At 69.5% G+C, this 115343-nt stretch carries 94 protein-coding genes and 1 pseudogene (2 of these 95 running past the window's edge); 70 read left to right on the top strand and 25 right to left on the bottom strand.

The features are described from left to right. Together DFR69_RS10025 and DFR69_RS10020 are read right to left on the bottom strand one after the other, a co-directional pair. Positions 1 to 1919, bottom strand: partial view of a M13 family metallopeptidase gene (locus DFR69_RS10025; RefSeq protein ID WP_167456214.1) — the 5' portion only. 64 nt of this gene lie to the left of the window's left edge; 1919 of the gene's 1983 nt are visible here — the first part of the coding sequence; the start codon lies at positions 1917 to 1919; its stop codon lies off the left edge, out of view. A gap of 176 nt (positions 1920 to 2095) precedes the next feature. Then, positions 2096 to 2542 carry a hypothetical protein gene (locus DFR69_RS10020; RefSeq protein WP_110037194.1) on the bottom strand — a complete coding sequence of 149 codons (447 nt, stop codon included), beginning with the start codon at positions 2540 to 2542 and terminating at the stop codon, positions 2096 to 2098. 303 nt (positions 2543 to 2845) lie between these two features. Here DFR69_RS10020 and rplN point away from each other — a divergent pair, with 303 nt between their 5' ends. The 6 genes from rplN to DFR69_RS09990 all read left to right on the top strand — a co-directional run bounded on the left by rplN (position 2846) and on the right by DFR69_RS09990 (position 5174). Continuing rightward, positions 2846 to 3214, top strand: coding sequence for a 50S ribosomal protein L14 (gene rplN / locus DFR69_RS10015; protein ID WP_019045060.1), 369 nt, complete (start codon positions 2846 to 2848; stop codon positions 3212 to 3214). A gap of 2 nt (positions 3215 to 3216) precedes the next feature. After that, on the top strand, positions 3217 to 3534 hold the full coding sequence (gene rplX, locus DFR69_RS10010; RefSeq protein WP_110037193.1) for a 50S ribosomal protein L24: 318 nt from the start codon (positions 3217 to 3219) through the stop codon (positions 3532 to 3534). 1 nt (position 3535) lies between these two features. Beyond that, positions 3536 to 4099, top strand: coding sequence for a 50S ribosomal protein L5 (gene rplE / locus DFR69_RS10005; RefSeq protein ID WP_019045062.1), 564 nt, complete (start codon positions 3536 to 3538; stop codon positions 4097 to 4099). A gap of 4 nt (positions 4100 to 4103) precedes the next feature. After that, the gene (locus DFR69_RS10000) at positions 4104 to 4289 is read left to right on the top strand and encodes a type Z 30S ribosomal protein S14 (protein ID WP_014981705.1); all 186 of its coding nucleotides are present in this window, start codon (positions 4104 to 4106) and stop codon (positions 4287 to 4289) included. Positions 4290 to 4461: 172 nt separating this feature from the next. Continuing rightward, complete coding sequence (locus tag DFR69_RS09995) at positions 4462 to 4749, top strand: prevent-host-death protein (RefSeq protein WP_110037192.1); 288 nt, start codon at positions 4462 to 4464, stop codon at positions 4747 to 4749. After that, the gene (locus tag DFR69_RS09990; RefSeq protein ID WP_208643945.1) at positions 4746 to 5174 is read left to right on the top strand and encodes a type II toxin-antitoxin system VapC family toxin; all 429 of its coding nucleotides are present in this window, start codon (positions 4746 to 4748) and stop codon (positions 5172 to 5174) included. The genes DFR69_RS09995 and DFR69_RS09990 overlap by 4 nt, the downstream gene beginning before the upstream one ends. A gap of 34 nt (positions 5175 to 5208) precedes the next feature. On the opposite strand, the gene DFR69_RS09985 is transcribed toward DFR69_RS09990, so the two are convergent. Together DFR69_RS09985 and DFR69_RS34395 are read right to left on the bottom strand one after the other, a co-directional pair. Next, a complete protein-coding gene (locus tag DFR69_RS09985; RefSeq protein ID WP_110037190.1) occupies positions 5209 to 5568 on the bottom strand; it encodes a hypothetical protein in 360 nt (119 codons plus the stop codon). Positions 5569 to 5744: 176 nt separating this feature from the next. After that, complete coding sequence (locus DFR69_RS34395) at positions 5745 to 5948, bottom strand: hypothetical protein (RefSeq protein WP_167456213.1); 204 nt, start codon at positions 5946 to 5948, stop codon at positions 5745 to 5747. Positions 5949 to 6047: 99 nt separating this feature from the next. Here DFR69_RS34395 and DFR69_RS34390 point away from each other — a divergent pair, with 99 nt between their 5' ends. Then, positions 6048 to 6296 (top strand): hypothetical protein, encoded by a 249-nt coding sequence (locus DFR69_RS34390; protein ID WP_167456212.1) that lies wholly within the window; start codon positions 6048 to 6050, stop codon positions 6294 to 6296. A 24-nt stretch (positions 6297 to 6320) separates the two neighbouring features. On the opposite strand, the gene DFR69_RS09975 is transcribed toward DFR69_RS34390, so the two are convergent. Then, positions 6321 to 7889 carry an alpha/beta hydrolase gene (locus DFR69_RS09975; protein ID WP_244198184.1) on the bottom strand — a complete coding sequence of 523 codons (1569 nt, stop codon included), beginning with the start codon at positions 7887 to 7889 and terminating at the stop codon, positions 6321 to 6323. 319 nt (positions 7890 to 8208) lie between these two features. Between DFR69_RS09975 and DFR69_RS09970 the strand changes: the two genes are divergently transcribed. The 14 genes from DFR69_RS09970 to DFR69_RS09905 all read left to right on the top strand — a co-directional run bounded on the left by DFR69_RS09970 (position 8209) and on the right by DFR69_RS09905 (position 19932). Beyond that, complete coding sequence (locus DFR69_RS09970; protein ID WP_244198183.1) at positions 8209 to 8940, top strand: YoaK family protein; 732 nt, start codon at positions 8209 to 8211, stop codon at positions 8938 to 8940. A gap of 219 nt (positions 8941 to 9159) precedes the next feature. Beyond that, complete coding sequence (gene rpsH / locus DFR69_RS09965) at positions 9160 to 9558, top strand: 30S ribosomal protein S8 (protein WP_067491077.1); 399 nt, start codon at positions 9160 to 9162, stop codon at positions 9556 to 9558. A 15-nt stretch (positions 9559 to 9573) separates the two neighbouring features. Then, the gene (gene rplF / locus DFR69_RS09960) at positions 9574 to 10113 is read left to right on the top strand and encodes a 50S ribosomal protein L6 (RefSeq protein ID WP_019045067.1); all 540 of its coding nucleotides are present in this window, start codon (positions 9574 to 9576) and stop codon (positions 10111 to 10113) included. Between the two features lie 2 nt (positions 10114 to 10115). Beyond that, positions 10116 to 10523: a 50S ribosomal protein L18 gene (gene rplR / locus DFR69_RS09955; RefSeq protein ID WP_110037187.1), complete on the top strand. Its 408-nt coding sequence runs from the start codon at positions 10116 to 10118 to the stop codon at positions 10521 to 10523. A 31-nt stretch (positions 10524 to 10554) separates the two neighbouring features. Beyond that, positions 10555 to 11205 (top strand): 30S ribosomal protein S5, encoded by a 651-nt coding sequence (gene rpsE / locus DFR69_RS09950; RefSeq protein ID WP_110037186.1) that lies wholly within the window; start codon positions 10555 to 10557, stop codon positions 11203 to 11205. Between the two features lie 2 nt (positions 11206 to 11207). Further along, on the top strand, positions 11208 to 11387 hold the full coding sequence (gene rpmD / locus DFR69_RS09945) for a 50S ribosomal protein L30 (RefSeq protein ID WP_019045070.1): 180 nt from the start codon (positions 11208 to 11210) through the stop codon (positions 11385 to 11387). A gap of 2 nt (positions 11388 to 11389) precedes the next feature. Further along, positions 11390 to 11833 carry a 50S ribosomal protein L15 gene (rplO, locus tag DFR69_RS09940; protein ID WP_110037185.1) on the top strand — a complete coding sequence of 148 codons (444 nt, stop codon included), beginning with the start codon at positions 11390 to 11392 and terminating at the stop codon, positions 11831 to 11833. A 157-nt stretch (positions 11834 to 11990) separates the two neighbouring features. Next, positions 11991 to 13313, top strand: coding sequence for a preprotein translocase subunit SecY (secY, locus tag DFR69_RS09935; RefSeq protein WP_110037184.1), 1323 nt, complete (start codon positions 11991 to 11993; stop codon positions 13311 to 13313). Beyond that, complete coding sequence (locus DFR69_RS09930) at positions 13310 to 13855, top strand: adenylate kinase (RefSeq protein ID WP_110037183.1); 546 nt, start codon at positions 13310 to 13312, stop codon at positions 13853 to 13855. The genes secY and DFR69_RS09930 overlap by 4 nt, the downstream gene beginning before the upstream one ends. Next, complete coding sequence (gene map, locus DFR69_RS09925; RefSeq protein ID WP_110037182.1) at positions 13855 to 14652, top strand: type I methionyl aminopeptidase; 798 nt, start codon at positions 13855 to 13857, stop codon at positions 14650 to 14652. The genes DFR69_RS09930 and map overlap by 1 nt, the downstream gene beginning before the upstream one ends. An 81-nt stretch (positions 14653 to 14733) precedes the next feature. After that, positions 14734 to 15813 carry a BMP family lipoprotein gene (locus tag DFR69_RS09920; RefSeq protein ID WP_110037181.1) on the top strand — a complete coding sequence of 360 codons (1080 nt, stop codon included), beginning with the start codon at positions 14734 to 14736 and terminating at the stop codon, positions 15811 to 15813. Between the two features lie 10 nt (positions 15814 to 15823). Beyond that, complete coding sequence (locus tag DFR69_RS09915) at positions 15824 to 17356, top strand: ABC transporter ATP-binding protein (RefSeq protein ID WP_110037180.1); 1533 nt, start codon at positions 15824 to 15826, stop codon at positions 17354 to 17356. A 15-nt stretch (positions 17357 to 17371) separates the two neighbouring features. After that, on the top strand, positions 17372 to 18646 hold the full coding sequence (locus DFR69_RS09910) for an ABC transporter permease (protein ID WP_110037179.1): 1275 nt from the start codon (positions 17372 to 17374) through the stop codon (positions 18644 to 18646). After that, the gene (locus DFR69_RS09905; RefSeq protein WP_208643944.1) at positions 18643 to 19932 is read left to right on the top strand and encodes an ABC transporter permease; all 1290 of its coding nucleotides are present in this window, start codon (positions 18643 to 18645) and stop codon (positions 19930 to 19932) included. Before DFR69_RS09910 ends, DFR69_RS09905 begins: the two co-directional genes overlap by 4 nt. On the opposite strand, the gene dtd is transcribed toward DFR69_RS09905, so the two are convergent. Together dtd and DFR69_RS09895 are read right to left on the bottom strand one after the other, a co-directional pair. After that, positions 19933 to 20376 (bottom strand): D-aminoacyl-tRNA deacylase, encoded by a 444-nt coding sequence (gene dtd, locus DFR69_RS09900; RefSeq protein WP_110037178.1) that lies wholly within the window; start codon positions 20374 to 20376, stop codon positions 19933 to 19935. Positions 20377 to 20423: 47 nt separating this feature from the next. Then, on the bottom strand, positions 20424 to 21923 hold the full coding sequence (locus DFR69_RS09895; protein ID WP_232996653.1) for a hypothetical protein: 1500 nt from the start codon (positions 21921 to 21923) through the stop codon (positions 20424 to 20426). A gap of 255 nt (positions 21924 to 22178) precedes the next feature. Here DFR69_RS09895 and DFR69_RS34800 point away from each other — a divergent pair, with 255 nt between their 5' ends. The 3 genes from DFR69_RS34800 (at position 22179) to DFR69_RS09880 (ending at position 25321) form a co-directional block, all read left to right on the top strand. After that, complete coding sequence (locus tag DFR69_RS34800) at positions 22179 to 24083, top strand: hypothetical protein (protein WP_186817375.1); 1905 nt, start codon at positions 22179 to 22181, stop codon at positions 24081 to 24083. Continuing rightward, the gene (locus DFR69_RS09885; protein WP_110037176.1) at positions 24080 to 24877 is read left to right on the top strand and encodes an ESX secretion-associated protein EspG; all 798 of its coding nucleotides are present in this window, start codon (positions 24080 to 24082) and stop codon (positions 24875 to 24877) included. Before DFR69_RS34800 ends, DFR69_RS09885 begins: the two co-directional genes overlap by 4 nt. A gap of 123 nt (positions 24878 to 25000) precedes the next feature. Next, a complete protein-coding gene (locus DFR69_RS09880) occupies positions 25001 to 25321 on the top strand; it encodes a hypothetical protein (protein WP_110037175.1) in 321 nt (106 codons plus the stop codon). Positions 25322 to 25376: 55 nt separating this feature from the next. On the opposite strand, the gene DFR69_RS09875 is transcribed toward DFR69_RS09880, so the two are convergent. Genes DFR69_RS09875 through DFR69_RS09860 form a run of 4 tightly spaced genes read right to left on the bottom strand, consistent with a single transcriptional unit; the run spans position 25377 to position 27208 of the window. After that, entirely contained in the window at positions 25377 to 25829 is a 453-nt protein-coding gene (locus DFR69_RS09875) for a TY-Chap domain-containing protein (RefSeq protein ID WP_110037174.1), read from the bottom strand. Positions 25830 to 25877: 48 nt separating this feature from the next. Beyond that, complete coding sequence (locus tag DFR69_RS09870; protein WP_110037173.1) at positions 25878 to 26324, bottom strand: TY-Chap domain-containing protein; 447 nt, start codon at positions 26322 to 26324, stop codon at positions 25878 to 25880. Further along, entirely contained in the window at positions 26321 to 26788 is a 468-nt protein-coding gene (locus tag DFR69_RS09865) for a DUF6301 family protein (protein ID WP_146229247.1), read from the bottom strand. The genes DFR69_RS09870 and DFR69_RS09865 overlap by 4 nt, the downstream gene beginning before the upstream one ends. A 36-nt stretch (positions 26789 to 26824) precedes the next feature. Further along, the gene (locus DFR69_RS09860) at positions 26825 to 27208 is read right to left on the bottom strand and encodes a hypothetical protein (RefSeq protein ID WP_110037171.1); all 384 of its coding nucleotides are present in this window, start codon (positions 27206 to 27208) and stop codon (positions 26825 to 26827) included. 340 nt (positions 27209 to 27548) lie between these two features. Between DFR69_RS09860 and DFR69_RS09855 the strand changes: the two genes are divergently transcribed. The 16 genes from DFR69_RS09855 to DFR69_RS09760 all read left to right on the top strand — a co-directional run bounded on the left by DFR69_RS09855 (position 27549) and on the right by DFR69_RS09760 (position 62117). Next, a complete protein-coding gene (locus DFR69_RS09855; RefSeq protein ID WP_110037170.1) occupies positions 27549 to 50180 on the top strand; it encodes a WXG100-like domain-containing protein in 22632 nt (7543 codons plus the stop codon). Between the two features lie 21 nt (positions 50181 to 50201). Next, on the top strand, positions 50202 to 50951 hold the full coding sequence (locus tag DFR69_RS09850; protein ID WP_110037169.1) for a toxin-antitoxin system YwqK family antitoxin: 750 nt from the start codon (positions 50202 to 50204) through the stop codon (positions 50949 to 50951). A gap of 15 nt (positions 50952 to 50966) precedes the next feature. Continuing rightward, positions 50967 to 52166, top strand: a complete 1200-nt coding sequence (locus DFR69_RS09845) for an antitoxin YezG family protein (RefSeq protein ID WP_110037168.1) — start codon at positions 50967 to 50969, stop codon at positions 52164 to 52166. A 13-nt stretch (positions 52167 to 52179) separates the two neighbouring features. Next, entirely contained in the window at positions 52180 to 52656 is a 477-nt protein-coding gene (locus DFR69_RS09840) for a YbaB/EbfC family nucleoid-associated protein (RefSeq protein ID WP_110037167.1), read from the top strand. Positions 52657 to 52817: 161 nt separating this feature from the next. Continuing rightward, positions 52818 to 54650, top strand: coding sequence for a hypothetical protein (locus tag DFR69_RS34385; protein ID WP_167456211.1), 1833 nt, complete (start codon positions 52818 to 52820; stop codon positions 54648 to 54650). Continuing rightward, positions 54647 to 55429: an ESX secretion-associated protein EspG gene (locus DFR69_RS09810; protein ID WP_110037163.1), complete on the top strand. Its 783-nt coding sequence runs from the start codon at positions 54647 to 54649 to the stop codon at positions 55427 to 55429. The genes DFR69_RS34385 and DFR69_RS09810 overlap by 4 nt, the downstream gene beginning before the upstream one ends. A gap of 29 nt (positions 55430 to 55458) precedes the next feature. Continuing rightward, positions 55459 to 55791 (top strand): hypothetical protein, encoded by a 333-nt coding sequence (locus DFR69_RS09805; RefSeq protein WP_110037162.1) that lies wholly within the window; start codon positions 55459 to 55461, stop codon positions 55789 to 55791. 24 nt (positions 55792 to 55815) lie between these two features. After that, positions 55816 to 56112: a YbaB/EbfC family nucleoid-associated protein gene (locus DFR69_RS09800; protein WP_110037161.1), complete on the top strand. Its 297-nt coding sequence runs from the start codon at positions 55816 to 55818 to the stop codon at positions 56110 to 56112. Positions 56113 to 56212: 100 nt separating this feature from the next. Continuing rightward, positions 56213 to 56524, top strand: a complete 312-nt coding sequence (locus tag DFR69_RS09795; RefSeq protein WP_110037160.1) for a type VII secretion target — start codon at positions 56213 to 56215, stop codon at positions 56522 to 56524. A gap of 2 nt (positions 56525 to 56526) precedes the next feature. Continuing rightward, the gene (locus DFR69_RS09790; RefSeq protein ID WP_110037159.1) at positions 56527 to 57900 is read left to right on the top strand and encodes a hypothetical protein; all 1374 of its coding nucleotides are present in this window, start codon (positions 56527 to 56529) and stop codon (positions 57898 to 57900) included. A gap of 25 nt (positions 57901 to 57925) precedes the next feature. After that, positions 57926 to 58231, top strand: a complete 306-nt coding sequence (locus DFR69_RS09785) for a PE family protein (RefSeq protein ID WP_110037158.1) — start codon at positions 57926 to 57928, stop codon at positions 58229 to 58231. Next, positions 58228 to 59208, top strand: a complete 981-nt coding sequence (locus DFR69_RS09780) for a PPE domain-containing protein (protein ID WP_110037157.1) — start codon at positions 58228 to 58230, stop codon at positions 59206 to 59208. Before DFR69_RS09785 ends, DFR69_RS09780 begins: the two co-directional genes overlap by 4 nt. After that, on the top strand, positions 59205 to 59996 hold the full coding sequence (locus DFR69_RS09775) for an ESX secretion-associated protein EspG (protein WP_110037156.1): 792 nt from the start codon (positions 59205 to 59207) through the stop codon (positions 59994 to 59996). The genes DFR69_RS09780 and DFR69_RS09775 overlap by 4 nt, the downstream gene beginning before the upstream one ends. 41 nt (positions 59997 to 60037) lie before the next feature. Beyond that, positions 60038 to 60367, top strand: coding sequence for a WXG100 family type VII secretion target (locus tag DFR69_RS09770; protein WP_110037155.1), 330 nt, complete (start codon positions 60038 to 60040; stop codon positions 60365 to 60367). Positions 60368 to 60399: 32 nt separating this feature from the next. Next, the gene (locus DFR69_RS09765; protein WP_022567327.1) at positions 60400 to 60693 is read left to right on the top strand and encodes a WXG100 family type VII secretion target; all 294 of its coding nucleotides are present in this window, start codon (positions 60400 to 60402) and stop codon (positions 60691 to 60693) included. Between the two features lie 227 nt (positions 60694 to 60920). Further along, positions 60921 to 62117 (top strand): hypothetical protein, encoded by a 1197-nt coding sequence (locus DFR69_RS09760; RefSeq protein ID WP_110037154.1) that lies wholly within the window; start codon positions 60921 to 60923, stop codon positions 62115 to 62117. Here DFR69_RS09760 and DFR69_RS09755 read toward each other — a convergent pair. From DFR69_RS09755 to DFR69_RS09745, 3 genes are read right to left on the bottom strand one after another with little or no spacing between them, the layout of a single operon-like run. Next, on the bottom strand, positions 62086 to 65853 hold the full coding sequence (locus DFR69_RS09755) for a WXG100-like domain-containing protein (RefSeq protein WP_110037153.1): 3768 nt from the start codon (positions 65851 to 65853) through the stop codon (positions 62086 to 62088). The two genes, DFR69_RS09760 and DFR69_RS09755, sit on opposite strands and share 32 nt — an antisense overlap. Before the next feature lie 22 nt (positions 65854 to 65875). Next, a complete protein-coding gene (locus DFR69_RS09750) occupies positions 65876 to 66361 on the bottom strand; it encodes a YbaB/EbfC family nucleoid-associated protein (protein ID WP_110037152.1) in 486 nt (161 codons plus the stop codon). Between the two features lie 33 nt (positions 66362 to 66394). Then, positions 66395 to 66709 carry a hypothetical protein gene (locus DFR69_RS09745; protein WP_110037151.1) on the bottom strand — a complete coding sequence of 105 codons (315 nt, stop codon included), beginning with the start codon at positions 66707 to 66709 and terminating at the stop codon, positions 66395 to 66397. Between the two features lie 159 nt (positions 66710 to 66868). Between DFR69_RS09745 and DFR69_RS09740 the strand changes: the two genes are divergently transcribed. Beyond that, the gene (locus tag DFR69_RS09740; RefSeq protein ID WP_208643943.1) at positions 66869 to 67564 is read left to right on the top strand and encodes a hypothetical protein; all 696 of its coding nucleotides are present in this window, start codon (positions 66869 to 66871) and stop codon (positions 67562 to 67564) included. Further along, positions 67561 to 68088 (top strand): hypothetical protein, encoded by a 528-nt coding sequence (locus DFR69_RS09735; protein ID WP_208643942.1) that lies wholly within the window; start codon positions 67561 to 67563, stop codon positions 68086 to 68088. The genes DFR69_RS09740 and DFR69_RS09735 overlap by 4 nt, the downstream gene beginning before the upstream one ends. Positions 68089 to 68155: 67 nt before the next feature. Here the strand turns inward: DFR69_RS09735 and eccE (DFR69_RS09730) are convergent, their stop codons facing one another. Further along, a complete protein-coding gene (gene eccE / locus DFR69_RS09730) occupies positions 68156 to 69895 on the bottom strand; it encodes a type VII secretion protein EccE (protein WP_110037150.1) in 1740 nt (579 codons plus the stop codon). Between the two features lie 200 nt (positions 69896 to 70095). Here eccE (DFR69_RS09730) and DFR69_RS09725 point away from each other — a divergent pair, with 200 nt between their 5' ends. Both DFR69_RS09725 and eccB (DFR69_RS09720) read left to right on the top strand, forming a co-directional pair. Next, positions 70096 to 71223, top strand: a complete 1128-nt coding sequence (locus DFR69_RS09725) for an RNA-guided endonuclease InsQ/TnpB family protein (RefSeq protein WP_110037537.1) — start codon at positions 70096 to 70098, stop codon at positions 71221 to 71223. A 106-nt stretch (positions 71224 to 71329) separates the two neighbouring features. Continuing rightward, on the top strand, positions 71330 to 72838 hold the full coding sequence (gene eccB / locus DFR69_RS09720; RefSeq protein WP_110037149.1) for a type VII secretion protein EccB: 1509 nt from the start codon (positions 71330 to 71332) through the stop codon (positions 72836 to 72838). Between the two features lie 57 nt (positions 72839 to 72895). Here the strand turns inward: eccB (DFR69_RS09720) and eccA are convergent, their stop codons facing one another. After that, entirely contained in the window at positions 72896 to 74737 is a 1842-nt protein-coding gene (gene eccA / locus DFR69_RS09715; RefSeq protein ID WP_110037148.1) for a type VII secretion AAA-ATPase EccA, read from the bottom strand. Positions 74738 to 74894: 157 nt separating this feature from the next. On the opposite strand from eccA, the gene eccD (DFR69_RS09710) reads away from it, so the two are divergent. The 3 genes from eccD (DFR69_RS09710) to eccCa (DFR69_RS09700) are packed head-to-tail and all read left to right on the top strand — an operon-like array spanning position 74895 to position 81834. Continuing rightward, complete coding sequence (gene eccD / locus DFR69_RS09710) at positions 74895 to 76355, top strand: type VII secretion integral membrane protein EccD (RefSeq protein ID WP_279629845.1); 1461 nt, start codon at positions 74895 to 74897, stop codon at positions 76353 to 76355. Next, positions 76352 to 77761, top strand: a complete 1410-nt coding sequence (gene mycP, locus DFR69_RS09705) for a type VII secretion-associated serine protease mycosin (RefSeq protein WP_110037146.1) — start codon at positions 76352 to 76354, stop codon at positions 77759 to 77761. Before eccD (DFR69_RS09710) ends, mycP (DFR69_RS09705) begins: the two co-directional genes overlap by 4 nt. An 11-nt stretch (positions 77762 to 77772) precedes the next feature. After that, entirely contained in the window at positions 77773 to 81834 is a 4062-nt protein-coding gene (gene eccCa / locus DFR69_RS09700; RefSeq protein ID WP_110037145.1) for a type VII secretion protein EccCa, read from the top strand. Here the strand turns inward: eccCa (DFR69_RS09700) and DFR69_RS09695 are convergent. Both DFR69_RS09695 and DFR69_RS09690 read right to left on the bottom strand, forming a co-directional pair. Beyond that, positions 81831 to 82421 (bottom strand): GNAT family N-acetyltransferase, encoded by a 591-nt coding sequence (locus tag DFR69_RS09695; protein ID WP_110037144.1) that lies wholly within the window; start codon positions 82419 to 82421, stop codon positions 81831 to 81833. The genes eccCa (DFR69_RS09700) and DFR69_RS09695 overlap by 4 nt on opposite strands. Continuing rightward, a complete protein-coding gene (locus tag DFR69_RS09690) occupies positions 82418 to 83227 on the bottom strand; it encodes a GntR family transcriptional regulator (protein WP_244198182.1) in 810 nt (269 codons plus the stop codon). Before DFR69_RS09690 ends, DFR69_RS09695 begins: the two co-directional genes overlap by 4 nt. 284 nt (positions 83228 to 83511) lie before the next feature. Between DFR69_RS09690 and DFR69_RS09685 the strand changes: the two genes are divergently transcribed. The 4 genes from DFR69_RS09685 to DFR69_RS09670 all read left to right on the top strand — a co-directional run bounded on the left by DFR69_RS09685 (position 83512) and on the right by DFR69_RS09670 (position 87941). Beyond that, entirely contained in the window at positions 83512 to 83901 is a 390-nt protein-coding gene (locus tag DFR69_RS09685) for a DUF4254 domain-containing protein (RefSeq protein WP_244198181.1), read from the top strand. Between the two features lie 110 nt (positions 83902 to 84011). Continuing rightward, positions 84012 to 85235 carry a DUF7373 family lipoprotein gene (locus tag DFR69_RS09680; protein WP_146229246.1) on the top strand — a complete coding sequence of 408 codons (1224 nt, stop codon included), beginning with the start codon at positions 84012 to 84014 and terminating at the stop codon, positions 85233 to 85235. Positions 85236 to 85243: 8 nt separating this feature from the next. After that, on the top strand, positions 85244 to 86458 hold the full coding sequence (locus DFR69_RS09675; RefSeq protein ID WP_110037140.1) for a DUF7373 family lipoprotein: 1215 nt from the start codon (positions 85244 to 85246) through the stop codon (positions 86456 to 86458). A 10-nt stretch (positions 86459 to 86468) separates the two neighbouring features. Then, positions 86469 to 87941, top strand: coding sequence for a serine/threonine-protein kinase (locus DFR69_RS09670; RefSeq protein ID WP_261774622.1), 1473 nt, complete (start codon positions 86469 to 86471; stop codon positions 87939 to 87941). A 9-nt stretch (positions 87942 to 87950) separates the two neighbouring features. On the opposite strand, the pseudogene DFR69_RS09665 reads toward DFR69_RS09670, so the two are convergent. Further along, positions 87951 to 89177 (bottom strand): annotated as a pseudogene (locus DFR69_RS09665) (MinD/ParA family ATP-binding protein); the annotation flags it as partial. 880 nt (positions 89178 to 90057) lie between these two features. On the opposite strand from DFR69_RS09665, the gene DFR69_RS33915 reads away from it, so the two are divergent. The 15 genes from DFR69_RS33915 to DFR69_RS09595 all read left to right on the top strand — a co-directional run bounded on the left by DFR69_RS33915 (position 90058) and on the right by DFR69_RS09595 (position 103670). After that, on the top strand, positions 90058 to 90486 hold the full coding sequence (locus DFR69_RS33915; RefSeq protein ID WP_146229245.1) for a hypothetical protein: 429 nt from the start codon (positions 90058 to 90060) through the stop codon (positions 90484 to 90486). Positions 90487 to 92352: 1866 nt separating this feature from the next. Then, positions 92353 to 92574, top strand: coding sequence for a translation initiation factor IF-1 (infA, locus tag DFR69_RS09660; protein ID WP_003418601.1), 222 nt, complete (start codon positions 92353 to 92355; stop codon positions 92572 to 92574). 121 nt (positions 92575 to 92695) lie between these two features. Further along, a complete protein-coding gene (gene rpmJ / locus DFR69_RS09655; protein WP_011207363.1) occupies positions 92696 to 92809 on the top strand; it encodes a 50S ribosomal protein L36 in 114 nt (37 codons plus the stop codon). A gap of 179 nt (positions 92810 to 92988) precedes the next feature. Next, positions 92989 to 93360, top strand: coding sequence for a 30S ribosomal protein S13 (gene rpsM, locus DFR69_RS09650; protein ID WP_019045109.1), 372 nt, complete (start codon positions 92989 to 92991; stop codon positions 93358 to 93360). A gap of 9 nt (positions 93361 to 93369) precedes the next feature. Further along, positions 93370 to 93783 (top strand): 30S ribosomal protein S11, encoded by a 414-nt coding sequence (gene rpsK, locus DFR69_RS09645; protein ID WP_019045110.1) that lies wholly within the window; start codon positions 93370 to 93372, stop codon positions 93781 to 93783. 21 nt (positions 93784 to 93804) lie between these two features. Then, positions 93805 to 94410, top strand: a complete 606-nt coding sequence (gene rpsD / locus DFR69_RS09640; protein WP_110037139.1) for a 30S ribosomal protein S4 — start codon at positions 93805 to 93807, stop codon at positions 94408 to 94410. Between the two features lie 92 nt (positions 94411 to 94502). After that, a complete protein-coding gene (locus DFR69_RS09635; RefSeq protein ID WP_022567324.1) occupies positions 94503 to 95561 on the top strand; it encodes a DNA-directed RNA polymerase subunit alpha in 1059 nt (352 codons plus the stop codon). Positions 95562 to 95605: 44 nt separating this feature from the next. Then, on the top strand, positions 95606 to 96118 hold the full coding sequence (rplQ, locus tag DFR69_RS09630; protein WP_110037138.1) for a 50S ribosomal protein L17: 513 nt from the start codon (positions 95606 to 95608) through the stop codon (positions 96116 to 96118). Positions 96119 to 96202: 84 nt separating this feature from the next. After that, positions 96203 to 97033, top strand: a complete 831-nt coding sequence (gene truA / locus DFR69_RS09625) for a tRNA pseudouridine(38-40) synthase TruA (RefSeq protein WP_110037137.1) — start codon at positions 96203 to 96205, stop codon at positions 97031 to 97033. A 138-nt stretch (positions 97034 to 97171) separates the two neighbouring features. Then, positions 97172 to 98140, top strand: a complete 969-nt coding sequence (locus tag DFR69_RS09620; RefSeq protein WP_147123897.1) for a hypothetical protein — start codon at positions 97172 to 97174, stop codon at positions 98138 to 98140. Between the two features lie 442 nt (positions 98141 to 98582). Then, positions 98583 to 99536 carry a helix-turn-helix domain-containing protein gene (locus DFR69_RS09615; protein WP_167456210.1) on the top strand — a complete coding sequence of 318 codons (954 nt, stop codon included), beginning with the start codon at positions 98583 to 98585 and terminating at the stop codon, positions 99534 to 99536. A gap of 6 nt (positions 99537 to 99542) precedes the next feature. Beyond that, complete coding sequence (locus DFR69_RS09610; RefSeq protein WP_110037134.1) at positions 99543 to 100484, top strand: AraC family transcriptional regulator; 942 nt, start codon at positions 99543 to 99545, stop codon at positions 100482 to 100484. A 147-nt stretch (positions 100485 to 100631) separates the two neighbouring features. Continuing rightward, complete coding sequence (locus DFR69_RS09605) at positions 100632 to 101555, top strand: nitrilase-related carbon-nitrogen hydrolase (RefSeq protein ID WP_167456209.1); 924 nt, start codon at positions 100632 to 100634, stop codon at positions 101553 to 101555. A 140-nt stretch (positions 101556 to 101695) separates the two neighbouring features. After that, positions 101696 to 102661, top strand: coding sequence for a helix-turn-helix domain-containing protein (locus tag DFR69_RS09600; RefSeq protein WP_110037132.1), 966 nt, complete (start codon positions 101696 to 101698; stop codon positions 102659 to 102661). Positions 102662 to 102767: 106 nt separating this feature from the next. After that, on the top strand, positions 102768 to 103670 hold the full coding sequence (locus tag DFR69_RS09595) for a nitrilase-related carbon-nitrogen hydrolase (RefSeq protein WP_110037131.1): 903 nt from the start codon (positions 102768 to 102770) through the stop codon (positions 103668 to 103670). Here DFR69_RS09595 and DFR69_RS09590 read toward each other — a convergent pair. Beyond that, positions 103627 to 103968: a metal-sensitive transcriptional regulator gene (locus DFR69_RS09590; protein WP_110037130.1), complete on the bottom strand. Its 342-nt coding sequence runs from the start codon at positions 103966 to 103968 to the stop codon at positions 103627 to 103629. The genes DFR69_RS09595 and DFR69_RS09590 overlap by 44 nt on opposite strands. 148 nt (positions 103969 to 104116) lie before the next feature. On the opposite strand from DFR69_RS09590, the gene DFR69_RS09585 reads away from it, so the two are divergent. Then, entirely contained in the window at positions 104117 to 104926 is an 810-nt protein-coding gene (locus DFR69_RS09585) for an S-methyl-5'-thioadenosine phosphorylase (RefSeq protein WP_110037129.1), read from the top strand. Here DFR69_RS09585 and DFR69_RS09580 read toward each other — a convergent pair whose 3' ends face one another. Further along, on the bottom strand, positions 104927 to 105913 hold the full coding sequence (locus DFR69_RS09580) for a GAF domain-containing protein (protein WP_110037128.1): 987 nt from the start codon (positions 105911 to 105913) through the stop codon (positions 104927 to 104929). It abuts the gene before it with no gap. Positions 105914 to 106017: 104 nt separating this feature from the next. Here DFR69_RS09580 and DFR69_RS09575 point away from each other — a divergent pair, with 104 nt between their 5' ends. Next, positions 106018 to 106578: an NADPH-dependent FMN reductase gene (locus DFR69_RS09575; protein WP_110037127.1), complete on the top strand. Its 561-nt coding sequence runs from the start codon at positions 106018 to 106020 to the stop codon at positions 106576 to 106578. A gap of 79 nt (positions 106579 to 106657) precedes the next feature. On the opposite strand, the gene eccE (DFR69_RS09570) is transcribed toward DFR69_RS09575, so the two are convergent. Beyond that, the gene (gene eccE, locus DFR69_RS09570) at positions 106658 to 108301 is read right to left on the bottom strand and encodes a type VII secretion protein EccE (RefSeq protein ID WP_110037126.1); all 1644 of its coding nucleotides are present in this window, start codon (positions 108299 to 108301) and stop codon (positions 106658 to 106660) included. A gap of 83 nt (positions 108302 to 108384) precedes the next feature. Between eccE (DFR69_RS09570) and eccB (DFR69_RS09565) the strand changes: the two genes are divergently transcribed. After that, a complete protein-coding gene (gene eccB / locus DFR69_RS09565; protein ID WP_110037125.1) occupies positions 108385 to 109878 on the top strand; it encodes a type VII secretion protein EccB in 1494 nt (497 codons plus the stop codon). Here eccB (DFR69_RS09565) and DFR69_RS09560 read toward each other — a convergent pair. The 3 genes from DFR69_RS09560 to eccD (DFR69_RS09550) form a co-directional block, all read right to left on the bottom strand. Next, positions 109875 to 110627: a potassium channel family protein gene (locus DFR69_RS09560; protein ID WP_110037124.1), complete on the bottom strand. Its 753-nt coding sequence runs from the start codon at positions 110625 to 110627 to the stop codon at positions 109875 to 109877. The genes eccB (DFR69_RS09565) and DFR69_RS09560 overlap by 4 nt on opposite strands. Before the next feature lie 92 nt (positions 110628 to 110719). Further along, a complete protein-coding gene (gene mycP, locus DFR69_RS09555) occupies positions 110720 to 112120 on the bottom strand; it encodes a type VII secretion-associated serine protease mycosin (RefSeq protein WP_244198179.1) in 1401 nt (466 codons plus the stop codon). Next, positions 112117 to 113583 (bottom strand): type VII secretion integral membrane protein EccD, encoded by a 1467-nt coding sequence (eccD, locus tag DFR69_RS09550; protein ID WP_110037123.1) that lies wholly within the window; start codon positions 113581 to 113583, stop codon positions 112117 to 112119. The genes mycP (DFR69_RS09555) and eccD (DFR69_RS09550) overlap by 4 nt, the downstream gene beginning before the upstream one ends. A 180-nt stretch (positions 113584 to 113763) precedes the next feature. On the opposite strand from eccD (DFR69_RS09550), the gene eccCa (DFR69_RS09545) reads away from it, so the two are divergent. Then, positions 113764 to 115343: the 5' portion of a type VII secretion protein EccCa gene (eccCa, locus tag DFR69_RS09545; RefSeq protein WP_110037122.1), read on the top strand. 2458 nt of this gene lie beyond the right edge of the window; the window shows 1580 of its 4038 coding nt (coding positions 1-1580); the start codon lies at positions 113764 to 113766; the stop codon falls past the right edge of the window.

Raw genomic sequence — 115343 nt, 5'->3', positions numbered from 1 at the left:
GAGTAGAACTCGGCGATGTTGCGGACCACCTGGTTGCACCGGAACTCGTTGGGGGAGTGCGTGTCCTGCAGACCCTGCAGGGTGGCCTCCTCGGTCTGCTTGTCGCGCCACTGCCGGGCCCAGGAGAAGAACATGGTCCGGTAATCGGGCTGCTCACCCGTGCGCTCGGCGACCTTCCGATAGGCAGCCAGCGCGATCTGCAGACCGCGCAGATCGGCCAGGTTCTCGCCGACGGTGAGCTGCCCGTTCACGTGCTGCCCCTCGGGCGCGCCCTCCGGGACCAGCACGTCGTACTGCTCGACGATCTGCTGGGTCTTGGCGTCGAAGGCCGCGCGGTCCTCGGGGGTCCACCAGTCGCGGCGGTTGCCGTCACCGTCGTACTTGGAGCCCTGGTCGTCGAAGCCGTGCCCGATCTCGTGGCCGATCGTCGAGCCCACCGCGCCGTAGTTGACCGCGTCCTGGGCGTCCTTGTCGAAGAACGGCGGCTGCAGGTAGGCGGCGGGGAAGACGATCTGATTGGTGGTGGGGCTGTAGTAGGCGTTCACCGTCTGCGGCGACATGCTCCATTCCGACTTGTCCACCTCGGTGCCGAGCCGGGCGAAGGCGCGCTTGGACTCGAAAGCGTTGATGGCGAGCAGGGATTCGATCAACCGGCCGCGCGTGACCTTCACCGACGAGTAGTCGACCCACTTGTCGGGGTAACCGATCTGGGCGACGATCTTGTCCAGTTTGGCGATCGAGGCCTCGCGGGTGGGCTGCGACATCCAGCTGGAGTTGGTGAAGTTGTCGCGGTACGCGGCGCGCAGGTCGTCGACCATCTCGAGCGCGCGTTCCTTGGCTGCGGGCGGGAAGTGCTTGTCCACGTACAGCTTTCCCAGCGGTTCGCCGAGATTGTCGTCGACGACGCCCACCGCCGAGCGCCACATCTCCGGCTTCTCCTCCAGGCCGCTGAGCACCCGGCCGACGAACTCGAAGCGCGCGTCGGCGATGGCCTTCGGCAGGAAGCGGGCGTAGGTGTTGGCGATCTGCAGCTTGAGGTAGTCGCGCCACTGGGCGATGTCGACCTCGCTCCACAGCTGGGCCGCCGCGGTGACGAACGAGGGCTGGCCGACGACCATCTTGTCGAACAGCGACTTGGGCCGGTCGGTCATCCCGGCCAGCCACGGGTCCCAGTCGAACTGCGGGCCGAGCGCGGTGAGCTCCTGCCAGCTCATCAGGTTGTAGGTGGCGTCGGTGTTGCGGGTGCGCACGCTGTCCCAGTGCCCGGCCGCGATCCGCTTCTCCAGGTCGACGGTGCGCTGGGCGATGCCGGCGGGGTCGGGCAGGTTCAGGCCCTTGGCCAGTTGCTCGAGATAGGTCTGATAGCCGGCCAGCTGCGCGGCGAACTCGGGCTTGCGGTAGTACTGCTCGCCGAGGGTGAGCCCGGACTGGCCGACGCTGGGGATATAGGCCTTGGAGTTCTTGCGGTCGATGCCGATGCCCATCCCGATCAGCCCGGCGATCGGCGCCTCGGCCATCACCTTGGCCAGCTCCGGCTTGCCCGCGGCCTTGTCGATCGCGGTGAACAGCCCGTCCAGCGGGGTGATCCCGAGCCGCTCGATCTCGTCGAGATCCAGCCGCGCGTCGTAGAGATCCTTGATCTGCTGGGCCTCCGACCCCGGTTCGGGATCGGAGATGCCCTCGATGATGGCGCGCAGCTGTTCCAGGGTGCGGTCGTTGGCGTCGGTGATCGCGCCGACCGAGGCCTTGTCCGGCGGCAGCTGGTAGTCGCGCAGCCAGGCGCCGTTGACGTGGCGGTACAGATCGTCCTGGGGACGGATCGCGGGGTCGCCACCGCTCAGATCGACGCCGGTGAGCCGCACTTCGGGGTTGTCGGAGGAACAGGAGGCCAGCGCGGCCGCGACCGGCACCAATCCCATGGCGACCAGAAAAGCGCGACGATCCAAGACCGACGGACGACCGGACGATGTCACTAGGTTCCTTCCCCGATGCGGCAGCCGCACCCCTGCTCGTTGCGATCCAGCCCGCCCAGGCTACCGGCGGGCGGGCCGATCGGTGGGGGTAGCGGTGCGCCCGGCCGGTTTCGGGCCGCGCGCTAGTCCGAGGAGATGCCCGCGCTGCCGGTGGCCACGTCGCAGGCGAGTCCGCTGCCCGCGTCGATGATCTTCATGACGGTGGGCACCCGCTTGGTCACCAGCGGCGCGCCGGTGGCGTGCAGCAGCAGCGACAACTGCACCTCGACCTGGGTTTCGACGTGGTAGTAGGCGGTGGCCTTGGCGACGGTGACACCGCCGACGGTCACTTCCAGGTCGACGGTGTCGCTGGCGAAGAACTTGCCGTTGGCGACGAAGTCCACCTGGGCGCCGACGTAGTCGTCGAGGCCGACGACATCGATCTTGGAGGTGCAGCCGACCGTGAGGGTGTCGGTGAGCATGTCGATGATCGGGCCGGCCGTGGCATGCGGCGCGGCCAGGGCGAGTGCCGCGGCGAAGGCGCCCGCGGTCGTCGCGAGGCGGCGGGTGGTCGGCAGGGTGATGCTCATGGGTGGCTCCTCGTCAGCTCGTCCCTCGACGAGCAGGGGGACCGTAGCAACGGCGTGAGCGCGCTCACGGCAGTTTGAAACATTCTCGCTTCAAAATTACGGGAACGACCCCCGATTTGGGTCGACCTGGGGATTCACCTACACTAGACCGGTTGCCTGCGGGAGCTCTGCGCCCGCAATCCGGCAGTGAACCCCCAGTGGTAGGTATTTCCGCTGGCAGGCGCGCGTCCGGAGGGTGACTGACCATGTGCGTCGGGTCGGCAATCCGGCGTACGTATACATCCAGGTCCAGGAGGTGCTGAAGTGATTCAGCAGGAGTCGCGACTGCGCGTCGCCGACAACACCGGGGCGAAGGAAATCCTTTGCATCCGCGTGCTCGGTGGCTCGTCGCGTCGCTATGCCGGTATCGGTGACATCATCGTCGCCACCGTCAAGGACGCCATCCCCGGCGCGAACGTCAAGAAGGGCGACGTCGTCAAGGCTGTCGTCGTGCGCACCGTCAAGGAGCGCCGCCGTCCGGACGGTTCCTACATCAAGTTCGATGAGAACGCTGCCGTGCTCATCAAGGCGGACAACGATCCGCGTGGCACCCGCATCTTCGGCCCCGTCGGCCGCGAGCTGCGCGACAAGCGCTTCATGAAGATCGTTTCGCTGGCCCCGGAGGTGCTCTGACCATGAAGGTGCACAAGGGTGACACCGTTCTCGTCATCGCGGGCAAGGACAAGGGCGCCAAGGGCAAGGTCATCCAGGCCTACCCGGCGAACAACAAGGTCCTCGTCGAAGGCGTGAACCGGATCAAGAAGCACGTCGCGGATTCCGCGAACCAGCGTGGCGCCTCTTCGGGCGGCATCGTGACCCAGGAAGCCCCCATCCACGTGTCCAACGTGATGGTCGTCGACTCCGACGGTAACCCGACTCGCGTCGGCTACCGCACCGACGAAGAGACCGGCAAGCGGGTTCGGATCTCCCGTAAGAACGGGAAGGACATCTGACATGACCACCTCTGAGCAGACTCAGCCCCGGCTGAAGGCGCGCTACCGCGCCGAGATCAAGGACGCGCTGAACAGCGAGTTCGAGTACGCCAACGTGATGCAGATCCCGGGCGTGGTGAAGGTCGTCGTCAACATGGGTGTCGGCGACGCCGCCCGTGACGCCAAGCTGATCAACGGTGCCATCAAGGACCTCGAGCTGATCACCGGTCAGAAGCCGGAGGTCCGCAAGGCCACCAAGTCGATCGCGCAGTTCAAGCTCCGTGAGGGCATGCCGATCGGCGCGAAGGTCACCCTCCGTGGCGACCGCATGTGGGAGTTCCTGGACCGCCTGGTCTCCATCGCGCTGCCCCGTATCCGCGACTTCCGCGGCCTGTCGCCGAAGCAGTTCGACGGCAACGGCAACTACACGTTCGGCCTGAGCGAGCAGTCGATGTTCCACGAGATCGACGTGGACTCCATCGACCGCCCGCGCGGTATGGACATCACCGTGGTGACCACTGCGACCAACAACGAAGAAGGCCGTGCGCTGCTCAAGCACCTCGGCTTCCCGTTCAAGGAGAACTGAGCACATGGCCAAGAAAGCACTGGTCAACAAGGCCAACGCCAAGCCGAAGTTCGCGGTCCGCGCCTACACCCGCTGCCAGCGTTGCGGCCGCCCCCACGCGGTGTACCGCAAGTTCGGCCTGTGCCGCGTGTGCCTGCGCGAGATGGCCCACCGTGGCGAGCTCCCTGGCGTGCACAAGAGCTCCTGGTGACCTCGCGCTCCTCGTGAGCGCAGCCACCTAGGCGAATATCGAACGAAGGCACGGACTTCCCCCGGAAGTCCGTGCCTTCGCGCGTTTATTGGTATGAAGCGCGGCCTCCTTGGCAGGGCAAACCCACCTCGAGCCAGTACCACGCCGTGGCACGCCGAGGTACTCTTGGGTTATGGGCGTTCCTGAGCAGTCACCTTCCGAGATCAGCGTTCGCGCGTTCGTCAACGACTCCGGGCGGATGACGAGGAGTCTTCGCGACGGTGAGAGGTTCGTACTCACGCTGAACGGCGAGCCATTGGCCGACGTGATACCGATTCGTCGAAGTCGCTTCGTCTCGACCGCGAGGGCTCAGCAGTCCTTCGTGGGCGTTCCGGCGCTGGACGCCGACGAATTGCGCCGCGACCTCGACGCGATGGTGGATGACGAACTTGCCGACGACCCGTGGCCGGTGGACGAGTGAGCCGCTACGACCGGGGTGTGCTGGACACGTGCATCGTCGCAGCTCTCGGCCTGTTCGATCTCGCTGATCTTCCGGTGGAGTCGGCTATCACGGCTGTCACGTTGGGTGAGTTGTCCCATGGTCCGCACGCGACCGATGACGTTATCAAGCGAGCCAACCGAATTGCTGTATTGCAGCGGGTCGAGGCGGAATTCGGTGAGGCTCTGCCCTACGACAGCCGAGCCGCGCGCGTATTCGGTGTGCTCTGTGCCCAGGTTCATGCCGTCGGCCGCAGCCCACGTCGCCGAAGTTCGGACTTGATGATCGCGGCTACAGCGGCGAGTAACGGGCTGCCGTTGTTCACAACGAATCCAAAGGACTTCGCGGGCCTGGAGTCGGTGCTCACGGTGGTTCCGGTCGTCCGGCCTTCGGGTGCGACCGGCTAGCAGGTTATATCTCGCGCAGCCGCTTGTGGTGTTGCTAGGGCACTACCCACGTGCCGAGCACGTTGCCGGAAACCTCGCCACGCAGGACCACCTCCGTCGGCGGCGATGGCTCGGTGATGAGCGGGAACGATGCTGTCCCGGTCGCGGTGGTGCCGTCGTAGAGGTAGCCGACGGTCGGTTCGGTCGTGGCCGGAATCAACCTGCCGTCGGCGAAGGAAAGGCTGTAGCTGATTGTCGCCGGGTCGGTCGACTGCGTTCCGCGGTGTGCGAAACGCACCGATACGGTGCAGCTTTCCAGACGACCGTCGCAGTACCAGTCCGCGACGGTGATCTCGGTAACCGTTGTCGCGGCGCCGTTGTAGTTCAACACGGGGATAGCGGCGGTTTCGCCCATCTGATAGCTGGCGCCGGGTGCGGCGGATGCGATCGAGCCGAGTACGGCGCATGCGCCGAAGGAAACTCCGAGAGTCACAGTCGCAAGCCTTCGCATGAGCCCTCCAAACATCGATGGTTCCCGACCGATAGACCAGCTTGGTACTGGTGAGCCCCACCGTTGGTCACGGTGAGATGTCATGAAGCGCTCGATTTTTCCTGCTGAATCACTCGCGGGTCACGGTCCGGTCCGCGCCGCAGGTTCGCACCTGCCCGCCATTCCGCCCACGCCTCGTCGAGCAGTGCCGCGACGGCGTCATAGGTCTCCCAGGTGTCCGGGGTGTGGTCGTCGGCGCGCAGGTCCTGGCGGTAGGCGGCCGCGGCGAACTCCCCGGCGTGCACAAGAGCTCCTGGTGACCTCGCCCTCGCGGAGTCGACCGAACTGGGTGAAATATCTTCATTTCACTCTTGTGGAACGCGACGGTGGTGTTCGCTTGGCGCATGAAGAAGATCGCGGCCGTCGCCGTCCTTTCCAGCGCGCTCCTCGCCACTCCCGCAGTCGCCACCGCGGCCCCCGCCGCACCGGCCCCGGTCGCCGAATCCGGTTCAGCCGGAGGCGGAAGCGGGGCAGGTGGCGGGTCGGGCTCGTCGGAAACGGCGTTGATCTGCTCGCCGCTCGCTCAACTGGCGTTCGCCACCGGCAGCGTCGAGAAGCCGCCGCTCTACGACCTGCTCTGCCTGATCAGCTGAGACCGGTGACGGCCCGCCGCGGAATCAGGCGAAGGGGGAGCGGTCGATGCCGCAGCGGGTGCCGTCCGGGGGGAGTTGGCCGGTGAACAGGTAGTCGCGTTTGACGTGTTCGGCGCAGGTGCTGGGGACGTACATGCTGCTGTGGCCCGCGCCTTCGAGGACGACGAGTTGGGCGCGGGCGAGCTGGGTGGCGCCGGCGTAGGCGCCGTGCAGCGGGGTGGCGGGGTCGTAGCGGCTGTTCAGGACGAGGATCGGGGCGGCGGTCTCGCGGTTCCACGGGCCGGTGTAGCGGTCGAGGTCGCGGGTGGGCCAGAAGGCGCACGGCATGGCGTTGAAGACGGCGGTGCGGCCGAAGTAGGGGTTGTGCAGGTCCTCGGCGGCGGCGATCCGGCTGTACGCGGCGGGATCGGTCGGGACGGTGCTGTCGGCGCACTGGATCGTGTAGAACGCCTCGACGCGATTGGCGGGATAGTTCTTGTCGAACAAGGCATCCGGGACGCGGGCGGGCAGCGTGGTCGCCGCGTCGAACAGGTTCTGCAACAGGACCGCGAGATCGGGGTAGGTCTCGGGGCGCGAGAGGCTGCCCGCGGTGCTCACGACCTGGGAGAACGTCCACGGCGTTCCGTCGAGCGTGATCGGTGCCAGGCGCGCCCGCTCGGCCAGCGCGAGCCACTTGAGCTTCGGGTCGCCCGATGAGAAGGCGCAGCGCGGTCCTGCCGCCGAGCAGTCGCGCAGGAAAGCGTCGAAGGTCTCGGCGATGCCGACCGCCACGCCCTGCCTGGTGTCGAGCGGCAGGTTCGCGCCGTCGGTGCCGTGTCCGTCGGCATTGCCCTCGAAGTCCAGCGAACCGTCGAAGGCCATCGCCCGCACCCGGCCGGGGAACATGTTGGCGTAGACCGCGCCGACCTGGGTCCCGTAGGAGATGCCGTGATAGGTGAGCGTGGCGTCGCCGACGGCGCGGCGCAGCAGGTCGAGATCGCGCGCGGTGTTGGCGGTGGAGGCGTGCGCCAGGATCGGTCCCGCCTGCGCGGCGCAGCGCGCGGCGATATCGGCGGACCTGGCGAAGAACTCCGGCTCGTCGCGCGGGTCGGTGGGAGTGCCGGGGAAGGACCCCAGGTACTGCTCCTGCTCTTCGGCACTGGCGAAGCAGTGCGCTCCCGCGCTGCGTGACACTCCGCGCGGATCCCAGGAGACCAGATCGAAGCGGGCGCGCAGCTCCGGGGAGAACAGCCACGGCCACCGCGCCCGCTCCCGCAAGCGATCCACTCCGGACGGGCCGGGCCCGCCGAAGTTCACGAACAACGTCCCGATCCGCTGACCGGGGTCGGCGGCGGGCAGCTTGATCACCGCGAGGTCGATCTGCTCACCGTGCGGGCTGTTGTAGTCGAGCGGCACCCGGGCGGTCGAGCACTGGAAGCCGTCCTCGCACTCGGCCCAGTTCAGCGCCGGTGTGGCGGCATCTTCGGCGAGCCGGTCGAGGTAGGGATCGGCCGCGTGCGCGGACGGCACCGAGAGCACGCCGACGCCGAGCGCGGCGGTCAGCACGCTGACCAGTGCTCGGCGAGTTCCACGGCGCGCGGAGCGCGAAAACACCTGCCGAGCCTCCTGCACAGATCCGACGAACTTCGCGAAGCTACCACATCGGTACCTCGGCTCACGATCGGAAGTGATTGGGCTCGAACGGGATTCACCACCGGGCAGGCGTAGAGCGGGCTACGGCCCGGCCGCGCGGGTTACCGCGAGATTACGTGCGGTGAATATTCCTGTGCAATTCCCGAGAATGTGATCCCGGCACTGGTCGGCGCAATTTTTCGCCGCTACGTTCGGAATGGTCGCGTGACAGCGAAACAGGTAGTTGGGTGTCAACGTAGATCCCCTGTTCGGCAACAAACAGAGGATGTGGATTGTGACCGTGACCACAGAAAAAACCGGCCGTGACCTGGACCACCGGCCGCCGCTGCGGGGCATACCGACCGGCGCGATGCCGCTGGTCGCATTTCTTTCCGCGCTCGCCGGATTTATCGGCGCCGCCGCATATACGCATTCCGCCGGATATTTCGTCACCTTTATGACGGGAAATACCGAGCGGGCAGTTCTGGGCTGGTTCGACAATGACCGGCTGCTCGCCGTCGGCGCCCTGACGCTGCTGGTCTCCTTCGGCCTCGGCGTCTTCGTGGCCTCGCTGTTGCGGCGGCGGATGTGGCGCAACGACCACTACGGCGCCTCGGTGGTGACGACGGTGGCGCTGGCGGTGGCCGCGGTCGTCGACTACGCGCTCGACCGGACCGGCGGCCAGGAGGTCGGCTTCATTCCCATCTCCTTCGTCGCCTTCGCGGTCGGCGCGCTCAACACCGCCTTCGTCAAGAACGGCGAGACCGCCGTCCCCTTGAGCTACGCCACCGGCACGGTCGTGAAACTGAGTCAGGGCATCGAGAGTCACGTGAGCGGGGGATCGGTGCGCGACTGGCTCGGCTACGGCCTGCAGTACGCGGCGTTCGCCGGCGGCGCGCTGCTCGGTGGCGTCACGAGCCTGGTCGTCGGCGGCGAGCTGATGCTGATCATGGCCGCGGGCGTCTCGGCCGCGGTGATCCCGCTCACCTCCACCGGTCGCGCGGGCCGGTATCGGACCCGGATTTTGTCCTGACCACGGCATTGCCTACACTAGACCGGTTGCCTGGGCACATCTGTGTCCGCTGCCGCCCAGCGCGGGTGGACGAGTTGCCAGGCACCGAGAGCTCGTTACGAGAACTCATCCGGTCGGTAAGTGCCGCCCGGACCAGCCGAATTGTTGTAGGCCCACGGTCGCCGCGCGAGCGGTGACGCTGCATGGGAACCGCAGCGAGAAAGGTGTCGAGGTCTAACCATGACCATGACTGATCCGATCGCAGACTTCTTGACGCGTCTGCGCAACGCCAACTCGGCGTACCACGATCAGGTGAAGGCGCCCCACTCCAAGCTCAAGGCGAACATCGCCGAGATCTTGAAGCGTGAGGGCTACATCGCCGATTACCGCACCGAAGACGCGCCGGTGGGCAAGGCCCTCGTCGTCGATCTGAAGTACGGCCCCAGCCGTGAGCGCAGCCTGCAGGGCCTGCGCCGCGTCTCGAAGCCGGGTCTGCGTGTGTACGCGAAGTCCACCAACCTGCCCAAGGTCCTCGGCGGCCTCGGCGTGGCGATCATTTCCACGTCGACCGGTCTGCTCACCGACCGTCAGGCGGCCAAGCAGGGCGTGGGCGGCGAAGTCCTCGCCTACGTCTGGTAAGGGAGGTCAGGACAAATGTCGCGTATTGGTAAGAAGCCCATCGAGATTCCGGCCGGCGTCGACGTCACCATCGACGGCCAGGTCGTCACGGTGAAGGGGCCCAAGGGCACCCTGTCGCACACCGTCGCCGAGCCGATCACCGTCACCAAGGGTGAGGGTAACGAGCTGGAGGTGGCCCGTCCCAACGACGAGCGCGCCAACCGCTCGCTGCACGGCCTTTCCCGCACCCTGATCGCCAACATGATCGAGGGTGTCACCAAGGGCTACGAGAAGAAGATGGAAATCTTCGGTGTCGGTTACCGTGTGGCCGCCAAGGGCTCGAACCTCGAGTTCGCCCTGGGCTACAGCCACCCGGTGCCGATCGAGGCCCCGGAGGGCATCACCTTCGCGGTGGAATCGCCCACCAAGTTCTCTGTGTCCGGCATCGACAAGCAGAAGGTCGGCCAGATCTCCGCTGTCATCCACGGACTGCGTAAGCCCGACCCGTACAAGGGCAAGGGCATCCGCTACGCCGGCGAGGTCGTTCGCCGCAAGGTCGGAAAGACGGGTAAGTGATCATGGCGCAAACCGAAAACCAGAAGGCCAAGCGTATTCCGCTGGGCAAGGACGCTTCCACGAAGCGTCGTCTGTCGAAGACCCGCCGTCACTTCCGTCTGCGCAAGAAGGTCGTCGGCACCACCGAGCGTCCGCGCCTGGTGGTCAACCGCTCCTCGCGGCACCTGCACGCCCAGCTCGTCGACGACTCGGTCGGCAAGACCATCGCCGCCGCGTCCTCGATCGAGGCCGATGTGCGTGCGCTGGAGGGCGACAAGTCCGCCAAGGGCGCGAAGGTCGGTCAGCTGATCGCCGAGCGTGCCAAGGCTGCCGGTATCGAGGCGGTCGTGTTCGACCGTGGTGGTCACGACTACCACGGCCGCATCGCGGCGCTGGCCGATGCCGCTCGTGAAGGCGGGTTGAAGTTCTGATGACTGTTATTTCGAACGGAAGGAACGTCTGATGCCGGGACGTCAGCGGCGTGACGGCGGCAACGGACCCGCCGGACAGAACAGCAATGGCCCCGAGGGCAACCGTGGCGACCGCCGCGGTGGTGGCGATCGTCGCGGTGGCGGCGACCGTCGGGACAACGCTGCCGAGAAGAACCAGCTCGAGCGCGTAGTCGCGATCAACCGCGTCTCCAAGGTCGTGAAGGGTGGTCGTCGCTTCAGCTTCACCGCCCTCGTGATCGTCGGTGACGGCAACGGTCTGGTCGGCGTCGGCTACGGCAAGGCCAAGGAAGTTCCCGCGGCCATCCAGAAGGGTGTCGAGGAGGCTCGCAAGGGCTTCTTCCGCGTCCCGATGATCGGCTCGACCATCACCCACCCGGTTCAGGGTGAGGCGGCGGCCGGTGTCGTCATGCTGCGTCCGGCTTCGCCCGGTACCGGTGTGATCGCCGGCGGCGCGGCGCGTGCCGTGCTCGAATGCGCCGGCATTCATGACATTCTGGCCAAGTCGCTCGGTAGCGACAATGCGATCAACGTCGTTCACGCGACGGTTGCCGCGCTCAAGATGCTCCAGCGTCCCGAAGAGGTTGCCGCGCGTCGCGGTCTGCCGATCGAGGACGTCGCTCCGGCGGGCATGCTGCGTGCGCGTGCGGGACAGGGAGCCTGACAATGGCTGATCTCAAGGTGACCCAGATCAAGAGCACCATCGGCGCCAAGGCGAATCAGAAGGACTCCCTGCGTACGCTGGGCCTTCGCAAGATCCGTCAGAGCGTTGTCCGTGAGGACAACGCCCAGAACCGCGGCCTGATCAACGTCGTGCGCCACCTCGTAACAGTTGAGGAGGTCTGACAATGACCATCAAGTTGCATCACCTGCGTCCTGCGCCGGGTTCCAAGACCGAGAAGACCCGTGTGGGTCGCGGTGAGGGTTCCAAGGGCAAGACCGCGGGTCGCGGTACCAAGGGCACGAAGGCACGCAAGAACGTCTCCCCGGCGTTCGAGGGTGGCCAGATGCCGCTGCACATGCGTCTGCCGAAGCTGAAGGGCTTCAAGAACCAGTTCCGCACCGAGTACCAGGTCGTGAATGTGGGCCGCATCGCGGAGCTGTTCCCCGAGGGCGGCACGGTCGGCAAGGCCGAGCTGGTCGCGGCCGGCGCCGTTCGCAAGAACGAGTTGGTCAAGGTCCTCGGCGACGGTGAGATCGGCGTGGCGGTCCAGGTGACCGCCGACAAGGTGACCGGCTCCGCCAAGGAGAAGATCACCGCGGCCGGTGGCACTGTCACCGAACTGGCCTGACGGTACTGTTAGTCAGCAGTGGACACCGGACGAGTCGCGAGCTCGTCCGGTGTCACTGTTAGAGTTCAAGTGTTGTCTGCCAAAGCTCGTCATCGGCTGACGTTTCCGTAAGAACCGAAGTCGCATGGCATGACCATGTCGTTCGCCAGGAGGATCTGTGCTTTCCGCCTTCGTATCGGCCTTCCGGACTCCGGACTTACGGCGGAAGATTCTCTTCACGCTGGGGTTGATCGCGCTGTACCGGTTGGGTGCCGCGCTGCCGTCCCCCGGTGTCAACTACCAGAACGTCCAGGACTGCGTGAAGCTGGTCTCCGGCGGTGAATCCGCCGGTATCTACCAGCTCATCAACCTCTTCTCCGGTGGTGCGCTGCTGCAGCTGTCGGTGTTCGCGATCGGCATCATGCCGTACATCACCGCGAGCATCATCATCCAGCTGCTGACCGTCGTCATCCCGCGCTTCGAGGAGCTGCGCAAGGAAGGCCAAGCAGGCCAGACCAAGATGACGCAGTACACCCGCTACCTGTCGATCGCGCTGGCGATCCTGCAGGCGACGGGTCTCGTGGCGCTGGCCGCGCGTGGTCAGCTGCTGCAGGGCTGCCAGGAGGACATCCTCGAGGACACCGGCATCTTCGGCATGATCGTCATCGTGCTGGTGATGACCGCGGGCGCGGCCCTGGTCATGTGGTTCGGCGAGCAGATCACCGAGCGCGGCGTCGGCAACGGCATGTCGCTGCTCATCTTCGCCGGTATCGCCGCGCGCATCCCGATCGACGGCAAGTCGATCCTGGACACCCGCGGTGGCCTCGTCTTCGGCCTCGTCTGTGTCGCCGTGCTGGCGATCATCGTGGCCGTGATCTTCGTCGAGCAGGGTCAGCGCCGGATCCCGGTGCAGTACGCCAAGCGCGTCGTCGGCCGCAAGATGTACGGCGGCTCCTCGACGTACCTGCCGTTGAAGGTCAACCAGGCCGGTGTCATCCCGGTGATCTTCGCGTCCTCGCTGCTCTACCTGCCGAACCTGATCTCGCAGCTCACCGGTTCGGCGACGGCGACGGACCCGAGCTGGTGGCAGGAGATCATCCAGAAGTACCTGGTGAATCCGTCCAACCCGGTCTACATCGCCATCTACTTCGGCCTGATCGTTTTCTTCACCTACTTCTACGTCGCGATCACCTTCAACCCGGAGGAACGCGCGGACGAGATGAAGAAGTTCGGCGGCTTCATCCCGGGCTACCGTCCCGGCAAGCCGACCGCCGACTATCTCAACTTTGTTCTGAGCCGCATCACCCTGCCTGGCTCGATCTACCTCGGCTTGGTCGCCGTGCTCCCGAACCTGTTCCTCGACATGGGTAACTCGGGTGCGGTCGCGAACCTGCCGTTCGGCGGTACCGCGGTGCTCATCATGGTCAGCGTGGGTCTCGACACGGTCAAGCAGATCGAGAGCCAGCTGATGAATCGAAATTACGAAGGGTTCCTCAAGTGAGAGTTGTTCTGCTCGGTCCGCCGGGTGCCGGCAAAGGTACTCAGGCCGTCCTGCTGTCGGAAAAGCTGGGCGTTCCGCACATCTCCACCGGAGACCTCTTCCGCGCGAACATCAGCCAGCAGACCGCTCTCGGGCGTGAAGCGCAGAAGTACATGGACGCGGGCGACCTCGTCCCCAGCGATGTCACCAATCGCATGGTCGAGGCCCGGGTGGCCGAGCCGGACGCCGCCAACGGCTTCGTGCTCGACGGCTACCCGCGCACCGTCGACCAGGGCGACGCGCTGAAGAAGATCCTCGAGCACAACGGCACCGCGCTCGACGCCGTGCTGTGCTTCGTGGTGCCGGAGTCGCTGCTCAAGGAGCGCATGCTCGCCCGCGGCCGCGCCGACGACACCGACGAGGTGATCGACAACCGCCTGCGCGTGTACCGCGAGGAGACCGAGCCGCTGCTCGAGTACTACGACGGTCTGGTCGTGACGGTCGAGGGTGTCGGCGAGGTCGAGGAAGTCAACAATCGGGCGCTGAAGGCGCTCGGCCACTGATGGTCTTCAGCCGGAAGAAGAAGGTCGTGCCGTTCCGGACGGCGGGCGAGCTCGACGCCATGCAGGCGGCGGGCGCGGTCGTCGGCCGGGCGCTCGTCGCCGTCCGCGCGGCGGCCAAGCCGGGCGTGTCGACGCTGGAGCTGGACGAGGTCGCCGAGCAGACGATCCGCGACGCGGGCGCCGTCCCGTCGTTCAAGGGCTACCACGGTTTCCCCGGCTCGATCTGCTCCTCGGTCAACGACCGGGTGGTGCACGGCATCCCCTCGGCGCAGGAGATCCTCGCCGAGGGCGATCTGGTCTCGATCGACTGCGGCGCCATCCTCGACGGCTGGCACGGCGACTCGGCCTGGACCTTCGGCGTCGGTGACATCATCGAGGCCGACCGGCTGCTGAGCGAGGCGACCAAGCTGTCGATGGAGGCCGGCATCGCCGCGATGCTGCCCGACAACCGGCTCACCGACGTCTCGCACGCCATCGAACTCGGGACCAGGGCGGCCGAGCAGGCGCACGGTCGCAAGTACGGCATCGTCGACGGTTACGGTGGCCACGCCATCGGCCGCGAGATGCACATGGACCCGTTCCTGCCGAACGAGGGCGCGCCCGGCAAGGGCCCGCGCCTTGTGGTCGGTTCGGTGCTGGCGATCGAGCCGATGCTCACCCTCGGCACCACCCAGACCGAGACGCTCGAGGACGACTGGACGGTGGTCACCACCGACGGTTCCCGGGCCGCGCACTGGGAGCACAGCGTCGCCGTCACCGAAGACGGCCCCCGAATTCTCACGTTGCGTCCGGAATAAGTTCACGAGCGCACGAAAAAAGGTCTGGTTACAAAACCGTCGAATCAGGACGCGAGCGGCGTGATCCTGTATCTCTGAGCTATGAGATCTGGGATCGCGCTGATCGCCGCCGTGGCGACGGCTCTGCTGGCGGGCTGTGCCGAGCCGCCCGCGGAGTCGCGCTATACCGGTTCCGGTAACACCTACGGCTCGGCCACCGCGGGGTTCGAGACCTGCATGGTCACCGACGCGGGCGGCGTCGACGACAAGTCGTTCAACGAATCCGGCTGGAACGGTGTCAAGGCCGCGGTCGACGCCAACCCCGGCATCTACGGGTCGTATCGGCAGTCCAACAGTTCCGCCGACTACGAACCGAATCTGCGCGCCTCCGCCGACGACGACTGCGATCTGGTGATCGGCGTCGGCGGGTTGATGGCCGAGGCGGTGGCGCAGGTGGCGGCCGAATATCCCGACACCCGCTTCGCCATCGTCGACGCGCACGTCGACCTCGACAACGTGTACTCGATGGAATTCAACGCCGCCCAGTCGTCGTATCTGGGCGGCTATCTCGCCGCGGGAACCAGCGAGACCGGCAAGGTCGCGACCTGGGGCGGCATGCAGATCCCGGCCGTCACCATCTTCATGGACGGATTCGCCGCGGGCGTCGCGAAATACAACCAGGTGCACGGGACCTCGGTCGTGGTGCTCGGCTGGGATGTGGCGGCCCAACGTGGTTCGTTCACCGGCAATTTCGACGACACGAGCGCGGGCCGGTCCCTCACCGAGAACTTCATCGCCCAGGGCGCCGACGTGATCCATCCGGTGGCGGGGCCGGTGGGCATGGGCGGCGCCTCGGCCGTGCAGGACTCACCGGGGGTGAGCATGATCTGGGTCGACTCCGACGGTTTCGAGGCGGTTCCGGAGTACCAGCACATCATGCTGTCGTCGTCGATGAAGGACATCTCCTCGGCGGTGCGCAGCGCCATCGACAACGCGTTCACCGAGGGGCCCACCGACGGTCGCTACATCGGCACGCTCGGCAACGACGGTGTCGGGCTCGCACCGTTCCACGACTTCGAGCAGCGGGTGCCCGCGTCCGTGAAACAGGAGCTCGAGGTACTGCGCCGCGACATCGTCGACGGCAAGATCGTGGTCACTTCGCCCGCGGCCCCCACTGCCTGAGGAGATCCGGATGCGACTCGAAGTACGCGGACTCACCAAGACTTTCGGCGATTTCGTGGCCGACGACCACGTCGACCTGGTGGTCGAACCGGGCCAGGTGCACGCGATCCTCGGGGAGAACGGCGCGGGCAAGTCGACCCTGATGAACATGCTCTACGGCATCCTCGAGCCCACCAGCGGGGAGATCCTGATCGACGGCGCGCCGGTGCGGTTCCGTTCGCCCGCCGACGCGATCGCCGCCGGAATCGGCATGGTGCATCAGCACTTCAAGCTGGTCGGCCCGTTCAGCGTGGCCGACAACGTGCAGCTGGGCAACGAGCACGCCAAGCGGGGCGTGCTCGACCGCGCGGCGGCCAGGAACGCCGTGCGGGAGGTGTCCGAACGATACGGTCTCGCGCTCGATCCCGATGCCGTCTGCGCGAACCTGCCGGTGGGCGTGCAGCAGCGGGTGGAGATCGTGAAGGCGCTCTCCGGCGACACCGACCTGCTGATCCTCGACGAGCCGACCGCCGTGCTCACCCCGCCCGAGGTGGCCGAATTGCTCGGCATCATCCGCAATCTCACGGCGGCGGGCATGTCGGTGATCTTCATCAGCCACAAGCTGCGGGAGGTGAAGGCCATCGCCGACACCATCACCGTGTTGCGGCGCGGCAAGGTGGTCGCCGAGGCCTCGCCGCGCGACAGCGAGGCCGAGCTCGCCGCGGCCATGGTCGGTCGCGCGGTGACGCTGTCGGTGGAGCGGCCGCCGGCTGAGCCGGGCGAGGTGGCGCTGGCCGTCAAGGACCTGACGGTGCTCGGGGAGCGGGGCATCGCCGCGCTCGACGGCCTGAACCTGACGGTGCGCGCGGGCGAGATCGTCGGCCTGGCCGGGGTGGAGGGCAACGGGCAGACCGAGCTGGCGCGCGCGATTCTCGGCACGGTCAGGGCCGCGGCCGGTTCGGTGGAGCTGGCCGGGGCCGAGGTGACCCAGTGGCAGCCGTACCGGCGGATCACCGCGGGGCTCGGCTACATTCCGGAGGATCGCGGGCGTGACGGGCTGGTCGGCGATTTCAGCGTCGCCGAGAACCTGGTGCTGAATCAGTATCGCGACGAACCGTATTCGCGGCGCGGGGTGATGGACACCGCGGCGGTGGACGCCCTGGCCGACAAGTCCATCGCGGAATTCGACATCCGCACGCGTGGGCCGGGGGAGCTGGTGACGTCGCTGTCGGGCGGTAACCAGCAGAAGGTGGTGATCGCCAGGGAGTTCTCCCGTCCGCGCGCGGTGCTCGTCGCCGCCCAACCCACCCGTGGCGTGGATGTGGGCGCGATCGAGTTCATCCACTCCCGGCTGGTGGCCGAACGTGATTCGGGGACCGCGGTGCTGCTGATCTCCGCCGAACTGGACGAGATCCTGGCGCTGTCGGACCGGATCGCGGTGATCCACAACGGCAAGATCGTCGGCGAGGTCGCCCCGGACACTCCGCGCGAGGTCATCGGGCAGCTCATGGTCGGCCATCGCCCCGACGACGACACCTCCGCCGATCCCGCCGCCGCGCGCTGACCTCCGAGGACTCCCATGCCGAGTACGACCACCGAGCCGGACATCGACTCGCCCCGACCGGAACAGGACAAGCCCGGATTCGGCCGCACCTTCGCCAGGTACCTGACCGAGGCCAACGGCGTGATGGTGACGGTCTATTCGCTGCTGCTGGCCTTCGCCCTCGGCGCGCTGCTGATCATCGTCTCCGATCCGTCGGTGCGCCGCGCCTGGGCCTACTTCTTCAACCGGCCCGCCGACGCGCTGAGCTTCTCCTGGATCGCCGTGAGTACCGCCTACCGCGACCTGTTCGAGGGCGCGATTCTCGATATCGGCCGCCTGCAGGAGTTCTTCGCGGGCGACGCGACGCTGGCCCAGGTGCTGCGGCCGATCTCGGAGACGCTCACCTACACCACCCCGCTGATCTTCACCGGTCTGGCCGTCGGCCTCGCGTTCCGCGCGGGGCTGTTCAATATCGGCGGGCACGGGCAGTTCATCTTCGGCATGCTCGGCGCGGTGATCGTCGGCTTCGCGGTGGACCTGCCGCCGCTGCTGCACGTGCCCCTCGCGCTGCTCGCCGGCGCGCTTGCCGGCGCGATCTGGGGCGGTATCCCCGGTGCGCTCAAGGCGAAAACCGGCGCGCACGAGGTGATCTCGTCGATCATGCTGAACAACATCGCCACCTATTTCCTGCTGTGGGCGCTGGGCACGACGTTCCTGCACTCGACGACCTCGCAGGAGCTGGTCTCGAAACCGGCCGACATGTCGGCGCGGCTCCCGCGGCTCCTCGGCTGGGCGGGCACCGGTCTGCGGGTGAGCGTGGGTCTGCTGATCGCGCTCGCGCTGGCCTTCGCGGTCTGGTGGCTGTTGCGCAAGTCCACCTTCGGCTATCGGATCCGCGCGGTCGGCGCCAACACCGATGCGGCCGCGAGTTCTGGCATCGACATCGGGCGCACCTTCGTCACCACGATGGGCGTGGCGGGTGGGCTGGCCGGCGTGGGCGGGGCTGCGCTGGTGCTCGGCCTCAACCCGTACACGGTGAATCCGGGCACGGTCGCCGAGTACGGTTTCGACGGCATCACCGTCGCGCTGCTCGGCCGCGCGCATCCGGGCGGGATCGTGGCCGCCGCGCTGCTGTTCGGCGCGCTGAAGTCCGGCACGCTGCACATGCAGCCCGCCATCCCGGTGGAGATGTCGACCTTGCTGCAGGCGGTGATCGTGCTGTTCATCGCCGCGCCGGCCCTCGTGAAAACCCTGCTGCGACTGCGCACCCCGCGCGGTGGCCTCAACACTCTGGAAGCGAGGGGCTGGTGAGTACGACCATCGCGGCACCGAAGCCGGTCGTCGACGAGGCGACCCGGCACCGCACGGCGGGCATCGTCTTCCTCGTGCTCGCCGCGGCGCTCGGCGGGCTCGGCCTGCTGTTCGTCGACGGCGAGCGGACCACCACGTTCACCCTCGATCAGACCACCGAGGGCAGCTGGACCGTCGGCACGCTGGCCGTCGTCCTCGCCCTGTGCGTGCTGACGGCGGCGCTCGGCGTGCTCCTGCTCGTGCGTCCGCTGGGCCCGCGCCCGCACGGGTGGACCGTCGGTCTCGCGGTGGCGGCGCTGGTGGTCGCCGCGCTGTCGTGGATCGTCACGCCCGGCGTCGGTTTCCCGGTCGAGTTCGTCCTGATGACCACCCTGTTCCTGGCGCTGCCGTTCATCTTCGGCGCGCTGTCGGGGGTGGTGTGTGAGCGCTCCGGCGTGATCAACCTCGGCATCGAGGGGCAGTTCCTGGCCGGGGCGTTCACCGCGGCGCTGTTCGCCTCGATCAGCGACAACCCCTATGTCGGCATTCTCGCCGCGCTGGTCAGCGGCATGGTCTCGACGCTGCTGCTGGCCTGGCTGGCCACCCGGTTCGCGGTGAACCAGCTGGTCACAGGCGTGATCTTGAACCTGCTCGCGCTCGGGCTCACCGGGTTCCTGTTCGAGCGCCTGATGCGGATGGACCATTCGCTCAACGAGCCGCACACGGTGCCGCGCTTCGGCGGGTTCTTCGAGGACATCGGCCTCGGCTTCCTGCCCGACATCCCCGTCATCGGCCCGGCGCTCTTCGATCAGAACCTGTTCGTCTATGTCGCGCTGGTCTGTGTGGTGGGCCTGACCTACCTGCTGTTCAACACCCGCTGGGGTCTGCGGACCCGCGCTGTCGGCGAACATCCGGCGGCCGCCGACGCGGCGGGCATCGACGTGAACCGGCTGCGCTTCTGGAACGTCACCGTGGCCGGCGCCCTGTCCGGCTTCGGCGGCGCGTTCTTCACCATCGCCAACAATGTCTCGTTCAGCAAGAACATGACCGCCGCGCTCGGCTTCGTGGCGCTGGCGGTAATGATCGTCGGCCGCTGGCACCCGGTCGGCGTGCTGTTCGCCGCCCTGCTGTTCGGCTTCTGCAGCGCGCTGCAGCGGTTCCTGAACACGATGCCGGGCAACCCGATCCCCACCGAGTTCCTCGGCATGCTGCCGTATGTGGTCACCCTGGTGGTGGTCGCCGGCTTCATCGGCAAGGCCGTCGCCCCCGCGGCCGACGGCATCCCGTACCGCCCGGGCGACAAGTAGTCAGCCCTCGAGTAGCACCGTGACCGGGCCGTCGTTGGTGAGGGCGATTTCCATGTGCGCGCCGAAGCGGCCGGTCGCGACCTCGGCGCCGAGTTCGCGCAGGGCCGCGGCGAACGCGTCGACCAGGGGTTCGGCCTGGGGGCCCGGCGCGGCGGCGTTCCAGGAGGGGCGGCGGCCCTTCGCGGTGTTGGCGTAGAGGGTGAACTGGCTGACGACCAGGATCGGCGCGCCCAGATCGGCCGCCGAGCGCTCACCGTCGAGGATGCGCAGCCGCCACGTCTTGTCCGCCAGCGCCTTCGCGGTGGCCTCGGTGTCGGAGTGGGTCGCGCCGACCAGCGCGACCAGCCCGTGCGGGCAGCCCGCGGCGGCCGGGTCGATCCGGCCGACCACTTCGTCGTCGACGGTCACTTCGGCGCTGGTCACCCGTTGCAGTAGCACTCGCACGGTTCCCGATCATGCCGGGTGTCCGCGCGGTCCGGCCCGGCGGGTTGTCAGGACTTGCCGAAGAACAGGATGTCGGGCCCGAACTCGGTGAGCGGGCGCTGCTCGGCGGCCTGCCGGATGCCGCTGCCGGGCAGTTCGGTCACCTTGGCGAACATTCCGGCATTGCCGAAGGCCGCCCTGACCTGGGTCTCGGAGGCGTAGTCGGCGCCGTAGTCGGCCAGGGTGGCGAAATCGAGCGGAGCCAGCGGCGCGTCGAGCGGTGCCTGCCCGGCCGGACGGCCGAGCGCGGCGTACTGGGTGGCGACACCGTTGTCGTAGAGGCACAGCTCATAGGAGATGTTCTCGATGGTGGCGACGGTGAGCACCGGCCATTTCTCCGAGAGCGCCACCGCGAGCGGATGCTTGCCCAGCGCGCCGATCTCCCAGTTCAGGCTCTTCACCGAAATCCAGCTGCCCGAGGACTTCTCGACGAGAACCACATCCGCGCCCAGCTCGGTCGCCGGGTTGACCACGGGTTCCTTGACGCCCCAGTGCTTTTCGTGCACCCCGGCGAAGCGTCCCGCGTCGACCTGCTCGGCCCCGTCGCGGGCGAACGCCGCGATGATCGCGGCGCGCACCTGCATCAACGCGTCGGGCGCGGTACAGCGCACGGCGATCGCGCCGTAGGTCGCCGAGATCTCCACCGGCCGCGACGGCGGCTCCGGCATGGCACCCGCGGCCAGCGGCTTGAGGCCGACCAGCGCGAGACGCCAGTTGATCTCGTCGATGGTCGCCAGGTCGCCGCCCGACTGGTACAGGATCTGCTGCTGGGTCAGCCTGCCCGCGCGCTCGAGGGTCGGCGCGTTGAGTTTGATCAGCGCCTGCGTGGTCTTGAGCGTGAGATCCAGGTCCTCGATCCTGGTCTCGCGCAGCTTCGCGGTGCTCGCCGGCGAGGTGAGCTCGGAATACAGCGCGCGGTAGGTCGCGATCGCCTGCTTGCGCGAGCGGCCGACCATCATCGTGCGCAGCAGCGTGCTCAGGCTCGCCAGGTACTTGCCCGGCTGCTCGGGCGAGCGCGCGTACATCGCCGCTCTGATCCGCACCGCCGACTCGGTCGCGGCCACCGCGGCCTCGTGATCGAGCCGCATCAGCCACACGCCGCACTTGGACAGGCCGTCGGCGCACATCGCCGACACATCCGGGTAGTCCTGCGCCACTTGCCGATACGCCGAACAGGCACTGCGGATCGTATTGGTCGCGAGCTGCCGGTGCCCGACCAGCCTGGTCGCCTGCTCGAACAGCCGCAGCGCGTCCTGCAGGGCGCCCGCGTACTCGTAGGAGACATAACCGCCGACCAGCCAGTGCAACCGGATGGCCACCGCTTCCTGCGCCGGCTCCAAGGCCTCGGCGGTACGGTCGCGTTGGGACGGATCGTCGCGCGTGGTGAGCAGTCCCTGGGCGAGCTCGGTGAGGGAACCGGCCAGCTTCAGGAAGTCCTCGGGTCGCTGACCCCTGGTGTTCGCACGGTCGGCTGCGACGCGCCGTTCGAGGCCGCTCAGGTCGGTCATGAGCAGTTCCATCGCGACGTCAATCCTGGCCTCATCCATCGTTCGAGCACGGCCGCTACCCGGCCGCTGGTGGTCGTTCGAGTTTGTCACAGATCGGCCAGGCCCGCCGGATCGTCCGCCGAACCCGGATGTTCATCCCAGCGCAGATCGGTGTTTCCGTGTGGCTGTGCATATTTCGCATGGCTCACTAGAATGCGAGGCGATGGAGCCGACTGCGCGAGGGTCGTCGGTGGGGTGCTGCGAGGAGCGGTTGGCGTGGGCGATTCTCCCTTCGAGGGTGCTGCGGACAAGGCGAAGATCAAGGTCGAGACAGGCGCCGCGCTCCAGGCCGCCAAGGCGTGCAGTACCGCGATCGAGGTGGTCAAAGGCTGTCAGGGGTTGATCGAGAGCAGGCAGCTCAACGTCTTCACGATGTCCAAGCTGGGCGGGGCCGAGGTCTACGCCCCGGAGAAATTGCAGCCCCGGTTCGTCACCGAGGCCACCGAGTGCAAGGACACCCTCGGCAAGTTCGTCGACTCGCTGGAGGACATGGTCGACATGTTCAAGGCCGCGGGGGAGAAATACACCGGCACCGACGAACTCTCGGCCTCGGAATTGTCGGCGCTGAAAGGCAAGAAGACAGACCTCGGCAATGTGTCGTCGAAACCCGGCGCCAAGGACATGTCGGGCGCGGTGAAGAACGCGGGCACCTACAATCCCACCAACCAGGACATCGAGACCCGCGACGGCAAGATCTACGTCCAGCACAACGACGACATCGATACGGCCAAGGTCCCCAAGGACGTCCAGGCCAAGCCGGAGCCGGCCGAGGGCGAGATGCCGTACCGGGAACCGTCGAGTATGAGCTGGCGGGATCTGTACGACCTGGGCTACCGCATCGGCTGGACCGAGATCACCGAGGACGCGCCGATCTGGGGCCTGATGGCCAGCCAGCTCAACGGTGCCGCCTACGACCTGAGCCAGGCGATGCAGACGATCACCACCACCACCTGGGAGAGCCAGGGTGGCGAGACCGCGTTGGCCGCGGTGCAGGGATTCTCCAAGTCGGTGTCCGACCTCGCCGGCTCGTTCAAGCTGATGCAGGCCAACCTGCAGTACACCGCGGACTGGTTGTACGCGACCAACTCCTGCATGCCGGTCTCGCCCGACGAGGGCTGCGGTGACGATGTCGGTGAGGTGCAGGAGCTCTACCGCAAGCACTACATCGAGGGGCTCAAGCAGACCCAGAAGATGTTCCCGGCCGAGGTGCTGCCGGAGGCGCCGAAGGGCGCGATCGGGCCGCCGCCGAAGAAAGAGGAGACCGGCGGCCAGCAGAACAACGGCCAGCAGAACAATGGTCAACAGAACAATGGTGGGCAGCAGTCCGGCGGCGGGCAACAGTCCGGCGGCGGGCAACAGTCCGGCGGTGGACAGCAGTCCGGTGGTGGACAGCAGGCGAGCAGCCAGCAGCAGGGGAGCACCCAGCCGTCGGCCGAGTTCATGGCGGCGCAGCAGGCCTTGGCCAACCAGGGCAAGGGCACGGGTTCCACCGGCGGTGGCTCCGGATCCGGGTCGGGCTCCGGTTCCGGGTCGGGTTCGGGGTCCGGTTCGGGCAGCACCGGCGGAACGGGAAGTTCGTCCGGCAGTTCGGGTTCGGACGCCATGTCCTCGCTGATGTCGACCATCTCCGGGGTGGTCTCCTCGCTCACCCAGGCGCTGCCGAGCGTCACCCAGGCGTTGCAGCAGATCGCCTCGACCGACCTGTCCTCCGCCACCCCGGACCTGTCCCAGCTCACCTCGCTGCTCGGGCAGTACCCGGACCTGGCGACCGCGATCTCGGAATCGCCCGAGTTCACGCAACTGCTGGAAACCAATCCCGAGTTGCGGTCCGTCGCGGAACAGCTCGGCCTCACGGTCGAGGAGCCCGTGGAGGAGGCCGCACTGGCCGGACCCGCGCCGGAGGAGGCGGTCGCGTCCGCGACGGGCGGGGCCTTCCCGCGGGCGTCGCTCCCGAGCCTGCCCGATTTCAGCTCGCTCGGTGATCTCGTGGAGCCGGTGATCGCGGCCAGCGTCGGGGTGCCCGCGGAGCCGATGACGGTGGCGACCGAGGTCATCCAGGACGGCGAGACCGCCACCGAGGGTGCCAGTGCCGCCTACGCGCGTCCGGCGGCCGACGCATGAGCCGCACCTGGGAGTTCACCGATGTCGAGTTCAAGGTGCTGTGGGACAGGTTGGTCGGCGGCCACATGCCGCGGCCACTGAGCTTCCTGTCCACCACCATGCTGATGCACGAGTTCGATCAGGAGAAGTACGACACCTGGCAGCGGCTGCAGTCGGTGATCGATCCCGCGCTGCGTACCGCGGTGGACGTGCTGGCCCGCCCCGATGTCTATCTGCGGCTGCGGGGGTGGAACGACCGTGAGCGCGACGACGCGCAGCGGTGGCTGAAGGCGCGCGCCGCGCGGGCCGGTGCCAACGGCTACGTGATCCACCAGCTGCCCGGCGCCACCCCGGCGCACAGCGGCGGCTTCGTCCTGACCGATTGTGGCCCCTACGGTCTCACCGACGCGATCCTCGACCTGATGCCGCAGGCCGGGCCGGGCCGGGACGGCGTGATTCCGCTCGTCACGGACCAGCAACCAGAACCGGACGTCTACGCGCCACGCGCCTCGATGATCTTCGAGGAGGCCGACACCGGCATCGCGCGCCGCAGCGCGGAGTTCTTCGAGATTCCCGCCGACCGCACCGGCACCATCAATATCCTGCAGAACCAGTCCATGTTCGGCTCGCGCGGCATGCATCGCGACATCCTGGTCTGGCGTGACCTGCCGGACGACGGCCGCTACGTCATCGAGCTGCCCAACGAGAACCCCGCCGCCACACCGATGTCGCGGGCGGATCTGGCCGACAAGGTGGACAAGTCGATCGAGCGCATGATGTCGCGCGTGGAATCACACTGGGAAGCCAACGTTTAGGAGTCCCCGGCTTACATCGTTCACAGCGGTGTCACCCGGGGTTCGTTCCCCCGTGCGAGGCTGTTGCGCACGCGAAAGAGTTGTGGTGTGCTCGAAAGCACCACTCGTGGAGGGATGAGGGCGATGGGCACTTTCGAATACGACGCCGACAACTTCCGGACCGCGGCGGGCAAGTCGCGCAGCGTCGGCAACCAGCTCACCAGCATCATCAACACGTTGAACAGCTCGCTGACCAGCCGCGGAAACGTCTGGGGCAACGACAAACTCGGTAAGACGTTCAACAACGGCCCCGGCGGTGACGACGGCTACGACGCCTCCTGGACCGCCACCAGCGAGAACGTCAAGACCATGGCCACGTCCATGGGCGAGTTCGCTGACGGCCAGACCGAGAGCGCCGACTACATCGACAAGATGGAAAAGGGCAACCGCGACGGCCTGAAGTAGGCGCTCGCAGCAGCCCTGCTCCTCGAGCTCGATATTGCGGTCGTTTACGACAGCATTACTGCATCGGCTGTCGGTTCAGGCCGAGGGTTGGCAGGTCGAGGGCTGGGTGGCCGGCGCGGTCTGACCAGGCGTCGTAGACGAGTTCGGTGGGGCCGGTGATGGTGTAGCCGTCTCGGAGTCCGGTGACGGCGAGTTCGGCGGCGCGGCGGCAGTCTTCGGTCGTGACCGGTTCGTCGAAGTCGACCCACCACAGATGGCCGTTGTCCACGTCGGGCTGGTTCCAGCCGCCGGCGGTGATCGCCTGGTATCCGGCGGGGGTGGGGCGTCGGTTCTCGTCGAGGTAGCGGTCACCGATCAGCTGTGCCGACAGCACGTCCTCGTCACGGGCGAACTGCACGAATCGGCGGATGCGAGCGGGTTGGGGTTCGAAGACGATCACCCGTGCGCCGAGCGGAAGATTCGCGAGCTCGGCTTTCAGGTGTTCGGCGAAGGCGGTCCAGCCGGTCACAGCAGCCCTGCCGGGAAAGCTCAACACCCTCGTCGCATTCGTTCGGCATCAGGTCTCGTCACGGATGCCCAGGCCGGGCAGATGGAGGCGGGCGTTGCCCGCCCGCTCCACCCAGCCCCGGTAGACCAGCTGCGCGGGGGATTCGATGCCGAAGCCGTCGCGGAGGCCGGTGACGGTGAGTGCGGCGAGGTGTTGGTAGTCGTCGGTGGTCGCCGTCCACGGGAATTCGATCCACCAGTTGCCCATGTGCTCTTCGTTCGGCTGGTTCCAGCCGGCCTCGGTGATGGCCCGTACGCCGTCGTCGCCGGTGTGGAAGGCGGGCTCGAGCCATTCGTCGCCGGTGAGCTCGGCTGAGATGACGGAGCCGGTCTTGAGGAACTGGGCGAAACGCCGCTCTCCCGGTTTCGTCGATTCGCCGATCACCAGCACGGAGCTGTCGGGCGCACCCTGGAGCTCGGCCGCGAGCCCGCGGGCGAACGCGGTCCAGTCGGTCACAGCAGGCCCTGGTCTTCGAGTTCGATATTGCGGTCGTCTGCGGCCAGTCGTGAGTTGGTGGTCAGATTCAGCCATACCGAGGCTGCGGAGCGAATGAGCACGATCGTGGCTTTCTCTCCTGCCCATCGGTATTGCAAGGGCGGGCCGGTCAGGCGTGCGGTCGGCTCGCCGAGCTTGGTCGTGATCGCCGCGGCGATGTCGTCGAAGGCTGCTGTGACCTGGGCATTCTCGCCCGCTTCGGCATAGTCGGTGAGTTGCAGCTCGATCCCGGTGACCTGCCCGTTCTTCGCGTTGATCGAGCCGCTGTCGAGGCCGAATCCGATGTCGAGCATCATCCCCCGTGGTCGGCTGGAGATCGTGTGCCAGCCGAACTTCTCCACCAGGGCGGAGGCGTCGTCGAGGGCCCAAGACCAGTCGAGTCCGTGCAGCGCGCTCGCCAGTTCGGCTGCCTCGTCGGCAGGCATCGCTTGCCAGTTCGTCATCGGTGCCTTTCCTTTCGGTCAGAAATACGACAGGAATGCCGCGTCGAAATCGGGGTCGCGGGTGTCGAAGTTCTGGGGGGTGTGGTTGAGGGCGCGGACGTGGTCGACGAACTCGGTGGGGAGGGTGAGGGGCTGTTCGGCGAGGTATTTCAGGGAGTCCTCGCGCCAGATCCAGACGCCGTCGGAGTACAGGGAGGGGCCGCCCTCGATGTCGACGCCTTCGGTGAACAGGTCGGGAGCCTCGCCCATGACGTCGAAGATCGCGCGGACCTTGCGCATGTAGTTCAGGATCTGGTCGCGGTCGTCCTCGACTGCGCCGGTGGGCGCGTCGTGTACCGAGGGCAGCTCGTCGTGCGTGCCCTCGTACATCTCGCGGTACATCACCACCGGCTTCAATTCCATTGCGTGCGTCCCGTTCTCGATTTCCTGGAGTCTGTGCCCGGCCGCCGTGCCGCTCGGCACGGGTCCGCCGGTCGTGCCCGCGCCGCGGCGAGCCGCCGACTCCGATCCTTCGCGTGGACCGCCGGGTCGTCAAGTTCACCCATGCGGACAGGTGACCGACGGCGCCGCGGGGTTCGTTCCAGCCGCTTGGCGTTCATTCTGCCGTCACTCCCGGTTCGCCGGTGCCTGCGACTCTGTTGCGCAGGCGAACGAGTTGTGGTGTGCTCGGTTCGGGCACCACTGTGGAGGGATGAGGGGCGATGGCGACGTTCACGGACTCGAGCTGGTGACGTAGCCCTCCATGATCGATCTGCCGTCCGGGCTGCACTGGCTCTCGATTCTCGCTGGCATGGAATGGCCAGAGGGCAATGAAGACGAGATGTGGGCCATGGCCGAGGACTGGCGCACGGCCGCCGACAGTCTGCGTGGCCTCGTCGACGACATCGATGCCGCCAAAGACGCTGCGTTCAAGGCGTATCCGCAGGGCGAGGGCGTCGACGACATGCTCAAGGCCTTCGAGGGGATGGCCCGCGGCGACCAGTCGGTGACCAAGCTGGCCGAACTGTTCGACACCCTCGGTGATTCGGTGTATCAGACCGGCACCGAGATCGAATACACGAAGATCATGTTCCTGTCCTCGCTGGGCTTGCTGGCGCTGGAAATCGCTGCGGCGTGGGTCTTTCCGCCGACCGCGCCCGCCGTGCAGGCCGCCGCGGTGGCCGCGACCCGGATCGTGGCGCGCACCATCTTCGGCCGGGTGCTCGCGGCGATCCTGCGCTGGGCCGCGAAGGCCGCGAGCACCAAGCTCGTGCGCTACCTCGCCCAGCACGTGGCGATCGATACCGTGCTCGGCACCCTGCAGGAGCTCGGCGCTCAGCAGTGGCAGGTCGACCAGGGGCACCGCAAGGAGATCGACTGGAACCAGGTGAAGGCGGCGGCGGTCAGCTCGGCCGCCGGTGGCGCGGTGGCCGGTCCGTTCGGCAACTTCCTCGGCAAGAAGCTCGGCGACGGGATGGCGCCCTGGCTGAAGGGCGCGATCACCGGCACGGGCGCGGGCCTGGCCGGCGCGGGCGGCGGCATGCTCGGCCAGTTCGGCTACGAGGGTTTCACCCAGGGCTGGGACAAGGCCTGGGAGAACCTGCAGACCGCGGCGTCGGACCCGCTCATGTGGAGCGCGGGCGCCACCAACGGCGGGCTCTCCGGGTTGAACAAGGCCGGCGCCAACTCCGCCTGGTCGTCGATGAAACCCGGTCTGTTCGAACGGCCCAGCTTCAGCTCGCAGATCCGCGATGCGATGGGCCCCGGTTACGACCTCGGCACGTTCGGGCAGGGTGACGGCGCGGGCGGGGACGGTTCGTCCAACCGTCCCGGCGGCGAGGGCGAGAACCGGGCAGGTGCCGACGACGACGGTGCGACGGGTGTCGGCGGTGACGACGGCGTGCGCGCCGGCGCGGGCGAGGACGTCATGGGGGGCGAGGGCGAGACTCGGGCCGGCGCCGGTGACGACGGTCAGTCGATGCGCCCGGCCGGCGCCACCCAGTCGCCGGAAGGCGAAGCGCCCGCCCCGACGAATACCGATGAGGGACGGGCGAATCAGCAGTCCGGCGACGATCGGCAGTCCACCGCCGAAGGCGGCGGCAGCGGCGCAGGACGCCAGGACGCCAAGCCCGAGGTGCAGACCGGCGAATCGCAGGCCGGGGACGGCGGGCGGCAAGACGGCGGTGCGCGCGCCGAAGGGGAAAGCTCTGCGGCGCAGACGGATTCGACCCAGGACACGTCGCGGGCCGGCGAAGCCGAGCAGACCGACGGTGCGAGCGTCGGCGAGGGTACGCGCACCGACGCGCAGTCGAGCGGTCAGCCGGTCACACAGGCCGGCGACACCCAGACGACCAACCGCGACACGACGACGCAGGCGGCGGGCGCGCCGGTCGGCGCCGGGATGACAGGCGCCGGACCGGCCGCGACCGGGGGGCCGTCGCCCACCGCGACCGGGCAGGCGCCGGTCACCGGGCAGGGCGCGACGCCGACCACCGGTCAGCCCTCGGCGACCCCCACCCAATCGCCCTCCACGCCAGCGCAATCCACGCCCGCTCAGCAGTCGACGCCGGGCCAGCAGTCGACGACGCCGAATCAGGGCACCCAGCCGGGGGCGCGTCCCGGCGCTCCGGAGGTGCGGTCCGGCACGCCGGATGGTGTGCAGTCCGGTTCCGATATCCGTTCCGGCGCACCGGAAGTCAGGACCGACAGCCCCACCGTCGACGAGTCCGGGGTGGCGGATCCGCAAGGTACTGCCGAGGAACCCGGCGCACCGACCAGCCGTCCCGAGGGCGAGAGCCGCGCCGGTGTCGGCGAACAGCGCGGGGCGGGGCCGGCCGAGACTCCGTTGCAAGGTTTGCAGGCCGCGCCCGGCGAAGCGCCGCCGGTGCGCCCGGAGTCCGAGGTCACCGCCGAGCCGGTGCGTGCCAGGGACACCTCGGAATCCGATCCGCTGTCCGAGATCGCGCCGGTCGTGCCGATCATCGGCGCGGAGCCTGGAGCGAGCCCAGCCCGGTCCGGTCCGGAGACTGGTCGCCCCGGCCGCGCTGGCACCGACGACACCACGACGCCGCGGGATCGTGCCGACGGCGATGACCGCCGACAGCCGGAGCCCGACGACAACGGACCCGTCTACGACACCCGCCTGCCCAACGGTCAGGGCGTCGTCCACCACCCCACGGGGACGGCGATCGGCGAGGACGCGCGCACCCATCGCGTCAGCCACAACGTGCGCAACGACGGCGCCCACGACGTGGTCGTCCACGGGCGCCGCGACGGCTCGGTGACGCCGAGCAACGGTGACCCGGTGCACCCGCAGGACATCGTCGACGCCATCCGCAGCAACCCGAACTACGTGCCGGGCACTCCGATTCGGCTGGTGTCGTGCTTCGCGGGCGACGTCAATGGCTGGGCTCAGTACATCGCCGACGCGCTCGGCGCCGACGTCACTGCGCCCACCGATCGCGTGGGCGTGCGGCAGGAACCCGGTTCGGAGCCGGTGGTCGATCGCGGCGGCAAGTGGCGCACCTTCAGCCCCGAACCGGTGTCCGTGCCCGACGACCTCTCCTCGCTGGGGCCGGATGCCGGCCATGCCGATCCGCGCGACCTCGGCCCGCTCGACGGGGACGCTCCGCCGCTGGATCGCGATCTGGTCGATTTCATGAGCGACGACGAGGCGCCGACCCGCCCGGCCGCTATGTCGTTCCTGACACCCGAGGTCGGGGTATCCACCGTGCCGTTCAGCCGGACGCCCGGGGTGGACGCGCATCTGCTCGGTGTGCTCGATCCGAACGACCCGATGGTGCAGACCGCGGGCGAACCGCCCCGGATCACCCATGTCGGCGGGGAACCGATCGACGAGTTCTCGCATCGGCTCAGCGAGGAGCGCGGGCGTGCATTCGTCGACGCGTCCACCCCGGACGCGGCCCTTGTCGCCGAATACGAGCAGCACAAGGCCCAGCAGAAGGCGCTGGCGGACGGAAAGGCCGCGGCGGGCCGTGAGGTTCGCGATGCCAACATCAAGCTCAAAGAGGCCCAGAACGCCCGCGACAACGGCGCCGAAAACGGCGACCAGCTCGTGCGTGACGCGGAGAAGGCGCTGGAGGCGGCCAAGAAGAAGGCCGAAACGGCCAAGAACGATCTCAACAACTTCCTCGCCGCCGACAAGGCCGAAGCCGACGCCGGAAACTCGCCGGCCAAGCGTTTGGAAAAGGCCGAAGCCGAGCGCCTTCCGGCGAAGCGGCGCGGCCACGTCTCGTCCATCACCATCGACCGCCTCACCGGTCGCGTGTACGAGGCCGCCAACGGCACCTCCGAGCAGCGGATCCACCCCAACGATCTGCATCCGACGTTGCACGACAACGTCTCCCAGTACCAGGACCCCACGGACGTCTACCACAACGGCGGCGACTCCGACTACTTCCCGCACTCGGACAACCCCCTCGGGCACGCCGAGATCCGCGGCACCAACGCCGCGCTGCACGACCGGGAACTGCTCAACCAGCAGCGCGGTCCCGACGACCAGCTCCCGACGGACTTCGACGGTCTGGCCTCGATCCTCAACTCGCCGTACGTGCCGAGCAAGGGCGCCGAAGCGCCGTGCTGCGCCAACTGCACCAGGGTGGTGCAGGGCACCGAGAGCACGGCGGGCCACATCATCGACGAGGGCGCTCCCCGCGTCGACCCGATCCGTCACGCCGACATCGAACGGGCCGCCGGTGAGGGCAAGGTCATCGAGCCGCGACTCGTCTCGCCCGAGTACCCCCCGGACATGGACTTCATGGGCGACGACGACGATGTCGCGAGCCCGGATCGCGGGTCCGATGAGCCGGTGCCGCCGGGGATGGTGCGTGGGGACGACGGGCTGTTGCACCGGCCGGGCGATCGGCCTGACAGCTATCGGGACCCGGACGGAACCTGGCACCACAACGACGATCCGCCCGGAACCAAACGCAATGTCGACTTCCGGCTGTACGACTCCAGCGGTTTCGTCAAGGATCATCTCACCGGTGGCGAGTACCGACATCGCGTGCAGCTGGGCGATTCGGAGCCCCACGAGATGCGCGATCCTGATCGAGCGTCGGAGTTGAGCGAGGCGTCCGACCGGCGTGTCGAGCTGCAAACCGAGCGCAACAATGTCGGTAAAGAGCTCGGCAAGCTCATGAAAGAGTTCGCGCTGGAGGACAAGCACGAACTCGCGCCGAAGGCGTTGTCGGAGAAGATCGCGAGCCTGCGGCAGGAGGTCCGCGCCGACACCACGTTGAGCACGGAAGAAAAGATCCGCAAGCTCGACCTGCTCAAGGATCTGCGGGACGTCGCCATCGAATACAACGACCTCGGACGCGAAATGATCGAGGTATCGAAGAAGCTCGGTGAGCTGGCTGGGCTCGACTACGCGCTCGATCCGGATGCCCGGCCCGGCGCGGTCAAGCTCTCGCCCTTCGACGGCGCGTTCGACGGCGCCGGCGTGGTGGACATCGCGTCGTTCGTCCCGCGTGGAGAAGGGGATTCCGGGCCGACGTTGTTGATCGTGGAGGCGAAGGGCGTCGGCTCCACCCTCGGAGGCTCCAAGGTCATCAGCGCCGAACAGGGTTCACCCGAATACCTGCGCCACATTCTGAACAAGGACCGCAATCTCGTTCGCTTGCTCAACGAGACACCCGAGCAGATGCGTGCGCGAGGCATCGATCCCGACAGCCCCGAAGGCCGGGCGATCCGCGACGCGGCGGAACAGCTGCGCGAGGCGATGGAGGACGGCACGCTTCGGGTCGAATACAAGCTGGTGCATGCCGATGCCGACGGGACGATCACCGTCACCGAGCTGCTGCTGTCCCGCGACGGCGTCGACCTGCTCGCCGATGTTCCGTTGCCCTTCGACGCTGATCCCGCCACGATCGCCCGGTCCGTGGACAACGACGTCACCACCGACTACATGAACGTACCCGAGGACAGCACGGACACGCCGGATCGGCCGGAATCCGACACCGACGACACCGACTGGATGGGCGCTGACGACGACGAATCCACCCGGCGCCAACCCGATTTCGCCGAACCCGAACCGCCCCAGCGGGAAGTACGCGTCGAACTCGGTCCAAACGGGGACGTCGTCGCGCTGCACATTCAGCTGGCCGACGGGCAGTGGGTGGTCGCGCGCAACGACGGGGACGAGGCGGCGCAGAATTCGCCCGCGCGTAGCGACGCGAACATTCGCGAGATCGACAACCGGAATGTTCTGCGGAAGCTGGTCGATGATCTCAACGCGGGCTACGCGGGGCTCAATCTGAAGTACCCGTCGGGGTCTGGTCTCGATCATCGGGGGCAGACCGCCCTGCGCGACGGGGTGACCGGTGGGGCGCAGCTGATTTCCGATCCGGCACCGACACCGGCGCAGCCCGCGCCGCCGCCGGTCGACGGTCCCGTGATCGGCGCGCCGCCGCCGGGGCCGGGCGATCCCGCGCTGAATGTGGCGCGGATCGGCCGTGAGGGACTCACCTGGTATCACAACCGCGAGAACATTCCCTTCATCGGTCCGGTGCTCGGCAGGCAGGCGGACTCGGCCGGGAACTACCAGCCGGTGTATTTCCCGGACGGCACGGAGTATCGGCCGTGGATCAGCGACGCGAACCCGAACGACGTGCGCGAGACCGTGGTCAGCGAGTTGCGGGCGAACCGGATGGATGCCGACGAGGCCCGCGACATCCTGAAGGAACTGTTCGACAACGCGCGGGATCCGCGGCTGCGCCAGGACCTGATCGACGATCTGGAATTCAACGGGCTCGTCGACACCGACGAGGCGCGGGCCATGGAGGACGCGCCCATCCCGCCGCCGGAGACGAAGCCGGAGCAGCAGGGTCCGCCGCCCGAGGGCGAGACGCTGACCGAGATGGCCGAGCGGCTCGGCATCGACCTCGACGGCGAGGGACCGCAGGATCTGCGCCGGGCGATCGACCGCCAGAGCCATCGGCTGCTGCGCGAGATCGGCGCGATCGAGGGCCTGGCCGACGCGGCCCGCCGCGCCGACGAGGAACAGACCCGCCCCTACCGGCGCGCGGACCATCCCGCGGACCCGGCGCCCGCACCCGACGATAGGACGCTGAACCAGCCGGACCGGCTGCGCGAGATCGAGTCGGACGAACCGCGCGACGAGGACGACTACTTCGACGACGAGGTGGGCCCCGCTGAGCCGCGGAGCCACTGGGGTGACACGAGTGCCCCACGCCCCGTGCCGTTCTCACGTGAGGTCAGCTTCCTCGACAAGGACCCGCTCGGCCGGTTCCTGCGCGACCTGATCGTCGCCTTCGAGGGCGTCACCGCGCTGCGCGACTACGACCGGGTCGGCAACGGCGCGGACCGGCTGCCCGAATGGGCCAGCTTCTCCGACGACCGGGAACCCGGTCGCGACGAGGCGCGGGCACGCGAGTTCTTCGAGCACGCGCTGCGCCGCGACCAGTTGCGCGATGAATTGTCCAGCTGGGCAGCGATGTTCGGCCGCGATCTGAGCGATCTGACGGGCGATCGGCGCGAGCCCACGCTCGACGCACTGCGCGACTCGGCGCGGCAGCGGGCCCAGAACCTGGCCGATTTCATCGCCGCCGCGCAGCCGATCCTGCAGGGCGACGGCGCGGAGCCGGTCGGCAGGTCCTACGGCGATCAGGTGGCGCGCGTGCCCGACGCCGACGGCGGCCCGGACCGGCTGCTGGTGGTCGACGGCCCGCTCGACCGGGGAGAGGCACCGGCCCGCGCGCTGCGCGACAACCCCGAACTCGCGGCCGACATCGACAACGGGGTGCTGCGGCCCGACTTCCGCGCCGTGCACGCCGACGGCGCGGGCAGGCAGTTCCTCGACCCGGTGGCCACGCCGGAGGTGCAGCACATCCGGCGCACGGTGGACGGCGCCGAACTCCAGGTGACGATGATGCGCGGCGAGGACGGCGAGTGGCGCCCGGTCCAGCCCGCGCCGGAACCGCCGCCCACCCCGCGCGATCGCGCCCAGATGGTGCGCGACATCGTCGACCTGGCACGGGAGCTGCACCTCGGTCCGGCCGCGCTGCATCCGGACAACATCGACGCGACCATTCGCGCACTGCACCTGGACAACGCGGTGCGCGCGGGCCAGACCGAGGCGCTGGCCGACTACGCCCGCACCATGGCCGACATCGAGACCTTCTACCTGGTCGGTGACGCGCGCGATCAGCTGGCGACGCGGCTCGGCATCCCGGAGGGCGAGCTCACGCCGCGGCGGATCGCCGAGGCGCTGGTGGATCCGAAGCAGCGGCGCGGCACCCGTCAGCAGCAATTCGAGGATCTGCTCGACGGGCAGCAGCGCGAGCCGGACAAGACGGCCGGGTACTCGCAGCAGCTGCGCAATGTCGACGACGCCGCGGTCAAGGCGGCGCAGGAAGCGCTGATCAGGGCACTGAGCCCGGAGAATCCGGAGGCGCTGCGGCCGAAGGTCAGCAAGACCGACCCGGTGACCGGCCGGTCGAAGGTCGGCCCGGCCGACAGCGGCATCGACCCGGCCAAGCTGCGCAAGCTCGTCACGCGGCTGAACCGGCGCGGCGCGGGCGACTATGTGCGCGACGCGCTGGCCGCCTACGCCGACGTGCTGATGCGCGTCGACCCGTACACCGATCACCCGGCGGGCACCAGGGCAGCCGATCCGCGCACCACCGGCGACCCGCACATCTATGATCCCGGCGCGATCCACGGCCTGCGCGATGTGGTCGGCGCCGCCGAACCGGGCGCCGATCCGCTCGACTTCGCCGCCCAGGTCGCCGACAACGTCGCCCGCTCCTACGGCGCCGACCGACCCGCTGACCCGAATGATCCACGGCCGCAGCCGAATCGGGACTGGGCGCGGCTGGTCGGGGTGGATGTCTCCACCGCCGACGACGCGAAGTTCGTCGAGATCTACGAGGCGTACCGCGACGGCAAGATCGAGAAGCACGAGGGCCTGAGCCCGGAGAAGCTGGCCGCCGAGATCGCCGCCATCCGCGCGGAGATCCGCCTCAGGACCGAGCAGATCGAGCAGCTGAAGGCACTGACCGACGAGTTCTACCGGCCTGCGGCGGATCTGCCGCCCGCCGAGGGCAGCCCGGCCAGGGAGCACCCCGGCCCGCGGCCCGCGGAGCTGCCCGAGGGGCGTCGCGGTCTGCCCGCTGGTCCGGAAGGCGGCCGTCCGCGACCGATCGAGCCGGAGCCGAGCCGTCCCGACGCGGAGGTACCGCCCGAACGCGGCACCGACCTCGACGACCGCGCCGACGCGAAGCTCGACGAGACGCTGCGCAAGCTGGACGAGGTCGCCGACGAACTGGCCGAACCGATGCCCTCGCTGGACGATCTGGTCGGGCCGGGGGAGCCGGTCGATCCGCTGGCGGCGATCGACGCTGCCGTCGAACGGCAGAACCGGCTGCACGATCAGGCCGACGAGCGGCGCGCCGACCAGGCCGACGCCGCGCTGGACGACACGCTGCGCGATCTCGACGGTGTCGACGCCGATATGGCCGCGCTGGAGTCTTATCTGCGCGCCCAGCGGGAATTCGAGGCGGCGCAGGCCGAAATCGCTTCCAGATTCGAGGAACTGGCGGCCAGGGACGCCGAGGCCGCAGCCCGGCGTGGCGACGACTCCGACGACGACATGGCCGTGCGTGCGGCGGATTTGGCCGCGCTCGAGTCCTTCCTCGCCGCGCAGCAGAAGTTCGACGCGCTGCGCGCCGAGCTGGCCGAGGCCACGCAGACGCGGCCCGAGGATCTCGACGCCGAGGCGCTGGCCGACGCGCGGGCGCTCGAGTCGTATCTGCGGGCCCAGCAGGAATTCGACGCCGCCCGTGCGGAGATGGCCGCCAGGTTCGCCGCGGCCGTCGAGCGTCAGGGTGGGGAACAGCCTGTCGACGGTGGCGACCGGACGCCTGCCGAGGACCCTGGACCGGAGACCGACCGCGACGGTTCGCGTGATGACGACGACGGCTCGGGCGAGCCGCCCGCGGCGAGCACCCCGGGTGGCCCGCCGTCCAAGCCGCCGTCCCGTCCGCCGACGGCGCCCAGCCCGGAACCTGAAGAGCCGTCGAAGAATTCGTCGCCGTTCGACTTCGCTGTGCCGAAGCCTGCCGAACTGGCCGTGCCCGGCGACGCCGGGCTGGATCAGCCGGTCGGCGACGGTGCGGAACCCGGCGCTGAGGCCGGCGCCGCGCCCGAACGTGCCTACCAGCGCAGGGATTTGCTCAACGACGTTCACCAGTTCCTGCGGGAACTGAGCGACCTGCCGCCCTCCGCCCACGCCGATACGCCTCCGCTCACCCCGGAGCAGGCCGAGCAGGTGCGCAGGCTGGCCGAGGCGCTGGGTCTGGGGGAGGCGCTGACGGGTCAGCGTGATCCGCTGGGCGCGCTGGCGGAGATCGCCGACATGGCGCGGGCGCGGGGCTTCCTCGACAGCGCACTGGATCCCGATGCCGAGCTCGGCAAGCCGATGCGGTACCCGGACGACTACGAGCCGCTCGATGTGGACGAGCTGCAGGACGGCCTCGACCAGTGGCGCGTCGAGGGTGACCCCGAGGTGCGGTCCGAGATCGCCGAGGACCTGCGTCGGGCCGGACTCGACGACGGCGCGCGCCCCGCGCTCGGCACCGATCCGGAGCCGAATCCGCAGGCCACACCGCTGCAGCCGTCCTCGATCCTGCCGCCGGAAGACGGTGCGCGCCAGCCGGGCGGCCCCCGGATCGAGCCCGCGCAGCAGGCGATGGATCGCCTGGCCGCCCGGTTCGGCGTGGATCTGAGCGATCCGGGTGCCCTCGACGCCGCGCGGTATCGCCAGTTGATGCGGGCGGGCGCGGTCGAGGCGTTCGCGGCCGCGGTGCGCCATGCCGAGGCCGCGACCGATCCGCAGCAGCGTGCCATGCGCGAGGCCGTCGCGCGGCGGTGGGCGGCCCGGCTGGGTCTGCCCGCCGACCCCGGCCTCACGCGCGCCGCCGACGACATCAACCGGTTGCGTGCGGCGGTGACCCGCGACGCCGGCGATATGGCGCATCTGTATCAGATGGTGCGCAACGACCTCGACGACCGCGTGATGTCGCTGGACGTCGACGGCGACAAGGTGCTGGTGCGGCTGGTCGCCGACGGACCCGATTCGTGGCATCTCGAGCCGGTCGCGCATCGCGAGCCGAAGCCGTTCCGGACGGCCACCGAGCAGGCAGTCGAGGTGCCGCCGAAGAAGAACTGGCTGCGCAGGCTCTGGGATCGTCTCGTCAATCGTGGCTACCACGGCGAGAACCCGAAGTATCCCTCCGGTTCCAGCCTCGACGGCGCCGGTCAGTCGATGCTCGGCCACAGCGCCGGACTGCCGCTGACCACAGTGAAGGACGCGACGCCCGACGCGCCCGGCGGCGAGTACGACCAGCTGCAGATCAAGTTCAACCCGGCCCGCATCCTCAAAGAGGGTGTGCTCATGTGGCAGAACCGCGAGCTGGTGCCGATCCTCAAGCATCTGTCGTCGCGGATCGCCGACCAGGCCGGTGAGTTCCTGCCGCTGCGCAATCTCGACGGCACCGAGTACAAGCCGTGGATCTCCGACGCCGATCCCGAGCTGCGCCGCCAGATCGAACAGGATCTGCGCGACGCGGGACTGCAGCATCTGCTCGAACCGGAGAGCCTGACGCCGCAGGAGCTGGCCGCGCGGCAGCCGAAGGAACTTCCGGAATCCGACGATCCGGTGCGGGTTTCGAGCGACGGCGAGGAAGTACCCGCCGTCGCCGAGCCGCTGCCACCGTGGTTGCGCGAGGTGGTGGACGCCGTCAACGGGCGGATCTCCGACGCCACCGTGCTCGAGGCGCTGGCGCACGAACTCGGGGTTCGGGTCACCGATTTCAGCGAGGAAGGGCTGCGGAAGGCGCTCGCCGAGGCCGAATACCGGCTCCTGCGGCGCGACGGTGTGATCCAGGCGCTCGAGGCGGCGGCGCGGTTCTTCAACGCCGAGAACGCCGAGATTCCCTTCCGGCCTGCCAACTTCCACAGCAAGGACCCGCTGGGTGCCTACCTGAAGGAAGTCGTCGCGGCCAGGGGCGACGAGTTCGCCTTCGACATGCTGAACTCGCGCGGGGTGAACAACGGCGGCGAGCTGCCCAGCCTCTGGGCCGATCTCGCCGACGACGGCAACGATCCCACCGTGCTCGCCGAGGACGCGCGCAAGATCTTCGACGACGCGCTGCGCCGCGCCGGGCTGCGTGACGAGCGGTCGACCTGGGCGCATCTGGCGGGCGCCGATCTCGAGGCGCTGGTCCGCGATCTCGACGCCGAGATCGCCGCGCTGCGTTCGCAACTCGACGACAACATCGGCCGGCTCGGCGAATTCTCCCGGCGCGTAGCCGATTTCAACGACAGCGATACCGGTGACCGGCTCGTCCTGGACGCGGAGAACGGCCGGATCGCGATCGTCGACACCGGCGCCGGGCACGAGGCCGCGCTGGCGCGGGCGCTGGCCGAGGCCGACGCGGACTTCCTCGACCGGCTCAATCGCGGCGAGATCGACATCGAGATCCGGGCGGTCGGGATCGACGCGAACGGCCGCGTGCATCTGCTCGAGGTCGACGCCCCCGAGGTCCGGCACCTGCGCACCGAGGTCGACGGCCGCACGGTGGACGCGACGACGGTGCGCGAGGGGACCGGTCCGTGGCGGCTCATCGAATTGCCGCCCCAGGGCGCCGAACCCGCCGCCGACCTACCCGTCGTCGCGGACGACACGAATCAGCCGGTCCGCGAACCCCGTTCGCTGGCCGAGGTCCGCGCCGACATCGCGGAGGTGGCGGATCGGCTCGGCATCGACGATCCGTCGAACCTGTCCGCCGAACAGCTCGACCGGCTGCTCGCCGAGCAGGAGCGGGCCAATCAGGTGCGGGCCAGGCAGGTCGAGGGCTTGGTCGACTACGCGCGCAGTGCCGACGCGATCGACAACTTCAACGCGCTGCACAACGTGCGCAGCGCCCTGGCGCTGCGGTTCGGCGTCACGCCGGAGGCGCTGAGCCCGGAGGTGATCGCCGACGGACTGGCCGATCCCGCGACGCGGGTGGAGCTGCATCGGCAGCGGTCCGCGAACCTCACCGAGTACGCGAAGCTGCTGCACGCGCTGAATCCGGTCGCCGTCCATGCGGCGCTGGACGCACTCGCCCCGCACCTCGGACTGCCCCGCGGCGGGCTGTCCTTGGACGCGGCGGCCTTGGCCGAGGCGGTGTCGAACAGGGCAGCGCGCGGTGCGCTCGACGACCTCACCGGCCCCCTCGCCGACTATGTGCGCGCGCTGGCGAAGATCGACCCGTACGCCGACAACCTGGTCTACGACCCCGAGGCAGACCCGCGCGCGATCGGCGACGACCCGCCCGTGCACCCGGGCGATTCCCTCGACTTCCTGCGCGAAGTGGGCGCCGACGACCTCTCCGATCGCTCGCCGCTGCCGCCCGCGCCCGAGGACGCCGTCCCCGGCCCGAGCCGCGATCACGCCCGCCTCCTCGGCGTCGACCTGACCGATGCCGACGACCGGCGCGTCGCCCAGGTCTACGAGTGGTTCCGGGACGGCCGCATCGACAAGCACGAGCGCCTCACCCTCGAGCAGCTCGCGCAGGTGCACGCGGAGATCCGCGACGAGATCCGGCAGCGGGCCGCCGATATCGCCCGGCTGCGGGAGCTGCTCAACGAACCGTTCGTCACCGATCCGGAGGTCGGCGGCCCGGACAAGTCCGCCCTGGACCGTGGACCGAGCGACGGGCCGGAACCCGACGGGCCACCGGCTCGGCCCAGCGCCGGTCCGCCGCCGACCGGGCCGGGATCGCCGGTGCGCCCCGGGTTGCCCGCCGGTCCAGAGGCCAACGGCGACAATGGAACTCCGCCTGTCGACAGGTCGCAGGATCGTTCTGCTGTCGAGAACACCGACCCGCCCGAGTCCGCTGCGGCCGAGCAGGTCGCGGCCGACCACGAGCAGCGCCCGGAACCACACACAGCGCATCGCGCCGTGGCAGCGCCCGACGCCGCGGCCCACGTGGCCGTCAACGCCGGGATACGAGAGTTGTTCGCGGCCGAGGCGGTGCGGGCCGTCGCCCTACTCGGCATCGAGGACCCGGCCCGGTTCACCACATCGAGCCTGCAGGAGATCACCTCGTCGATCTACGGGAGCCGGTTGGGCCAGCTGAGGGACTTGCAAGCGCGCGGTATCACTGGGCGGGTCGAGGAGACCTCGCGTGCCCGGCTCGCAGAGGCCAAGGCGGCCTCGCGGCTGGTGCGCCGACTGAGCTGGGCCGAGGATCGGTTGCGGTGGTCACGTGAGGCGGCCGATGGCGGCGAAGGGCTGCGGCCGCGGGCGCACCGTTGGTTGCGCGGGAGCACGCTCGACATCACTCCGGTGTCGAACGCGGACGCCGATCGGCTCGCGGTGGCGGCCGAGCGGGCGGCGGCCTATGACGCTTTCGCCGCAGAGGTGCGGCGGAGGGGCGTCGACCCCGCGGGTCGCAGCCTCAACCAGCTCGTCGATCGCATGCGCGAGCTCGGAGTCGAGGGTCGGGAGATCGACGCCGCGTTCGAGCGCGCGATCCGTTCCGGTATCGATCCTGACGACACGATGGCGCGGGAGAGCGCCGAGGACCTCGCGGTGCGCGGGGTGCTCGGCGCTCTCGGTGCCGAGCACACGAGCGACGGGCTCGGTCTGGTGCCGTCGCTGGCGGACGGGCTGGTGGTGGTCGGCCGGTTCGCCGATCCGAACCTCGCGGCTCCGACCGCGGCCGACGCCGCACTGAAGGTCGATACGCGGGCCCGCTACCTGCACGTCGAGGTCGATCAGGCCGGTGTGCGGGTACGCGAACTACTGCCGTCGAGCAGCGCGCTCGACACCGTGCGCAAATCGTCGGCCGGAAAGTGGCCGACGGAGTCGCTGCGACTTCGGTTGCTGCGCCAAGCGTTCGGCCTGGTCGGTACCGTGCCCGGGGACGGTGGCCACTGGCCACCGTCAGAGCGCGATCTGGGGGAGTGGAGTCGACGCGATGCCGGCGAGATCGCGCGCGTCCTCGGTGAGCGGCACGGCGTCATCACGCGCGGGCTCGACGCGACCGGCGTCGACCCGGACGCGGTGCGTGACGCGGTGCGCGCCTTCGACCGGCTGAAGACGAAATACCCGTGGGTGCACGTCACGGCGGTGACCGTGAAGAATTTCGATGTGGGCGATCGGGAGGCCCAGTTCGCGCACCGTCCGCCCTTCCTGCCCGGCGGCGAGGCGAAGGCCGTTATCAGCCTCACCATGGACTTCCTGCGCGATTTCACGGCCGAGACGCCAACCAGCTTCCACCCGCCCTCGGTCGGTTACTCGGCCGCCTATGCCACGATGACCCACGAATTCGGGCATGCCATGGACTACACGGGCCTGCTCTCCGACGAAGACGTGATGGACGCACTGGTGAGCGGGTATTCCGCGCAGCGCGGGGAGTTCGTGCAGGCCGACTTCGACGAGTGGCTGAGTGCGCTGAGCCGTTACAGCTTCGAGGACGACGGTGCCGGGACATTGAACCCCACGGAGGCGCTGGCCGAGGCTTTCGCCGACGTCGAGCTCAACGGTGCCGAGGCAACGGAACCGGCGAAGATTCTGCACGCGTTGTTGACCAGCCGCGGCGAGCAGCGCGCTGCCGAGGCGTCCCACGCGTTGCCGCCGGCCGCCGACTACGGCGACGCGGTGGCCCGGCGGGACCGCTTCGCGGCGCGGATCAAGGAACTGACCGACGGCCTGACGGAGTGGGTCTCGCCGGATCGGCTGGCGCCGGAAGCGATCCGCGACACGGCCGCCCACCTCGCCCATGTGGTGCACTCGCCGGAGGAACTGGGAGTCGTCACCTCGCTGAGCAGGACGGCCGAGCTGTATGTCCTGGCCGCCGCCGAGGTCGACGCGCTCGCGGCGGACATGGTCGTCGGTGGCGACGGTACCGCGGCCGGCCTCGCCGAAGGCCCGGTGGCGCACGATGACTCGTCCGCGGACCCGGCCGCCCGGCGAGCGATGCTCGACCGCCTGCGGATCGAGGCCGTCGAGGCGCTGAGTGAACACGACGCCGCTATTGGGCGTGGCGACGAACTGGTCGCGGATGCCGCGCGCAATCGCGCCGATCGGATCGTCGACAGCTTCGCGGACGCCGCCGAAGCGGACGCCCTCCTGAACGCGGGTGCCAGAATCATCGGCACCAAGATCGCGGTCGCCGAGGAACCGCCGACGCTCTTCGTCGTGGGCTGGGCGGAGGGTGATGCCGAGCGGGCCCTGCGCGCGGAGATCGCGCTCGGCAACGCTGAGGTCCTCGTGGCGCTGCGGGCGCCCGGCGCGCGCTGTGTCGAGCTGCGGATGGGTTTCGATGCCGACGGGCCCGCGATCGAGCAGCTGCCGATGCGGACCGACCCCGACACCTCGGAGCCACCTGTCGGCCCTGTTCTTCCTGGTGAGACGGTGGACCCGGGCACGACTGGGTCCGACACCGAAGCTTCGGTGATCGGCGAGGATTCGCGGGGCTCGTTGCCGGGTGACGGCGATGATGTCGAAGGATCGGCCGGGGACGTGGGGGATCCGCCCGTCCCTGGCACCGCTCCGGCCGGTCCGCCCGGCAAGCCGCCCGCGCACCCGCCGACCGCGCTCAGCCCGGAACCCGAAGAGCCGTCGAAGAGTTCGTCGCCGGTCGACTTCACGCTGCCGAAACCGGCCGAACTGGCCGTGCCCGGCGACGCCGATCTGGCGCAGCCCGATGCCGACGAGCCCGCCGACCCGCCGAGCCGCGCGCAGCAGCGCAGCGATCTCCTCGACGACGTGCGCCGGTTCCTCCAGGATCTCAGCGATCTACCACCCTCGGCGCACGCGGACGCGGCGCCGCTGACTCCGCAGCAGGCCGAGCAGGTGCGCAGGCTGGCCGAGGCGCTGGGTCTGGGGGAGGCGCTCACCGGGCAGCCTGATCCGCTGGGCGCGCTGGCGGAGATCGCCGACATGGCGCGGGCGCGCGGATTCCTCGACAGCGCACTGGATCCCGATGCCGAGCTCGGCAAGCCGATGCGGTACCCGGACGACTACGAACCGCTCGACCTCGACCAGCTCGAGGACGGGCTCGAGCACTGGCGGGTCGAAGGCGACGCCGAAGTGCGTGCGGACATCGCCGACGACCTGCGCCGGACCGGACTCGACGACGGTTCGCGTCCGGGGCTCGGCGCCGAGCCGGAACCGGATCAGCAGGCCCAGCCGCTGCGCCCGTCGGCCGTGCTGCCGCCGGAAGACGGCGCCCAGCCGGGCGCGCCGCGCATGGAACCGGCCCAGCAGGCCCTCGACCGGCTCGCCGCCCGCTTCGGTGTCGACCTGACCGACCCCGCCTCGCTCGACGCGGCCCGCTACCGGCAACTGTTGCGGGCGGGTGCGGTCGAGGCGTTCGCGGCCGCGGTGCGCCATGCCGAGGCCGCGGCCGATCCGCAGCAGCGTGCCATGCGCGAGGCTGTCGCGCGGCGGTGGGCGGCGCGGTTGGGTCTGCCCGCCGATCCCGGTCTCACCCGCGCGGCCGACGACATCAACCGTCTGCGCGCCTCCGTGTCCCGCGCCGCCGCCGACCTCGCGCACCTGGACCGGCTGGCCCGCACCGAACTCGACGACCGGATGCTGTCCGTCGACGTCGAGGGCGATCGGACACTGCTGCGCCGGGTCGAGGACGGTCCGGACGCCTGGCATCTGGAACCCGTCGCACCGCCCGAGCCCGTACAGCGTCCACAGCCCACCGAGCAGGCCGTCGAGAAGCCGAAGAGGAACTGGCTGCGCAGGCTCTGGGACCGGATCGTCAACCGGCCGTTCCTCGGCGAGAACCCGAAGTACCCATCGGGTTCCAGCCTGGACAGCGCGGGCCAATCCATGCTCGGTCACGGCGCCGGACTGCCGCTGACCTCGGTGAAGGACGCGACGCCGAACGCGCCCGGCGGCGAGTACGACCAGCTGCAGATCAAGTTCAACCCGGTGCGCATCCTCAAAGAGGGCATCGAGATGTGGCGCAAGCGCGAGCTGGTGCCCATCCTCAAGCACCTCTCCTCGCGGATCGCCGACCAGGCGGGCGAGTTCCTGCCGCTGCGCAATCTCGACGGCACCGAGTACAAGCCGTGGATCTCCGACGCCGATCCGGAACTGCGCCGCCAGATCGAACAGGATCTGCGCGACGCCGGGCTCGAACATCTGCTCGAGCCCGAGAGCCTGACGCCCGAAGAACTCGCTGCCAGGCAGGCCGATGAACTGCCGGAAGCCGCTGAGCAGCAACAACTCCCGGCCGAGCCCGACCGGTCCGTCGAGTCGACCGAACCGCTGCCGCCCTGGCTACGGGACGTGGTGGACGCGGTCAACCAGCGCATCGCCGACGCCACCGTGCTCGACGCGCTCGCCGGCGAACTCGGCATGCGGATCACCGATTTCAGCGAAGAAGGGCTGCGCAAGGCGCTCACCGAGGCCGAGTACCGGCTGCTGCGGCGCGACGGCGTGATCCAGGCACTGGAAGCGGCCGCGCGTTTCTTCAACGCCGAACACGCGGACATCCCGTTCCGGCCCGCCAACTTCTTCAGCAAGGACCCGCTGGGCGCTTACCTGAAGGAAGTCGTCGCGGCCAAGGGCGAGAAGTTCAGCTTCGACATGCTGAACTGGCGCGGGGTGAACAACGGCGGCGAATGGGTCGACCTCTGGCCCGATCTGAGCGACGACGGCGGCTCCCAGACCATCCACGCCGAGGACGCCCGCAAGATCTTCGACGACGCGCTGCGTCGCGCCGGGCTGCGCGACGAGCGGTCCACCTGGGCGCATCTGGCGGGGGCCGACCTCGAGGCGCTGGTCCGTAACCTCGAAGGCGAGATCGCCAGGCTGCGTGATCAACTCGACGGCAATGTCGGACTGTTCGACGAGTTCGCGCGCCGCATCGCCGATTTCACCAGCAGCGACACCGGCGACCGGCTCGTGCTCGATCCCGAGAACGGCACGATCGCGATCGTCGACACCGGGGCGGGCCACGAGGCCGCGCTGGCGCGGGCGCTGGCCGAGGCCGACGCGGACTTCATCAACCGGCTCAACCGCGGCGAGATCGACATCCAGGTCAGGATCGTCGGCGTCGACGATCAGGGACGCGTGCAGGTCAGGGAGGTCGAGGCGCCGGAGATGCGGCACCTGCGCGGCGAGCTGGACGGGCGCAGCGTCGACGTGACCATGGTGCGTGACGGCGCCGAGCCGTGGCGAATGGTCGAGACCCCCGCCCGGCACCCGGCGTCCGAGAACTTGCCCGCGACCGCCGACGATCTCGATCGGACTGTCCCGGAGCCGCGTTCGCTGGGCGAGGTACGGGCCGAGGTCGCCGACGTGGCGGCGCGACTCGGCATCGACGATCCGTCGAACCTCCCGCCCGAGCAGCTCAACGAACTGCTCACCGAGCTCGACCGGGCCAACCACGTGCGGGCCAGGCAGCTCGAGGGCCTGGTCGACTACGCCCTCAGCGTCGACGCGGTCGATAACTTCAACGCGCTGCACAACGCGCGCAGCGCACTCGCGCTGCGATTCGGCGTCGACGCGGGCGATCTCAGTCCTGAGCTGGTCGCCGACCGGCTCGCTGATCCCGCGACCAGGGTGGAGCTGCACCGCCAGCGCGCCAAGGACCTCACCGAGTACGCGAAGCTGCTGCGCGCGTTCGATCCGGCCGCCGTCGACGCCGCCCGCGACGCGCTGGCCCCGCACCTCGGCTTGCCGCGCGGCGGGCTGCCGCTGGACGGTCGCGCGCTGGCCGAGGCGCTGTCGAACCGGGCCGCGCGCGGCGAGCTGGACGACCTCACCGGCCCGCTCGCCGACTACGTGCGGGCACTGGCGAAGATCGATCCGTACGCCGAGAACCTGGTCTACGACCCGGCCACCGACCCGCGCGCCATCGGCGACGATCCACCGGTGCATCCGCGCGACGCCCTCGACTTCCTGCGCGAAGTCGGCGCCGACGATCTCGCCGAGCGTTCCCCGCTGCCACCCGCGCCCGACGACGCCGTCCGCGGCCCGAGCCGCGACCACGCCCGCCTCCTCGGCGCCGACATCACCGACGCCGACGACGAGAAGGTCGCCCAGGTCTACGAGTGGTTCCGCGACGGCCGCATCGACAAGCACGAACGGCTCACGCTCGACAAGCTCGCCGAGGTACACGAACAGATCCGCGCCGAGATCCGGCAGCGGGCGGCCGACATCGCCCGGTTGCGCGAGCTGTTCAACGAACCGTTCGTCACCGATCCCGAGCTCGGGGCGACCGAGGCGCCCGCGCTCGGGGACGGGCCGTCGGAGGCCGCGCCTTCCTCGGGCCCGGACGGCCTGTCCGGTCACCCGACTCCGCCGCCGGCCGTCCCTGGTTCGCCGGTGCGCCCAGGTCTTCCTTCGGGGCCGGAACCGCACGGCAGCAACGGAACTCCGTCCGTCGACCGTTCCGACCCGGCCGAGTCCCAGCCACCGGCTGAGAACCATGAACGCACCACGGGCGACGATCCGTCCGCACCGCTGGTGCTGGATCCGGTCACCGATCCGGGCGATCCAGGAATCCCCAACGGTCATCGGCCTGCGGGTGAGGTCGCAGGTGGGACCGAACTCCAAGTGCCGGGCGACGGCTCGCGTCCTCCCGCCGGCCCGAAGCCTGTTGACGGCGAGACGGAACCGCGATCCTCTGAGGGCACACCGAATGAGGACATCGCGGCGGGTGCGGAATCGCCCGCGCCGGTGCTGCGTCCGGTGACCGATCCGGGTGATCCCGGTCTTCCGAAGGAGCCTCGTTCCGCGGCGGAGGCCGAGGATGATGGTTCGTCGGAGGCCGGTGACGGGTCGAGTCGCCGTCCGTCCACCACGCCGGATCCCGCTGCCGACCCGGACGAGGGCGATGGTTCGGATGCGGATCCGGACAAGGGATTCGATGCGGGCGGAGCGGGTGTGCCGCCGCGGACCGCGGACGGCGATCGGCCCGGGGCGCGTCGGCATCTGCCGGGATCGGCGCTGCGGTCGCACATTCCGCACCCGCCGCACGAGTACGAGGTGGAATTCGATGTGCCCGTCTTCGACGCTGTCGAATGGCCGGTGCCACCACTGGATTTGACGCCGGAGCCGCAGGAACCCGAGCCTCCCCGTCCACCGGTCCCGCCGGTCCCGCCGGAGCAGCCGTGCCCGCCCGATCAGGATCCGCCGCGCCCGCCGGAGGTACCCGAGCCGCCGCAGCCACCTGTTCCTCGGGTTCCGCCGCAGCCGCCTGTACCGCCGCAGCCTCCGACGCCACCGGTACCGCCGCAGCCTCCGGAGCTTCCGGAGCCGCCTGCGCCGCCACAGCTTCCGGAGTTGCCGGAGCCTCCGGAGTTGCCGGAGCCGCCTGTGCCACCGCAGTTGCCGGAGTGGCCGCAGCCACCTGCGCCCCCGCAGGTACCGGAGTGGCCGCAGCCGCCCGTGCCGCCCCAGCTTCCGGAGCGGCCGGAGATTCCGGTGCCGCCGCAGGTTCCGCTGCCGCCGGGATTCCCGCAGCCTTCCGCACCGCCGGAACCCTCGGTGCCGACGAACCCGTCGGTTCCGCCGACACTCCCGGTTCCGCCGGGTTTCCCGGACCACACGTCTCCGGGCCAGTCGCCGAATGTGCCTGTGGCGCCTTCGCCGAACGCGCCGACGACGCCGCCGTGGCCGGTTCCGTCGGCACCCGGCGACGGCCCCACGATGCCGCCACTCCCACCGTGGGTGACGCAGCCTCCGGGCTCGGGTTCGCCTTCGCTGCCGGACAACGCCCAGCCGTACGCACCAGGCAACGGCCAACCGTTCGTGCCCGGAAATGGTCAGCCCTACCATCCCGGCCCGGGCCAGCCTTACACGCCGATCGCCGGTCAGCCGTACGGACCGATCTCCGGTCAGCCGTACACGCCGGACAGCGGTCAGCCGTTCGTGTCTGGCGATGGCCGGCCGTTCACGCCTGAAGACAGCCATCCCAACCAATCCGGCGGCGGTCAGTCGTACCCACCGCCTTATGGACAGCCCTACGCCCCAGGAAGCAGCCAGCCGTACTCGCCAGGCGATGGTCAATCCTTCCCGCCTGGAAACGGTCAGTTCCAATACCAGCCGTACACACCGGCTGATGGTCAGCCGTCCGCGCCTGGAATCGGGCAGCCCTATCACCCGGTGTTCGGCCAGTCGTCCACGTCGAGTGGGGATCAGGCGTACCCACCGGGCGGCGGCCAGTCGTTCGCGCCTGGGAACAGCCAGCTCCATCAGTCCGGAACCGGCCAGCCCTTTGCGCCGAGCGAGGGACAGTCCTTTGCGCCCGGAAGTGGTCAGCCGCACTCCACGGGTGACGGCCCGCCGAGCGGACGTGAGAACGGCCAGTCGTACCAGCCCGAGGCGGGCCAGTCGTATCAGCCAGGCGGGACTCAGTCTTATGCGCCGGGCAGCGGTCAGCCTCACCAGTCCGTGGCCGGGCAGTCCTTCCAAGCCGGGGTCGGCCAGCCGCCGTTCGGGCCGGGCGGTGCGCAGCCGTACTCGCCCGGCGCTGGTCAGTCGCCCGCGCCTGGGAACGGTGAGTTCTACCAGCCGGGGACAGGGCAGCCGTACTCGTCGGGCGGTGGTCAGGCGCTTGCACCCGGGAACGGTCAGCCGTACCAGCCTGGGACAGGACAGCCGAATCAATCCGAGCCAGGCCAGATGTACCAGCCTGAGGCGGGACGACCGGGCGGTCAGCCTTATGCGTCGGGCAATGATCAGCCCTACCAGTCCGGCGCTGGACAGACGTACTCGCCGGGACCGGGGCAGCCGTACTCGCCGGGGTACGGGCAGCCCTACCCGCCTGGGCCCGGTCAGGCTTACGGGTCGGGTGTCGGTGAGCCGTATGGCGCGGGGAATGGGAACTCGGGCAGCGGGCAGGCGGGTGCGCCGATGTATCCGCCGCCGGTGATGCCGCCGAACGGTGGGCAGGGTGGTGACCGGAGCCCTTACCGTCCGGCGTATCAGTCACCGACCGAGCAGGCCGTGCTGCTGGTGCGTCCGTACGGCAGTGGTGTGGTGGCCGAATTCGATCCGCGGTCGGGAGCGTTGCGCCCCGCGCCGCCGGGGCAACTCGGTGCCGACGGTCTCTACGGCGATCTCGACGGGGTGACGGTGATCTTCTACCGGCTCGGCGAGCGGCTGTTCGTGCAGGTGGGTAGCCAGCCCATCGATGTCACCGAAGGCGCGCACGTGGGCTGGGAGCAGTCGGCGCAGCGGATGACGCGGTTCACCGTGGCCGTCCACGGCAGGCCGATGGGGGAGCTGATCTACCGCGCGCTACCACCGGAACTGGACCTCGGCCTGCTTGTCCGTAACGTGGTTGCCGATCCGGCCCACCGGATGTCAAGGTTCAGCGACCGTGCCTGACCGATCGGAGAGGTTTCCCAGGTGAGTGACGATCCGATCGAACTGAGCGATCCGGACGTGGAGGTCGACGCGGCGACCGGCAAGTTGTCGTATCGGGGTGAGCCGTACAGCGGGGCGGTGACCATCACCCGTCCCGACGGCACCTGGCGCGAGTACTGGAGCTACGACGAGGGCGAGCGCGACGGCGACTGGTCCGGCTGGTACCCCGACGGCACCATGCGCTACAACGGCGAGTTCTACCGCAACCGCCCCGTGGGCACCTGGCAGGAGTGGTTCCCCGACGGCACCCGCAGGCTGGAGGACGTCTACGACATCGAGGGCACCCTGCTCACCCACTCGCACTGGAACGAGGCGGGCGAGCTGGTCGAATTCGAAGACGAGCGCACCCGCAAGGGCATCGCCGCCGACGCGGTCGCAGCCGACGACCCCGACCTGCGCTGGGACGACGAGCAGGCCCGCATGTACTACCGCGGCGCCCCGTTCACCGGTCAGGAGTTCCGCCGTCCGGCGCCGAGCAGCGCCATCACCGAGCTGTCCACCTACACCGACGGCTACCGCGACGGACCGATCCGCGGCTGGTACCTCGACGGAACCCCGCGCTACTCCGGTGAATACGCCGACCGGCGCGAAGCGGGCACGTGGCGCAGTTGGTTCCCGAGCGGGAACCCCAAAGAGGAGACCGTCTTCGGTCCCGGCGGCGCGCTGCTCACCCGCACGACATGGGACGAGACCGGCGCCGTTGTCGCGCGGTACGGCCAGAACCGGGATTAGGCAAAGGAGTACGCAGTGGCTGACGAGCTGGCCGGGGATCCCGATGTCGGATTCTCCCTCACCACGGTGATCGCCGACGACGACGGGATCCCCGAGCGGGCCGCCGCGCTGAGCCATCGCATCGCCAAAACACTGGCGGCGCTGGGCCCGCCGGGGTGGACCAAGGTGGAGGCGTCGTTCGCGATGACCGCGGCGGCCGAGGTGTCGATGGTCGTCTTCCACGACGAGCAGGAACGTTTCGCGCGGGTGTTCCCGAGCCCGGAACTGCTCGACCTGCTGCGCGAACACCGGCACGTGTCCGCGACGATGGGCGACGGGCCGTGGTGGCGCTACCTGCTCACCCTGACCAGCGCGGGCCGGATGGACGTCGACTTCGACTACGGCGACGAGCCGTTCCCCGACGACCAGCTCTTCCCGCCCACGGTGTACCGCACCGACATCGAGATCTACCCGCGCGACCGGCTGCCCGTCTGGCTGGCCGCCTACATCCACCACGAGAACCGGCAGCTGCGCGGTCCACTCGCCGCCGCCGAACAGGCGCGCGCCGACGCCGCCGCGGGTCGCAACCCGATCGGCTCCGCGCCGGACGTGGAGTTCCCCGCGCTCGACCTGATGGCCCGCCGGTGGGCGCTCATCGCCGCCGCGTTCGTGGCGGTCGGCTCCAAGTGGGGGCCGCGGGTGACCCCCGCGTTCCACGTGTTCGAGGGCTCGAAGTTCAGCGGCTCCACCCTCTGCCTGCTGCCAGGCGACCGCGCCGTGCTCTCCGGCGGAGTGTGGAACGCACCGGAACTCGACGCCGTCTACAACAAAGACCTGCCGATGCCGGACTTCTACCAGGGCGCGCCGGACTGGGTCGCCGCGCCGGTGATCAACCGCCGCGCGGAGAACGGGCTGCTCACCTTCTGCTACTGGTGGGAGGGCGGCCGCTGGTATCGCGGTGCCTCGCCGGGCGCCGACGCACTCGCGTCCGCCGTGCCGGGCATGTGGGACACCAGGACCGTTGTCGACGTGCTGACCGGTCTGCTCGGCGAGAAGGCTTCGCAGGCCCAGAAGGAAGCAGTCCTCGGACTGGTCGAGGCCGCCGAGCGCGCCGCCGTGGCGCGGGAAGCGTTCACCAGGGTCTTCCCCGCCGACGTCTACAACGTCGATTCCGCCTGGTTCGAGCTGAATCTCGCCGGTCTGCTCGGCACCCACACCGTCGGCCTGGCGAAGTGAGAGGACATCACCCATGACCAACGAACACGCCAAAGCGCAGATGGCCGACATCTTCGAGACGGTGCAGAAGCAGATGAAGGCGATCGCGCAGGTGCAGCAGGACCGCGCGAAGATCATCGCCAGCGCCACCGTGCGCAAACGGGTGACGGTGACCGTCAACGCCGACTACAAGGTGATCGAGACCAAGTTCACCCCCGACATCGACGACCTCACCTACACCGAGATCGCCAAGGCCGTCACCGAGGCCGCCCAGCAGGCCGCGGCCGAGGTCGCTCGCAAGACGCAGGAGCTGATGGCGCCGATCCAGAGCGAACGTTCCCGCCTGCCCAAGATCACCGAACTCGTCGACGACATGGACGGATTCGCGATCCCGCAGCCGGTCGAGGCCTCCCTCGAGCCCCCGAATTCGCCGGAGCGCGAACGACTCCCGTCCGATGAGGAGGACGGTTCGCGGGACCCCTCGCGCACCGCCACCGACGCAGGCTGGTGACCCGGATGCTCGCGCCCCCGCCACCGGCGGGATCGCCGCTGTACATGCGGAATTCATCTGACAGACCGTAGAATCGTTAGCAAGCCGTGCGAATCGGCGGTGTCCTGGGAGCGCCGCGCGGCGGGGCGGTGGTGATCAGGACGACAGGGAGGCTCTCGGACATGACACCGACTGGACCATCGGCGGCCCAACAGTGGTCGGGCCTACGCTCATCGGCTTCGGACGGGGCACTGATCCTCGAGCCGTCGGCGCTGCCGAATCTGGTGAACGCGGCCACCGATGCCAGGATCAAGGTGAACTCGGTCAAGCTGTCGACCGACCTGGTCGGACAGCTCGCCAGGTTCTCCTCGCTGGATTCGGGGCAGCAGCTGGCGAAACAGTTCTCGGACAAGGCCGGTGAGCTGGCGACCGTCCTCGGCAAGCACCAGACGATCCTCGACGACGTCGCCACCACCTTCATGGATGCGGCCAAGAGCTACAAAGGTGCCGACAACGCCAGCGAAGTCGACATGAACCAGCTGCGCACGACCATCGAGCAGAGCAAGTCCAAGGGCGACAAGGTCAACTCCTCCGCGCCTGTCACCGCCTTCCCTCCGGTGTCGCAGGGCGCACCCCCGTACCTCCCCGGCGTGACCACCAAGGTTCCGCCGCTCGTGCCGATGCCGGCCGCCGGCTCGGCGAACATTCCGAACGAGCTCACCAATGGCAAGAACTTCGATCCATCCAAGGTGACCGCGGAGAATCCTGGCTCCTACAGCTATGAGGAGCTCAACATGATCCGGATCTCCATCGAGGGCGTGCCCGCCAGATTGCGGACGGCGGCCGCGGACTGGACCTTGCTCAAGAACCAGGTGAAGCCGGCTTTCGACGACCTGAACACGAAGGTCGGTGACAGCTCGAAGAACTGGACGAGCCCGGGCGGTGCCACCCGGGCCAGGGCGGCCATGAACGCGTACCACGAAGGCAACCAGAAGCTGATCGAGCAGATGGGCCAGATTTCTGTCGCGCTGGAGTACGCGGCCGGGTGGCTCTCCGCTACGAAACAAGGGCTGGACAGCACGCTGTACATCCCGTCGTCTGTCCAGGCGAGCGAGCAGCAGGCTGCCAAGGAAGAGGCCGCGAAAAACGGGCGGAACGTGCTGATGTCGACCTACGTTCCCGGGGTCAATGCCACCTCGAGTCACATCGCCGCCTTGCCCGAGCCGACCGCGCCGACGTCCGGAGGTGGGACCGGCAACGGCAACGGCAATGGGAACGGCTCCGGAAACGGCAGCGGAAGTGGCTCAGGGTCGGGTTCGGGAAGCGGTTCTGGTTCGGGTTCTGGTTCGGGCGACACCTCCGCCGCGTTCAAGAAGGCGATGGCCGAACTGCAGCAACAGCAGTCCGGTAGTCAGTTGGGCAACGGCAGCGCGGACACCAACGGCAACGGCGGGCTCGGTTCGAACGGCTCGACGGGATCCGGCTCGGGTTCGGGTTCGTCCTCGACCGATCAGCTGACCTCGGCCCTGCAATCCGGCCTAGAACAGGCCAGTTCCGCCGCGCAGTCCGCGCTGGAACAGGCTTCCTCGGCGGCGGAACAGAGTTCGCTCGCGGGGATCCCGAGCGCGGCCGGGCTCAGCTCGCTGCAGGAACAGGCCAAGAAAGCGCTCAGCGCCGCAGGCAAGGGCGGTGGCGGTGGCGGCTCGGGTTCGGGCGGCGGTGGCGCGGGTGCGGGAGCTACTCCACTCTCTCCGAGTCTGGACAGCGCCTCCAAACTGTTCCCGCGCGCGTCGGCCACCGCCGGGATGGAATCCGCGTTCCGCGCGGGCGTCGCCTCGTCGGCCGCGGGTTCGCCGATGGGCGGTATGCCGATGGCGCCGATGGGTGGTGCCGGCGCCGGTGGGCAGGGCCAGCAAAAGGAGCACAAGCGCGCCGACTACCTCGACTCGGTGGAGCACCTGGACGAAGCGCTCGGCGATGCCCCGATCGTCGCCAGACCTGTGGTGGAACAGTGACGCCCACATGGGAATTCACCGGCGCGGAGTTCGAAGCGTTGTGGGCCGGGCTCGAAGCCGAGTACATGCCGGAGCCGTTCATCCACTCCAGTGAGCCGTGCTCGGCCGACGAAGCGGAGTTCGCGCTGAGGCAGGACTGGCTGACGATCAAGCGGCGCTGGGGTCATGAGCTCGACGACATCATCGGGGTGCTCACCAAACCCGATATCCGGGTGATCGTGCGTGGGTACGGCGGCGGCGAACGACTCACCGATCCCACGCTTTCGGTGCGCATGCTCGCGGTACGCAAAGGGGACGTCGGCTATCTCGTGCGCCAGCGTCCGGGCCGGACCCTGTATCACGCGGACGGATTCGTCATCACCCGGCACGACGCGCTGGCTCTCGGTGACGTTGTCGCGGGACAGCTGCCTGCGGCCGAACCGGGCCGCAGCCGGGAAATCACCCTCGACGAACCGGCCGACGGCCAGTTCGATCACTCCTACGGCCGCTCCCTCGTCCAGCACTACGACGACGACGCCGCGGTGCAGACGAAGACCTTTCAGCAGGCGAGCCTGGACCGCGACGGCTTCATCGATGTCGAACAGGGCTGGTCTCGATTCGGTCCGCGTGGCATCGTGAGACTGCGGCTCGGCTGGCGCGATCTGACCGACGACGGTCGCTACGTGATCGTGCCGGGCACACCGCCGGTCGCGGTGGGCGCCGATCGCAGGCGGGTGGTGTCGCTGATCAACAGCCAGATCGCGGAAGTTGTCAGAGCCATCAGGGATGATCGGGCGTAGTGATGGTCGGCCAGACGGGAGGGGGAGCCATGGACGAGTTTCCGACCGAATTCAGCGCGTCGTCGTTGACCGGCGCGATCGTGGTGCGCACGACCGAGCAGGGACTGCCGGTGGGGATCACCGTGGACGCCGATCAGTTACGGCGTGATCCGGGAGATCTGGCCGCCGAGATCCTGCGGTTGTGCCAGAAGTCGGCCAAGCGGGCCGGGCTCGCGCGGCGGAACCAGCTGGCGGAAGCGGGGTTCGATCCGGCGCTGCTCGCGGCGACCGGACTGCCCACCGAAGCCGAGGTCGCCGCGGCCGAGATCGTCGAGGAGCAGGAATACGACACCGAGCCCGACAGCTGGCTACGGTCGGTCTAGCGAGCGAGAGGGGAGGACACGGCGATGGTCGAAACCATGGACGAGCTGATCGCGAAGGTGCAGGGGCAGCTCTATCGCCTGCAGGATCTGGCCGAGGCGACCAATGACATCCGGGCACAGGAAACTTCGCCCGACGGCGCCGTCACGGTGACCGTCGACGGCGCGGGGGCGCTGGTCGGCCTGGAGCTCACCGGGGCGATCGCGAAGCTCTCACCCGCCGAATTCGAGCGGGTGCTGACCCAGACCGCACAGGCTGCCGCGCACCGCGCGTTCGGTGAACGCGCCGAGCTGGTGACGGCCTACAACCGAGCCGGCACGTGAGATTCAACTGATCTTCACCGCCGATTAGTGTGGCGCCGGTTTCCGACGGGTAGATAAAGTAACGAAACACCATGGGCTGTTTCGAGATTGGACGAGAGCCATGAATCACGTTGCGGTAGTTCCCGAGGCAGTTCGTGCGTACGCGGGTGCTTCGGCCACCATGGCGGCGGGGGTCGCCCAAGCCGGTGCGGTCGACCAGGCCGCCACCATGGCCGCCGCGGTGCCGGTGTTCGGCCTGATCGGGCAGGAATTCCTGCTGTCGTTCGCCTACGCGCAAGCCAATCACCTCACCTCGATGGCCGAGCTGGCCGCGGTACACGCGGGCACCGCGCTCACCGCGACCCAGGCCGCCGCGACCTATGAGGGCGCCGACGGCGCGTCCAAGCTGGGCATCGCGGCGGTCGATCAGTAGCCATGACCTACCCAGGGGGAGACTCGACCGGCGCGGCGGCGTCGGTCGATCCGACCGTGCTCGAACTGCTGCGCGGCAGTTCGCTGGCGCCGATGCTCGATCAGCCGGTGAGCCAGGTACTCAGCTCGATGGGCCTGCCGCAGCTGCCGCAGCTGCCCGAGTTCATCCAGCTGCCCGAGATGCCCGCGCTGCCGACGATCGACCTGACCGCGCTGATGCGCCCGCTCACCGACCTGGCGTCCGCGTTCGGCACCGGTGCGCTCGGCGGCACCAACTCCACCTCGGGCACCGGCACCTCGAGCAATCCCGCCGAGGCGCTGTCGAACATCAGCTCGGTGCTGGAGACGGTGATGTCGCTGGGCTCGACCGCGCTGCAGACGGTCATGCAGCTGTGGCAGAGCGCCGCGGCCACCGAGGCGACGAACAAGGCCACCAGTGCCCAGGCGGACGGCGCCAAGCTCGCCGCGCAGAGCACCCAGGAGAAAGCGGTGCTCACCCATGCGGCGGGCAACGTGGCGGTCGGTGGCGCCAAGCTGGCCGCGGTGATCGCGCGCTACTCGGCCACCCTGGCACTGGCCCCGCTCTACGCGGCGACGCCGGGCGGGCAGGCCGTACTGATCGCGGCGACCATGGAGGCGATGGCCGAGGGCCTGGCCATCACCGCCGAGACCAAGGCCGAGATGGTCGCGCGCAGTGGCGAGATGACGCAGGCAGGCGAGAAGGTCCAGGTGACCAACGCGCCGACGGGCGTCGACGCGAGCAGCGAGTCGCTGAGCCAGCTGATGAGCCTGATCTCCCCGCTGATCAGCACCGCGAGCACCGCGGCCTCGTCGCTGAGTTCCCTGGCCGGGCAGGTGAGTTCGCTCTCGACCAGCGCCACCGGCACCGGGGACTCGACCGCGACCGGCACCGAGATCTCCGGCACCGGCGCGGAATCGGCCGAGGAGCTGGCCGCCGCCGGTGGCGCGGGCGGTGGCGGCGGTGTGGTCGGTGGCATCGGCGCGATCGGTGGCGCGGGCGCGGCCTCCTCGCCGCTGAGTCCGTGGCAGGGCGGTCGCGGTGGCGGCGGTCTGTCCACGGTCGGCAGCACCGGCGCGGTCGCGGGCGCTGGCACCACCTCGGGCGGCACGAACATGACCACGGCATCGGCGAGCGGCGCGTCGCCGGGCTACATGCCGATGGGTGGCGCGGGCGCGGGCATGCCGATGGCGCGCGCGGTCGATGGCGGCGGCAACGAGGCCGTGCACTCGCAGCTGGTCACCGGCAACCACGGCGACGAGGTCGTCGGCCAGATCGCGGGGGTGGCGACCCCGGTCGTCGGCGCCGCCGAACCGGTGGGCACCGACGCGCCGCCGGACAAAGAACTCTCACTGTGACGCGGCACCACGACAGGAGCGACAGATGAGCAATACCTTCGAATTCGATTCGACCGCGGCGAGCAAAGCCGCGGCCGCGCTGGACGGCATCGCCGACCGGCTCACCACCGAGCTGACGGCGGTCGCGCCGGCCCTGCACGTGGCGCCCGCGGGCACCGACGAGGTCTCGGCACGCGCCGCGACCACGGCCAACGGTGTCGCCGACGACTACCTGACCGGCGCCGAGGCGGGCGCGCACGAGATGAGCAAGCTCGCCGCCACGCTGCGCGCGCAGGTCAGCGAGTTCGACCAGATGGAAACCGACAACACCAGCGGCTTCAACGGACGATGATCGAACCACCGCAGCCCGGCTTCACCGGAGTGGTGTGGGAGGCGCGCGAGCCCGACAAGCTCGCCACCGACCTCACCACCGGTGCCGGCCCGATGCCGATGGCCGACGCGGCCGCCGCCTGGACGCGGCTCGCCGCGGCCTTCGGCGCGGCCGTGCTCGACTACGAGCAGGTGCTGCAGACCTTGCGTGGCTCCTGGAAGTCCGGGAGCAGCGAGCAAGTGTGGGAACGTATCTCGACGCTGCGGGAATGGCTGATCGAGACCGCCGCCGCCGCGACCGCCAACGCCGCGCGGCTGCAGGCACAGGTCATGGCCTACGAGGTGGCGGCGCTGGCCATGCCCAATACCGCCGACATCGCCGCCATCACCGCGATGCAGCAGGCGCTGGAGCAGGTGGGCACCGCTCTCGGCGCCCCGATCAAGGCGATCGCGGCGCAGACCGACGCCGAGGCCGACGTGGCCAAGGCCGTCGCCTCCCGGGTGATGCGCAGCTACGAGGCCGCCACCGAACCGCTGGCGACGCCGTGGCTGCACGCGCCGCCGCCCTCGATCGCGCCCGAAGCCGCGCTGGCGGGCGAGCAGTCCGGGCAGAACGCCGCCACGCCGACGCCGGGCGCCGCGGCCATGCCGGGCCTCGGCGCGATCGGCCTCGGCGCGCTGCCCTCGATGCCCGCTCCTGTGCAAACCGCTTATCGCGCACCCGTTTTCGTCCAGTCCGCCACGGCGGTCGGCACCACCACCGCGCAGCCGACACCCGTGGCCACCCCGGCAGGCCAGGCGGCGCCGCTCGTTCCCGGTGCCATGGCGCCCGGCGCGCAGGACTCCGCCGCCCGCTTCCCCCGCGCGGGCATCGCCTACGAGGAGTCCGACCAGCTGGTCGCCGAGGGCGAGATCCAGGCCGCGCCCGCCGTGCTCGGCGTCGCCGAGCGCAGCGCGCCGCAGACCGGCGGCACCGCCACCGCGGAGGGACGACCATGACGACCCTCACCAACGACTCGCTGCTGGCCGTCGCCGACCGGCTCGGCGTGCAGACGCTGCCGCTGGTCCTCGCGGTCGGCCCGCAGCAGGACACCTTCGACGCCTGGCGCGCGGCCAGGGACGCCGCTGTCGCCGAACTCACCACCCTCGGTGTCTTCGACGCCTACGGCGACGTCGAGCCCGAACTCGCCGACGCCCTCTACACGCTGGCCCAACCCGACGCCGAGCTCGTCGCGCGCAGCTACGGCGAGGAGGACCGGCGGCGAATCTGCCTGGCGCGCCGCGGTTCCGGCCATGCCAGCGCCGTGCGCACCGGCGCCACCTTCGAGATCAGCACCGACTCCATCGACGGCTCCGACCGTGAACTCGCCCGCCTGCTGCTCGCCGCGCTGCCCAGCTGCGCGCCGGCCGAGGTGGCCGCGGTGAGTGTCGCTGCCGACGACCTGGCGGCGCGCCTCGACGCCGCGGAGACCACTTCCCAGTACGTGGACGCGATGTACGCGCTCGGTATCGACGCGCACCAGGCGACCGTGCTCGGCGCGGCCTTCGGCAGCTGCCGTGGCTACACCGAGATCGTCGCCCAAGTCCACCACGACGGGCTGACCACCCGAGCCCCTGGCGCGGTCGCGGTGTACGACACCGCGCGCGGCCGGATCGTCGTAGCGCCGATGACGGCGCCCGACGGGCAGGTGTGGTCGACCATCACGCCGGGCACCGACCACCGCCTGACCCAGGCTGTCGGTGCGCTCCTCGAGGGGCTTCCCGGTGGGGGGTGGCGGCCCGAGTAGCCATCCTCCGTTTCAACCATCAAGTAAGAAAGGTTCGGCACATGCCCCCTCAGGGACCAGTAGGTGTAGAAGCAGGCGGCGTAGACGGCGTCGTCTCCAAGCTCGAAGGCACCATCAACAACCTTCGTACGTCGGTCGGCCAGATCGACGACGCGGCCCAGGCCGTGCTCCGTGGCTGGAAGGGTGACGCTTCCGACGAGTTCGTGAAGGTCGCCCAGGCCTGGCACGACGAGGCCGACGCTCTGAACAAGAAGTTCGACCGCCTCACCGAAGCCGTGAACACCGGTAAGTCCACCCTGGTGAACATGGACGGCCAGGGCCTGTCCGGCGGTGGCTCCACCGGCGGTGGCGGCGGCTACACCAACCTCTGACCGCGCATCAGACACGAACAGGAACTGAGCTCATGACCATTCTTTACGATCCCGCGGCGATGAACGAGCTGTTCAGCGACCTGCAGACCTACGGCGGGAAGATGAAGGGCGAAATCGACGAACTCGAGGGCGCCGCTTCGGATTTCCGCAACAACCTGCAGGGTGACAACGCGATCTCGAACTTCGACACCGCGCACAAGAACGTCACCACCGAGCTGACCGACACCCTCGACAAGCTCGACAAGCTCGCCGCTCAGGTCGAGTCCGCGCTCAACCGCGCGCTCGAGGCCGACGGCAAGGTCGGCGACGGTTTCGCCGACTTCTGAGTCAGCGTCGGCGCGCTCGAGCGCGGGCCCTGTGGCCCAACGAAAACGGGGCGAGACCTGTGCCTTCGGCATCCGGCCTCGCCCCGTTTTCATCGGCCGGCCACGGTCACCAAGCGAGCCGATCACCCGAGTGTGATCTGTTGGGACCGGGTATATTTCGCAGAGGTCAGCAGCTCTGGACAGGCGCGGGGCTGCTGTGAAAGTGGTGTGCGTCGAGGAGTGAGTGCGTGGGCGAGGAAGCGATCCCGGACCGGCCGTTCGCCCTCGGCCCGCGGGCGCCGGAAACCGCCGTGCCTGCCGATCCGGCGCGGGAGATCACCGAACTGGCGTACCGGATCGCCAGGCAGACAGCGGCACTCGGCCCAGCGGGCTGGCGGAATCTGACCGCGGTGTTCGCGCTGACCGTCGAGGCGGAAGTGGTTCACCTGCTGTTCGAGGACGCGCAGGGTGCGACGGTCCGTGCGCAGCCGAACAAGGTCATCCTCGACGCGGTGCGCGAGCACCGCGGACTGTCGGCGGGCTACGGTGACGGGCCGTGGTGGCGGCTGGTGATGACGATGAGCAGCACCGGCGAACTCGAGGTGGATCACGACTACGGCGATGAGCCGTTCCCGGCGGACCAGCTCTTCGAGCCGCGCGCCTACCTGGCCGACCTCGCGGTCCATCCGCGTCGGCGGCTGCCGGTTTGGCTGGCCGCGTATCTGCACCACGGCGGCAGACAGCTGCGCGGGCCCGGTGCCGCGGCACGGCTGGCGCGCACCGAAGCCGCCGCGGGGGTGCGGGCCACGGTGTCGGAGTTCGACTTTCCGCCGTATCCGGTGATGCGGGCGCGCTGGGCGGTGATCGCGGCCGCGTTCGTCGCCGCCGGGTCCGCCAAGGGACCGCGGATGCTGCCCGCGCTCTGCTGGTTCGAGGGTGGTTCCGCCAGCGGTTCGACACTGTACGAGGTGCCGGGCGGCCGTGCGGTGCTCTCCGGCGGAGTGTGGAACGCGATGGCCCTCGACGCCGCCTACAACGAGGGTGCCGAACTTCCCGCGCTGTATGCCGGCGCACCCGAGTGGGTGGCCGATCCGGTACTGAACACCCGGGCGGGGAGCGGTCTGCTGTCGTTCTGCTACTGGTGGGAGGACGGTGCGTGGTACCGCGGCGAGTCACCCGCCGCAGATCATCTCGCCGAAGCCGTGCCGGGCATCTGGACGGCCGACACGACCGCCAGGGTGGTCGCGGGCGTCCCCGGCACCGAGGCGAGCGAGCGACGGCGCGCGGCCGCCCGCGCGCTGGTCGACGCCGCCGAGCACGGCATCGCTACCCGCGCGGGGATCGTCGAGATATTCGGTGACGACGGCACCTTCGACATCGATTCGGCGATGTACCAGCTGACCCTGGCCGGCGTCACCGCCGCGGCGGAGCGAGCAGCCCTCTGAGCGCCGGGTCGTAGACGATCACCATCCGATGGTCCGGTCGCGGTGCGGAGAAGGAATCCATCTTGTCCTTGTTCAGGACATTGCTCGCGCCCGCGTCGATGGTGTAGTCGTAATCGTTGTTGCCCGCGCCAGGAAACTCCGTGTATTCCTCGATGCGGAACGGCGGTCGGTTGTCGTAGTGCTCGAGCAGTGCTGTCCACAGCTGGTCGCCGTCGATGTGGCCGCGATCGCCGGGGAAGCCCTTGCTCGGGTCGGCGGCCTCGGACTTCATGTCCCACTGCAGTTCGATGCGGCCGCCGGGGGCGAGGGTGCGCTCCAGATTCGCCGCGATGGACAGGTAGGCCTCGGGCGGCAGCTTGGCGCTGACATTGTTGACGAAGATCCGGCCGACACCGCCTGCGGTCCCGTCGCCCAGCACGTGTCCGCCGCCGAGCATGTCGCCGAAGACCAGTACGGTCCCGGGTTCGGTCAACGGACCGGGATCGAGAATGCCCAGGCTGCGCCTGCGCTGGCTGGGAATCGCGAAGGATTCGGCGAGTTCGGTCTTCACGACCAGCCCGCCCCCGGTGCGATCGGCGGGCGGCGTCATCTCGACACCGAACGCGCTGCGACCGACACCCACATCGACGGTGTGCCCGTTCGGCACGCCGGTCGGTGGCCGGTGCACGAGCTCCACCCGCTCGTTGTTCGCGCCGAAGACGTACTGCTCCAGCGGAAGCCGATGCAGGGGCCGGGGCCGGGGAATGATCTCCACGGCCGAGAGGCCGTGCACCGGTTCGTGGATCATCACGGTGTACTCGATATTGATCCCGTTCGCGGCGGCGGCGCGGTTCGCCCGGTCGACGCTGTGCAGGAGTTCGCTCATCGAGCCGGCGGCGCCGTCGGTTTCGAGCCGCCCGGTGCCGTGCTCGAGGACGGCCGCGAACCGATTCGGCGAGGACGCCAGTGTCTGCGCCGCGTCGTGCATGCGCTGGAACGCGTCGGGACCGATGGCCGTGCGGAAGGGCTCCGGCATCGCGGTGTGGAACCGGTCGATGGCTTCGTGCAGGTCGCGGCCGCGCTGCGCCGCGGCCGGATTCGGATCGTTGATGGCGACGTTGAGTGGATCCAAGGCCGCCATCAGGTGCGCGGTCGGCACGTGCCTGCGGGCCTCACGGAAATTCGGGTTCTCGAAGATCGGGTCGAAGATGCGCCGGGCCAGTTCCTCGCGCATCCGGGCGTCGAGGCCGTGCCGTTCGTTGGCGACCAGGTCGCGCACGTGCTCGCCCGCGGCCAGCTCGTTCAGTGTCGCCAGGTGCGCGGTGCTGCCGCGATCGTATTCGGCCGCGGTGAGCGATTCGCTGAAGATCGGACGGTGCTCGGTCAGGCCCGAGCGCTCGAGCGCGTAGCGGTGCGCGAGAGCCGGATCGTGCCCGCTGAGGAGCTGCTCGGCGGTGCTGCCTGGCCGCAGGTCGAGGTGTCCGGCGAGATCGGCCAGATCGCGGCGCAGTCCGGGGAGCTGGTCGGCTCGCGCGGGATCGATGGTGGCCGCGTCGATCTTGTTGAGCAGCACACGGACTTCCGCGAATCTGCCGCCGAGGTGATCGGTCAGGCGATCGGGGCTTTCCCGCACGGGATCGATGATGATCTCGGGTTCCTGCGCGAGCCGGATCTCGGCGATCTCGTGCGCGATACCACGGACGACATCCTGGTCCCGCGCGCGCGGTGAGACGTGCACGTCGTAGCCGGTGCCGTCGGGGCGGCCGCGGAACTCGGCGACGGCGCCGCCGGTCGTCGGTTCGGCCGTGACGCTGATGTCGCGGCCATCGGGCAGGAGGAAGCGCTTGGTGTCGCGATTCCACGCCACGTCCTCCGGGGTGATGAGCGCGAGGCTGTCCTCCACCACATGGACGACTTCGCGCGTGGTCAGATCCGGCTGGTTCGGCGGGCGCGCCTCGCCGTGGAACTCCGCGACGCTCGCGGCGGACCCGCCGTGCGGCTCCAGCGCGACGCCCGGCCGCGTGCCCGGCTCGACGGCCGGCGGCGCGGGCCGGGCCGCCGTCTCGCTCCGGACGAGCTCGGTTTCGGTACGGGGTCGTTCCGCTACCGCCGGTTCCTTCGGCCTGCCGGGCTCGCTCGCGCCCGGCGCGGTGGCGCGGGCCTGTTCGGTGCCGGATTCGGCGCGGCGCTGCTCGCCAGCAGGCTCGGCCGCCCGGTCCTTCGACGTTGCCGTGAGATTCGAGGTGGCACTGTGCTGTTCGGCGAGCCCGGCCCTGGTCTTGCTCTTTCCGGCGGCGTCCCCGGTGGCCGCACGTTCACCGGTTCGCGCTTCCGGTGCCCCAGTCGCAGCGCGCTCGCCGGTAGCCGTGCGTGCGCCCGAATCCGACGCGCGCACCACGGATTCGGCCGCCCGCGTGGTCGAGCCCTCGGGCCGGGCGCCCGAGTCGGCGCGGCCCTGGGTCTCGGCCCGCATCGCCGCCTCGGACGGGCGCGCCGTGGCACCGTCGCGTGGCGCGGCGCCGGAGTTGTTCCATTCCGTGCGCAGCTGTTCGAGCCGGGCGACGTGCTGGTCGCTGTAGCGGCCCTGCGAGTCGATCTTGACGTCGTTCGCGCGCTGGAAGACATCGCGGGCCCGGTTCTGCTCGGCCCCCGGTTCGAAGCGGTCGGGATGGGTTTGCTTGGCCAGATCGTGGTAGAGCTGCTTGCCCTCGCGCACGGAGGCCTCGGTGACGATCGGCGCCTTCGCCGCCGACGCTGCGGCCGGTGACATCCTGGGCGCGTCCATGGTCGGCGCGTGCCCGAGGCTCGCGCCGGACCGCACACCGTGCGCGCCGCCGAGTGCCGCGCCGACGACGACCAGCTTCGGGTCGAAGGTGGTGTCGATCTTGTTCGCGTCGAAGTAACCGTGCGCGAGCTGGTCGCCGACCTGCCACGCCAGTCCGCCGCCGTACATGCCGAGCCCGCCTGCGGCACCACCGGTCACGCCGCTGAGCAGCCCGCGCATGGCGGGGCTCATGCCGGTGCGGCCGAGCAGCTTGTGCATCCCCATGCCGACGGGCGCGCCGACCACACCGCCCGCGCCCCATTCGAATCCGGTGCGCAGGTTCTGACCGAGGTCGAACGAGTCGCGGTGCCCCATCCCGAGCTGATACGCCTGGATACCCCCGTCCAGGCCCATCCCCATGCCGCCCGCTTTCAGGCCGGCGATGGTGATCTGCTTCAGATACGGCTTGAGCAGATTGCGCAGGCCGACGCGGCCCGCCTCCAACGCCAGCTGCTGGAGGCCGCGGGTGGCGGCCGCCCCCACGGCGGTCCGGCCCGCGGCCAGCGCCAGCGGCACCCCGGCCGACCCCCACGGCCAGGCGGCGATCAACGCGTAGACGGCGTAGGCGGTGATGAGGGCGAAGCTGCCCTCCATGATCTTGGTGTACTCCAGCTGGGTTCCGCCGTTGCGGGTGTAGGTGCCCAGTTCCTCCAGCGCCTTGGCCAGCTCGTCCACGGAGTTCGGGCCGGCGAACAGCTTGTCGAACTCCTTCTTGACCTCGACCGCGCCGTCCCCGCTGTAGAACTTCGCGGTGGCGTCGGTGGCGGCGCGCAGGTCCGGCTCGAGCTGGCGCAGTTCCTCGGCGGCCTGCTTCCACGCGTCGCCGAGGGCGAACAGATCGTCTTCGTCGCCCTTCGGATACGCGGTGCCGAAATTGAGTGCCTGCAGGATCCAGCCGGGGACCAGATCGAAGACCGAGGCTAGACCCGACACCGGCCACCTCCGCCGACCGCGATCACCAGGCCGACTCGTTCGTCGTCGCCGGGTCGTCGGTGAACCGCACCGTGCCGTCGGAAGGCGCGAACAGGCCTTGGCGCGCGCTGGGCGGTGCGACCGGAGCGCGCGGAGGTTCGGGAATCATGTCCTGGACATCGGGAATCCCGGGCAGATACTCCGAGAGCCGGGGGATGCGCGCGGTGTCGGCGCGCAGGGTGTCCAGGAGGTCCCTGGTCTTGCGGTGCATGACGACCGCGGCGTCCTGGGTCGCCGTGGTGACGGCGCGGGCGATCTCCTCGTAGCCCAGCTCGCCGATGTTCTCGGCGAAGCGAACCTCGATCACGACATTCTCCGCGTTGACCGTGACGACGACCCGGCCCGCCGCCGCGGACGCGGTCGCGGTCAGGCGCGACTGTTCGAGCTGGGCGCGCGCGATGGTGTCCATGCCCTCGCGCACGGTGTCGGCCAGATCCTCGAGCCGGCCGTACGCCGCGTCGTTCGCCATGTTCCTCCTGCTCACCCGTCCGGCGTCGACAGGTCAGCCGAGCCCGTCTTTGTTGGCCTGTTCGGCGGTCTGGAATCGGTTGGCGGCGTCCACCAACGCACTCGAATAGGACTGCAACAGGGAGACTTTCGACGCCACGACCGCTTGGAGGTTCTTGTCCGAGGCGCTGTAGCCCTGCTCGCCCTCGGCGAAGCTGGTGCCGAATTCGTCGGCCCCCCAGCGCCCCCAGTGCGCCTGCGAGGCCGCGGCCACCCGGCTGAGGATTCCGTCGATCCGGGTCGCGAGGCCGTCGAGTTCGCCACCGGTGCCGCGCAAGCTGCTGATGTAGACCTCCACCGGATCAGCCATGTCGCACCTCGCTCGTCTGTGTGAACAAGTTTCGATCATTACATGAATTCCGAACCATGCCAACGGAAACGGTCGGTGACGGCCGGGTCGCCGGGGCGGCATGGCATGCTCGGGGCGAGACGGCTGTCGGCGGTGCTATGGTGCGTGGTCGGAGGATGAATGGGTGAGGTTCCCGGAGCCGAACAGGAGCTGCGTCGGCTCGGTGTGCGTCTGCTCGAGCAGGTGCGGGTGATCGCCGCGCACGTCACACCGGACACGGTGGTTCCCGACTCCGCGCTGCCCGACCTTCCGGAGGTCGCCGAATGGACCGAGCCGCCGCGCTACCGGTACACCGTGCGCGTCCAGACCGCCCTCGCCGCGGGTGACTCCGCCGCGGCGGCCGTGCGCCGCGGTGCCGAGGTTCTCGCGGCCTGCGGTTTCGACATCGCCGAGGATCGGCGTGCGGGCACCGTCGCCTCGCGCGTCGTGGTGACGGGCAGCCGGGACGGATTCCTGATCGAGGTGCGGGTGTGGCCGGAGACCGGTGACGTCGTCTACGCGGGTCTCACCCCGACGCTCGCGCTGCGGACACCGGAAGCGCGGCAGCCCGACCCGGTCCGCACCGCCGAGACCGTCGAGCCGGGGCACGTGCTCTGCTACGAATGCGACGGACTCGGCTGGTGCCCGGCGTGCGGGGGCAACGGCTGGGTGCTCGATGACGCGGGCCTGCGGCGACCGTGCCCGGAATGCCACGAGCAGCGGGTCTGCCCGATCTGTCGCGGTGCGGGTCAACTGCAGGTCGCGCGCTTGCGGCCGGCGGAACGGGCCATGTATCCCCAGCTGTCCGACGGTTCGACGGAACAGGGCCGGTCGTGACGGCGCCGCTGCCGCTGGCCAGGACCAATGCCGAGGCGCGCCTGTTCCTGCGGCTGCGGCCGTGCGCGACGTGCGGTTCGCGGCGGTGCGAGTTCGTCAGCTCGGTCATCACCGCGGACGGGCCGGCGAGCAGATACGTGGGACAGTGCGAGTCGTGCGGTGCGCGGCGCGAATATGTGTTCCGGCTGCCGGAGCAGATCCTCCCGCCGCCCGCCGGCGCGGTGCGCTTCGGTGGCGCGGCGGCCTCGCAGTTGCTCGATCCCGGTGAGTGGCTGCGCTATTCACGCCTCTGTGCCGACCAGAGTGCGCCCGGCGGAGCGGCCGCGCGGCACGCCTTGGCGACGGCGCTGGCCGCCGTCGAGGAAGTACTGAAGTTCATCCCGGACTCCGCGCGGTCGGTCCCGGCGTCGGCCTTCGTCTCCGCTGAGGGCCGAGCGCTCTTCGCCGCCGAACCGGGCAGCTTCGATCGCGACCGGCTCGAAGCCGTGCGCGCGCACTACGAGGCGCAGCTCGCCCTGCGGTGAGCTCCATCGCTGCCGATTCCCCGCGGCGAGCCGGGTGGTCTGCGGCCGACCCGGATTCGCCGGAAGGTCACCGGGCCGCCAGTGATTCGCCGATGTAATGCATTTCGTCGGGGGTCGTCACCATCGACACGGTCGCGCTGCCGGTGCTGGTGCGCACCGTGATCCGGTTCGGCGCGTACGGGTCCTGGATCAGCGTCACGTCCGCGGGCATCGCTTCCGGATCGCGCTCGGCGGTGCGGACTTCGACGATGGTCGCGCCGCCGAGGTGCGTGGTGGGGGCGATGCCGTCGAAGACCAGCACTGTCGTGGTCGGGTAGGGGGCGGCGGGCACGGGCGGTGGTCCCGGCGGGGCCTGCGGGGTCGCGCCCGCGGCGCGCGGGGCGATCGAGAGCAGCTGTGGGGTGGCCAGATTGGCGACCATGGACTGCCAGGCCTGCGGGCGCGAGGTGTGCACGACGGCGTGCGCGCCGAGCGCGGTCGCGCGCAGCACCACCTGCTGGGCCAGGTCCAGATTGCCGATCACGTCGACGTGCCGGGTGCCCGCCCCGATCAGCGGGACCGCGATGCCCTGACCCCGCTCGTCCGCGCCGATCAGCTGACCGCAACCGGTGGTGGGCACGGCGATGTCGGTGAGCGCGGTGAGTGAGCCGCGATAGCCGTCGCGGCCGCCGAGGTCGTCGGCGGCGCCGATCGGCAAGGTGTCGAGCAGGATTCGGCGCTGGCTGCCCGGCAGTTCGCGCAGGCCCGCGATCGGCGCCTCGTCGAACGGCTCCACCGTGTCGAACCGGACCACGGCGTTGAGCACCACGGTGCCCGCCTTGTCGTCGGCGCGGCCGTTGCGCCGGGCGCCCGGATGGAGGCGCAGGGTGACGGTGGTCGACAGCGTCGGCAGCGACCAGATCTCGGCCAGCCCGTTGGTGCCGATCATCGGCGCGGTGAGCTGGTAGTGGGTGAGATTGCGGCCGAACTCCGACTCGAGGCCGTGGGCCGACTCGGTCAGCCGCAGCGGGTCGAAGCCGTAGGACAGTTCGCGCACCGCGCTGTTCATCTCGGTCGCGGTGAGCACCGCGGCGTCGATGCCCTGGGTGGCCAGGCGGTTGGCGACCCGGCGGGTCGCGATGATCATCGTGCGCAGCGCGCCGGTCGCCCCGCCGCCGCGCTTGTCGACCGCGGTCGCGTTGGCGACCGGATCCAGGCGCAGCACCAGCCAGCAGGTGCGGTGGGCGATGGCGGGCAGCGGGCCGAGGATCCGGTTGTAGAGGTGTGCGGCGGCGCCGGTGCCCGCGGTGCGCGCGCCGGTGGAGATGACATCGATGCTCACCAGTTCGACATCGAACTGGTCGAGGCAGCGCGCCACTTCGGTGAGCGGCAGCAGCTGGTCGGCACTGAGCGAGCCGCGGCGCAGCAGGGTCAGCGCGTCCGGCGGCGGGTCGATCCGCAGCATGGTCAGCAGCAGGTCACCGTCCCAGCGCACGCCGCAGCCGCCGCCCTCGGGCAGCGGCACGTCGAAGGCGGGCGCCCGGTCCAGGGTGTCGGCGCGGGCACGCAGCCGACGCCCGAACCAGTCACCGATGCGCACCGCCGGTGGCCGCCGCCGGATCGGGACGAGCCCGCTCAGCAGCACGGCCGCGGCGCCCCCGATCGCCCCGTAGACCGAGTCGCTCGTCGCCAGCACGATCCAGGCCACGATCGCCGCGAGCACCGCGACCGGAACGCACGCACGCAGGGGATACATCCGGAACAACCAGAATTCCGGATCACGCAAGGTGTCGTAGGCATTGTCGCCGCCGGTTTGCCCGGCGTTCATACTGTTGTTCAAAATCGTTGTCCCTGCTTGGCATACGTCGAATCATGGTGAAGGACAATTCCGGAATTACGGTACCGTGTCCGACGAGATGGTGATCAAGGGAGCGTAGTAGTGCGCAGACCCCGTCCCGCACGGCGTGGTTCGCACATTCATTCGATTCTGGCAGGGGGGCATGTTAGTTTGCCAACGTGACGAAGGCAGTGAAGCGGGCGTACAAGTACCGCTTCTACCCGACCAGCGAGCAGGTCGAACAGCTCGCGCGTACGTTCGGGTGTGTTCGCTACGTCTACAATCGGGCGCTCGCGGAAAGGTCCCGCGTCTGGACCGAGGAGCAACGGCGGGTCAACTACGCCGATACCTCACTGATGCTCACACGGTGGAAGCGCGACCCGGAAACGCTGTGGCTGGCCGAGCCGTCCAAAGGTCCTTTGCAGCAGGCGTTGCGGAATTTGCAGTGCGCGTTCGACAAGTTCTGGTGCAAGCAGACCGCATACCCGAAGTTCAAGAAGAAGGGCAAGTCGAGAGATTCGGCGACCTACTTCTCGAACTGCTTCACCTACCGCGACGGTCGGTTGAAGTTGGCCAAGCAGTCCGAGCCGTTGAACATCGCGTGGTCCCGGCCACTGCCCGCAGGGGCGGTGCCGTCTCAGGTCACTGTCTCCAAGGACACGGCGGGCCGCTATCACGTCTCGATCCTGCTGGAAGACACTGTCGTCGAGCACGAGCCCACGGAGACGACGGTGGGCGTCGATGCGGGGATCACGTCCCTGTACACATTTTCGACCGGGGAGAAGGTGCCCAACCCTCGGCACGAAAAGCGCGACCGTGTCCGCCTGGCGAAGGCGCAACGGTTGCTGGCGACGAAACAGGAGGGTTCGGCGAATCGGGCGAAGGCTCGGTTGACGGTGGCTCGCATTCATGCACGCATCGCCGATCGTCGCCGCGACCATCTGCACAAGCTCTCGACTCGACTGGTGCGCGAGAACCAAGTGATCGCCATCGAGGATCTGAGCGTGCGGAACATGGTGCGGAACCGGTCGTTGGCGCGCGCGATCTCGGATGCCAGTTGGTCGGAGTTCCGGTCGATGCTGGAGTACAAAGCGGACTGGTACGGGCGCACGGTGGTAGCGATCGACCGGTACTATCCCTCGTCCAAGACCTGCTCGACGTGTGGGCGGATCACGGACAAGTTGCCGTTGAACGTTCGCGAGTGGGCCTGCCCGTGTGGTGCGGTACACGACCGGGACGTGAACGCGGCGAAGAACATACAGGCCGCTGGGCTGGCGGTCTTGGCCTGCGGAGATGGTGTGAGACCGTCCCGCAGTTGAATGCGGGAAGGCAACCGTCGATGAAACAGGAACCCTCTGTCGTGAGGCAGGGAATCCCGGTCGTTGTGGTCCGGGCGGAAGTCAACAACGCAGCAATGGAGTCCCTGTGCCGGCACAGCTGACAACCAAGGCCCAGGTCAACGGTTATCGTTTCCTGCTGCGCAGGCTCGACCACGCGCTCGTGCGTCGTGACGTGCGCATGCTGCACGATCCGATGCGCTCGCAGAGCAGGTCGATGATGGTCGGCGCGGTGCTCGGGCTGATCATCGTGGCGGGCGCGGCCATTCTCGGTTTCCTCAAACCCCAGGGCGCTATCGGCGACGCCTTGATCGTCACGGGGAAGCAGAGCGGCGCCATGTATGTGGTCGTCGAGGCCAAGGAGGGCGAGAAAACCCTTCACCCGGTGCTCAATCTCGCCTCCGCGCGGCTCATCGCCGGTGACGCGCAGTCGCCGAAATCGGTGAAGGACGACAAACTCGGCTCGCTGCCGCGCGGCCCGCTGCTCGGCATTCCCGGTGCCCCGGCCGCGATGCCCGGCTCCAAGCAGGGCTCCAGCTCGAACTGGACTCTGTGCGAGACCACCCAGCTCTCGGCCGCGGGCAGCGCGTCCAGCACCGGCGGCGGCATCACCACCGCCATCGTCGGCAAACCGGAGACCGGTGACCGGATCGGCCCCACCGGCGCCGACGATGCCCTGCTGGTGCGCCACGACGACAAGACCTACCTCGTGTACCGGGGGACCAGGGCCGAGATCGACCCGGCCAACTCGGTGATCGCCCGCACCCTCGGCCTGAGCGGCCAGCAGGCCCGCCCGATCGGCAGCGGCGTGCTCGGCGCGACCACCCAGGCGCCGCCGCTGGCCGTGCCCACGATCGACCGCGCGGGCGAACCGGGCCCCGGCAAACTGTCGAATGTGCCGATCGGCGGCATCATCTCGGTGACCGGCGTCCAGGCCGCAGGCCAGGAGACGATGTACGTCGTGCTCGCCGACGGCGTGCAGCGCGTCTCGGAGTTCACCGCCGACCTGCTCCGCAACGCCGATTCGCGCGGCATGCGCGAGATCGCCGAGCTGGCACCCGACGTGCTCGACCGGATGCCGATGCTGGAGACCTTGCCGATCACCGACTTCCCGGAACGCAAGCCGCGCATCCTCGCCGCCGAGGACGCGCCGGTGGCCTGCGTGAACTGGGCCAAGGACCCGGGTGAGGCCACCGCGCAGGGCAAGACGGTCGACGGCCCCGCCGAACGCGCCACTGTGACGTTGCTGGCCGGGACCAAGTTGCCACTGGCCGATTCGGCCAAGCCGGTGACCCTCTCGACCGCCGACGGCTCCGGCGACCGGATGGACGCGGTGTATCTGCCGCCGACCACCGGCGAATACGTGCAGGTCACCGGCGCCGAGCCGGGCAGCCTCCGCCGCGAGTCGCTGTTCTACGTGGCCGACAACGGGATTCGCTACGGCATCCCCGACGCCGCCACCGCCGCGGTGCTCGGCCTCGGCGACAAGCCGCGTCTCGCGCCGTGGTCGATCATCGGACAGCTCGTCCCCGGGCCGACGCTGTCCGCGAAAGACGCGCTGACCAGCTACGATTCGCTGCCATCGGCCACCAAGTAGCCGAAAACGACACGGGGCCGGGCGCGGAATACGCGCCCGGCCCCGTGTCGTCGGCGGTCAGGACAGGTTCGGCAGCTGTCCCACATTGAGGGTGGCGACGATGCTGGTGAGCGCGGTGCGCATGTCGGGCTCCTCGATCCGCATGAGCACGTCGTCGTCGACCTCGGCCAGGTCGATCCCGTCGGTGTTGGCCAGCCGGAACTCGCGCTCCTCCTCGGCGGCCTCGATGACATTGCGGATGAAGCGGCCGTTGCCGGCCAGGTCGACACCGCGGCGCGGCTGCCCGCTCTGATCGGTGCTCTCCATGTCGTAGAGGTGACGGCAGGTCTCGATCAGCGTCTCCAGCGCGGCGGGGGAGAGCTGCGAATCCCGGCTGCCCGCGACGATCTCACCGATCTGGCCGAGCTCCTCGGCGGTGTAGGAGGGGAACTGCAGGCGCTTGGCGAAGCGGGAGGCCAGACCGTCGTTGGCGGCGAGCAGGCGGTCGATCTCGCCGTCGTAGCCGGCGATGATCACCACGAGCCGGTCGCGGTCGTTCTCCATGCGGGCCAGCAGGGTGTCCACCGCTTCGCGGCCGAACGCGTCACCGCCGGAGAGACCGGTCTGGATCAGCGTGTACGCCTCATCGATGAACAGCACGCCGTCCATGGCGCTGTCGATCAGCTTCTCGGTCTTGATGGCGGTGCCACCGAGGTTCTGGCTGACGAAGTCGACGCGCTTGGCCTCGACCACCTTGTCGGTCTTCAACAGTCCGACACCGCAGTAGATCTTGGCGACCACGCGCGCGATGGTGGTCTTACCGGTGCCGGGCGGGCCGGTGAAGGCCAAGTGCTGGCCGCGCGACTGGCTCGACAGGCCCTTGCCCGCGCGGATCTTGGCCAGCTGCGCCGAGGACTGCAGCTTGGCCACCTGGTTCTTCACCGAGGCGAGGCCGACCTGCTTGTCGAGCTGCGCGCGCGCCTCGGCGAGCACGGTCTTGGCGCGGTCCTCCGCGGCGGCCTCGTTCATCGAGGCCAGCGTCGGCGCCGAGGTGGGATCCCACTTGTCGGTGCGCGCGTCGATCACCTCGCGGCTGGTGACCACGATGCGGAAGGTGCGGTCGCGCATGGCCGAGGTGTTGGCCGCGAAATCGGGGAGCTGCGAGTACACCTGCTCGAACAGCTTCTGCGCCTCGGCTTCGTTGCCCGCCTCGCGCAGGCACAGGCCGCGGTTGTACATGGCGGTGAACTTGGCCGACGGAATCGGGCCCGCCTCGGCCTGTTCCATGCGCCGGATCGCCTCGCCGAACAGACCGAGCTGCGCGCAGGCCGTGCCGACCATGACATTGGCGCCGGTGGCCAGGTACGGGTCCTTCCAGTCCTCGGAACCGGCGAGCACGGTCATCACGTCGGGCCAGCGCTGCGTGTTGTAGTGCAGGATGCCGCGGATGTAGGCGCAGATCCGGTCGTCGATCGCCTTGTCCGGATCGTCTACGCGGCCCGCGCGCAACTTGGCCAGCTCGTCGAGGACCTGCTCGGCCTGGTCGTAGTCCTTGTCGGCGATCAGCTGCGAAGCCCACGCCAGCCAGATCTCGGTGAGGCCGGCCAGGGGGTAGTCGATGTAGAGCCCGGGCAGGAACCGCCCCGCCATGGCGCGCGGCGCCAGACCCAGCCTGCGCTGCTCCCGGCCGAGCGAATCGAGGCTGGTGCGGTGCAGATTGAACAGCACCTCCTTGGTCACCTCGCCCGCCGCCGCGCGGCCCAGCCACGCGTCACACATCGACGAATCCCATTCCGTCGCGCGCTGGAAGGCCAGCTTCGCGTACTCGTCGTCCCGCGCGGATTCCTGACCGTCGATGGACAGACCGAGCGAGAGGACGCCCGCGTCGAAGGCGCGCTGAGCCTGGCGAATATCTGGCATGTGGTGTCGAACCCCGAAATCTTCGTCTGGTGGACAGCTGGTGTTCAATCCGGCGGAAGCACTTCGATCGCGCCGGTTTGCCCTGTCCGTTAGATTAGGTAACGCTGCCGTGTGGTCGCAACGGAAGTAGTCAGCTACGACTGAGAGTTCATCACTGGTGTCGACGTTGTTAGGCAATGAGCCCGAACTATGCCGAGTTTCAGTGATCGGGGGTGATACGCAGCTCGACATCGGCCTGCCCGCCACGGTCCCGATCGCCGGATTCATCGGCGATCTGGTGGCGCTGATCCGATCGCGGGATCCGCGCCTGCCGGACGGAGACGAGGACTCCGCCCCGGTCCGCGCCCAGCACTGGACGCTGGCCCGGCTCGGCCAGGACCCCCTCGCACCGAGCCGCACCCTCACCGAGGCCGAGGTCTACGACGGCGAGCTGCTGGTCCTGAGCCCGGTGACCCGCAAGGAGTCGCCCGCGCTCTTCGACGACGTCATCGACGCCGTATCCCGGCTCACCGCAGGCGAGTTCCGCGGCTGGTCGGGCTCGGCCGCGCGCTGGACCGGTCTGATCCTGGCGACCGTGGCGATCCTCGCCGCGCTCGTGCTGCTCGCCGTGTCGCGCGCCGACAGCGACCCACTGGTCCCCGCCTTCGCGCTGCTCGGCACCGGTATCGCGGCCTCGGCCGCGGCCGGTATCGCCGCCCGCAAGTTCACGGATCCGATTACCGCCAACTGGCTTTCGCTGGACGCGCTGCTGCTGATGTTCGGCGGCGGCGCGCTGGTGGTGCCCGGCCAGCTCGGGGCGGGCAACGTGCTGCTCGGCAGCGTGGTGCTGCTGGTCACCGCGGTGATCGGATATCGCGTCACCGGCATCGGGGCCGGTCTGTTCGCCGCCGCGATCACGCTCAGCGTGTTCGGCGCGGTGGCCGGGACGATCTATCTGATCTGGCATCCGGGTCTGGCCAAGCTTTTCGCCGGCGTGCTCGTCGCCGCGGTGATCCTGCTGTCGTCGGTGCCGCGCCTCGCCGCGGTGACGGCCAGGCTGCCGATTCCGCCGGTGCCGACCGCGGGCGGGGCGATCGATCCGGCCGACCACGAACAGCGTCCGACCATCGAGGGCATCGGCGCGGTCGGCGCGATCGCGCTGCCCTCGGCCGCCGGGCTCGGCGAGCGGGCGCGCGTGGCCAACCAGATCCAGACCGGCCTCGTCGTGGCCTGCGCGCTGGCCGCGCTCGTCGGCGCGGTCGGGGCGGCCGACCCGTTCGGTCCGTTCCATTCCGGTGGCGTGGCCCTGGCCGCGGTCACCGCGATCGTGCTGTGCCTGCGCGGACGTTCCTACGCCGACCTGGTTCAGGCCGCCACCCTGATCTCCGCGGGCGCGCTCACCGTGCTCGCCCTGCTCACCGGCCTCGGGCTCGGCCACGACGCGCTCGAATTCGTCGCGGTGGCACTGCTGTTGGTGACGGCGGGCGGTGTCATCGGGTTCGGCGTGATCGGCCCGCACGTCGAGGTGACCCCGGTGACCAGGCGGATGATCGAGATCTTCGAGTACCTGCTGATCATCACGATGGTCCCGCTCGCGCTGTGGGTCATGGATGTGTACTCGACCGCCCGCAACATATGACGCGGGTACCCGTGCGCCGCGCGCTGTTCCGGCTGACCTGCGCGGCGACCGTGCTCGGCGCGGTCGCCGGGTTCCCGGCGCCCGCCGGCGCCATCGCGCCACCGCGCATCGACCCGGGGGCGCTCGACGCGGCGCTCGCGCTCAGCGGCAGACCCGCGCCGCTCGAGGCGACCGAACAGCGTGAGCTGTGCGCCGAACCGGTGCTGCGGGGCAGCCCGCCCAGCGAGCCGCCGATGTCGCAGCGCGTCCTCGACCTGCCCTCGGCCTGGCAGTTCAGCCGCGGCGCCGGACAGAAGGTGGCGGTGATCGACACCGGCGTCAATCGGCATCCGCGCCTGCCCGCGCTGCAGGCGGGCGGCGACTACGTCAGCGATTCCGACGGCACCGTCGACTGCGACGGGCACGGCACCCTGGTGGCGGGCATCATCGCCGCCCGCCCGTCGCCCGACGACGCGTTCGTCGGGGTGGCGCCCGAGGCGGAGATCCTCGCCATCCGTCAGCTCAGCCTCGCCTACGACCGCAAGGACCGGCAGGGCTCGGTGAAGGAGGACGGCGCCCTGCGCAGCGACGGCTACGGCAGCGTGCTCACCCTCGCCGGCGCCGTGGTCCGCGCGGTCGACATGGGCGCGACGGTGATCAACATCTCCGAAGTCGCCTGCACCGCAGCCGGTTCCAACACCGCCGACGCCGCGCTCGGCGCCGCCGTGAAGTACGCGTACGACCGCAATGTGGTGGTCGTCGCGGCCGCGGGCAATGTGGAGCAGGGCGGCCCGTGCCAGAACCAGAACGAGGGCAGCGGCTGGAGCTCGGTGACCACCGTGCCGTCGCCCGCCTGGTTCACCCCGTATGTGCTCTCGGTCGGCTCGGTCGACGCCGACGGCAAACCTTCGGCGCTGTCGCTGCGCGGACCGTGGGTCGGGGCGGCCGCGATCGGCCGCAACATCGTGTCGCTGGACAGCAAGCCCGGCGGCACCGGCCTGGTCGACGGCGTGCAGACGATGGACGGCGTGCAGCCGGTCGACGGAACCAGTTTCGCCGCACCGTATGTCGCCGGGCTGGCCGCGCTGATCCGGTCGCGCTATCCGGAACTGTCCGCGCAGCAGGTGATCGAGCGGATCACCCGCACCGCGCACGCGCCCGGTCGCGGCCGCGACGACGCCATCGGCGCGGGCCTGATCGACCCGCTGGCCGCGCTCACCGCGCCGCTGGCCGACGAACCGCCGAGCAAGGGCGCCGACGTCGGGCATCCGATCGCCGCGCCGTACGAGGCGCCGGAACCGGATCAGCGACCGCGCCAGGTCGCCATCGCCGGATCGCTGACCCTGTTGGCGGCCTTGGGAATCGGCGCCGCGTTCGCCTTTCCGTTCCGCAGGCGCAGTGCCGATCTGAACCAGGAATTCGAGTAGTAGAGGGATCGATGGCAACCGAAGGTTTCGTCCGTCGCCCCCGGATCGCGCCGCCGCGCGCACCGGGCGGTGAAGTCGCGCTCACCCCGCCGCCGGAGATCCAGCGCGCCATCCCGTCGCCGCTGATGATGAAGCTGATGCCCGTCATCATGGTGGTCGCGGTGGTCGGCATGATCGCGATGATGGTCTCGATGGGCCGCAATCTGCTGGCCAATCCGATGATGATGATGTTCCCGATGATGATGCTCATGTCGATGGTCGGCATGATGGCGGGCATGCGAGGCGGCGGCCCCAAGCGCGCCGTCGAGCTCAACGAGGAACGCAAGGACTACTTCCGCTACCTCGACCAGGTGCGCAAGGACGTGCGCAGCACCGGCACCAAACAGCTCGAGACGCTCGGCTGGAGCCATCCCGAGCCCGCCGACCTGCCCTCGCTCATCGGCAGCAGGCGCATGTGGGAGCGCAGGCCCAACGACCCCGATTTCGGGCACGTGCGCGTCGGCGTCGGCAGCCACCGCCTGGCCACCAAGCTGGCCCGGCCCGAGACCGGCCCGCTCGAGGACCTCGAGCCGGTCTCGACCGTGGCGCTGCGCCGCTTCGTGCGCACGCATTCGGTGGTGCACGAACTGCCGACGGCGGTCTCGCTGCGCGCCTTTCCCGCCATCAACATCGGCGGTGACCTCGACGAGGGCCGCGAGCTCGTGCGGGCCATGTTGATGGAGCTCACCACCTTCCACGGCCCCGACAATCTCGTCGTCGCCATCGTCAGCGCCGATCCCGACGCGCACTGGGCCTGGGCGAAATGGCTTCCGCACGTGCAGCATCCGTCGGTCCGCGACGGGCTCGGCTCGGCGCGGATGATGTACACCTCGCTCGGTGAGCTCGAGTCGGCGCTGCAGGCCGAGCTGATGGAACGCGGCCGGTTCATGCGCAACCCGCAGCCAACCCAGGGCAGGCTGCACATCGTCGTGGTGATCGACGACGGCTACATCAGCGGCAACGAACGCATCATCAGCGAATCGGGCCTCGACTCGGTGACCGTGCTCGACCTGACCGCACCGGAGAACGGCCTCGCGGCCCGCCGCGGCCTGCAGCTGGTGGTGGCCGACGGCGCGGTCTCCGCGCGCAGTGCCGCCGGGGTGGAACGCTTCGCCACCGCCGACGAGGTCAGCGTGGCCGAGGCGGAGGCCTTCGCCCGCGGGCTGGCCCGCTACCGGCTCGCCACGGCCGCGCAGATCGTCAGCCTCGGCGAGGGCACCACCAGCGACCCCGGCCTGATGGCGCTTCTGCGCATCCCCGACGCGGCCCAGATCGACCCGGCCAGGGTGTGGCGTCCGCGTACCGCGCGCGAGCGGCTGCGCGTGCCGATCGGCATCACCCCCGACGGCACCCCGGTCGAGATCGATATCAAGGAGTCGGCCGAGAACGGCATGGGCCCGCACGGCCTGTGCATCGGCGCCACCGGTTCCGGCAAGTCGGAATTCCTGCGCACCCTGGTGCTTTCGCTGGTCACCACGCACTCGCCGGACGCGCTGAACCTCGTGCTGGTCGACTTCAAGGGTGGCGCGACCTTCCTCGGCCTGGACTCGCTGCCGCACGTCGCCGCGGTCATCACCAACCTCGAGGACGAACTCTCCCTCGTCGACCGCATGAAGGACGCGCTGGCCGGTGAGATGAACCGCCGGCAGGAACTACTGCGCTCGGCGGGCAACTACGCCAACGTCAACGACTACGAGAAGGCCAGGGCCGCCGGCGTTCCGCTCGATCCGCTGCCCGCGCTGTTCGTCGTGGTCGACGAGTTCTCCGAACTGCTCTCGCAGAAGCCGGATTTCGCGGAACTGTTCGTGATGATCGGCCGCCTCGGCCGCTCGCTGCACGTGCACCTGCTGCTGGCCTCGCAGCGGCTCGAGGAGAACAAGCTGCGCGGCCTGGAATCGCACCTGTCCTACCGGATCGGTCTGCGCACCTTCTCGGCCAACGAGTCCCGCGCCGTGCTCGGCATCACCGACGCCTACCACCTGCCCAGCGTGCCGGGTGCCGGCTACCTGAAAAGCGATGCGTCCGAACCGCTCCGGTTCAACGCCAGCTATGTGTCCGGTCCGTACGTCGCGCCGGTCGGCACGGTCGTCGACGACGACGGCGCGCCGGTGGGCGGGCAGCGGCCCGTGGTGTTCACCGCCGCGCCGGTCGAGGTCACCGAGGTCGAGCCCGAGCAGACCGAGGACCCGATCCTGCGCGGCCGCCCGGAGCTGCCGCCGCCCCCGCCCAGCGGGCCCACCGGCGAGGAGGGCATTCCCGACTCGCTGCTCGACGTGGTCGTCAAGCGACTGACCGGCCACGGCCGCCCCGCCCACGAGGTGTGGCTGCCGCCGCTGGAGGAGTCGCCGACCGCCGACATGCTGCTGCCCGACCCGGACTGGCGTTCGCCGGTGAACCGGCACGGTCAGCTGTGGATGCCGATCGGCGTCATCGACAAGCCCTACGAGCAGCGCCGCGACGTGCTCACCATCAATCTCGCGGGCGCGCAGGGCAATGTCGCCGTGGTCGGTGGCCCGCAGTCGGGCAAGTCGACCACGCTGCGCACGATCATCCTGGCCGCGGCCGCCACGCACAGCCCCGAACAGGTGCAGTTCTACTGCCTCGACTTCGGTGGCGGTTCGATGGCCGGTCTGGTCGGGATCCCGCACGTCGGTTCGGTCGCCGGCCGGCTCGACGGTGACCGGGTGCGGCGCACCATCGCCGAGCTCACCACCCTGAGGCGCCAGCGCGAGGAACGCTTCGCCGAACTCGGCATCGAATCGATGGCGGAGTTCCGCAGGCGCAAGTTCTCGGCGCTCGAGGCCAGGCAGATCAACGGCACCACCGCCGCGCCCGGCGACCCGCTGGCCGCCGACCAGTTCGGCGACGTGTTCCTCGTGATCGATGGCTGGGGCGCCATCCGCGAGGAGTTCGACATGCTCGAACCGCTGATCAACGCGATCGCGACGCAGGGCCTCTCGTTCGGTGTCCACCTCATGATCGGCGCCTCCCGCTGGGCCGAGATCCGGCCGGTGGTCAAGGACCAGATCGGCACCAGGCTCGAACTGCGCCTCGGCGACCCCGGCGACTCGGAGATGAATCGCCGCACCGCGCACCAGGTTCCGGTCGGCAGGCCGGGTCGCGGCCTCACCCCCGACCAGCTGCACATGCTGATCGCCCTGCCGCGCTTGGACTCCGACTCCGACCCGTCGACCATCGCCGACGGCGTCACCAGGGCGCGTGAAGAGCTCATCGCGCTCTACCCGGGCAGGCGGGCGCCGGAGGTGCGCATGCTCCCGCTGAGCTTCCCGCGCGACCAGGTCGTGGCCGCCGCCAAGGAACAGGGCGTCACGCTCGACCGCACGAAGGTCGCCGTCGGTCTCGGCGAGTCCGAATTGCAGCCGCTGATCCTCGATTTCGGCGTCGAGCCGCACTTCATGGCCTTCGCCGATGTCGAATGCGGCAAGACGACGCTGCTGCGCAACATCGTGATGAGCATCGCCGAGCAGTCCGACGCCTCCGAGGCGCGCGTCATCCTGATCGACTACCGGCGCACCATGCTCGGTGTGCTCGAGGGCGACCAGCTGGCCGGCTACTCCACCTCGTCGCAGACGTGCGGGCCGATGATCCAGGAGGTCGCCGCCTATCTGGCCAAGCGGATCCCCGGCTCCGACATCACCCAGCAGCAGCTGCGGGAGCGCAGTTGGTGGTCGGGCCCGGAGATCTATGTCGTCGTCGACGACTACGACATGGTGGTCACCGGTTCGGGCAACCCGTTCGCCCCGCTGCTCGAGTACCTGCCGCAGGCCCGCGACATCGGCCTGCACTTGGTGGTCACCCGGCGCATCGGTGGCGCGTCCCGCGCGCTGTACGACCCGGTGCTCGGCGCCATGAAGAACCTGTCGGTGCAGACGCTGATCATGAGCGGCTCGCGGGACGAGGGCAAACTCATCGGCGACGTGCGCCCGAGCAAGATGCCACCTGGTCGCGGCACCCTGGTCTCGCGCAGCCAGGGCATCGAACTGGTCCAGATCGCCGACCTGCCCCCGCTCTAACCGGGCAGCCCGCCCAGCAGCGGCTGGGCGCCGGTGCGGCGGTGACGTCGCACCGGGGGCGGCCGCCAGCTGTCGGTACGCCGTTCGAACAGCGCGCAGGACGGCCCGCTGGCCAGCGGACCCGCGATGCGAGCCAGGGTGAAGCCCGCCCTGCGGTAGTAGTCGTGCAGCTCGCGATTGGAGGTCCAGGCGTCCAGCCGGACCCAGTCGCGGTGCTTCTTCTCGGCGAGGCGGGCGGCGTGCTCGAGCATCCGGTGCCCGATCTGCAGACCCGCGAAGTGCAGGTCGACGATCATGAAGTGCACGATCATCGACTCGGCCAGCTCCCACGGCGCCCAGAGCCCCGGATCGGCGCGATGGTTGACGGTGATCGTGCCCGCCGGCTCGCCGTCGACCTCGGCGATCCAGGTCTCGCCCGCGTCAAGGGCCCTGCCGACGGCGCCTGCGAAGATCTCGATGGGCCGCCCGCGCCCGGCCACCGTCCACTGATCGGAGCCGCGAGTGGTGAGCCATGCGGTCCGTTGCACGCGCAGCCGGCAGATCAGCGGTAGGTCGCCCAGGGTCGCCGGGCGCATCCCCACGGTCATGGCAATGCGACGGCGGATCCGGGTGCGATGCCGAGGGTGTGGGCGATGACGGCGGTGCCCGCCGCGTCGCCGAGCTGATAGGCCAGCCGGTTGCGGCCGGCCAGGGAACGATGCCGGGTCGCCCGGGTGACCCGTTCGTGGTTGGCGCCGATACGCAGGTGATCGAGCAGGACGGTGCCGGTGGCGACGCCGAGCACGGCCGCCTCTTCGGCGGTCGCGGGGCGCGCGGCCAGGGTGTCACGGTGGGCCGTCTCGCCGTAGCCGCGGTCGGCCAGGCGACGGGTGGTGCCTTCGGGAATGTCATGGGGGGAGTCGATGCTCGCCGCTTCGGCGAGATCGCGTGGGTAGAAACTCACCTCCCAGGACCACGGTTCGTTGTCCAGGTACTGCACCACGGTGCGGGCCAGCACCCAGGAGTCGACGGGAACGCCGAGCCAGTGCGCGACCTGATCGTCGGCGGGCTCCATCCTGGTGCTGAATTCCTTGGTCGGCTCGCGGTTGGCCGCGCGCGCGATCTCCTCGAAGATGTCGTGCGCCGAGCGCGGCCGGTCCGGGCGGATGTGGTCGGTGACCACCGATTCCAGCACTTCCTGGTTTCGGACGATGGTGCCGCGGGAAGTCGCTGTGTAGACGAGGTTTTCGGCGACGAGCACCTGGATCGCGTTGCGCGAGGTGGTGATCGAGACCTGCATCTGCTCGGCCAGCTCGGAATGGCTGGGCAGCCGGTCGCCCGGTTTCCACGTGCCCGCGCGGATCTCCTCGCGGAGGAGGTCTGCGATCCGGAGGTAGGTCGGACCGTCCGCCATCATGCTCCTCGGTAGGTCGTGCAGGTAACGAAGTGTACTCGTCTGGGTTACCTACGGCCGAGTAATGCTTGACAGTGAGCTTGCGAGGTTTATTGTAATGAACGTCCTGATCCGGTGCTGTGCGGCGACGACGGCGAGGCAACGTGGCTGGTGCGGAGAGTTCCACGGTAGTAATGGCTTTCCCCGACACATTGCGGTGTGTCGATCCCGCCGGTCCACCGGCGTCACCCGGTCTACTGCCACTTTCCGATCTGCTCGTCCGGGCGTGTCGCGGGCACCGCGTGGTGGGCGGGCCGCTGCTGTGGTTCGCGCGCGATCTCGCGGTGCTGCACGAGAAGCGGATCGTCGGCCGCGGCGGATTCGTCGACACCGATCCGGTGGTCATGCGTGAGATCGACTGCCGCCGAGCCGAACTGGTCCTCGCCATCGACGACTGGGTACACCGCGGCGTCCCGCAGCACCGCCTCGGCGCCACCCTGCACACCGAGACCATCGGCGCGGTCATCGACCGCCTGGCCGAGTCGTCGGTCCGCGCCCACCACGCCCTGATGACCATGGCCGCCCACGACGAGATGCTGCACAGCGCCTGGCACCACCTCGCCGAACTCGCCGACGCCTACGACGACCTGGTCCGCGAGGTCACCGCGGGCCGTCGCAGGCTGCCGGAGTGGTAGGCCTCCGCGAAACCGGCTGACCCGCAGCCTCTTACAGGGCAGCGAGAAGCCCGGTCTCCGTGTTAGCCTCAGCGAGGCCGATAGGCCGATAGCTCGACGGGGGATGGTTGATGGGGGTTCGACGGCGCTGGCTTCCGGCTGTCTGTTCGCTGATGGCGCTGTCGATCGCGGCATGTTCGGGCTTCGGCGGCAGCGAGGTCGACGAACCGTCCGTCGACCTCGGACTCCTCGATGTGGGGGTCTACCCCACGCAGCCCGTCGACTATGGCACGGCGAGCACCGATCGGATGGTGCTGCACCGGGTGCGTGAGGCGCAACGACTGGCGGAGTTCTTTCCGCTTCCCGCCGACGTGGACCCGTCGCTGACTGTGCTGGAGGACTATTCGGCCAACGTCTTCCTGGACGGGAAGACGAACAGCTCGCCGCGGATCCACAGTGTGGTGAGCCTGAAACCGATCAGCGGTGACGCGCTCACCTCGGCCGGATTCGTCGCGGGATTCGCCACCTCGGGCGCGACGTCGGAGTACAGCGGGCAGCTCGGCCTGACACTGTCCTACGCGGGGCTGGTCTACCGCGACGCCGCCGCGGCGGCGATCGGCGCGGCGGCGCTCGCCGACGCCGGCTTCAACACCGGCCAGGGCGAGCCCGTGCAGTTGGTGCGGTTTCCCGCGTCGCGGTCCGCATGGCAACCGAAGGAACAGACCCAGGCCGCCTGGCATGTGATCGGTGCGGTCGTGGTGATCGTGGTGGCGGAGAACCCCGAGAATCGGGCTCTCGGCATCACGGAACTGGCCTCGCTGACCGGCCTCGTCGAGGGCTCGTTGGGCGTGTTGTCCGAGCGTCTCACGCCATACCGGCCGACCCCGGTCGACCAGCTGGCCGCGATGCCGCTCGATACCGACGGGCTGTTGCGCCGCACGGTGCCGGAAGCCACCGGCGACGAGGACGCCGTCCAGCGAGGAATCTACGACGCACGCGCCGACCTCCACCTGCGCCGCGACCCGCGGCGCTACGCGGGTCTTTACGAGGAGTACGGCATCGATCGGGTCGCCTATCGCGGAGCCACGCTGGTGCGTGCTCGCGACGCGGACAGCGCGCGCCGATATCTCGCCGCCATCGCGGTCGGAAAGTACCTGGTGCGAGAGGATGCCCCGGCCGGGCTGCCGCAGGCACGATGCGCCCGCAACCGCAGTCTGCGGCAAGCCGATGGGACAGAAAAGTACACCTGCTCAGTAACTTTCGATCGCTTTACCGCGACAGTGCATTCCGCGTGGCTGCGAGACGCACAGCAGCGCATCAGCGCGCAGTACGCCATTCTGGTCAACAGCAGGTGAGGGGGACGATGAGACTCCCGCGCTATCCCCGATTCGCGGCCGTCGCAGTCGTCGCGGCGGTGACGGTGGTGTGCGGTGCGGTTGGTTTTTCCGCGACGGTGCCGGGCGCCGCGGTTCCTGGTGAGGTCGACGTGCGACCGTTCGACATCGGCAACTACCCGGTGGAGCCGCTCGAGTTCCGGTCCGCGTACCGGCACACCGTCGAGAACGGCACGGAGCTGGCGATCATGCGCCTGGCCGGGAACGTCGTGACAGGCTACGAAGTGGACGCCGGGATCGCGTTCGGACGCGGATTCAAACCCATCGCCAAACCCTCCGACTACACCACCCGCGCGGCGCAGCCGGATCTCCAAGGGGTGCTCGAGCGCAACCATCTCGCCTTCGGCCTCCAGGTCAGCGCGGGTGCTACCGAAACCGCCGATCTGGACCCGGCGCGCGGCGCGGTCGGTTTCTCGATCGCGGTGTTCCAGTTTCCCGACGCGGCGGCCGCCGGTGCGGCGGCCACCGAGTTCGAGGCGGTGGATTTCGGCGTCACCGGGGACAACACACGCATCCAGCTCGCGGGCTATCCGTCTGCACGGTCGCACTGGCGGCCCGAGGTCAGATCGTTGGGCACCCGTTTGGCGCACGGGGCGTACATGATCGATCTGACCGCATTCGAATCCGTGCCTGATCTCGCCGCGTTGACCACGTTGACCGAGCGAGTGCTGGGTAAGCAACTGCCCCTGCTGGATTCGTTGCCGCCGCTGTCGCATCGCGACATCTACCGGCTCGAGGACGACGCGTCCGGTCTCTTGCGGGTCGCCTTGAACGAGACCGGTACGCGGCACCCACGATTCCCCCGCTCCGATCGTAACTACGTGGCGGTGCTGAACCGGCGTGGCGCGATCGTCGTCCAGCAGGATCAAGCCGTGAAGGGGCGGATGTACGACGAAGCAGGCGTCGATGGGGTGGCATTCCTGGAGGCCACGGTCCTGCTGCGTGCGCGCGACGCCGCTGCCGCGCGGACACTGCAGGCGGACATGACCGCGGACAACACCGAGGCCATCACCGGTCCCGACGGCGTTCCGGACACCGTTTGTCGCCAGGACGATCGCGTTCGCCAAGGCAAGTACTCGTGCACGGTGCGGTACGGACGCTATGTGGCGAAGGTCGTCAGCGATCAAGTCGCCGACGTGCGCCAGCGCGCGGCCGCCCAATACGCGTTGCTGACCAACAGTTGAGAGGAACGCTGTGGCCGTACCGGGAACAGTGATCGCCGGATACCGGGTCGAACGGATGCTGGGAGAGGGCGGGATGGGCGCGGTGTACCTGGCCGCTCATCCAACCTTGCCCCGCCGCGACGCGGTCAAGGTCTTGTCCCGGCGCTTCACCGATGACCGGGAATTCCGTGCCCGCTTCGAGCGTGAGGCCAATCTCGCGGCAGGCCTGGATCATCCGAATATCGTCGCGGTCTACAACCGGGGCGAGGATCAGGGCCGGCTGTGGATCGCGATGCAGTACGTGTCGGGAGCCGATGCGGCGCGGATGATGTCGGACGACCCGGCGTCGATGACGCCGCATCGTGCCTTGCGGATCGTCAGCGAGGTGGGCAAGGCCCTCGACTACGCGCACCGAAGCGGTCTGTTGCATCGCGACGTGAAGCCCGCCAACTTCCTGCTCTCGCCACGCTCCGGCGAGGAAGAACGGGTCCTGCTGACCGACTTCGGGATCGCGAAGGCGATGAGCGACACCGAGGAACTCACCCAGGACGGCGACCTCCTCGCGACGGTGGCCTACGCCTCGCCGGAACAACTGCTCGGCGGCCCGGTGAATCACCGCGCCGACATCTACAGCCTCGCCTGCTCCTTCTTCCGGCTACTGACCGGCCGCAATCCGTTCATCGGCACCGTGCCGACCGTGGTGATGATGGGGCATGTGAACGAGCCGCCACCCCGGGCGACCGATATTCGGCGAGACCTACCCCCCGCGGTCGACGACGTGCTGGCGCGGGCGATGGCCAAGCTGCCCGATGAGCGCTTCGGCACCTGCCGGGAGTTCACCGACGCACTGCGCGCCGCCATGGCCGGTACCGGACCGACCGCTGCCGGTCGCACCTCGGCACAGCCGAGACCCCGCTGGCCGATTGCCGTCGCCGGGTCGGCGCTGGCGGCCGTCGTCGCGTTCGGCGCGATCGTCTGGTCGCAGCCGTCGTCGACCGGGGCGGCGACACCCCAGGCATCGACGGTCGGCTCGACCACCACCGCCGCACCGAAACCGACCAGCCTCGCACAGGCCAAAGCGGACAATCCGCAATTCTTCGGGCGGCAGATCGCCTTGGCCGAATACGCCTCCTACGACCGCAGTGCCGTGCACATGCACCCCAGCGGTCCAACACAATTCCTGACCGGCCTCGGGTTCCGGTACGACCCGCGCTACGCGAACGACACTGCGGCCGAACGCGACAAGGCAGTCACCGACCTGGCGCGCGAGCTCGAGCCGATGGGAACGCCCGACGGGCTGGAGTTCCTCGTCCTGCTACGCAGCGACGCGAAAGCGGGCGGCGGCGGCATGGCCGGCATTTCGAGCAGCCTGATCCGGTTGCACAGCACCATCATCGTGGTCGACGATCCCGCCGTCATCGAAGTCGTCCGGAACTGGTCGCCCGGGGGCGAGGCCGTCCTGCTCGACAAGCTCCTGCCGGTCCTGCGGCGCGAGGTGAAGTAGCTACTCCGCTCAACCGAAGTGGCGGTGGTCGACGCCGAATTCGTCGGCCACCGTGGCCGCGAGCTCGACGTAGGCGCGCTTGGTGGACTTGTGCAGGCGGTGCAGGTCGATCTCGGCGCCCTCGGACAGGTGCTCGTCGTAGGGGATGATGTGCACGGCGCGGCACCGCGAGAGGAAGTACTCGCGGAGCTGCTGGACGCCGACATTGGGGGAGCCCTCGCGCGGCAGGTTGATCACCACGACCGCGTTGCGGACCAGATGGTCGTGTCCGTGCAGGGACAGCCAGTCCAGGGTCGCGGCGGCGCTGCGGGCGCCGTCGATCGCCGCCGAGGAGATCAGCACCAGGGAGTGGGCCAGGTCCAGCACGCCGCTCATCGCGGAGTGCATCAGGCCGGTGCCGCAGTCGGTCAGGATGATGTTGTAGAACCGCTGCAGGATCCGGGCGACCGCCCGGTACTCCTCGTCGTTGAAGGCCTCCGACGCGGCCGGATCACGTTCGCTGGCAAGCACTTCCAGTCGGCTCGAGCCCTGCGAGGTGTGTCGGCGGACATCGGAGTAGCGCTGGATCGCCGGATCGAGCAGCAGATCGCGCACCGTGGAGCGGGTCTGCAGCGGCACGCGCTGCGACAGGGTGCCGAAGTCTGGGTTCGCGTCGACCGCGATCACGCGGTCACCGCGGATCGAGGAGAAGATCGAGCCGAGACCCATGGTGGTGGTGGTCTTGCCGACACCGCCCTTGAGCGAGAGCACCGCGATCCGGTAGTCACCGCGCACGGGCTGGCGGATGCGCGCGACCAGTTCCTGCAGCCGCCGCTCCTCGGCGGACATGCCGGGGTTGATGGCGCCGCCCGAAACATGGTGCACCGCTTTGCGCCAGCCGCTGCCCGGTGTCTTCTTCGCCCGCTTGACCGGGACGTTGTCCAGCGAGGGCGGCTGGTAGCCGTGCTGCTGCGGCGTCGCGCCCCATTGCCCGTGGCCGGGCTGCTGGTACTGCGGCTGGGCGGGCTGCTGATTCCACTGCGCGGCGCCGGTCACCGGGACCCAGGTCCCGTCCGGCAGCTGCTGCATCTGCGGCGCGCTGTTCGGCGGCTGGGCCGGGCGGCCGTCCGCGTACGCCCAGGTGCCGTCGGGCCGTTGGATCGGGAGTTCGGGCGCCTGCGGACTCTGGCCGCCGACAGGCTGCGCCCAGGTGCCGTCCGGTCGCTGGATCGGGTGTTCGGGCGAGCTGGCCTGCTGGTGCGGGGTCGCTTGCGCGAATTCGCCGGAGCCGTAACCGGATTGCGGAGCCTGTCCAGGCAGCGCATAGTCCCCGCTCGGCGCCTGATTCTGCCCCGCCCGCAGACGCGGGTCGTCGTGGCGGAACATCTCGGTCTGCGCGTCGGCCGGAGCTCCCGCCCCGGGCGACGGATCACCCGGGATCGAGTTGTACTGCGCACCAGGGTGAGCCGGCGTCCGCGTCGCATACGGCGACTGCGAATCGGGACCGGGCGCCTGCTGCGGAACACCGGAGCTGTACGGCGAGCCCGCCGCGGAACCGCCGGTGGCATAGGCGTTTCGGTAATCGCCCGGCGGGAAAGCCTGCCGGTCGCCCGCCGTGCCCGAACCCGCTTGTGCGGGCCCGGTGGTCGGTGTGCCGGTGCCTGCTTGCGAGGGTCCGGTGGAGGGAACGCCCGCATGTGTTGTTCGCGTGGCGCCAGTGTGTGACGAGTCCGTGGTCGGCTGTGCCACGTCGGTGGGTGCGCCCGTCTGCGCGAGATCCGCGGTCGGAGTTCGCGTTTCCGTGGGCGCGTGCTCCGCGCCCGTGGCAGGGAGTCGCTGCGCGGGGTCGTCGGTCGACGCGGCGGTGGATGACGGAGGCAGGTGGCCGGTGCCGTCGGTGGACGCCGAGCCAGAGGCAGGCCCCTGGGTCGGAATGCCGCCATGCGAAGGGGGCGTCGTGGCCGGCGCGGTCGCGGCGGGGGCCGAGACGCGCCCGCCGGCGATGCCGGTCGCAGACGGTGCGGCGCCGGTGTCCGTGGATGACGGCGGGTGCGGCGTGGTCACGCCCGCGGGGACGCCCCGGGTCTCGTCGAGGCTGTGTCGGCCTACTCGATCGGGCGTGCCCACGGAGCCATCGGTGGACGGCGCGGTCTGCGTGGGGGTGGACGACGATCCGATGGTGCCGGTCGAGCTGTCAGCGGCATCCGCCGGATTCCGCGGTTGCTGCTCCGGGCCGCTCGCGGTGAGCGAGTTCGTGCCGGGTCGCGCCGCGTCGGGGGTGCTCGATGCGCTCATTTCGGCGGCGGCGTCGTCAGGCATCGACCATGCGCCGGGCACACCGCTGGTCGGCGCCGTCGCCGACGAAGCATCTTGGCCGACAGCAGGATTGGCTGCCTGCGGGGGTGCCTGCGCCCCGTCGCCAGACGTGATCGACGGGTTCTGCTGTGCGGTGGAAGCCGGGGCAGTGAGCCTAGGCGGCACCGCCTGCGGGTTCACTCCGGTGTGCGGGCGCGCCGGTTCGTCCACCGAATCGGGGGAGCGCGTCGGGTCGGTGGCTGCGGGCTGATGCGATGTCGGGCGCGCCGGCGGTTCCGTGGACGGCGCGCGGCCCGCGTCGGCTGCGGCTTGATGCGATGCCGGGTCGCCCGGGCGCGGAGGCACCCCTGCGGACTGCGCCTGGCTCGCATCGTCGCCGGCCTGTCGCGATGGCGAGTCGCTCGGGTGCGGCGGCAGATCGGTGGACGGCAGGCGGGTCGCATCGGCCGTGGCTTGATTGGATGTCCGGTCGCTCGGGCGCGGAGGCAGTTCCGTGGACGGCGCGGGGCTCGCATCGGCCGTGGCCGGACGTGAAGACGTGTCCGCTCGATCGGCGGGCGTGCTCGGGCGTGCCGAGGTGTCGCGCGGGTCGGTCAGGCGGGGCGGAGCCTCCGTCTGCTGTGGGCGCGCGGGTGGGTCGGGGAGCGGCGGCGGGGGTGGAAGGTCGGGCAGCCGGCGCTGATTCGTGCCGAGGGGAGTGAACCCGGTCGAGGGCGGGGCAGGCGTGCGGGTCGGCAGGGACGGACCGGCCTGGGCGGTCGGCCCGCCCTGCGCGGGGAGCCCCGACTGGCCACCGGCGAGGGGATCCGCGGACGTCGGACCACCACTCGTGCCCGGCTGAGAGAGGGGCGCCGGCGCGCCTGAGCCCCCGCCGGTCCCCGGCTGGGGGAAGGACCCTGACGTGGAAGGTCCACCGCCGGTCCCCGGCTGGGAGAAAGGCCCAGCTACGGAAGGTCCACCGCCGGTCCCCGGCTGAGAGGAGGAGCCAGGCGCGGAAGGTCCACCGCTGATACCCGGCTGAGAGAAAGGCTCAGGCGTGGCAGGACCGCCTGGGGAACCCGGCTGGGAGAAAGGCCCCGGCGCCGAAGGATCGCCGGTGCGACCCGACTGCGAGGCGGGTCCCTGCGCTGACGGTCCACCGGGCCCGGGCTGCGGGTACGGATTCGATGGGTCGGAGCCGATCGTGCCCGCGTGGGGGAACGGGCTGTGCGCGTCGGCGGGACCCGGCTGCGAGTGGGGAGCCGACGGGCCTTCCCCGATCGTGCCCGGCTGGGAGAACGGTCCAGCCGCGGCGGAACCTCCGACGGGTCCCGAAGCGGGGTTGGAGGCCGACGGGTGGCCGATCGAGCCGGACTGTGCCGACGGATCACCGGTACCGGCTTGGGGGAAGCCGCTGTGTGACGGGACGCCATTCGTCCCGGTCTGAGGAGAATGTGCGCCATGCGGGGCCGCGCCCGCATCGGGACGGGCCTGATCATGCGACGACCAGCCACCCTGCGGCGACTGCCGGGACTGGTACTCGGGCAGCCGCTGATCAGCGGACTCGTGCGGATCGGCCGCGTCGGCACCCCAACCGGACTGCTCGGCGCCTCGGCGAGGGGACTGTTGGGCGGGCGGCGTCGTCTGCGCTTCGCTCGCGTTGTCCTCGGACTTGCGACGGCGGCCGCGCTTGTCCTTCTTGGCGTCGTCGTTTCCACCACGACCCATGAAACGGCGGCGTTTGGGCGCCTCGTCGATCAGGTCGTCCTGGGGCAGGTTCTCGACCGGTGCCTCGTAACCACTCTGTGTGACTTCGCTCTCCGACAGCCACGGCGGCAACATGGGGAGGCTGTCGTTGTTGCGGCTCACCGGTGCGCTCCGCTCACCAGGGTCCCCCGATCTCCTCGACCCACATCTGGACGTCGGTGAGTTTACGCGACAACCCCGGCGCGGCGGCGGGCGGTCCGGGCGGACGGGAGCCCCGGACCGGTGTACGGTTCGGGGCGTTTTTGCCTCTGGAGTGCCGGACCGGTAAGCTTGAGCGGCGGTGCACCCATGCGCCGACTGCTCGCATGCCAGCGAGCAGCTACGAGGCAATCCAACTCAGGTTAGAAGCATAACCGGGATCGCGGAGGATATGGCGAAGAAAGACGGGGCCATCGAGGTCGAGGGTCGAGTTGTCGAGCCGCTGCCCAATGCGATGTTCCGGATCGAGCTCGAGAACGGTCACAAGGTTCTCGCGCACATCAGCGGAAAGATGCGGCAGCACTACATTCGCATCCTTCCGGAGGACCGCGTGGTCGTCGAGCTGTCGCCGTACGACCTGTCTCGCGGCCGGATTGTCTACCGCTACAAGTGAGACCTGCCTGACGCCTGGTGTTCCGGCCCCGGTCGGAGCGCGCTACAAGACTTCCCCAGTCGTCGGCTGGGGAAAAACTGTGTTCACAGACCCTTGTGAACCAAGAAAAGATTGGACGGACGTGAAGGTTCAGCCGAGCGTCAAGAAGATCTGCGAGAAGTGCAAGGTGATCCGCCGTCACGGTCGGGTCATGGTGATCTGCGACAACCTGCGCCACAAGCAGCGTCAGGGCTGATCCAGCCTCACCACCGGGCACCGATCGTCTGATCGGACTGACCGAAAAAGAAGAACTCCCAGCTCCAGCACGCACGCAGGCTGTGCGCGCCAACCACCGGTACGGAGGCCGGTGCCCCCACCTCAAGACGGGGGGACGGACAGGGAGCAGACCTCCGCAACCATTAAGGAACCTGCCACATGGCACGTCTGATGGGCGTCGATCTCCCGCGCGAAAAGCGCATGGAGATCGCGTTGACCTACATTTTCGGAATCGGGCGCACCCGCGCCACCGAGATCCTGGCTCAGACCGGCGTCAGCCCGGACCTGCGCTCGAAGGATCTCAGCGACGACGACCTGACCAAGCTCCGCGACTACATCGAGGCGTCGGAGTTCAAGGTCGAAGGTGACCTGCGCCGCGAGGTCCAGGCCGATATTCGCCGCAAGATCGAGATCGGCTGCTACCAGGGCATCCGCCACCGTCGTGGCCTGCCCGTTCGTGGTCAGCGCACCAAGACCAACGCGCGTACGCGCAAGGGTCCGAAGAAGACCGTCGCCGGCAAGAAGAAGTAGGGATAGCGTATGCCTCCGAAGAGCCGGGCCGCTGGCCCGAAGAAGACTCAGAAGTCGCGTCGCCGGGATAAGAAGAACATCCCGCACGGCCACGCGCACATCAAGAGCACGTTCAACAACACCATCGTCTCGATCACCGACCCCGAGGGCAATGTCATCTCGTGGGCGTCGTCGGGTCACGTCGGCTTCAAGGGTTCGCGTAAGAGCACCCCGTTCGCCGCGCAGCTCGCCGCCGAGAACGCTGCCCGCAAGGCGCAGGAGAACGGTGTCAAGAAGGTCGACGTGTTCGTGAAGGGCCCGGGTTCGGGCCGCGAAACCGCGATCCGTTCGCTGCAGGCCGCCGGCCTGGAAGTGGGCTCGATCTCCGATGTCACCCCGCAGCCGCACAACGGCTGCCGTCCGCCCAAGCGGCGTCGCGTCTAGCGGGAAAGGATTTAGCGAAAAATGGCTCGTTATACAGGCCCCATCACCCGCAAGTCGCGTCGTCTGCGCGTCGACCTCGTCGGAGGCGACCAGGCGTTCGAGCGTCGTCCTTACCCGCCCGGCCAGCACGGCCGCGCGCGGATCAAGGAATCCGAGTACCTGATGCAGCTGCAGGAGAAGCAGAAGGCTCGCTTCTCCTACGGCGTCATGGAGAAGCAGTTCCGTCGCTACTACGAAGAGGCCAACCGCCTCAAGGGTAAGACCGGCGACAACCTGCTCCGTCTGCTCGAGTCGCGTCTGGACAACGTCGTGTACCGCGCCGGTCTGGCCCGTACCCGTCGCCAGGCTCGTCAGCTGGTCAGCCACGGCCACTTCACCGTCAACGGTGTGAAGGTGAACGTGCCCAGCTACCAGGTCTCCCAGTACGACATCATCGATGTCAAGGAGAAGTCGCTGCCGACCCTGCCGTTCCAGGTCGCGCGCGAGACCCTGGGCGAGCGTCCCGTTCCCGGTTGGCTGCAGGTCGTCCCCGGCCGCCTGCGGATCCTGGTGCACCAGCTCCCCGAGCGTGCCCAGATCGATGTGCCGCTGCAGGAACAGCTCATCGTCGAGTACTACTCGAAGTAAGCGTTTCGAGGTAGGGGCCGCACTGTGTGGCGGCCCCTGCAATCACTGATTAGGCGTCAAATAGCGGACGCCCTGACAGGAAGTAGATCCTCATGCTGATTTCCCAGCGTCCGACACTGACCGAAGAGGTTGTGGCGGAGAACCGCTCGAAGTTCACCATCGAACCCCTCGAGCCGGGCTTCGGTTACACCCTCGGCAACTCGCTGCGTCGTACCCTGCTGTCCTCCATCCCGGGGGCCGCGGTCACGAGCATCCGCATCGACGGTGTCCTGCACGAGTTCACCACCGTTCCCGGTGTGAAGGAAGACGTCACCGACATCATCCTGAACCTCAAGGGTCTGGTCGTGTCCTCCGAAGAGGACGAGCCGGTCACCATGTACGTGCGCAAGCAGGGCCCTGGCACCGTCACCGCCGGTGACATCGTGCCGCCCGCCGGCGTCGTCGTGCACAACCCGGACATGCACATCGCCACCCTGAACGACAAGGGCAAGCTCGAGATCGAGCTCGTCGTCGAGCGGGGCCGCGGCTACGTGCCCGCCGTGCAGAACAAGGCGACCGGTGCGGAAATCGGCCGGATCCCGGTGGATTCGATCTACTCTCCGGTGCTCAAGGTGACCTACAAGGTCGAGGCCACCCGTGTCGAGCAGCGTACCGACTTCGACCGTCTCATCCTCGACGTGGAGACCAAGAACTCCATCACGGCCCGGGACGCGCTGGCTTCGGCCGGTAAGACCCTGGTCGAGCTCTTCGGGCTGGCCCGTGAGCTCAACGTCGAAGCCGAGGGCATCGAGATCGGCCCCAGCCCGGCCGAGGCGGATCACATCGCCTCCTTCGGTCTGCCGATCGAGGATCTGGACCTCACCGTCCGGTCCTACAACTGCCTCAAGCGCGAGGGTGTGCACACGGTGGGCGAGCTCGTGGCCCGCACCGAGTCGGACCTGCTGGACATCCGCAACTTCGGCCAGAAGTCCATCGACGAGGTCAAGGTCAAGCTGCACGCGCTCGGCCTCTCGCTGAAGGACTCGCCCGCCTCGTTCGACCCGTCCTCCGTGGTGGGTTACGACGCGAGCACCGGCACCTGGAGCGATTCCGGCACCTTCAGTGACACCGACGGCGGCGAGCAGGACTACGCCGAGACCGAACAGCTCTAGGTCATCGGGGGGCACCCCGGTAGACCTTTCCCAAGGAGAATCCAATGCCCAAGCCCAAGAAGGGTGCTCGCTTCGGCGGGTCGGCGTCGCACCAGAAGGCGATCTTCGCCAACCTGGCCACGGCGCTTTTCGAGCACGGTCGCATCACGACCACCGAGGCCAAGGCCAAGGCGGTGCGCCCCTACGCCGAGAAGATCATCACCAAGGCGAAGGGCGGCACCCTGGCCGACCGTCGCGAGGTGCTGAAGGTCATCCGCAACAAGGACGTCGTGCACGCCCTGTTCGCGGAGATCGGTCCCTCGTTCGAGGGTCGCGAGGGTGGCTACACCCGCATCACCAAGGCGCTGCCGCGCAAGGGTGACAACGCGCCGATGGCTGTCATCGAGCTCGTCCGCGAGAAGACCGTGACCAACGAGGCCGACCGGGCCCGTCGCGTCGCCGCGTCGCAGAAGACCGAGGCCGCTCCGGCCGCCGAGGTCGAGGAGACCGTCGTCGAGGAGACCGTGGCTGACGCCCCGGCCGCCGACGAGGCCACCGAGGACAAGAAGGACGCCTGATTTTCAAGGCTTCCGGCGAGCCCGTCACCCCGCGTGGGTGACGGGCTCGTTCTTTTGCCAGTGACAGCAGGCGCGGAGGAAACGATGGACGAGCGGGAAACGCTGCGGGTGCGGCTCGGGATCAGCTACGACGGCACCGATTTCACCGGCTGGGCCAGGCAGCCGGGCCTGCGCACCGTGCAGGGCACGCTCGAGGAATCGCTGTCGAAGGTGTTCCGTGAGCCGATCCAGCTCACCGTCGCCGGGCGCACCGACGCGGGTGTGCACGCCGAGGGGCAGGTCGCGCACTTCGACACGACCGGCGAACTCGACGCCGACAAACTGCTGTACCGGATGGCGCGATTCCTGCCCAAGGATGTCCGCATCACCGACGTCGCCCCCGCTCCCGCGGATTTCGACGCCCGCTTCTCCGCGATCCGCCGCCACTATGTCTACCGGCTGACCACCGCCCGCTACGGTGCCGATCCGCTGGCGGCGCGCAGCGTCGTCGCCGCCAAGCCCGGGCTCGACCTCGACGCGATGCGCGCCGCCTCCCGGCACCTGCTCGGCTTGCACGATTTCGCCGCCTTCTGCCGCCGCCGCGAGGGTGCGACGACCGTGCGCGAGCTCCAGCGCTTCGACTGGGTGCGCGACGGCGACCGGCTCGACGCCCACGTCAGCGCCGACGCGTTCTGCTGGTCGATGGTGCGCAGCCTGGTCGGCGCGGTGCTCGCGGTGGGGGAGGGGCGCCGCACGCCCGAATGGGTCGCGAGCCTGCTCAGCGAGTCCGAGCGGTCCAGTTCGGTGACGGTGGCGCCCGCGCACGGCCTGAGCCTGGTCCGCGTGGACTACCCGGCCGACGCCGACCTCGCCGCCCGCAACGCCCAGACCCGGGAGACCAGGACGCTGCCCGCGGCGGGCTGCTGCGGCGACTAGCCGCTGGAAGTTAGCGCTCCCGCACATGCACGCGGGGATACGATGGCCCGACTCGACGTCAGCGAGAAAGCCGGGCAGATGACAGGTGATTCTGGTGGCCGTATCCCGCTCCCTCGGCGAATAGCCGTCCTCTTGCTGGTGGTCGCGACCGGGCTGCTCACGCTCGTCGCCGTGGTCGCCGGGTATCTGCTTGCGCAGGTTCTCGACACCGATCACTACGTCGACACGGTGGCGCCGCTGGCCACCGAGCCGGCGATCCAGTCCGCTGTCGCCGACGCCCTGACCGAGGCCGTCCTCGCCCGCATCGATGTCGCGGGCGCGGCCGCCGAGCTCGGTCAGGCGATCCGCGACCCCGACGAGCGCAACCCGCTGGTCGCGCTGACGCTGCGCAATCTGTCCTCGGTGCTCGGCGCCTACACCGAGGACCTGATCGCCGACGCCGCGAGCACCCTTGTCCACAGCGACGCCTTCCCGCGCCTGTGGACGGCGGCGAACCGGCAGGCGCATCGCGGAGCGGTCGCGGCGCTTACGGGGGTGGACAGCGATGTGGTGCGCACCGATGTCCCCGGCGTCATTTCGATCTCGCTCGATCCCATGCTCGCCGAGATCGGTGACGAACTGGACAGCCGGGGCTTCGTGCTGCCCGAGCGGGAATTCGCGCTCGGCACCGAGTTCGTGATCGTCGAGTCGGCGGACCTGGCGCGGGCCCAGCGGGCGGTACGGATCCTGGATCGCGGCGCGATCGCGGTGGCCCTCGCCGCATCGGTCTGTGCTGTCGGCGCGATCCTGGTGGCGGGCAAGGGATTCCGGCGGATCACCGTGATCGCCCTCGGGGTGGGCGTGGTGGTGGCGATGGCGGTGCTCGCGGTGTCGTCGCTGGTGCTGCGGTCGGTGTATCTCGACCGGGTTTCCGCCCGGGACGGCGTCGCGCGAGCCGTCTACGACACGGTGCTGCATCCGCTGCGGGTGGACGCCGGGGTGGTCGCGTTGATCGGCGCGCTGGCGGTGGTCGCCGCGTTGCTGGCGGGCCCGTCGGCGCCCGCCACCAGGCTCCGCGCGGCGGGTCGCCGGACCTTCGATCGCCTGCGACGTCCGGCGGTCCGTTGACCACGCGTGCGTGAAAGTTGCTGGACGGCAGCGCGTTCCATCCCAGCGTCCGCACGCTCCCTCGACGCCGCGTGAGCGGCCGTTCGCGACGGGCTCGTGGCGGGATGGGTGATCGCGGGGAGATCGCGGAGTCGTTCGCCGAGCTCTCCTGAATGCCCGCGCGATGCCCCGATGCCTGGTGAGGAGTATCACAACTGCCGAACCGCGCCGGGTGTCGAATCACCGTCGGAAGCTGGGCCGGGTTGAATATTCAAGGGATCCGGAAGGGTTCGTTGTGCTGGATTCGCTGGCGATACCACCGGGAATCTGGCAGTGTCGAACCCCAAGTAAGAGGCGATACCTCGGACGCCCGGGGTTTGCTGGTCGGCAGCAGGAAAGCGGGGTGGGTGGCGTGGCATCGTCGGATCCGCTCGTCGAGCTGACATTGCGGGACAGTCCCGAAATGCGGGACGGTGAAGCGTTCGCGCAGTGGGAATCGTTTCTTTCCGAAAGTTATGTCCCGTTGGCTGTCGAGCCGGTACCGGATCCGTCTTTCCACGGACGGATCGTGCGCGGCAGCCTGCCCGGTTTCGAATTGTCGACGGTCGGCGCCAGCGCGCAGCGCATCCGGCGCACCCGGCGCGGCATCGCGGGCACCGACGGCGAGTTCCTGTTCGTCAGCATTCTCACCGACGGTTTCGGCCGGCTGCACCAGGACGGCCGCATCGCGGTGGTGCGCCCCGGCGACATGGTCTTCTACGACACCACCCGGACCTATCACTGGGACCTCGAGGGCGCCTGGGAACAGGTCGTCGCCAGGGTTCCGCTGTCGCTGCTCGACGAATATCTCGCAGTCGATCGTGGCGCGCTGCCCACCGCGACCACCGTGTCGGCGGACAGCCCGGGCGGCGTCGTGGCGGCGTTCCTGCGTGACCTGGCCAGAATCCAGCAGAGCGCCCCCGGGCAGGCTACCGTGCTCGCCGACAACGGGGTGCGGCTGCTCGCCTCGGCCATCACCCTCGCCGGCGGCGTGCGTCCGAGCGGTGAGTCGGCGCAGGCACTCACCCGTGAGCAGGTGCTCGCGTACATGCGCGCGAACTGCACCGACCCCGGCCTGACGGTCGACATGATCGCCCGCGCGTGCCTGACCTCGCGACGCAGCCTCTACCGGCTCTTCGACGATCCGGGCGAGGGCCTCAGCGCGGTACTGCGCCGCATGCGGGTCGAACGCGCCCGCGGCATGCTGGTCTTCGACACCGAGCGTTCGACGACCGCGATCGCGCACGCCGCCGGCTTCGCCTCCGAACGGCATTTCTTCCGTGCCTTCCGGGTCGAGACCGGGATGACGCCGGGCGAGTACCGAGCGGCCGCCGCCGCCGAACCAGCGCGCGGCGAGATCAGCCGCCACACCGCGTGAGCAGCCATGTCCCGCCACAGCACGGTCAGTGTCCGTACCGGTCCCTATCAGCCGTCCCAGCAGGTTCTGGAACGGTGGGAATCGCTGATGTGCGAGACCTACATCCCGCTGGCGGTGACCCCGCACACGAGTGAGCGGTTCGGTGGTCGCATCGCGGCGACGGAATTCGACGGCCTGCTGGTCACCTCGGTCCAGGCGGCCGCGCAGACCGTGCGCCGGACACCGCGGCTGATCAGCGCCGCCACGGACCGCTACATCCTGGCCAGCATCTACGCTGGCGGTCGCGGGGTCATGCACCAGGACGGCCGCAGCGCCCATGTCGAGGCGGGCAGCATGGTGTTCTACGACAGCGCCAGGCCCTATGTGTGGGAGATCGACGAGGAGTTCGACAAGGTCGTCGTGCAGGTGCCGATCGCGGCGCTGGAGGCCGTGGGCGCTCCCGTCGGCCGGATTCCCTCCGCGATCGCGCTCGGCCCCGACCATCCCGCCGCCGCGGTCGGCGCCTACTTCCGCGGCCTGGCGCGGGTGCAGCGCACCGATCCCGAGGTGGCCGAGGAGCTGGCCACCCACGGTGTCGGGATGATGGCGTCGGCGCTGTCGCTCGCGGCCGGGTCCCTGCCGCGCGGTACGGGCGCCGACGACCTCACCCGCGCCAGGATCATCGCGTTCATGCGGCGCCGATTCGCTGACGCCGATCTCACCGTCGACGCGGTCGCGCACCGCTTCGCCATCTCGCGGCGCACCCTCTACCGTTTGTTCGAGGGGGAGGAGAGCCCGGCGCGCCGATTGCTGACAATGCGACTCGAGCACGCCTGCCACCTTCTGCGAGACGGCGGAATGCGGATCGAGGAAGTGGCGGCGGCGGCCGGATTCACCGCGGAACGCCAGTTCTATCGGGTCTTTCGCGCGGAATTCGGGATGGCCCCCGGAGAATTCCGCGCCGGGTGAAATACGGCGGCCGGGCGTTCGCTGTGGAATAGCCGCCCGGTTTGGCACGGACGGTCAGTCGCCTGGCACGCCATGACAGTTTGTGTCGCCGCGATCTGCGAGAGAGTGAATCGAGCACTTTCACGGATTGAGCGACAAGGGGAACAGATGTCTGGTCGCGTACGCGTAGCCGCGGTGCAAGCCGAGCCGAAGTGGTTGAATCTCGCAGCGGGGGTCGAGCAGGCCATCGAGCTCATCGAAGCGGCCGCCGACGGCGGAGCGCAGCTGGTCGCCTTTCCCGAGACCTTCCTGCCCGGATTCCCGTGGTGGATGTGGCTCAACTCCGTCGACTGGGGTGAGGAGTTCCTCGCGCGCTACCTGGCCAACGCGCTGACCGCCGAAGGCCCCGAACTGCGTGCCATCGCCTATGCCGCGCGCCGCCGGGGCATCCACGTCTCGATCGGTTTCGCCGAGCGGTCGGGGCGCGAGGTGTACATGTCGCAGGCGATCGTCGACGCCGACGGCGAGATCTCGATCGCCCGCAAAGGCGAGCCGACCGGTCTCGAACGCACCGTCTTCCGCGGTGCGGCGGACGAGAGTCTGCTGGTCCGCGACACCGCGCTCGGCCGGATCGGCGTCCTCGGCGGCGCCGACCACCTGCGTCCCGCGCTGCGCGCCCGGCTGCAGGAGGAACGCGAGCAGATCCACGTCGCCGCGTGGTCGGGCTTCACCGTGTACTACGGCGAGGGCAAGGAGTGGGGTCCGGAACTCAACACCTCGGCCAGCGTGCGCTACGCGATGGACGGCGCGACCTACGTGCTCGCGCCCGTCGCCGTGGTGCCCGTGGCGGGCTGGGAAGTCGTCGACGCCCGGTTGCCCGACCGGCGCCTGCTGCGCGGCGGCGGCGGAGTCTCCCGGATCTTCGGTCCCGGCGGGCTGGAGCTCGCGCCGCCCCTGGACGAAGGTACCGAGGGTCTGCTGTTCGCCGATCTCGATCTCAGCCGTGGATCGCGGCCCGTTCCCGTGCCGCGTGGCGGCGAGTGCCGGACGCCGGGCGGCCGGATCGCCCGGCGCGAGCCGGCGCGCGCCTGAGCCGAAAGAGGCTTTCGTAGAGAGGAATTCGCTGGTTACAGGCGGATTTCCGGATTGAGCCGACCGGTGCGCGACGCTATTCTGGGCGATGCCGTAGAGACGGCTACGCCAGATGTCGCGGGGTCCGGAGGCTGACTGCAATGGCAATCGAACCGATGACGGTGGAACTCGCCTCGGCGACACCGAACAGTTCGGCGTTCGGCCGGTGGGAAGCCCTCATGCAACAGACCTACGTGCCGCTCGCCATCTCGCCCTACCCCGACCTCCCCTTCTACGGTCGGGTCGCCACCCGACCGCTGGCAGGCGCCGACGATTGCCACCTCACCGCGCTCGCCGGCACGAATCACGAGTTCCGGCGCTCCAAGTCACACATCGCGGACTCCGACGAGCAGTACCTGCTGGCCGGTATCCAGCTCCGCGGTCGAGCCCGGCTGAATCAAGACGGTCGCTCGGTGCTGCTCCGGCCCGGCGAGATGACCTTCTTCGACACCTCGCGGCCCTATCGCTGGTCGGATGGCGCCCTGTTCGAGCAGGTGAACGTGCAGGTGCCGATCCGGCTGCTGCGTGCGCTGCCCGGCCTCGGTCAGCTGGCCTTCCCGACGGCGGTCGCCGTGTCCGCGTCGAGCGCCGCCGGCGTGGTCGCCAACTACTTCCGCAATCTCGCCCGCATCCAGGAGGAGGCGCCCGACCAGGCCGATGTGCTGGCCGCGGGCGCGGTCGAGCTCTTCGGTTCGGCGGTGCTCCTGGCCGCGGGGTCCCAGCCCGTCGACACCCCGGCCGACGCGCTGAGCCGCGAGCGCGTGCTCGTCTTCATGCGTCAGAACTTCACGAACCCGGAGCTGACGGCCGCCGAGGTCGCCCATGCCTGCCACGTCTCCCGCCGCACCCTGTTCCGGATCTTCCACGGCTCGGGCGACAGCCTCAACACCACCCTGCGCAAGATGCGCGTGGAGCACGCCAAGGAACTCCTGCTGCGCCACCGCTCCCGCCCACCCGCCGCCGTCGCGTTCAGCTCGGGTTTCGCCTCGGAGCGGCACTTCTACCGGGTGTTCCTCACCGAGACCGGGATGACGCCCGGCGAGTACCGCCAGTCGCGGATCGGCTGAGCCTGGCACGGATTGTCAGCGGTCTGGCACAGACGGACTGAACTGGGCGGGTTCGGCTGGGCGACACTGGTTCTCAGCGATCGGTTGAGTACGAGGAGCGGTCACCATGGCGGATCGGATTCGGGTGGCTGCCGTGCAGGCCGAACCCGCGTGGTTACAGCTCGCCGTCGGCATCGAGCAGACGATCGGCCTCATCGAGGACGCGGCCGCGGGTGGCGCCCAGCTGGTGGCTTTCCCGGAGACCTTCCTGCCGGGCTATCCCTGGTGGCTGTGGCTGAACGCGGTCGACTGGGGCTCCGAGTTCCGCGGCCGCTATCTCGCGAACGCCATGACCAGGGGCGGGCCCGAGCTGCGCGCGATCGCGCACGCGGCACGGCGGACCGGGATGTGGGTGGCGCTCGGGTTCGCCGAACGCGCGGACACCGACCTGTTCATGACCCAGGTGCTGGTGAGCCCGGCGGGCCGGATGGAATTCGCGCGCAAGGTGCGTCCCACGGCGCTGGAGCGGGAACTGTTCACGGCCGGGACCGAACCGCCGGTGGTGTACGACACCGAGCTGGGGCGGATCGGCATGCTGGCCGGCGCCGATCACCTGTGCCCGCGGCGGCGGGTGGACCTGTGGTGGGAGCAGATCCACATCGCCGCGTGGTCGGGGTTCACGGTCTATCACGAGGACGCCGGCGCGGGCGTGACGGCCGTGAACAGCACCGTCAGCGCCGATTACGCCCGCGCGAGCCGGGCGGTCGTCGTCGCTCCGACGGCGCTGGTGCCGATGACCGGGTGGGAGGTGGTGGACGCGCGCTCGCCGGAATCCCGGCTGCTCAGCGGCGGCGGCGGGGTCGCGCGCATCCTCGGGCCGGACGGGCTCGATCTGGTCGAGCCGCTCCCGGCGGGGAGCGCGGGGGTGTTGGTCGCCGAGGTCGAACTCGCACCGGAGCCCGGCCCCGGCGACCAGACTGCCGAACTCAGGAGCGGACCAGCCGAGCGATCGCGTCGGTCGCCTCTTTGATCTTGGCCTCGGCCTCGGGTCCGCCCGCCACGGCCGCGTCGACCACGCAGTGCGAGATGTGGTCCTCGAGCAGGCCCATCGCCACGGCCTGCAGTGCCTTGGTCATCGCCGAGACCTGGGTGAGGATGTCGATGCAGTACTTCTCTTCTTCGACCATCCGCTGCAGGCCACGGGCCTGGCCCTCGATGCGGCGCAGGCGCTTGAGGTAGTCGTCCTTGGCGGTGATGTAGCCGTGGCCCGCGTGGTCGTGGCCCGCGTGCTCGTCGCCGGGTGCGGTGTCGGGGGTGGGTGCTGTCACCGAAGTTCTCCTCGCCGGGCCGGATGCTCGCCCGAAGGCGAGCTGATACCCCCCTAGGGTACAGTTTCCGGCCGGAATTGTCAGTTGGGCGGCCGCGGGCCGGGTCCCGGTGATGCGCGAGACCTGGCCGGACGGAACAATCAATCCTATGAGTTCGCTTTCCCGGCCCGCACTCGCCGTCATCGGCGGCAGTGGCTTCTATGACTTCTTCGACGACGACGCCACCCACGTCGAGGTCGACACGCCGTACGGCGCGCCGAGCGCACCCATTGCGGTCGGTGCGGTCGAGGGGCGCGCCGTCGCGTTCCTGCCGCGGCACGGCAAGCAGCACGAGTTCGCTCCGCACACCCTGCCCTACCAGGCCAACATGTGGGCGCTGCGCTCGCTCGGCGTGCGCCGGGTGTTCGCGCCGTGCGCCGTCGGCAGCCTGCGCGCCGACTGGGGTCCCGGTACGGTCGCGGTGCCCGATCAGCTGGTCGACCGCACCTCCGGCAGGCCGCAGACCTACTTCGACGGCGGCGGCATCCACGTCTCCTTCGCCGACCCGTACTGCGACGAGCTGCGCACGGCCGCGGTGAAGTCGGCCGGTGGTGACATGCGCGTCGAGGACTCCGGCACGATGGTCGTCGTGCAGGGCCCGCGCTTCTCCACCAGGGCCGAGAGCCGCTGGTTCGCCGGGCAGGGCTGGGACCTGGTCAACATGACCGGCCATCCCGAGGCCGTGCTCGCCCGCGAACTCGAAATGTGCTATTCCGCAGTCGCTCTCGTCACCGACCTGGACGCGGGGCTGGAAGAGGGCGACGGTGTGCACGCGGTGGACGTGTTCGCCGAGTTCAAGAAGAACCTCGGCCCGTTCAAGGAGCTCATGCGGCGCGCGGTCGCCGCGGTCGACGGCGAGGACACCTGCGAGCGCTGCCGGGTGCACGCCGGCGTCTCCCTGCCGTTCGAACTGCCCTGATCAGCCCGGTGGCGTGACCTGTAGCTGGGCCAGCACGAACAGCGGCGCCGCGCCGGCCTCCGCGCCGGCGGGCAACGGCGTCAGCTCGACGTCGGCGACCAGCCAGCCGTCGGTCTCGGTCGCCAGCCGGACCCCGGCCAGGTCGGCGCGGGCGGCGCCGGCCAGGATCCGCGCGCGGGCCGCCGCGATCCTGGACCGGTCCTCGGGGTGCGGGATCAGCCGGTCATCGATCCCGCGCCAACGCAGGCCGGGCACCGGCTCGGTGACCCACCTGACCTGCCTGGCCTGCGCGGTGTCCAGGATGCACAGGTACAGCCCCGGCTGACTGTCGCGTAGCAGCTCCAGCGTCGCCGCCTCGAACGACTTGGCTTGCGGGGCAACGCTGTCGGTGACGTCGACGGCCAGACCCCGCCACGCGAACCGCCGATCGGCCGCCCCGTTGCGGGCAGCCACCAGCAGCGATCGCGGGCCGATCGCGGAGTGCACCGTCGGCACGCCCGACCACCGGCTCTCCGGCTCCGACCGGTTCAGGATGGCGACGATCTCGAGCGCGCGATCGAATCGCTCGATCCGCTGAAAGGGTTCCGCCCCGCTGTATTCCACCGGCGCCGCGCCGAAATGCGGGCCCAAGCCGGCCGGACGGCTGTGCACGACCCTGGCCCTGGCGTCCACCAGGAACGCGCCGACGCCGAGCTCCGCGGCGGGCGCGCCTTCGCCGACCCAGACCTTCACCCCGTGCGGGCGCGCGCCGGGCCACAGCACCGGCTCGGCCCGAAACCGGTGCTCCGACCACGGGTTACGCGATTTCGGCAGTACCCGGTCGACGGGTTGACCCGTGATGTGGGCGGCCTCGATCATCGGCCGCAGCGCGGCGGGGACGGCCCGCTCGTACGACGCCCACTCACGCGGCGTCGTCCCGGCGGTCAGCATCGACCACGTGCCCGGTGCGCCCAGCGTCTCCACCAGTTGCCACCGTCCGATGATCACCCGTGCTGCCCCTTTCGCTGTCGTCCCACCTGCGGAAACCTCGTCCATCGTGCCCGATCGCCCGCGCGCGGCCGGGGCGGGGTCGCGGTGGTTAGGCTCGGGGGATGGACACACCGCTGCGGTTGGAGATCGTCGTCGCCAGCACCCGGCCCGAGCGGTTCGCGCCGGTGGTGGCCGACTGGTTTCGCGGAATGGTCGCGGCACGGCCGGAATTCGAGGCCGGGGAGCTCGATCTGCGAGAGCTCACCTTGCCGGTCGAGCTCGTCGAGACGCCGGAGGTCGACGCGTTCCGGGCCCGCCTCGCCGCGGCCGACGCGTTCGCCGTCGTCACCTCCGAGTACAACCACGGCTACCCGGCCTCGCTGAAGACCGCGCTCGACAGCGCCAAACACGAATGGCGGGCCAAGCCGATCGGCTTCGTCTCCTACGGCGGGCTGTCGGGCGGCTTGCGCGCGGTCGAGCAGTTGCGGCAGGTGGTCGCCGAACTGCACATGGTCTCGGTGCGCGAGTCGGTGAGCTTCGCCCAGGCCAAACGCCGATTCGATGCCACGGGCGCGACCGACGACAAGGCCGCCGTCGACGCCTGCGGCCGGATGCTCGGCCAATTGGCTTGGTGGGGAAGAACTCTGCGTAACGCCCGCGCCGCCGACCCCTACCCGGGCTGACCGGTCAGGCGGCGTTTCCTCGCGCCTGGCCGGGCGGCTTCCGTGGTTACGCGAGCTGCCGCCTCCAGCCGCTGACCGGTCAGGCGGTGGCCATCGAACGCTGGCCGCGCGGCTGGCCGATGTAGGTCGCCTCGCGCGGGATCGACACCAGGGTGAGGTTGACCCTGGTGGTGCCGGTGCGCAGCACGACCCGGTTGCCGATCGCGCCCGGCTGGAAGATCTCCAGATCGGGGCGGGAGGCGGGCCAGCCGTTCGGATCGCCGGTCAGGTAGATGGTCGTGACACCGGCGTGCGGCGCGGGGGCCAGCACGCCGTCGACCACCGTCGCGGTGAATCCCGCGTCGGACTGGTGCGTTTCGACCGCGATGGTCAGCCGCTCCGGGTTGCCGACGGTGTTCACCAGCTGCTCCCAGGCATGCGCCCGATCGGTGCGCACGAGCACTCGTTCGCCGACCGCCAGCGCGCGGAACACCAACTGCTGGGCCAGGTACAGCTCGCCCGCCACGTAGACCGAGGAGATGCCCGCGCCGATGATCCGGGCCGCGACACCGTTGCCCTCGTCGTCGGAACCGAGCAGCTGACCGCATCCCGCCGAGGGCAGGTGCAGCGCGCCGATGACATCGATCGGGTACTCGGTGGTGGGGACGGTGTCGTCCAGGCCGGGCACCGCGATCGGCAGGTGCGCGAGCAGCGCGTCACGATGCCTGCCGTTCATCGACACCATGCCCTTGGTACTGCTCTTCTCCGGCAGCTCACGGGCGGTCAGCCGCCACGCCGCGCCCACGCTCACCGACTCGGCGTCGCTGCCCGGCCGCAGCCGCACCGCGACCGTGGTACCGCGCGAGGGCGCGACCCACAGCTGCGCGAGCAGGTCCGAACCGAGCTGCTTGGGGTCGACCGCGCTGCCGATGTTGACCGAGTTGCCGATCTCGGCGAACTTCCACCGCTGGGTCAGCGTGCGCGGATCGAGTCCGGCGGTGATCTGCTGGACGGCCTTGCGGATCTCGGGCGCGGTGAGGATGCGCGCGCTGCAGTCGGCGTCCTCGAGCGTGCGCATGATGCGCTGGGTCGCGATGGTGACCGCGCGCGAGGCGCCCTCGGTGCCGCCGCCGCGGCGTTCGGTCGCGTCGGGGCACTGCACCGCGTCGAAGCTGATCGCCAGCCAGACCGTGCGGTGCGCGGTGGCGGGCAGCGGCCCGAGCAGCGACTCGTAGATCGCGCCTGCGGGCGTGCCGGAGCGGCTGCGGTGGCCGTGGCTGATGATGTCGATGCCGCTGAGCAGGATGTCGTGCTGGTTGAGGCAGGCGGCGAGTTCGGGCAGGGGGAGCAGGTGGGAGGCGTGCACGGCGGTGCGCGCGATCCTGGTGAGCCCGCCCCTCGGCGGCAGCACCTCGACCACGGTGACCACGCGGCTGCCGTCCCAGTAAAGGCCGAGCGAACGGCCGTCGGTGTCACGGAAGTCGACGGTGTCGCCGAGGGTGTATTCGCGCTTGCCCGAGTAGCGGCGGATCGTGCCGAGCCAGTCGAGGACGGTGCGCTTGCCGATCGGGATCAACGGGATCAGGGCCACCACGAGGGCCACGCCGAGCGCGGGCAGCGGCCCGAGGCCGACCACCAGCACGATGACCCCCGCGAGAAGGCCGAGCACCTGCGCGATGAGCAGCTGCGGCAACGTGACACGACCGAACAGCGGACGCGGACCGGCACCGGTGAACTCGGCCATTGGTTCCTCCCCCGAATGTGAACAAGTGCTGCGGGGAACTGTACTGTGTTGGCCGGACGAGAGCACTGTTCGGGGGAGGAACCATGCCTTCAAAACCCACTACGCGCTGGCAGGTCAGCGGTTACCGCTTCCTGGTGCGGCGGATGGAGCACGCCCTGGTGCGCCGCGACGTGCGCATGCTGCACGATCCGATGCGCGCCCAGACCCGTGCCTACGCGGTCGGTTTGGTCCTCGGCCTGGTCGTTCTCGCCGGTTGCGGCATCCTCGCGCTGCTGCGCCCGCAAGACAAGATCGGTGACAACAAGATCCTGATCGGCAAGGAATCCGGCGGCGTCTACGTCGTCATCGAGAACGTCGTCCACCCCGCCCTCAACCTCGCCTCGGCCCGCCTGGCCGCCGGGGAAGCGGCCAAGGCGGTCATCGTCAAGGAATCCGAACTCGGCAAGAAGCCGCGCGGCCAGCTGATCGGCATCCCCGGCGCCCCCTCCTCGATCATGTACGACAAGGACGGCAAGGGCCGCCCGTGGTCGGTGTGCGATCAGCTCAAGTCCGACGGCACCTCGAACCTGACCACCTCCGTCCTGGCCGGCGACCCCGACCTCGGCGACAAGGCGTCGGCGATGGAGGACGGCAAGGCCATGCTCGTCAAGGGCAAGGACTCGACCTACCTCGTCTACGAGAACAAGCGCGCCAGGGTGAAGATGGACGACGCCCCGGTCATCCAGGCCCTCGGCATCGGCGGCGTGACCCCGCGTCCCATCAGCGAGGGCCTGCTAAACGCCATTCCCGAGGTGCTCCCGATCGAGACGCCCCGCATCGACAACCCCGGTGGGACACCGACATACAACGTCAGCGGCCATCGGATCGGTGACGTCGTCCAGGTCTTCAACGAGCCCAACCAGAACTACGTGGTGCTCCAGGACGGACTGCAGCCGGTCTCCGCGCTGACCGCGCAGATCATCCGCAACTTCTATCCGACGGTCATGAACGGCACCACGATCCAGTCGACCGACCGCACCTACGCGCCGACCGTGCGGAATCCGCTGAAGGTGCAGGACTACCCGGCCGACCGGCCGACGCTGATCGCCGCGAAGGACAAGTCGGTCAGCTGCATCACCTGGAAGCCGATCGCCGGCGCCATGGACAACACCGACGCCACCGCCCGCGCCGAGCTGGACGTGCTCGTCGGCATCGACCTGCCGATCCCGGACAAGGCCAAGCTGGTGAACCTGGCGCAGGCCGACGCGGCGGGCCCGAACGCCGACACCGTCTACATCCCGCCCGCCACCGGCGCCTACGTCCAGACCACCGGCATCGAGGTCGACAGCCGTCGCAAGGACAGCCTGTTCTACATCGCCGACACCGGCGTGCGCTTCGGCATCAAGAACGCCGACGCGGTCAACGCGCTCGGCCTGGAGAACGTGAAGGCCGAACCGGCGCCGTGGCCCATCGTCGGCCTGCTCGCCGGCGGCCCGAGCCTCGGGCGCGAGGACGCGATGGTCGCCCACGACGGCATCTCACCCGATCCCTCGCCCGCGAAACAGCCTGTCGCGACGGTCAACCCGGCCGCGAACTAGCCGGGCGGCTCCTGCGCGCGGGTCCGCAGCTCGGCGACCTCGGCGCGCAGCGAGCGCACCTCGTCGACCAGTTCGGTGAGGGTGCGCTCGGCGCGATCGGCGGCGTCGTCGACTGTCTTGAGCTGCTCGACGACCCAGCTGGTCATGGTGCCGATGGCGAAGGAGATCAGGCCGATGCCGAGCGTCATCAGGACCAGGGAAACCAACCGTCCCTCGGTGGTCACGGGGTAGACGTCGCCGTAGCCGACCGTCGTCACCGAGACAGCCGACCACCACAGGGCGTCGCCGAAGGTCTTGATCTTGCTCTCCGGCGCGCCGTACTCGGCGTCGAAGAACGCCAGGCTCGACAGCAACAGGATCAACAGCGAGCTGGTCGCCACGAAGGTCACCAGGCGGGTCCGTGGTTTCGTCGCGCGGTTGAGCGAGTCGAGCAGCAGCAGCGCCGCGCGCACCAGACGCAGCGGCCGGAACGGCGGCACCAGCACCACCAGCAGGTCGAGCGGGTGTTTGCGCACGAAGCGGAGCCGATCGGTGGACAGGCGCAGCCGGACGGCGAAATCGACGGCGAAGATCGCCCAGATGGCGATGTCGGCCCACACCAGGGCCGCGTCGAGGTGCGGTGAGACGTCGGTGTCGAGCACCCGCCAGGCGTAGAGGACGAGGAACACCACGGCCAGCGCCATCAGCGGCAGATTGGTCGCGCGTTCCCAGCGCTGTCTGCGCGTCAAGGGGGCTTCGCTCGAGTCCATGCTGCTACCTGTGTCGATGGGGATGCGCCGCGGTGCGCAGGACGACGGTACCGCGTGGACCTGCGCGGCACCGTCGTTCCTCGGATGACGTGTCAGACGTCTTCCCGCACGCCCATCCGGCGCCGGATCGGGAACGAGGCCAGCATGCCGAGAACGAACAGCAGCCCGACCACGCCCGCGCCGATCAGCGACACGTTCCTGGCGGTGTTGTCCGGCGCGGGCGCCGGAGCGGGGACGGCCAGCTGCACCTGCGCGGCGGGCGATGGCCGCTTCGGCGGCAGCGACCCCGTCACCTCGGCGGTGAGCGCGGCCATCGGATCGACGCTGCCGTATCCGATGTACTGGTTCCAGCCCTCGGCGGGCGCGTGCGCCGTCGCCTGCACCCGCTTCATCACTTCCTTGGCGCTGAGCTCGGGGAACCTGGCGCGCACCAGCGCGACCACCCCGGAGACCAGCGGCGTCGCGAAACTCGTTCCGCTGATCGGGCTGGTCTGGCCCTGCTGGTTGACCGTGCCGATCGCGGTCCCCGCGCCACGCGGGTTCAGCGACACCATGTTCTCGCCCGGCGCGGCGACGCTGAGCCACGGCCCGGCGACGGTGAACTTCGACGGTGCGCCGTTGGCGTCGATCGAGCCGACCGCGAGCACGTAGTCGTCCCAGCGGGCCGGGCTCACGTTCATCTCGGTCTTCGACCACGGATCGGCGGTGGGATCCAGCGGATCGATCACGGTGTTGGCGGTCTTGCAGGTGTCCGAATTGCCCGCCGCCACAACGGGAACCGCGTTCTTCACCTCGACGGCGTATTGCAGCGCCGCGCCGACCGCGCTGTCGTTGACACCCTTGTTGGTGCCACACCAGACCTCGGAGACGTTGATGACCGAGGCGCCCATGTCGGCCGCCCGGCGGATCGCCGAGGCCATCGTCGCCAGGTTGCCGTACCCGTCGGGCAGATCCTCGGGCGCCTTGTTCCGGTTGGCGCCTTCCTTCTGATACATCTTGCTGGTCTGGCGGATGGTCAGGATCTGCGCCTCGGGCGCGACTCCAGAGAAGCCCTGCCCGTCGACCTTGGTCGCGGCGATCAGCCCGGCGACGAAGGTGCCGTGCGCGTCGCAGTCGTCGGCGCCGTCGCCGGAGTTCGCGACGAAGTCGCCGCCCGCGATCATGTCCGGCAGCCGATCGTTCCTGGTGACACCGGTGTCGATGACCGCGACCAATTGCCCTGCGCCACGGGAGAACTCCCACGCGCGCTCCAGTCCGAGCGAGCGCTGCGCCTCCGGGATGGCCGGTCCGTCACCGCCGGTGGACACCGTGGTGCACACCGCGTTCGAGCCGACCTCGGTCTTCTCCGGCGGTGCGGCCGGGTCGCCCGCGGGCAGGTTCGCCGGATCGGCCGCGGGGGGCCGATCGGCCGAGGCGGGCGCGGCGCCCAACCCGAACGACACACCGACACCGAGCGCCACGGCCGCCGCCGCGACGCGCAGGCTCGCGTTCACAGCCCGCGGACGAGGGAGTAGAGCTCGGCGACCCAGAACACCAGCGGCAGCACCGCGGCGACGAACCCGTATTCGAGCAGCTCGACGGCCCGGCGCATCGGCGGGGTGGCCGACTGGTTCGGCACGATCAGGCCGATCACCAGCGCGGCGATCAGGATGGCCAGCGCGGCGCCGAAAACCACCAGCGGTTGGCGCATTTCGAGCGAGACGCCGATCAGCATCAGCAGCACGATCGACGCGCCGCCCGCGATCAGCACGACGGCCTGTTCGGCGCCCGCGTAGGTCCGGCTGCGGAACATCAGCACGACGGCGCAGACGAGCGCCAGCGCGATGCCGGGCCAGTACGGGTCGTCCGCGCCCGCGTCGACCGCGAGCAACGCGCCGACGACGGTGACCAGCGTGGTCGCCGTGACCAAGCCGGCGAGGTAGTTGCGTGCCCGTTCCGACCTGGCCCGCAGCGCGTCCAGGGTCGGCAGCGCGCGGTGGTCGTCCGGATCGTCCTCGGTCGGGTCGATCGGGGTGCCGGGGGAGGGGACCGGCGGCAACGGCAGCTTGGCCAGCAGCATCGAGACGCGCGGCGAGAGCGAGAGCCCGGCCAGCCCGAGGGCGGCGACACCGGCTCCGATGGCCTTGAGCGGCTGCTCGGTGAGCAGCCCGACCAGCGCGGCCGGAATGGCGAACACCGAGGCCGTCGCCGCGCCGATGAACAGCGCGAGCCCGACGCCGGTGACCCGCCACGCGAGCACCGCGGTGGCGCCGAAGAGGGTGGCGCCGAGCAGCAGATGCGCCCAGCTGTAATGGTCGGGCACGAGCAGCATGCCCGCGGTGAAGGCGGTCGGCAGCGCGCAGCCGCCCAGGACCAGCGCCGCCGCGGTGTCGCCGTACATCCGGCTGAGCACGGTACCCGCGACCACGCACAGGATCGCGACCAGCAGCGCGAGCGAGCCTGTCACCCAGAACGGCAGCGCGTCCGGCGCCGCGAGCAGACCGAAGCAGCCGACCAGCATGGTGATCGCGGCGAGTACCGAACCGGTGACGCGTGCCGTCTTCGGCGTCCAGCTGCGGTAGTGCTCGGCGTCGGCGATCGCGACGTTGTACATGATGTCGTCGAACAGCGGCGTCGGCGCGGTGTGCGAGGCGCTCTCCAGCATGAGCAGTTCGCCGTCGCGCACGCCGTGCTCGCCGAGGCTGAGCGAGTTCGAGAACGGGGGATGGCCGATCCGGGCGAGCACCCACTCGGCGGGCTCGTAGCGTTCGCCGTCGTTGTCGAAATCATTGGACCGGCTGTGCTGAGCGACCATGTCGACGACGCTCGGGATGACGAGGGCGACCGGAACATCCACCGGAATCGCCATGTCGACCTGCGTGTGCTTGGCCAGAATCGTCACCCGGGCAAGGTCCGGTGCGCGAACGATGCCGCGCGCGGAATCCTCTTCCAGATGATCGAGTCGCGCGTGCGTCAAAACTCCCCCAACTCCGTCTCTACCTCGTGTTTCCGCTCGACCCCTCGGGCGATCGACAGTTTGCGGAACTCACCGTTCGGACAGCAGAATGCCTGACGAACCATACGACATGTCGGCCGCGACCTCTACACTGAGCCCGTCGCGTGGACAGCGAGTTGTCAAGCAGGGGGAGTCTCGACCATGAGCACAGTCCGGTTCCAGCGCCGTGCCCGGCGCGAGATGCCGCGTACGCCCGGTGGCGAGGTGACGCTGCAGCCGCCGCCCGAGATCCCCAGGATCACGCCGGGCAATCTGCTCATGAAGCTCATGCCCATCGTCATGGTGGTCGGCATGGTCGGCATGATGGCGCTGATGTTCACCCAGGGCAGCGGCATGCTGTCCAACCCCATGTCGATGATGTTCCCGATGATGATGATCATGTCGATGGTCACCATGTTCGGCCAGGGCAACGGCAAGGGCGCCAAGGCCGCCGAGGCCAACGAGGATCGCAAGGACTACCTGCGCTATCTCGACCAGGTCCGCAAGGACGTCGACGACACCGCCAAGCAGCAGCGCGCCGCCGTCGAGTGGAGCCATCCCGAGCCCGGCCTGATCTGGATGCTGGCCGGCACCAGCCGCATGTGGGAGCGCCGCTCCGGCGACAAGGACTTCTGCCACGCGCGCATCGGCCTCGGCGGTCAGCGCCTGGCCACCCGGCTGGTCGCCCCCGAGACCGGCCCGGTGGAAGAGCTCGAACCCATCGCCGCGGTCTCCCTGCGCCGCTTCGTCCGCGCCCACTCCACCGTCCCCGACCTGCCCACCGCCATCGCCGTGAAGGGCTTCGGCACCATCGCCCTCGACGGCGACCGCGCCCAGGCCCGCGACATGACCCGCGCGATGTTGTTGCAGCTGTGCATGTTCCAGGCGCCCGACCAGGTGCTGATCGCCGTGGTCTGCGGCCCCGACACCGCGCGCGAATGGGAATGGACCAAGTGGCTGCCGCACACCCAGCACCCCGAGGTCTCCGACGGCATCGGCACCCAGCGCATGTTCTACGGCTCCATCCGCGAGGCGCTGAGCAGCCTGCACCCGCTGCTGGGCAACCGCGTCCGCTACTCCCGTAACCAGCCGAACAACCCGAACCTGGTGCACGTGGTCATCGTCGTCGACGGCGGCCTGCTCGAGGCCGAGGACGACCAGCTCCGCGAGTCCGGCTACGAGGGCGTCACCATCATCGACCTCTGCAATTACGCTCCGCGCCTTGCTGTTTCGCGCGGCATCAAGATGGTCGTCGAAGACGGCGAGTGCCTGGGCCGCGGCGCCACCGGCAACCAGGAGCGCTTCGCCACCATCGACCGCGTCAGCGCCGAGCAGGCCCAGCAGGCCGCCCGCCGCCTCGCGCCGTTCCGCGCGGCCACCCAGCGCAGCAGCGACGTGGAGACCGACGACAACGAGGCCATCTCCACCTGGTCGCAGCTGATGTCGCTCGGCGACATCGGCAACTTCAACCCCGCCAGCGCCTGGCGCCCGCGCTACGGGCGCGAGCGCCTGCGCGTGCCCTTCGGCGTCGGCGCCGACGGCAACCCGGTCGAACTCGACATCAAGGAAGCCGCCGAGAACGGCATGGGCCCGCACGGCCTGTGCATCGGCGCCACCGGTTCCGGCAAGTCCGAGTTCCTGCGCACCCTGGTACTCAGCCTGCTGGCCACCCACTCGCCCGACCAGCTGAACCTGGTCCTGGTCGACTTCAAGGGTGGCGCCACCTTCCTCGGCCTCGACGG

Origin of the sequence: Nocardia neocaledoniensis (assembly GCF_003182135.1) — a bacterium.
GTDB classification, from domain to species: Bacteria; Actinomycetota; Actinomycetes; order Mycobacteriales; family Mycobacteriaceae; genus Nocardia; species Nocardia neocaledoniensis.
The sequence above is the reverse complement of the archived record's forward strand: the minus strand, read 5'-3'. Positions and strand labels throughout refer to the sequence as shown.

What these genes read in the sequence shown, in the direction of transcription:
- map (WP_110037182.1), top strand. Translation starts at nt 13,855, where the DNA reads ATGGTCTTCAGCCGGAAGAAGAAGGTCGTGCCGTTCCGGACGGCGGGC.
- DFR69_RS09675 (WP_110037140.1), top strand. Translation starts at nt 85,244, where the DNA reads ATGAGACTCCCGCGCTATCCCCGATTCGCGGCCGTCGCAGTCGTCGCG.
- DFR69_RS09895 (WP_232996653.1), bottom strand. Translation starts at nt 21,923, where the DNA reads ATGACCGACCTGAGCGGCCTCGAACGGCGCGTCGCAGCCGACCGTGCG.
- rpsE (WP_110037186.1), top strand. Translation starts at nt 10,555, where the DNA reads ATGCCGGGACGTCAGCGGCGTGACGGCGGCAACGGACCCGCCGGACAG.
- eccCa (WP_110037145.1), top strand. Translation starts at nt 77,773, where the DNA reads ATGGCAACCGAAGGTTTCGTCCGTCGCCCCCGGATCGCGCCGCCGCGC.
- rplR (WP_110037187.1), top strand. Translation starts at nt 10,116, where the DNA reads ATGGCGCAAACCGAAAACCAGAAGGCCAAGCGTATTCCGCTGGGCAAG.
- DFR69_RS09610 (WP_110037134.1), top strand. Translation starts at nt 99,543, where the DNA reads ATGTCCCGCCACAGCACGGTCAGTGTCCGTACCGGTCCCTATCAGCCG.
- mycP (WP_110037146.1), top strand. Translation starts at nt 76,352, where the DNA reads ATGACGCGGGTACCCGTGCGCCGCGCGCTGTTCCGGCTGACCTGCGCG.
- DFR69_RS09790 (WP_110037159.1), top strand. Translation starts at nt 56,527, where the DNA reads ATGACCTACCCAGGGGGAGACTCGACCGGCGCGGCGGCGTCGGTCGAT.
- DFR69_RS09910 (WP_110037179.1), top strand. Translation starts at nt 17,372, where the DNA reads ATGCCGAGTACGACCACCGAGCCGGACATCGACTCGCCCCGACCGGAA.
- rplO (WP_110037185.1), top strand. Translation starts at nt 11,390, where the DNA reads ATGACCATCAAGTTGCATCACCTGCGTCCTGCGCCGGGTTCCAAGACC.
- DFR69_RS09805 (WP_110037162.1), top strand. Translation starts at nt 55,459, where the DNA reads ATGGACGAGTTTCCGACCGAATTCAGCGCGTCGTCGTTGACCGGCGCG.
- DFR69_RS09770 (WP_110037155.1), top strand. Translation starts at nt 60,038, where the DNA reads ATGCCCCCTCAGGGACCAGTAGGTGTAGAAGCAGGCGGCGTAGACGGC.
- DFR69_RS34385 (WP_167456211.1), top strand. Translation starts at nt 52,818, where the DNA reads ATGACACCGACTGGACCATCGGCGGCCCAACAGTGGTCGGGCCTACGC.
- DFR69_RS09680 (WP_146229246.1), top strand. Translation starts at nt 84,012, where the DNA reads ATGGGGGTTCGACGGCGCTGGCTTCCGGCTGTCTGTTCGCTGATGGCG.
- eccB (WP_110037125.1), top strand. Translation starts at nt 108,385, where the DNA reads ATGCCTTCAAAACCCACTACGCGCTGGCAGGTCAGCGGTTACCGCTTC.
- eccA (WP_110037148.1), bottom strand. Translation starts at nt 74,737, where the DNA reads ATGCCAGATATTCGCCAGGCTCAGCGCGCCTTCGACGCGGGCGTCCTC.
- eccE (WP_110037150.1), bottom strand. Translation starts at nt 69,895, where the DNA reads ATGAACGCCGGGCAAACCGGCGGCGACAATGCCTACGACACCTTGCGT.
- DFR69_RS09795 (WP_110037160.1), top strand. Translation starts at nt 56,213, where the DNA reads ATGAATCACGTTGCGGTAGTTCCCGAGGCAGTTCGTGCGTACGCGGGT.
- DFR69_RS09885 (WP_110037176.1), top strand. Translation starts at nt 24,080, where the DNA reads ATGAGCCGCACCTGGGAGTTCACCGATGTCGAGTTCAAGGTGCTGTGG.
- DFR69_RS09865 (WP_146229247.1), bottom strand. Translation starts at nt 26,788, where the DNA reads ATGCCTGCCGACGAGGCAGCCGAACTGGCGAGCGCGCTGCACGGACTC.
- rplF (WP_019045067.1), top strand. Translation starts at nt 9,574, where the DNA reads ATGTCGCGTATTGGTAAGAAGCCCATCGAGATTCCGGCCGGCGTCGAC.
- DFR69_RS09920 (WP_110037181.1), top strand. Translation starts at nt 14,734, where the DNA reads ATGAGATCTGGGATCGCGCTGATCGCCGCCGTGGCGACGGCTCTGCTG.
- rpsD (WP_110037139.1), top strand. Translation starts at nt 93,805, where the DNA reads ATGGCTCGTTATACAGGCCCCATCACCCGCAAGTCGCGTCGTCTGCGC.
- rplE (WP_019045062.1), top strand. Translation starts at nt 3,536, where the DNA reads ATGACCACCTCTGAGCAGACTCAGCCCCGGCTGAAGGCGCGCTACCGC.
- rplQ (WP_110037138.1), top strand. Translation starts at nt 95,606, where the DNA reads ATGCCCAAGCCCAAGAAGGGTGCTCGCTTCGGCGGGTCGGCGTCGCAC.
- DFR69_RS09780 (WP_110037157.1), top strand. Translation starts at nt 58,228, where the DNA reads ATGATCGAACCACCGCAGCCCGGCTTCACCGGAGTGGTGTGGGAGGCG.
- eccE (WP_110037126.1), bottom strand. Translation starts at nt 108,301, where the DNA reads ATGGCCGAGTTCACCGGTGCCGGTCCGCGTCCGCTGTTCGGTCGTGTC.
- DFR69_RS09695 (WP_110037144.1), bottom strand. Translation starts at nt 82,421, where the DNA reads ATGACCGTGGGGATGCGCCCGGCGACCCTGGGCGACCTACCGCTGATC.
- DFR69_RS34390 (WP_167456212.1), top strand. Translation starts at nt 6,048, where the DNA reads ATGAAGAAGATCGCGGCCGTCGCCGTCCTTTCCAGCGCGCTCCTCGCC.
- DFR69_RS09785 (WP_110037158.1), top strand. Translation starts at nt 57,926, where the DNA reads ATGAGCAATACCTTCGAATTCGATTCGACCGCGGCGAGCAAAGCCGCG.
- rpsM (WP_019045109.1), top strand. Translation starts at nt 92,989, where the DNA reads ATGGCACGTCTGATGGGCGTCGATCTCCCGCGCGAAAAGCGCATGGAG.
- DFR69_RS09765 (WP_022567327.1), top strand. Translation starts at nt 60,400, where the DNA reads ATGACCATTCTTTACGATCCCGCGGCGATGAACGAGCTGTTCAGCGAC.
- DFR69_RS09575 (WP_110037127.1), top strand. Translation starts at nt 106,018, where the DNA reads ATGGACACACCGCTGCGGTTGGAGATCGTCGTCGCCAGCACCCGGCCC.
- rpsH (WP_067491077.1), top strand. Translation starts at nt 9,160, where the DNA reads ATGACCATGACTGATCCGATCGCAGACTTCTTGACGCGTCTGCGCAAC.
- DFR69_RS09985 (WP_110037190.1), bottom strand. Translation starts at nt 5,568, where the DNA reads ATGGGCGAAACCGCCGCTATCCCCGTGTTGAACTACAACGGCGCCGCG.
- DFR69_RS10020 (WP_110037194.1), bottom strand. Translation starts at nt 2,542, where the DNA reads ATGAGCATCACCCTGCCGACCACCCGCCGCCTCGCGACGACCGCGGGC.
- DFR69_RS09915 (WP_110037180.1), top strand. Translation starts at nt 15,824, where the DNA reads ATGCGACTCGAAGTACGCGGACTCACCAAGACTTTCGGCGATTTCGTG.
- DFR69_RS09995 (WP_110037192.1), top strand. Translation starts at nt 4,462, where the DNA reads ATGGGCGTTCCTGAGCAGTCACCTTCCGAGATCAGCGTTCGCGCGTTC.
- infA (WP_003418601.1), top strand. Translation starts at nt 92,353, where the DNA reads ATGGCGAAGAAAGACGGGGCCATCGAGGTCGAGGGTCGAGTTGTCGAG.
- truA (WP_110037137.1), top strand. Translation starts at nt 96,203, where the DNA reads ATGGACGAGCGGGAAACGCTGCGGGTGCGGCTCGGGATCAGCTACGAC.
- DFR69_RS09800 (WP_110037161.1), top strand. Translation starts at nt 55,816, where the DNA reads ATGGTCGAAACCATGGACGAGCTGATCGCGAAGGTGCAGGGGCAGCTC.
- DFR69_RS09740 (WP_208643943.1), top strand. Translation starts at nt 66,869, where the DNA reads ATGGGTGAGGTTCCCGGAGCCGAACAGGAGCTGCGTCGGCTCGGTGTG.
- DFR69_RS09750 (WP_110037152.1), bottom strand. Translation starts at nt 66,361, where the DNA reads ATGGCGAACGACGCGGCGTACGGCCGGCTCGAGGATCTGGCCGACACC.
- DFR69_RS09880 (WP_110037175.1), top strand. Translation starts at nt 25,001, where the DNA reads ATGGGCACTTTCGAATACGACGCCGACAACTTCCGGACCGCGGCGGGC.
- DFR69_RS09600 (WP_110037132.1), top strand. Translation starts at nt 101,696, where the DNA reads ATGGCAATCGAACCGATGACGGTGGAACTCGCCTCGGCGACACCGAAC.
- DFR69_RS09615 (WP_167456210.1), top strand. Translation starts at nt 98,583, where the DNA reads ATGCGGGACGGTGAAGCGTTCGCGCAGTGGGAATCGTTTCTTTCCGAA.
- DFR69_RS10000 (WP_014981705.1), top strand. Translation starts at nt 4,104, where the DNA reads ATGGCCAAGAAAGCACTGGTCAACAAGGCCAACGCCAAGCCGAAGTTC.
- DFR69_RS09635 (WP_022567324.1), top strand. Translation starts at nt 94,503, where the DNA reads ATGCTGATTTCCCAGCGTCCGACACTGACCGAAGAGGTTGTGGCGGAG.
- DFR69_RS09775 (WP_110037156.1), top strand. Translation starts at nt 59,205, where the DNA reads ATGACGACCCTCACCAACGACTCGCTGCTGGCCGTCGCCGACCGGCTC.
- rpsK (WP_019045110.1), top strand. Translation starts at nt 93,370, where the DNA reads ATGCCTCCGAAGAGCCGGGCCGCTGGCCCGAAGAAGACTCAGAAGTCG.
- rplX (WP_110037193.1), top strand. Translation starts at nt 3,217, where the DNA reads ATGAAGGTGCACAAGGGTGACACCGTTCTCGTCATCGCGGGCAAGGAC.
- DFR69_RS09860 (WP_110037171.1), bottom strand. Translation starts at nt 27,208, where the DNA reads ATGGAATTGAAGCCGGTGGTGATGTACCGCGAGATGTACGAGGGCACG.
- DFR69_RS09840 (WP_110037167.1), top strand. Translation starts at nt 52,180, where the DNA reads ATGACCAACGAACACGCCAAAGCGCAGATGGCCGACATCTTCGAGACG.
- DFR69_RS09690 (WP_244198182.1), bottom strand. Translation starts at nt 83,227, where the DNA reads ATGGCGGACGGTCCGACCTACCTCCGGATCGCAGACCTCCTCCGCGAG.
- DFR69_RS09745 (WP_110037151.1), bottom strand. Translation starts at nt 66,709, where the DNA reads ATGGCTGATCCGGTGGAGGTCTACATCAGCAGCTTGCGCGGCACCGGT.
- DFR69_RS09595 (WP_110037131.1), top strand. Translation starts at nt 102,768, where the DNA reads ATGGCGGATCGGATTCGGGTGGCTGCCGTGCAGGCCGAACCCGCGTGG.
- DFR69_RS09605 (WP_167456209.1), top strand. Translation starts at nt 100,632, where the DNA reads ATGTCTGGTCGCGTACGCGTAGCCGCGGTGCAAGCCGAGCCGAAGTGG.
- DFR69_RS09855 (WP_110037170.1), top strand. Translation starts at nt 27,549, where the DNA reads ATGATCGATCTGCCGTCCGGGCTGCACTGGCTCTCGATTCTCGCTGGC.
- rpmD (WP_019045070.1), top strand. Translation starts at nt 11,208, where the DNA reads ATGGCTGATCTCAAGGTGACCCAGATCAAGAGCACCATCGGCGCCAAG.
- DFR69_RS09560 (WP_110037124.1), bottom strand. Translation starts at nt 110,627, where the DNA reads ATGGACTCGAGCGAAGCCCCCTTGACGCGCAGACAGCGCTGGGAACGC.
- DFR69_RS09585 (WP_110037129.1), top strand. Translation starts at nt 104,117, where the DNA reads ATGAGTTCGCTTTCCCGGCCCGCACTCGCCGTCATCGGCGGCAGTGGC.